Source organism: Acinetobacter wuhouensis (assembly GCF_001696605.3).
Lineage (GTDB): Bacteria > Pseudomonadota > Gammaproteobacteria > Pseudomonadales > Moraxellaceae > Acinetobacter > Acinetobacter wuhouensis.
Window position 1 is genome coordinate 1,787,815 of record NZ_CP031716.1, and the last position, 115,343, is coordinate 1,903,157.

Genomic DNA, 115,343 nt, shown 5'->3' on the forward strand with positions numbered 1-115,343 from the left:
ATGGTTTCTTACATAGTGCGATTCGTGAAAAAGGTGGTGCATACGGTGGTGGTGCAAGCTACGATGGTAATGCATGTTCATTCCGTTTCTATAGCTATCGTGATCCGCGTTTAGCTGAAACTTTCGCTGACTTTGAAGCCAGTCTGGATTGGTTGTTGAATAAAGAACAACAAGCTTATCAACTTGAAGAAGCAATTTTAGGTTTGGTTTCAAGTATGGATAAACCAGGTTCTCCAGCGGGTGAGGCGATTACGGCTTGTTATTCATTGCTTCATGGACGTACACCAGCATTTAGAAAGCAATTACGTGAGCGCTTACTTAGCGTTACACTAGATGACCTTAAACGTGTGACACAAACCTATTTGCTTGAACAGAAACCTGTAAGAGCTGTGGTTGCTCCAGTAGCGAAAAAAGAAACTTTGGAACAATTAGGGTTTGAAATAAAAAAAGTGAATTAAGTCAATTCTCAATAATTTCGTTTCGGAGAAATTTATGACGTTCAAAAATTTTGAACGTACACCATTAAATCTGAGCATCTCGATGATGCTCAGTTTTGGTTTAGTGGGTACAGCTCAAGCTGAAGATAGCAATCAAGTTGCACCTGCAAGTACGCAAGCATGTGTTGCTCTAGAGTCGAGTTCGGATCGTTTAGCATGTTATGACAAGCTATTTAAAACAACGACGGCACCTACACCTGTACTTGTATCAGAACAACGTGCAGCACAAGATATAGAAGTCGCCAAAGTTGAACCGACGACATTAAAAGAAAAAATTAGCCAAAAAGCAGAAATTCTTTTCGCAGTACACGGTGATAAAATTAATCCAAATAGTTCTTTATTGGATCGACGTTGGGAGTTGGCGCAAGACAGTAAATTGGGTACATGGAATATTCGTGCACATCAACCTGTTTATTTGCTTCCTGCATTTTGGACGAGTGAAAAGAATGAATTACCACATAGTCCAAATCCAGACAATACAGAGACAGAACAGCAAAATTTAAAGTCGATGGAAGCAAAATTCCAAATATCTTTGAAAACTAAGGCTGCTGAGAATCTGTTTGGAAGTAATGGTGATGTATGGTTAGGCTATACACAGTCTTCTCGTTGGCAGGTATACAATAGTGAGGAATCAAGACCATTTCGTGAAACCAACTATGAGCCTGAAGCCAGTTTAATGTTCCATACCAATTATAATGTATTGGGTTTAAATGGTCGCTTATTTGGTGTGACTTTGAATCACCAATCCAATGGTCGTTCAGATCCATTATCACGTAGTTGGAACCGTGTGATTTTTAATCTGGGTTTTGAAAAAGATAATTTTGCTTTGATGCTACGTCCTTGGTATCGCATCGAAGAAGATTTTAAAGACGATAATAACCCTGATATTAAGAATTATATCGGTCGTGGTGATTTAACTGCATTTTATCGTTGGAAAGAAAATGAGTTTTCTTTAATGCTGCGCCATTCTTTAAAAGGCGGTGACGATTCTCATGGTGCGGCTCAGTTTGATTGGGCATTTCCAATTAAAGGCAACTTACGTGGTCATTTCCAATTGTTTGATGGTTATGGTGAAAGCTTGATTGATTACAATCACCGTGCGACCTATGTGGGACTCGGTGTATCGTTAATGAATTGGTATTAATTGATTTTACCGACAATAAAAAGCTCCTTAGAAAGGAGCTTTTTTATTGATTCTAAATAATTTTAAACTAAGCAGCCGCTTTATCGTGATTAATAAATGCTAAACCTACTGCACCCAAGATTCCCGCCGCAGCAATGACCATAAAGTTTTGTTCTAAAGGTAAATTAAGCGCAACGATATAGCCGATGATGAGTGGTGCCATGATTGCACCTAAGCGACCAATACCACCCGCCATACCAATACCAGTCGAACGAATATTGCTTGGATAGAATTGTCCACAATAGGCATAAGCGACAATTTGAGCACCAGTAGAACATGCACCCACAGCCGCAATAATAAAGTACAGAGCAGTTTGAGAGTTATCAAAGGTCATCATGTATAAGAACACGCCACCTAAGAAGTACATTGTGACCAATACCCATTTGATATGGAAGCGATCCGCCAACCAACCACCAACCGCACAACCTATCACAGCGCCAACATTCAGTGCGATGACGAAGCTCAGTGCAGAACCTAAGCTATAACCAGATAAAGCCATGAGTTTAGTGAGCCATGTACTGAGCGAATAAATCATGAATAAACCAGTGAAGAATGCCACCCAAAACATCACGGAACTCAGTAAACGACCATCACTAAATAGTTGCGCAACTGGAACAGATTCAACTTTCACTGCCTCTGGGAATTTAAGCGTCGTAGAATTGTTGATGACTAAACTCGGCTCAATTTTTTGAATAATCTCATTGAGTTGAGCCATATCTTTTTTCTTCTCTAAATAGGTCATAGATTCAGGAAGAAATTTTAAAATGAAAGGAATAATAAAGACTGGAACACCCGCGGCAAAAAATACAATTTGCCAGCCATATTCGACAATAAATTGCTTACCCAAAGCTGCCGCTAAAATACCGCCAACTGCATAGCCAGAGAACATCATGGTGGTCATTAAGCTACGAATTTTCTTCGGCGCATATTCTGTCATGTGTGCGACAATATTGGGCATCACGCCACCGATCCCTAGACCTGCAATAAAGCGCAATACGCTAAAGCTGACTGGATCTTTGCACAAACCTGCTGCAGCAGTGAAAACACTGAATAAGAATACACAGATTGAAATCGTCCAACGACGACCAATTTTTTCCGATAATCCGCCAAAGAAAATCGCACCAAACATCATACCAAACAGCGCAGAGCTTGCCATAAAGCCTGCAGTAGATGCAGTAACGTTCATTTGTTCCATGATGGAAGGAATCGCAGCCCCAGCCACAGCAATGTCATAACCATCAATGACGATAATTAAAAAACACCAAAATAAAACTTTGAGATGAAATTTATTGAGCTTGGCTTCATCAACCGTTTTCTGTACATCAATGTACTGCATAAGTACTCCATACTTATTAATTATGTCAAACCATTGGTATAAATTTATAACGCTATTGACACTTTTTAGAGAATAACTTCATGTCATTCGATATTTTTGTCATCGTGGATTGCGTGTAAAATGTACTCTACGAATATATAAAAAAATAAAATAATGTCAATATGTTGATATATATTTTAAATATATAAGTATAAAAGCTATAAATATCATAAATTTGTGTTTTTAAAAATGAATTAAAAATTAAACAATTCGACTAAGGTATGAAATTTACATTTGATTACTATTATAGATTTTAAAAATATTTAAAAGCTAAATTTAGCTTGGGTGAGTAATAGTTTTTAATTTAATGTCAATATATTGTCGTTAATATGGTTGTTTTAGTTTCATGCTTTTCGCTTAAATATCGAATGAAGAGATTTTTTATTGTGCTTTTTAAATATATTGGAATACTTATATGGCTGATTTTCATACTGGATTGTGGGTGTCATAAACATCTGAATTGATAGAAATTTGTGTTTAAAGCAGGGTAAAGGTGTTTTTCAGTCTATAAATATGTTAAAAACATTAAGCTTTTGGATATGTTTTAGAGAAATTGCTTATAAGGATATTTTTCTCTAATAACAATAAATGATAAAGACAGTTTGGATCTTGTGTAATGTCAAATGAACAGATTAGCACGCATGATGCTAATTTATATGCCATCAATAACCGTTTAACCTTTAGATTATTTCAATTGGGTAATACGCTTGACCGTATGAGTAGTAAAGAACTTGGTGTTTCTCCTGTGCATTGGGCGGTATTGGGCGCTTTGTCTAGAGAGCAAGTTCGTGAGGGAATGTCGTTTTCTGACTTAACTGAATATTTAGGTGTGAGTCGTCAAAACTTAGATGGTGTGTTAAAGCGTTTAGAACGTGACCAGCATGTCGTCAGATTTGCAGATCAGGTAGATCGCCGTGCCAAGAAAGTGATGATGACAGAAGAGGGACGGATCTTCTGGGATCAACTTGAGCTAAAAATATATGAGTACTACCGTCAAGCAATGGATGGTTTTGCTTTTGATGATAAAGTAACTTTTGTGCATTTCTTAAATAAGTTAAATAAAGGTATGCAAGCCGTAAAGTTAGAAGCGAATAAAAAATAGATTTTATAAGCTCTTATCTAATATATTTTCACTCAATAAAAAAGCCATGCGAAATAGAGCATGGCTTTTTGTTGGTTATTCAGATTGTTATTTTATGGGTGCTTCATCTTCCTCATCAGATTCAGCTTTTTTAAGTTCAGGTTCAACCAAAAAGCCCCCCGTTTGTCGTTGCCATAATTGTGCATAAATACCATTCTGTGCGATCAATTCCTCATGTGTACCTTGTTCAGCAATATGCCCTTGATCTAACACAATAAGACGATCCATTTGCGCAATGGTTGAAAGTCGATGTGCAATCGCAATGACGGTTTTGTTTTCCATTAACTCATCTAAGCTCGATTGAATCGCTGCTTCAACTTCAGAATCGAGCGCACTGGTTGCTTCATCTAAAATTAAAATTGGTGCATCTTTTAAAAATACACGGGCAATGGCAATACGTTGACGTTGACCACCTGAGAGTTTAACACCACGTTCGCCCACATAAGCATCAAAGCCAGTGCGACCACGTAAGTCAGACAGTTGAGGAATAAACTCATCTGCTTTGGCTTTGCGTACAGCTTCTAACATTTCTTCATCAGTGGCATCTGGACGACCGTATTTAATGTTTTCAGCCACAGTACGATGCAGTAAAGACGTATCTTGAGTCACGAGGGCTATACTTTTTCTTAAACTGTCTTGCGTGACATTTTCAATATTCTGCTGATCAATGCTGATTTTTCCAGAATTGATGGTGTAGAAATGCAATAGCAATTGAATGAGCGTTGATTTACCTGCACCTGAGCGCCCGACAATCCCGATTTTTTCACCCGCTTTAATGTTTAAATTAAAATGATCAATCACATTTTTGCTGTTATAGGCAAAAGTCACATTATCAAATTGAATGTTTCCTTGAGAAACTACCAGTGGTTTAGCATCTTCTTTGTCTTGAATATTAATCGGACGACCAAGTGTTTGCATACCATCTTGAATTGTGCCGACATTTTCAAATAATTGAGATGTTTGCCACATCATAAACTCAGCCATACTGTTGAGTTTTAAAATCATTGCCGTGGTTGCTGCAATCACACCAATTGCCGCTTGACCTTGTAGCCATAGATAAACTGCTGTACCTAAAACGCCTACAAAAAGCACGATAGTAAGTAGGTTAATGCAAATTTCATAAGATGTGCCTAAGCGCATCTGCTTGAACACCGTGCGCATAAAATCTTGCATAGACTCTTTGGCATACTGGCTTTCACGACCTGCATGTGCGAACAACTTTACAGTTTGAATGTTGGTATAGGCGTCGGTTACACGTCCAGTCATTACTGCGCGTGCATCTGCTTGCTCCTTCGAGATTTTCCCTAGTTTAGGAATAAAGTACCACGCAGCGAGAATAAAAAGTGCAAACCAGAGTAACAGTGGGATGAGAAGAATAGGGGATACCGCACCAAGTACGACGCTGATTGTAATAAAGTAAATGATTACGTAAGTAACAATATCACCGAGTATTACCCAAAACTCACGTACAGCAAGTGCTGTTTGCATCACTTTGGCAGACAAACGTCCTGCAAAATCATTATGGAAGAAGTCTAAGCCTTGTCTAAGCAATAAGTTGTGGAATCTCCAACGCAGACGCATTGGGAAACTACTGTATAAAATCTGATGACGAACGATTGATTGCATACTCGCAAAGAAAATATTGGCGAATAATATACTGGTGAGTATGATTAAATTTTCACGATGGTTTTGGAGGAAATTCTCTGGTTTTGATTGGGTTAGCCAATCCACTAAATGACCAATTTGTGAGAAAAATAGAGCCTCAAAACTTGCAGTAGCTGCTGTAAATAAGATTAAAATTAGTAAATAACGTTTGACCCCAGTCGCAGCTTGCCAGACAAAAGGGAAGAATTTAGTTGGTAATGGTTCATTTAAACCTTTCGATGGATAGGGATCGACGCGTTTTTCAAACCACTGTAGCAACATGGAATCCTCGTAACTTTTTTAGATTGATTTGGATTTAAAAGAGATAAATAAAATTCACTAGCACTGAAAGTATGAAGCGTACTGAATCAGTCTAAATAGATGTGTCGGTGAGCATGATACATTGTATAGATTTAGCTAAAATTACACCAGTTATTTATATCGAAAAAAAACGATTTAATGTTTTTGTGTATATAGTATTTTGATTTTTAAAATTTTATTTTATAGGTTGCTTAATTGAATTTAGTTTAAGCAACCCATTTTTGCCTTTCAATTTTTAATACAAGCTTTATTGTCAGTCATTATCTTAAAATGCTTTTGTCAACATCTTGAATATTGACCTTGCCACAAAAGGCCATACTGAGGTCAAGTTCTTTCTTTAAAATTTCCAGAACGCGAAAAACACCTTGCTCACCATGTGCACCCAAACCATATATAAAAGCACGACCAATCAGGCAACCTTTGGCACCTAAAGCAATGGCTTTTAAAACATCTTGTCCAGTGCGAATACCACTGTCGATATAAACTTCAGTTTGCTCACCGACAGCGAGGACAATTTCTTCTAAAACGGAAATGGTTGAAGGAGCGCTGTCTAATTGACGACCACCATGATTGGACACCACAATTGCATCTGCACCTGCGTGTACAGCAGAAATTGCATCGTCAACTTCCATGATACCTTTGATAATCAGTTTGCCGCCCCATTGTTGTTTAACCCATTCCACATCTTTCCAACTGAGTTGCATGTCAAACTGTTCGGTTGTCCATGCGGACAATGAACCTGTATTGCTGATGCCTTCAACATGCCCCACGATATTGCCAAAACTGTGTCGTTTTGTACTAAGCATGCCTAAACACCAAGTGGGTTTAGTGCACATGTTAATGAGATTGCCAAGAGTTAATTTAGGTGGTGCAGATAATCCATTTTTAATATCTTTATGACGTTGCCCCATGATCTGTAAATCTGCGGTCAATACAAGCGCAGAACATTTTGCTTGTTTTGCACGCTGAATCAGTTGTTTCATAAACTCACGATCTTTCATCATGTAGAGTTGAAACCAAAATGGTTTGGTTGTCGCTGCTGCAACATCCTCGATTGAGCAGATGCTCATGGTTGACATGATGTAAGGAATACCGAACTTTTCAGCAGCTTTTGCAGCTAGGATCTCACCATCCGCATGTTGCATACCGATCAAGCCAGTCGGTGCAAGTGCAACAGGCATTGCCACCTGTTGGTCTAGCATCTTTGTTGCAACAGAGCGGTTATCCATATCGACCAAAACTTTCTGGCGGAATAAATATTTTTTAAAGTCTTCCGAATTTTGTCGCCAAGTTTGCTCAGTCCAAGAACCTGAATCACAATAATCTACAAACATTTTAGGAACGCGTCGGTGATAAATTTCCTGCATGTCTGCAACGCAGGTGATTTTTTGTAATTTATCCATAACGATTCCTTATTGGTGTAAGTGTGTTTGGGTTGAATATTGTTAAGCCAAGTCAGCGTTGAAGTTGCTCAATCGCTTGAGTTGCTAAATCATTTTAGGACGAATACGGCGATGTTGAATAAAAAATAATTGAAAAGTGTATTAAATGAAGATTATTTGTACATTTCATTGAGATGTGCATCGCAAAGGAAGCCTCAACCAAATTGGATCAAGATGACATCGTGGTGAAAGCATCGGTTAGATATTTCAATGATCTTCATGCATGTTTAAACATGCCTTTTGTATGAAAAGAAGGGCTTATTTGTTTTTAAGCATTTTTATGAAATATAAATGAGTATGATATGATGCACCTAGACTGCTAAATGGGATGAATATCTTGCAAAATCGAAAACTTAAAATTGGAATTGTGGTGGGTGAAGTATCTGGAGATACTTTAGGCGCTAAACTGATCCGTAGTTTTCGTGAACAAGGTATTGATGTTGAGTTTGAAGGCATCGGTGGCCCTCAGATGATCGCGGAAGGTTTTAATAGTTTTTATCCGATGGATATTTTATCAGTCATGGGAATTGTTGAGGTTCTTAAAGATCTCAAAAAACTATTCGCTGTGCGTGATGGTCTGGTGGAAAAATGGACTGAAAATCCTGTCGATATTTTTATTGGTATTGATGCGCCTGATTTTAATTTACGTTTATCCAAAAGTTTAAAACAGAAAAATTTGCCAATAAAAACCGTGCAATATGTGAGTCCATCCGTATGGGCATGGCGTCAGGGACGTGTTCATGGCATTAAAGCCAGTATTGATTTGGTATTGTGTTTATTCCCATTTGAAAAAGCCTTTTATAAAAAATTTGATGTTGCTGCCGCATTTGTGGGGCATCCACTTGCAAGTGCATTGCCATTACAAAATCCAATTTTAGATGCAAAACAAGAATTGGGCTTGGATCTTAGTCAAAAACATATCGCGCTTTTACCAGGTAGTCGTCGTGGTGAAATCGAGCGTTTAGGACCTCTGGTTTTGAATGCTGCACAAATTATTCACAAAAAGTATCCAGATTATCAATTTCTGATTCCTGCAATTAATGATTTACGTAAGCAGCAAATTGAAGAATTATTGAAGCAATATCCAAGTGACCTAGTGTCTAATATTCACTTGTTAGAAAATACAGATAAAGAGTCAAAAATAGGTCGCCAAGTAATGAATGCTGCCAATATTGTGGCATTGGCTTCTGGTACTGCAACGCTTGAGGCGTTATTGTTGCATCGTCCGATGGTGACGTTTTATAAGCTAAATTGGTTGACGTATGTGATTGCAAAGTTATTGGTCAAAATTCCGTATTATTCTTTACCCAATATCATTGCAGGTAAAAAGGCGATTCAAGAATTGATTCAGTCTGATGCGACACCTGAAAACCTCGCCAACGAAATTGAAAAATTAATGAATCAGGAAACAGCACAAATTCAGGTGATGCAGCTAATCACCATGCATAAGAAGCTTTTAGCGGGAAATAGTGAAGATCCTGTTCAGGCGATTTTAGGTATTTTAAATTGAATTGAATTGAATTGAATTGAATCGGGATTGAGGAAACTTGTCCTCAATCCATGTATAGATTTATTTGTTATACACAAAATATCTCATACTACTTCTCAGAGCAAAGGCGCCATGCATATATAAACCGCCTAGCCACCATGGGACATAGAAAATATCGACATGACGATACGCAACCAGTTCAAAATGTGATAATAAGCCTTCAAAGAACATTCCAGCAACAGCTAGTATTATCGCAATAATGGTTAAAAAAATTCGTTCATAACTGAAAAATAAACGGATAATAAAAGTACTGTAAAAAATGATGCTGAGCATGCTTGGATCATTGTTACCAAAGGCACTGAGTAAGTAGACCATTACAAAAAGGATTAAGCTTTCAATTAAGTGTTCTAGAGATCCTGATGTTTGACTTTCTGTAGTGGCTATTGTATTTGGTAAAGCATGAATAAGTTGTAAATAGTTGATTGCCATAGAAGCAAAAGCAAGAAAAAAACTAGGAAAGACCCACCAGGCTTGGTTGAAAAGTAAAGGATTAGGATAGCTTAATGTGTGAGTGTAAACATGATAACCATCACATATTGTCGCTGTAATAGCTGCGACTAAGCTGAGTAGGAAAATGCCTCGAATATTATAATTTTGCATCTAGTTTCCTTGATTTGTTATTTCAATTTTGAAATTTAGAATCAATTAAAGCAGATTGGTTTGAATTGACAATAAATATTGTCAATGAGAGGTGGTTAAATGATGGACGGTAATCGCAAAATAAATAGCCCCTAATTTAGGGGCTATCATAGGTGGAGCTATAATTTGAATAATATCAAACTGGCATAATACAAAGGTTATTCTGCACGAAGCTTTAGCTCATAACCTGTATATTTACGGATATTAATCACACCTGTATCCATGATCAGATATTGACCTTTAATCCCTTGTAGCTTGCCTCGAATAATCGGGGTCTTATCCAAATTATGTGATTTGATTTTTTCAGGATAAAGATCAACAGGGTAGACAAATTCACGAGGGAGTTCATTTTCTAGAATTTCAACATTTTCATTGAAATCCAAACTCATACTGAATTCATCACGAATTAATTCAATTTGTGGTTCAAACTCAGTCAATAATTCATCTCGAATGGTAATTAAATCAATTGGATCAGCCTCACCTTTCAGTAATTTACGCCAATCAGTTTTATCAGCCACTTGTGTACCGAACATGACCTCAAGTTGACCTGAAAGACGGCGTGAACCAACTTTCATGATCGGTAGAGCTTGGGTTGCGCCTTGGTCTAGCCAACGTGTCGGCATTTGCCCTAAACGTGTGATTCCTACTTTTAAGGCACTTGAATTTGCCAAATAAACAATATGTGGTTGAAAACAAACTTCTTGCGCAAAACTTTCTTCACGACATGTACCTAAATGATAATGACATGTTTCAGGTTTCATGATGCACATATCGCAAGAAGCCTTGGTTTTCATGCATTTAAAGCAGTGACCTTGTGAATAAGATTTTGGGGTTTTAGCACCACACGATACACAATAAATATTCCCAGTTGCTTCAAGTTCAATTTCTTGCCCTAAACTAAATGGAAGCTCGATTTCTGAACGATCTAAAATAAATTTATATTCAACATTTGCCTTATGTGTTTGCTGATCAGTTAAACTAAGGTCTCTAAGACCTGCATGCATTTTATGGCAAATGCCTTGTAGTTCCATGTTTAATTACTCACTCAAAAATAGGTGCAGTTATGGCTGAGCAAAATGTCATCACTTCTATGCTAGACGATTTATCGCAAGAACAGCCAATTCAAACTGCATTGTGTATTGGGCAAAATTTAGCGCAATACAATACAAATCATTCAATTCAATGGTTTCATTTTAACGCATCTGAGCTTTTAAATCTGCCTTTTACTCAGCGATATGATTTGGGATTTGTGTTATTGGATACAGATGAAATGTCAAATGTATCAGAATCACAGAAATCACAACTCCTAGTGAAACTGCGTGATTTATTTGCAAAACGAATAGTGGTGACATGCAAGCTTGATGATGAACAATTATTACGTGCATTGGGTTTTACGCAATTGATTGATAAAACTTCGCATGAAAATGATTTTGCACTCTGGCAATTTAATATTTTGACTTATAAGCATGTGCCAGATTGGTTTAATTCTAAGTTTTGGGCAAACCCTGAAAACTGGAATAAATTCCGTTGGTAATTTGATTTTCCTTGAGATAAAAATAACTTTTAACTTATTGCAAAATTTAACAATTTCAATTTGGTGAATATTCTAAAGCCAAGTATGCTGTACACGAGTCATAAAACTTAGAAAAGGGAATAACCATGACCGATTTATCGAATATTGTAGAAATTTTAGCGAAACAAGCGCTTGGCGGACAACAACAATCACAAGGCGGGCTAGGTGGTGGCTTGGGTGGTGTTCTAGGTTCAGTACTTGGTGGTTTAGGCGGTGGGCAACAACAATCCCAAGGCGGATTGGGTGGTGTGCTTGGATCGGTTCTTGGCGGATTAACGGGTGGTCAGCAACAACAAGCACCACAACAATCAAGTGGATTTAATGGTTCATCATTACTGATCGCTGTTGTACCGTTGATTCTAGGTTGGATTCAGCAGAATGGTGGTTTGCAAGGTGCCTTGGCTAAATTGCAAGGTGCGGGTCTAGGTGGTCAGGTACAAAGTTGGGTGGATCCATCACAAGGGAATGGTGGTGTTGATGTTCAACAAATTCAAGGTTTATTCGGTGGTCAGCAAGTAGAGCAAGTTGCACAGCAAGCAAATGTACCGACCAATGAGGTTTATGGTGCAATTTCGACTGTATTGCCACAAATCATCGATTCTTTGACTCCGCAGGGTGATTCAACAGACCACAATGAAGCAAATGATGATATTCAAAATGTGATGAATTTGGTTTCAGGCTTTTTAAAGTAAATTCATTGTTCTAATGAATGCGTAAAAAGCCAATTTATATTGGCTTTTTTATTACTTATTTGTTCGTTTAAGACATTGATATGAAAATAATAAAAAACATTAAGTTAATAGTGATAAAACCTGCAAATGATTATAGAGAAACCCTTTGTGAAGTTTATTTAGATGATGTTGCAACGCAGATTTATGTGCGGGGTGAGGTGTTAGAACAGGCTCTTTATGTAGCTGATAATCGTTACTTATTATTTACAACGGATAACGTGATTTTTGAAGAAAGTTTAAATATTTATCTAATTGAAATCGGGCGTGGTGTTCTGGATAAGCTATGGGTGGGTGTACCTTATGAAACTGATAGCTATTCAGGTTGTGAGATCCTAGATGAATATTCACTTCGATTTAGCTTTATTTACAAGCGAGATTGGCAATTATTAATTTATCAAAAACCTGCTTTTAGGGTTTCTTTTTATTCGTTTTTAGCATTTTTAACGACATTTCGTCTAAAGCGTTATTTAAGACTAAAGCAAATGCCAAAGTCTTAAAAAATATCATAAATCACAGTAAATATGCTTATATCATTTTGATCTTGATTTAAGGATCATCTCCAATCGCTTCACTAGATTTGACGTCGCCATTAGCTTTTGTGCGGACAAATTTGATTTGACCAAAACCTTGCGCATACCATTCATCAAGTGTTTCGTCTTCGAGCTGAGATTTAAAATGACAAGCCTGATTAAACTCTAAAGTATTGTTATTATTATCAATGAATTTTAGATCTTCGAAACCAACAAATTGAACTTCAATCGTTTTATTATTCTCAGTTTTATCATTTTCATCAGTTTGTGATTGGATGACAGCATTATAAGTCATGGGAAACTTTTGTTGAGGTTTCATGTTAGATGGAAAAGTAGGTAATGGAGCTTGGAAAGTAGTTTTTACCAGAACTTCATTCGGGTTTGAACCTAATGCAGCAATGCCGTAATCTAAATTTGCCAACATAGTACGACCAGTGAGATCATAAATATAATCTGTGCGAATACCATTTCCAGTTTTAATCACCGCAATGGCTTTCTGATTGTTAAATTCAGTCGATTCAATTTTTATATTGAAATCATCATTATTGAGTGTAAATTCAAAGCTAGGTTCTAATTGAAAGCAGTCATCCGAATTCAGCTTTTGATTTTTTTTAATGCTATTTACTTTTTGTTGTTGTTCAAGCTGTATGCTGTCATGTGGTTCATTTTTAGAACAAGCCACACTGAATATGGATAATATGCTTAATACAGCAACAGTCTTTTTCATTTTAATCCTAGATGATCAAGGTTAAATTTAACGTGGCTATTCTTTACTATGCTTAAAGAAAAAACAACCATATTCTTTGAGAATATGGTTGGAGTAAACTATTATTTTTTATAGATTTAAGTGCTTTGAATATTATTCTGTAAGAATAGACTTATCTTCTTCCTCATCGTCTTCAACAGAGTCCATACCTAACTCTTTGAGTTTGCGTGTTAAAGTATTGCGCCCCCAACCAAGTAGTTCGGCAGCATGACGTTTACGACCACGTGTTTGTTGTAAGGCAGCATTAATGAGTGTGCGCTCAAACATTGGTGTGGCAATGTCTAGGATTTTCATCTCACCATTTTTAAGCTTTTGAATCGCCCATTGTCCCAATAACTCATCCCAATGGTGTAAGGCGATACGATCCACTCCAGACTGCGCATGAACAGTAGCATCTGATTTAATTGGAATTTGTTTTAACTCAGAAGGCAAGTCTTCAGGATAAACTTCACGACCCGTGATCATGACGGTTAGCCAACGGCAAGTATTTTCTAGCTGACGCACATTACCAGGCCAAGGCAGTTTTTGAATATATTCTTGGGTTTCTGGACGTAAAATTTTAGGGCTGACACCAAGTTCTTTGCCTGCACGAGCAAGAAAGTGTTGTGCTAACATTGGTATATCTTCAGCGCGATGCGCAAGTTTTGGAATATGAATGCGAATTACGTTCAGGCGATGATATAAATCTTCACGGAAACGTCCATCATGCACCAATTTTTCCAAATCTTGATGTGTTGCAGCGACAATACGAACATCTACACGAACAGGAATATGACCACCAACACGGTAAAACTCACCATCTGCTAAAACACGAAGTAGGCGAGTTTGTGTTTCAAACGGCATATCGCCAATTTCATCAAGAAAAAGTGTTCCGCCATTGGCTTGTTCAAAACGACCTTGACGTTGTGTGTTTGCACCCGTAAAAGCCCCTTTTTCATGACCAAATAATTCAGTTTCGATCAAATCTTTTGGAATTGCCGCCATATTGAGTGCAATAAAAGGCTTGCTGCTACGTGGTGAATGGCGATGCAGGGCATGTGCAACCAGTTCCTTACCAGTACCAGATTCACCGTTAATCAATACGGTAATATGAGACTGCGATAAGCGACCAATTGCACGGAACACTTCCTGCATTGCAGGAGATTCACCGATAATTTCAGTCGATTGAATCGGTGCAGCTTTGGCAGATTCTTGTTGTTGTAACTTGTTAATATGTAAAATGGCGCGATTCACCAAAGCCAAAGCTTCATCAATATCGAATGGTTTTGGTAGGTATTCAAAAGCACCAGTTTGATAGCTTGAAACGGCTGATTCTAAATCTGAATGTGCAGTCATGATGATGACAGGTAAGTCTGGATAGTTGCTTTTGACTTTGCCTAAGAAAGTCAGTCCATCAATACCTGGCATACGAATATCAGTCAGGATCACATCTGGTGCATCATGTGGAAGTTGGTCTAAAGCAGACTGAGCTTCTTCAAAACTGGTAACATCAAAACCTTCTTCTTTAAATGTTTTTTCTAAGACCCAACGCATAGCGCGGTCATCATCAATTACCCAGATTTTATTATGCGACATGGTGAGTCTCCCAAGGTAAATATAAGCTAAATACTGTTTTTCCTGGAATTGATTGGCATTCAATCATTCCGTTATGTTGATGCATGATATTTTGTGCGATGCTTAATCCAAGACCAGTCCCTTTGGCACGACCTGTAACCAAAGGGTAGAACACGGATTCTAAAATTTCTTCAGGGACACCAGGTCCATTGTCTTGAATGTCGATACGAATCGCAGACTTATTTAAGACACCATTAATTGTGACGAGGCGTTGAATACGTGTGCGTAAGGTGAGTTCAGGTTGATGGTCTACGAAAAACTCTCGATTTTCTGTCATGGCTTGAACAGCATTCACGCTGATATTTAACATGACTTGAATCAGTTGATCACGATCAGCCTTAACATCAGGCAATGACAGATCATAATCACGGGTAATTTTAATTTTCTTTTTGGTTTGATTGACAATCAGTGAGCGCACACGTTCTAAAGGTTCGTGGACATTGACAGGTTCATAACTTGGCAGTTGTCGTGAACCGAGCATGGTGTCTGCAAGATTTCGTAAACGATCCACTTCGCTGATGATAATGTCGGTAAATTCAGCATATTGTGGATCATTTAAGCTGCGAGCAAGAAGTTGAGTTGCACCACGGATACCGCCTAAAGGATTTTTAATTTCATGTGCAACACCGCGAATCAACTGACGTGCAACTTGGTGTTGTTGAATTAAGTTTTCTTCTTTGGAAATTTTTAACATGCGATCGATTGGATTGAGTTCAATCAATAGCAGTGGGTGATAAGGTCGTCCAGTATTGAGTTGTGAAACTGAGTAATCGACATGCATATCTCTAAAGTTTACATTGATGATAGCTTCACGGCGGGTGTAGGCTTGCCCTGTTTTCATGCTATTGGTGAGTGCTTCCAAAGTATTAAAGCTATCATTGGGTGCGTGCAGTAAATTGATTACGGGTTGACCAGCAGCACGTAAGAGGCTGATATCAAACAATGCTTCACATGATGAATTTAGATAAAAAATATTTAAGTTACAATCGACCAAAAGGATTGCTGTGGTTAAATTATCCACAAGTAGTCGGTAGTCAATTATTGGGTATTGATCCATTAGCAGAACGTTCCTGTCTTAAAATAGCGCAATGGCATCTGCACCTCAATTTTCATTCCTGTATTTTGGAATGCACATTTATTCAATATCGTGCGCTTATAAAGCAAAATACACGCCAACTTTTATAAATTGCGCAATTTTCTTACACGACATATAAAAAATGCGCATAAATCGCGCTTAGTTAAAGATTTAACTTCGAGGGATATACTACGCTATGATTATAGTGTTCCAAAATGGTGCATTGTAAGAAATTAATATTCGACTTGGTTTTATTTTGGTGCAATGGATAAAGAGTACCTTTTTTACCTATTTTTATCTCTAGAAAAGTCATACAATACGCGGAATATAGTGGAGCGTAATTCATGAAGTCCCCCAAAGTCGGTTTTGTATCTTTAGGTTGTCCTAAGGCATTGGTAGATTCTGAACGAATTTTAACTCAGTTAAAGACTGAGGGTTATGATGTAGCATCGGATTATGATGGTGCTGATCTTGTCGTTGTAAATACATGTGGATTCATTGAATCTGCAGTACAGGAGTCACTCGACGCCATTGGCGAAGCAATGAGTGCAAATGGCCGTGTTATTGTGACTGGCTGTTTAGGTAAAGATGAAGATAAAATTCGCCAAATGCATCCAAATGTTTTAAAAGTAACAGGTGCAGCAGCATACCAAGAAGTGATGGAAGCGGTACATGAGTACGTTCCAGAACCACCGAAACACAATCCTTTTATTGACCTTGTTCCTGAACAAGGTATTCGTTTGACCCCAAAACATTATGCATATTTAAAAATATCAGAAGGTTGTAACCACCGTTGCACATTCTGCATTATTCCAAGCATGCGTGGTGATCTTGTTTCTCGTCCAGTAGGTTCTGTACTCAATGAAGCTCAGGCGCTAAAGAAAGCGGGCGTAAAAGAAGTTTTAGTCATTTCCCAAGATACTTCAGCTTATGGTGTAGACACCAAATATAAGTTGGATTTTTGGAATGGTCAGCCTGTAAAAACTAAATTCTATGACATGTGTGAAGCACTCGGTCAGCTTGGAATTTGGGTGCGTTTGCATTATGTCTATCCGTATCCACATGTGGATGCTGTGATTGATTTAATGGCACAAGGCAAAATTCTTCCTTATTTGGATATTCCTTTTCAACACGCCAGTCCGCGCATCTTAAAGTTGATGAAGCGACCAGCTCACAGTGAAAATACATTGGAACGTCTAAAATTATGGCGTGAAAAATGCCCAGAATTGGTCATTCGTTCAACATTTGTTGTCGGTTTTCCTGGTGAAACTGAAGAAGATTTCCAAATGTTGTTGGATTGGTTGCAAGAAGCCAAACTTGATCGTGTGGGTTGCTTTACTTATTCACCTGTAGAAGGTGCGACAGCAAACGATCTTCCAGATCATGTGCCTGAAGAGATTAAACAACAGCGCTATGAGCGGTTTATGGAAGTTCAACAAGCGATTTCAGCTGAGAAACTTCAAAGTCGAATTGGTCAAACCATGACAGTATTAGTTGATGACTTGGAGGAAGAATTCCCTGTTGCTGTAGCGCGTTCTTATGCAGATGCACCTGAAATTGATGGTAATGTCTTTGTTGAAGATATTGATAAATCAGTGATTAAAGCAGGTGATTTATTAGAAGTCGAAATTACCGATGCAGATGAATACGATTTATTTGCAAAGTTAATCAAGATCAAATCAGCTTAAATGCATTACGTTTAGATTCAAGATTGAATGATCTAAAGATAAATAAAATTTTAAATAAATTGTAGATATGAGTATTGGAGTTTTGTGATGTTAGATTCTAAAAAGCCACGTTATGAGCGCATTTTGCTGAAACTTTCAGGTGAGGCGCTTGCAGGAAATAAAGACATGGGGATTGATGCTCCAGTCTTAGATCAAATGTCATTATCAATTGCGCATTTGGTCGGTTTAGGTGTGCAAGTTGGTATCGTCGTGGGCGGTGGTAACTTATATCGTGGTAGCCAGTTGCAAAAAGATGGTCTGGTTGGTCGTGTAACAGGTGACCAAATGGGTATGTTGGCAACTGTAATGAATGGTTTGGCATTACGTGATGCATTGGTGCGTCGTAATATCAAAACACGTTTAATGTCAGCGCTTCCGATCGGTGCTGTGGTTGAATCATATTCAAGCCGTGATGCAATTCGTCATTTAACTCAAGGCGAAGTGTGTGTATTTGTAGCGGGTACAGGTAATCCATTCTTTACGACAGATACAGCTGCATGTTTACGTGGTATTGAAATCGAAGCAGACCTTATTTTAAAAGCAACTAAAGTTGATGGTGTCTACAATAAAGACCCAAGCAAATATGATGATGCTGTAAAATACGATACTTTAAGTTTCGATCAAGTTTTAGATGAGAAACTGGGTGTTATGGATTTAACTGCAATTTGCTTATGTCGTGACCACAATGTGCCATTGCAAGTTTTTGATATGAACAAGTCTGGTGCTTTGCTTTCTGTGGTTATGGGGGAAAAAGAGGGTACTCACGTTACCAATTAATCATTTGAATGAAAGTTATTTTAACTAAGATCATTTGAATTAATGACGTGGGCTATAAAGCTCTTTATACTACTGCAATTTTACGTTATACACATTTAGATAAATAAGTAAGGAAGATCATATGATTAACGATCTTAAAAAAGACGCTGAAGACCGTATGAATAAATCACTCGAGTCTTTGGATCATGGTTTTGCAAAGGTTCGTACAGGTCGTGCGCATCCATCAATCCTTAACGGTGTTATGGTTCCTTACTATGGTTCTGACGTACCATTAAACCAAGTTGCAAACGTAGGCGTTGAAGATTCACGTACTTTATTGGTTCAACCTTTTGAACGTAATATGGTGAGTGCAATTGATAAAGCCATTCGTGAGTCTGACTTAGGTTTGAACCCAATCACTGCTGATGCGATTCGTGTGCCGATGGCAGCTTTGACTGAAGAAACACGTAAAGACATGCAGAAAGTTGCACGTACTGAAGCTGAAAATGCCAAAGTTGCGATCCGTAATATTCGCCGTGATGTTTTGGGCGATATTAAGGCGTTATTGAAAGAAAAAGAAATTTCTGAAGATGATGAGCGTCGTGCAGGTGATGATATTCAAAAAATTACTGACAAATTTGTTGCTGAAGTTGAAAAACGTTTAGCTGCTAAAGAAGCTGAATTGATGAAGGTCTAAGATTTCTGATGACCACAACTGAAGACAATCATCTTCCAAAACATGTTGCCATCATTATGGATGGCAACAATCGTTTTGCAAAAAAGAAACAACTACAAAAAGGTGATGGGCACCGTGAAGGAAAAAATGTCCTTGATCCGATTGTAGAGCATTGCCGCAAAGTAGGCGTACGTGCATTAACTGTATTTGCATTTTCTAGTGAAAATTGGAATCGACCACAGTACGAAGTTGATTTGTTAATGAAATTGTTGGAAGACACGATTCATGAACAAATTCCGCGTATGGTGAAGTTTGAGATTTCATTGAGATTTATTGGTGACCGTAGTCGGCTTTCTCCAGCGCTACGTGAATTAATGTTGCATGCAGAACAAATGACTGCTAAGTTCAGTAACATGACTTTAACAATTGCGATTAGTTATGGTGGTATGTGGGATATTGCCGATACTGCTCGTCGACTTGCGCAACAAGTTAAAGATCAACATATTGATGTGAATCAAATTAATACTGAATTATTTGCACAACAAATTAGTTTAGGGGATTTGCCAGCAGTGGATCTGTTGATTCGTACAGGTGGTGATTATCGATTATCTAACTTTTTGCTCTGGCAGGCAGCTTATGCTGAATTGTATTTCACAGATACCTTATGGCCTGAGTTTACTGTTCAAGAGTTAGATCATGCGTTCAATGTTTTTTCAGGTCGTGAGCGACGTTTTGGAAAAACCTCTGAACAACTTCAACAAGAACATATAGAGAATTTATAATGTTAGAGCGGATTATAACCGCATTGGTTTTGGTGGCAGTCGTCTTGAGTTGTATGTTTGCAACAAAGTCACCATATCCAATGATCGGGTTAATGATTGTCGCAGCTGGGGCAGCTGGTTATGAGTGGTTTAAACTCATGCCACATGAGTCTGAGGGCGTAAACAAAATCAAAGCTGCCGGCTTTGGTTTGATCACGGCTTTAGTTTCAGGTTTAGCATTGTATTATAATGATTTAGCACTCATCCTCTGGAGTGCTTCTATTTTGACATGGTTGTGTAGTCTTTATTGGGTAAAACAATATCCAGAATATGATGGTTGGTACAATGCCACTTTGTATATTGTGGGCTTGGTATTAATTAGTGCTGCGATTACCGCGGTTTTATATGTATGGAATCAATCGCCTTGGTGGTTGATGTATTTGTTCCTGTTGGTCTGGGGTGCAGATAGTGGTGCATATTTTGTTGGACGTAAATTTGGCAAAAGGAAACTTGCACCTGATGTCAGCCCAAACAAATCAATTGAAGGTTTGTTTGGGGGGATTGTGACAGTTGCAATTATTATTATTGCTGTTCAAGCAAGTTATCTCCATTTAACGCTTTCACAACATATCCTTTTTCTTGTTTTATCTATTGTGACAGTGTTCAGTTCAGTACTCGGTGATTTGTTTGAATCGATGATCAAACGCCGTGCTGGAATTAAAGATTCAGGTCGTATTCTACCAGGTCATGGTGGTGTACTTGATCGTATTGATTCATTACTTGCTGCAGCTCCAATTTTTGCAGCAGGCATGTATGTTTTAAAACTTATTGGTGTAGATTTATAGATGTCACAATCTGTTTGTATATTAGGTGTAACAGGGTCTATCGGGCGCAGTACTTTAAAAATTTTAGAACAGCATCCCGATCAATATTCAGTATTTGCAGTCACTGGATATAGTCGAATAAAAGAACTCACTGAAATATGCAAACAGTATCGACCGAAATGCGTTGTTGTTCCATCACAAAAAGTGGATGAACTGCAACAATATTTTAAAGCTGAAAATATTCAAAATATCGAAATTTTAACCGATGAAGCAGGGCTCATTACAGTATCAGAACATCCTGAAGTGGATGTGGTGATGGCTGCAATCGTTGGGGCGGCAGGCTTATTGCCAACTTTGGCAGCAGTCAAAGCAGGTAAGCGTGTATTACTTGCCAATAAAGAAGCGCTGGTAATGTCTGGGGATTTGATGCTTCAAGCAGCAAAAGAGCACCAAGCGTTATTACTACCTGTCGACTCTGAACATAATGCAATTTTCCAATGTCTTCCTCAAAATTATTTACAAATCGAACGCCATGGTGAGCCTCAACTAGGGGTGAAACAGGTGTTATTGACTGCTTCTGGTGGTCCTTTTTTGAATCATCGTTTAGATGAATTAAAAAATGTAACGCCTGCACAGGCGTGTAAGCACCCAAATTGGTCAATGGGGCGTAAAATTTCAGTTGATTCTGCGACTTTAATGAATAAAGGTCTAGAATTGATCGAAGCGTGTCATTTATTTTCAATTAAAGAACAATTTGTTACAGTCGTCGTTCATCCACAAAGTATTATTCATTCAATGGTTCAATATGTGGATGGTTCAACTTTGGCTCAAATGGGTAATCCTGATATGTGTACGCCGATTGCACATGCACTTGCATGGCCAGAGCGTATTACTACACATGTGCCACCACTAGACTTATTTGTACATTCTCAGCTTGATTTTCAAGAACCCGATGTTGTGCGTTTCCCATCGCTTCGTTTAGCTCGTAATGCAATGAAAGAAGGTGGTTTAGCACCTGCAATTCTGAATGCTGCCAATGAAATGGCTGTTGCCGCATTTTTAGCAGAAAGAATTGGATTTTTAGATATTCCTGAAGTGGTTGAACATAGCTTAAATCACGTTCAAAATGGTTCAGCAGATTCGATTGACACGATTTTGCAGACAGATCAACTTGCTCGACAAGTTGCATCGCAACGTATTATCCAATTGGAAAGCTGATCATGAGTGTTCTATTTATCATTGTTGCTGCGATCTTTTTACTGGGCCCATTGATTGCAATTCATGAGTTTGGTCATTATTGGGTTGCTCGTAAACTGGGTGTCAAGGTCTTGGTTTATTCTATAGGCTTTGGACCAACATTACTAAAATGGACATCAAAGAAATCAGGTATCCAATACCAACTTTCAGCATTACCACTTGGTGGTTATGTAAAAATGTTGGATGAGCGTGAAGGCAATGTCAGTGCAGAAGATTTACCGTTTGCATTTAATCGTCAATCACCTTGGAAACGTATTGCCATTGTTGCAGCAGGACCCTTCATTAATCTCATTTTTGCGATTTTATTGTTTTGGATTTTATTTTTACCTGCGCAAGAACAGTTGAATACACGTGTTGGTGCGATTTTACCCAATACACCTGCAGCAACTGCTCAAATGCAAGTGGGTGACAAAATTGTTGCTATTGATGGCACTCAGGCAACGACTTGGGAAAAACTCAATTATGCCATTGTTGATCGTGTAGGAGAAACTGGACATATCGATGTTCAAGTGGAACGTGACGGTCAGGCAAAAAGCTTTGCATTGCCAATTCAAGCATTCTTAAAGGATCAAAGCCAATCACCTTTTGATGTTTTAGGTTTTACCCCTTATCGCCCACATATTCCTGCGACTGTGTATAAGTTGAGTGAAGATGGGGCTGCGATTCGTCAAGGTATGAAAGAAGGTGATCAAATTATTTCAATCAATCAAGTCAAAATGAAAGATTGGTTTGATGTGGTAGATGTGGTACAAAAATCACCTGAAAAGTTACTCAATGTTGATGTGTTGCGCCAAGGACAGCTTGTACATTTACAAGTCATGCCACAAGGCAAACGTGACAATATGGGGAACGTGACGGGAATGCTAGGTGTACAAGCTCAGACAAGTAAACTTTCGATTCCTGCGGAATATAAGCAAACGATTCAATATAATCCTGCTGAAGCATTTGTTGTTGCAGTTGAAAAAACTGGACAGCTTTCAGCCATGATTCTGAATTCTATTGTGAAAATGGTTCGCGGTTTGATTGGTTTGGATAACTTATCTGGTCCAATTACCATTGCTAAAGTTGCAGGTCAAAGTGCTGAAATGGGGTGGCAAACCTTTATTTCCTTTATGGCTTTGATGAGTGTAAGTTTGGGTATTTTAAATTTATTGCCAATCCCGATGTTAGATGGCGGTCATTTGGTTTATTACATAATAGAAGCAATTCGTGGTAAGCCTGTTTCTGAACAAATACAATTGGTTGGACTAAAAATTGGTATGGTATTGCTCGGAAGCATGATGCTTCTTGCGATATTTAATGATTTTATGCGTTTATAACGTAATAGCGGATTAACTTACTGGAAAATAATAGGCATGCAGCACTCACATTTATTTATGCCATTGGCGCTCGTTAGTGCTATGGCGGCTGTACAGCAAGTACAAGCGGCAGATGAGTTCATTGCTCGTGATATACGTGTCGATGGCTTGGTTCGTTTAACGCAACAAAATGTTCTTGCACTTTTACCAATAAATAGTGGTGACCGTGTCAATGATGCTGCGATTGCGGATTCAATTCGCGCATTGTATGCCTCTAATTTATTTGATGATATTCAAGCATCTAACCAAGATGGAGTTTTGGTTTTTAAGGTAATTGAGCGTCCAGTCATTTCAAAAATTAATTTCAAAGGCAATAAGCTGATTCCAAAAGAAGCTTTGGAAGATGGTTTAAAGAAAATGGGATTGGCTGAGGGTGAAGTTCTCAAAAAATCTTCATTGCAAACGCTAGAGACCGAGCTTGAGCAACAATATGCTCAACAAGGTCGTTACGATGCAAATATTAAAGTAGACCAAGTTGCACAGCCGAATAACCGTGTAGAGTTAAATGTTAACTTTAATGAAGGTAAGTCTGCGAAAGTATTTGATATTAACGTAATTGGTAATACTGTTTTTTCTGATGATGACATTAAACAGGCTTTTGCTGTTAAAGAAAGTGGTTGGTTGTCTGTACTTTCACGTAATGACCGTTATGCACGTGAAAAGATGTCTGCAAGTTTAGAATCATTACGCGCATTGTATCTGAATAAAGGTTATATCAACTTTGATGTGAATAGCTCAAATCTAAATTTGAGTGAAGATAAAAAGCATATCTTTATTGAAGTTTCCGTAAATGAAGGTGAGCAATTTAAATTTGGCGAGTCGAAATTCCTTGGTGATGCACTATATAAACCAGATGAATTAAAAGCACTGCAAATTTATAAAGATGGTTCAACCTATTCTCAAGAAAAAGTGAATGCCGTTAAGCAATTACTTTTACGTAAATACGGTAATGCGGGCTATTACTACGCTGAAGTGAATGTTGTTCCTGAAATTAATAATGAAACACATATTGTGGATCTTAATTATTATATCAATCCGGGTCAGCAAGTAACTGTACGTCGTATTAACTTTAAAGGTAATACAAAGACTGCTGATGAGGTTTTACGTCGTGAAATGCGTCAAATGGAAGGCGCATTGGCAAGTAATGAAAAGATTGATTTGTCAAAAGTGCGTTTAGAGCGTACAGGTTTCTTTAGTAAAGTTGATATTAAACCTACGCGTGTTCCAAATACACCAGATCAAATGGATTTGGATATCACTGTAGAAGAGCAACATTCAGGTACCAGTACTTTGGCTGTGGGTTATTCGCAAAGTGGTGGTATTACATTCCAAGCTGGTTTGAGTCAAACTAACTTTATGGGAACAGGCAATCGTGTTGCGATCGATTTATCACGTTCTGAAACTCAAGATTATTATAACTTAAGTGTGACTGACCCGTACTTCACTATTGATGGTGTAAGTCGTGGTTATAATATGTACTACCGTAAAACTAAGCTAAATGATGACTATAACGTCAATAACTATGTAACAGATAGTATTGGTGGTGGGATTACTTTTGGTTATCCAATCGATGAAAATCAAAACATTAGTGCGGGTTTAAATATTGATCAAACTAAAGTAACGACGGGTGCTTATGTATCAACTTATGTTCGCGATTATTTATTAGCGAATGGCGGTAAATCAACTCATACTAGTTCATATTGTCCGACAGATGATAAAGGTCAAAGTCAATTAGAGGAGATTACTGAGAAAGATCCAACAACTGGTAAAGATGTCGTTACGGGAACAAAGTGTAAAGTTCCTGAAGAGACTTATAAGGATGCCTTTGAAGGTAAATATCTTACTTATAATTTAAATCTAGGCTGGTCATATAATACCTTGAACCGTCCGATGTTCCCAACTAAGGGGACTTCACATCGTGTTAATGCCGAGATTGCGTTACCTGGCAGTGATGTTGAATATCAAAAAGTCACTTATGATGCGCAAACATACTTCCCATTGGGGCATGATTTTGTTTGGCGTGGTTATGGAAAGTTAGGTTATGGTAATGATTTGCCATTCTATAAAAACTTTTATGCGGGTGGTTTTGGATCTGTACGTGGTTATGACAACAGTACCTTGGGTCCGCGTTACCCAGGTGTGACCTATAATGAGCGTAAAACTAAAGATTATGATCCAGAAGAAGTGGGTGGTAATGCGCTGATTCAATTTGGTACTGAATTAGCCTTACCTGTTCCATTCAAAGGGGATTGGGCACGTCAAATTCGTCCTGTGATTTTTGCAGAAGGTGCTCAAGTTTTTGATACGAACTGTAGTACAGCGACTGGTGATCTTTATTTAGATGGTTCTAAAACCCCAACGGATGCTAAACAGTACTGTAAAGACAATTACGACTTTGATTTCAACAATATGCGCTATAGTGTCGGTGTAGGTTTTACATGGATTACGATGATTGGTCCACTTTCACTCAGTTATGCATATCCATTGAATGATAAGCAAGGTGATGAAACCAAAAACATCCAATTCGAGATTGGTCGTACTTTCTAAGTGCGATCTCTTATTTATAGTGAATATGAACAAGGAAAATGTATGAAAACAATGAAAATGGCAGTTTTAGGCTTGGGTCTAGGTTTTGCAGGTTTGGTTCAAGCTGCAGGTTTTGGTGTGGTTGACTTAGAGAAAGTGGTTGAAAGTAGTACTTACTTAAAACAGCAAAATGCGAGCTTAGAACAGTCTGTTAAACCTCAAACGACTAAGCTTGAACAAATCACCAAAGATATTGAAGCTTTAAAACAAAAGGCTCAAGCTCAAGGTGCGAATGTGCAGCAAATCAATGCACAATACCAAGCAAAAGTGAATGAGTTTCAAACCATTCAACAAGGCGTGCAAACTAAAGTACAAACTACAATTCAAAACACCAATGCAACTTTTGAGACGCGTGTGAAGCAAGCTGCTGAACAATTACGCCAAGAAGCAGGTTTAGACTTTGTTTTGAATAAAAATTCAGCACTTGCTTATGACGCAAAGAATGATTTAACTGCTAAAATGATCCAAAAGGTTAATGCAATTAAATAATCAATGAGATCACATCGTTATAAACTCGATGAATTAGCTCAACTTGTTCAAGGTGAGTTAATTGGTCAATCTGATCTTGTTCTAAATGGTCTTGCCAGTTTAGAACAAGCTCAGCCAAATCATATCGCTTTTGTAAATGGCGATAAATATTTAAATGAAGCTTTAAACTCGAAAGCAGGGGCATTAATTGTCACCGCGGAGTTGAAAGATCAGTTGACAATACATCATAATTTTATCGTCGTTGCTAATCCATATCTTGCTTTCGCAATTTTAACCCATGTATTTGAAACTAAAGTTTTAAAACGTGGTATTGAAAGTACTGCGCAAATCTCCCCATCTGCGATTATTGCTGATGATGCTTATATCGGTCATTATGTCGTGATTGGTGATGATTGCGTAGTTGGGGCAAATACCATTATTCAATCCAATACACGTATAGATGATGGTGTTGAAATTGGTAAAGATTGCTTTATTGATTCGCAAGTCACGATTACGGGTCAAACGAAAATTGCTGATCGTGTACGCATTCACTCAAATACTGCGATTGGTGGCGAAGGTTTTGGTTTTGCACCTTACCAAGGGAAGTGGAATCGTATTGCGCAATTAGGTTCTGTCCGAATCGGAAATGATGTCCGAATCGGCTCAAATTGTAGTATTGATCGCGGTGCTTTAGATGACACAATTCTGCATGATGGTGTAATTATTGATAACCTTGTGCAAATCGCACATAACGTACAGATTGGTGAGAATACAGCTATTGCTGCGAAGTGTGGTATCGCAGGAAGTACGACGATTGGCAAAAACTGTATTCTTGCGGGTGCTGTAGGTGTGGTTGGTCACATTAATATCACAGATAATGTAACAATTACTGGAATGTCAATGGTGACAAAAAATATTTCTGAGGCTGGTTCTTATTCATCTGGAACAGGGCAATTTGAAACAAACCATTGGAAAAGAACAGTTGTTCGTCTGAGACAATTAGCAGATGTGCCATTGACCAAATTGGTGAAACAAATAGATCATATGCAGGCTCAATTAGAGTCCATTGAATCAACTTTAAAGTCGCGTAAATAATTATGACTGAATCTAAATCTTTACCTTTTACGGTTCCTGAATTACCCATGCAAACTCAAACGATTCGTGAGTATCTTCCGCATCGTTATCCGTTTTTGCTCGTTGACCGTGTAACAGAAGTTTCAGAAAACGGGATTGTAGGTTACAAGAACGTTTCAATTAATGAAGAGTTTATGCAAGGTCATTTTCCTGGTTATCCTATTATGCCAGGTGTTTTGATTGTGGAAGCAATGGCGCAAATTTCAGGTGTACTCGGTTTTATCATGAATAATGAAAAACCAAGACCTGGTTCTTTATTCTTATTTGCTGGCGCAGAAAAAATTCGATTTAAAAAACAAGTCGTACCGGGTGATCAACTCGTGTTAAAATCTGAATTACTTATGCAAAAACGTGGCATTTACAAATATTTATGTACTGCCAGTGTTGACGGCGTGGTAGCAGCAACCGCTGAAATTATCATTTCTCATCAGAAATTAGAGCAGGCATGAGCAGTAACGAATTAATACACCCAACAGCGATTATTGACTCTTCTGCGGTAATCGCACCCGATGTCCAAATAGGACCTTATTGCATTATTGGTCCTCAAGTGACGATTGATGCTGGCACTAAACTCCATTCGCATGTTGTGATTGGTGGTTTTACTCGAATTGGAAAAAATAATGAAATTTTCCAGTTTGCCAGTGTGGGTGAAGTTTGCCAAGATTTAAAATATCAAGGTGAAGAAACTTGGTTGGAAATCGGCGATAACAATAAAATTCGTGAACATTGCAGTTTACATCGTGGCACGGTGCAGGATAAAGGAATTACTAAGCTAGGTAGTAATAACCTATTGATGGTCAATACCCATGTTGCGCATGATTGTATTATTGGAAACAATAATATATTTGCAAATAATGTCGGTATTGCGGGTCATGTCCACATTGGTGATTTTGTTATTGTTGGTGGAAATTCTGGTATTCATCAATTCTGTAAGATTGACTCTTATAGCATGATTGGTGGAGCTTCATTGATTCTTAAAGACGTTCCTGCGTATGTGATGGTATCAGGTAATCCTGCACATGCCTTTGGTATGAATGTTGAAGGAATGCGTCGTAAAGGTTGGTCTAAGAATGTGATTCAAGGCTTAAGAGAGTCATTTAAACTGATCTATAAAGAAGGTTTAACGACTGAGCAAGCCATTGAGCGTATTCGCCAAGATATTTTACCTGAGGTTGAAGAAGCACAATTGCTGATTGATTCTGTATTAGAATCTAAACGTGGTATTGTTCGTTAAGCTTATTGATTTCTATATTGTTTTTATAAAAAAAGCCTCATTGATTGAGGCATTTTTTATGGCAATTCATAATGGGTTGCACGTCAATTAACTCTTTTTAAAATAACCTGCTTCTTCAGATTTCGGATAGGTATTTAAAAGTTTGGTTTTATAGACATTCGCTGCTTGGGTGTTTTTATTGACATCTTTGGCAATGCTATAAAGCTGATATAAAGCGCGTGAAGCTTTGGAAGAGTTTGGGAACTTTGACGCAACTGTTTCATAATTTTTCTTTGCTTCATTATAGTTCGCAGGTTCAATCGCGAGATTGAATTCTGCTAACCAAAAATGCGCATTGCCTGTATAGATGCTGTTTGGGTAGTTTTTAATAAAATTTTGCATTGGTGCAATGGCTTGTTTAGCACCACCTTTTTTATACGCATCTAATGCAATGGTATAAGCTGCTTTTTCAAGAGCGATTGGATCACTGGTATTGGTGTTGTTTTCGGCTGTAGCTGTCGTATTTTGCTTCTGTGTGGTTGTATTGTTGATAGGCTTTGCGGGTACGACAGCAGCTGTATTGTTATCTGCCGAGGTAGCATTTGCTGATGAGGTGTTTTCAGCTGGGGCTTCAGTTTGCTCTGTATTTTCAGGTTCTAGTTTTTGGTTTAATAATTCAAGGCGTTGATCTAAGTCGGTGTAGCGATTAGTAAGTTCTTTTGTGAGTTGGTCTATTGCATGATCTTGCTCTTCGATCTTGCCACGCAATTCACGGATTTGATTTTCTAGTTGTTGGTTTTTTTGCATCAGATCCCAGTTCATATTACCCGCAATTGGTGAGGCTGAATTTGTAATATTATTGGCTGATGTCGAGCTATCACTTAGACCACGAGATTCTATTGGAATTGCATATAAGGTTGCAGAGCTGAGTAGTGCAATAGAAAATAGGGCATGCTTTTTTAGCATCATTTTAAATCCATTAAAGTCAAAATTTTTCAAATCGTAGAATTACGTATTGAAAATCAATAATTGCTCTCATTAAAAACGGCTAGGGAATGAATTGCAAGACGCATTTACAATCTTGAGATAATTTTCATCCAATTATGAAGATTTCTGTAAATTATTTGCTGATAGCCAATTCATTTATATCGTTATAATAGTTTGGAATTGTATGTTTAAAAGCCATTTATAAGTATTTTGATTGTGAAATAAGCAAACGAATGAATAACTTGTGAAAAAGACAATGTTTGGCTTGAAAGAAAATAAAAAATCTCTATACTCTGTTCTTGCAATGGTAGCCCTGCTGGTGGCTTCGCAATTGTACTCTGAAAACCCCGCCAGGACCGGAAGGTAGCAACGGTATCAGAATTACGATGTGCCGAGGTTTTGCTAGTAGGGTTGCCACCAGTTTTAAAAATTACAATATAGTGTTATATTCTTTGTTTTATTTCAATATTCTCTAATTCATTTCTATTTAAACGATCTCTAAAAATTTAATTTTAAATTATCCATCAAACTTTTGATCATTCATCTATCTTCTTCGAAATTGCTTTCATGATCGCATCCATTTCAAAACCACGATATTGTAAAAAGCGAATCTGTTTGGCTTTGATTTTGGGATCTTTGCTGACGTCAGTACCATATTTTTTAACTTTGAGTTGGTAGGCCTGCTCATACCAATCGATTTCTGCAATATCTTCACGTACAAGTTCTTTATCTAAATGTTTGGCACGCAGTGCCAGTTTGATCCGATTTGGTCCTTTGCCTTTACGCACTTGGCTTCGTACGGTCATTTCAGCGACACGTTGGTCGCTTTGGTAATGATTTGCAGAAAGTTCTTCAACTAAAGTCAGGACTTCATCGCGATCTTGCGCCCAAGTCGCTAATTTCTCGATTAAATCTGCTTTTGAGTATTCTTTACGTGCAAGTACTGCAAATGCATAAGAACGTAAGCGCGTACCTGTCAGCCCTTTAGGTTTAGGCGCAAGATCTTGTTCAGCATTAAATGCATTTTCATCTTGAGCATTAAAATCATTTTCAAAGCGTTGTTCTATATTTAGTTGAGCGCTTTGTTCTGCACCGTTTTCTATGTTGTGATTAAGTTTTGGATTCACGTATTTAGAATGACGATCTGATTCAGTAGAGGATTCGCCAAATTGCTGTTTTAATTTTTCATAATCTAACATTTTGGGAAATTTAGCTTGGCTCATAATCACTTAACATGGTGCATGGATTGGTAAAGTAGTTTTTTAGTTTAGCCTGAATCTATCTATTTAACAGTGTAAATGCTGTACGGATGAGCATTATTTATTGGATTGGTTTGCCAATACTATCGGTTGCAATATTTTCAATGACTTGAATGGTTTTAGGTCTTAAATATCGCGGTGCATGATCACTGATCCAATCATGTAATTCTGCAATTTCTATTGGTGATTTACAGATAATATTGACAGCCAAACATTGCCCAAGTTCGTGATCAGAAATAGCATAAGCTTGGGCATATTGAATGGCTGAATGTTGATAGAGAATATTTTCTAAATCAATCGGGTAAACATTAATTCCACCACAAATCAGCATGTCATCTTGACGACCTTTTAAATAGAAATAACCGTGCTGATCGTACATGGCTAAATCACCACAATGCATCCATCGATTAGGTTGAATTGACCATGCGCATTTTGTCCAAAGCGTTCCAATTTGCTCAGGTGCTAAAATATTTCCATCATGATCCGTAATTTTGACTTTGACACCTTTGATGGCTTTGCCGATACTGTCGGGATGACTTTTTAGATCATCAGGTGTTGCGAAAAGATTAATCCCAGTTTCTGAACTGCCGTAGAGATTAAATAGCTGAATATTAGAATATTCTTTCACGAGTTGTAGGATGAGATGACGACTCAATGGCGCACTGCCTGAAATGATATATTTGACAGGTTTTAAATGTGCATTAGACGCCAGTAGGCGATATAAAATCGTGGGAACTAAATTCAAACTGTCGATTTGATGTTGTTCAATCAGTTGGCTTGCCGTTTTAGCATTGAAACGTTGCTGTAAAATGACCGTTTTATTAAAGCTGAAAGCCATTAAGCTTGCGGTCAAACCTGCTGCATGGCAAATCGGTGTCATAACAAATATTTTCTGAATTTTAAGAAACTTTAATTTTCTCAAGAGTAAGTCTAATAAAGGCAAACTTTGTAATGGATTGGACTTGCGGGTAGCAACTTTAGGCACGCCTGTAGAGCCTGAAGAGCAGACACTTATTTTTGCAAAATAGCGGCTTTTAATCTTGCTGATGGATGTGTCAATATTTTCAAGTTTTGAGGGGATGGTAGTATAGAGTTGCACATTGAGTCGGTCTATATCTTCCTTATTTCCGATCAAATACAGTTGTTTCTGTTCAATCAGTGTTTGCAGTTTATCTGCAACTAAATTTGGATTGAGAATAATAATGTCTTTACCTAAGCGACTGAGTGCAAATAAAGACGCAAGTCCATCTAAGTCTTGCTGTAGCAATAGTCCAATTTGTTGTGGGAGCAATTGACTATTTTCTGGTGAATTCCAGAGATGAATCAGTTGATCGGTTCTTTGTTTGAGTGCGCTATAAGGAATGCTTTGATCATCAATAATAAAAGCAATCTTATCTTTCTGAATCCGTGTCAATGCATCTAAAAGGCTATATAAATTAATACCATGCTTGATACAACTCAGACATAGACTGAGCAGCCATTTAATCCAGAATATCCATTTCATTGACATCAAGCTTTGCATTAGTTTTGCTTCCGTTTAAGCCAATGTAGGTAAAAATAATAAATTGGCGTAGCAAAGATTTTACTCAACACACTTGCAAAGGGAAGCCACCACGGTTGCCATTGTCTTTGATGATGTATCGCACCTGAAAGCACCGCTTGTGCTGCGTGTTGAACCTGCATTGCAGGCATTTGTTGATATTGCTTGGTTGGTTCGATCATACGTGTTCTGACGAGTGGTAAATAAATCAAACTGGCGTTTACACCATAAACTGCAAGCTCTGGTTGAATGGATAAAATCCATTGTTGCATGGCTGTTTTAGACGCTTGGTAATTTGACCATAGTGGTGGGGCAAATAACTTGGCATTGATGGTGGATACAATCACGACTTTGCCTTGCGCTTTTTTAAGGTCAGGCAGTAATAGGCGTGTTAGCTGAGCAGGGTTGATGTAGTTGATATGAATGGTTCGATCAATGTCTTGTGGGCGATCTAAGCTCTCCCAGACAGAGCGTTGAATTGATTTACCAGCATTATGAATTAGAATATCGACATGAATATTTTTGGCTTTTAAGTGTTGAAAAATGTCTTCAGCAGCAGTGGGTTGGTATAGGTCAGCGCTGATAATTTCAATCTGACATTGACCTTGTTGTGTGAGTTGTTTTTGTAAAGCGGTCAGTTTATCGGTACTTCGTGCGACTAGAACTAATCGACATTGAATCGGTGCTAAAAGCGTGGCACATGCTTCACCGATGCCATAACTTGCACCCGTAATCAGAATGGTTTTATTTTCAAAATGCTGTTTTAAGGTTGCTGCTGAAAGTGATGGTGCTTGAAAGAACAGCGATTCACAGAGTTGTTTAAGTATTTCTTGCATAATAATTCAATTCAAAATGATTCGGTTGTTGTTATTCAAATTTTGTAAATATGCGGTCTGATTTCAAAGCATAAGTATTTATCATATTTATTCAAGCCCAGTTATACAATAAAAGTAAAATATAAAATAAGAGAAAAGCATGATAAAGGAAAAACAAAGCAAGAAAAAACGCCCCGAAAGGCGTTTTATGGAACTCTAATTTTTTAGACGATCAATTTATAAAATTAAACATCTAAGAATTCAGGTTCTTCTTCATCTTTTTCTTCAGTCACAACAGCAGTTGTTAATAGTTTTTCACGAATCATGCGGTCAAGATCATTCGCCAATTGAGGATTTTCCTCTAAGTGACGAATCACATTGTTTTTACCTTGACCAATTTTATCGCCATTATAAGAATACCAAGCACCTGCTTTGTGAACTAATTCTTGTGCAACAGCAAGATCAACCAACTCACCAAGATGGTTAACACCTTTACCATACATGATTTGGAACAAAGCTTCTTTAAATGGAGGTGCCATTTTGTTCTTCACAACTTTGACACGTGTTTCAGAACCGACGATCTCATCGCCTTCTTTCACTTGACCAATACGGCGAATATCAAGACGTACAGACGCGTAGAACTTCAATGCGTTACCACCAGTTGTGGTTTCTGGGCTACCAAACATCACACCAATCTTCATACGGATTTGGTTAATGAAGATCACCATACAGTTTGAACGCTTTGCATTACCTGTGATTTTACGCAATGCTTGGCTCATCAAACGTGCTTGTAAGCCCATGTGCGAGTCGCCCATTTCACCTTCAATTTCGGCTTTTGGCGTTAATGCTGCAACTGAGTCGACAACGATCATGTCAATGGCACCTGAACGAACAAGCATGTCAGCGATTTCAAGCGCTTGCTCACCATGGTCAGGCTGTGATACCAAAAGATTGTCAATATCTACACCCAATTTACGTGCATATTGTGGATCTAAAGCATGTTCAGCATCGATAAAGGCACAAGTTCCACCTGCTTTTTGGCATTGCGCAATGGCTTGTAAAGTCATTGTGGTTTTACCAGAAGATTCAGGGCCGTAAATTTCAACGATACGACCTTTCGGTAAACCGCCAATACCAAGTGCGATATCCAGTGTTAAAGAACCTGTAGATACAGCTTCTACCGCTTGAACAGTGTTGTCACCCAAACGCATGACTGTATTTTTACCAAATTGTTTTTCAATTTGGCTTAGGGCAGCATTGAGTGCCTTGCTTTTGTTATCATCCATCTCGTAAACCTCAAAAACGATGTGCTTCACTTATCTTTTCAGTGACTAATATCTTAAGTGGATGTGATTAAATTAGATCTTTCGTCCACGGCAGTTATAGTGACAGAAAATAAAAAACGGTTCTATATTAAAAGAAGTTAAAAAAACATTTGTACGACATAATGTGTCGCGCTTAACCTAAACCAATTTAGTCATCATCATAAGACCAAGATTGGTCAAATTGTTGATCATTTTCTTGTTTAAATTTACTGATATCTCGTCGATCTTTTTTACTTGGTCGATGATCAGGTCGGGCAAGATTATGCAATTTTCTTTGGGTAGAAATCAACTCTCGACGTGCAACACTGACTTCGGTTTCTTCATAAAGTTGCTGCGCAATGGGTGCACCACCACGAACTGCTGAAAGTGCCTTGATCACCACGGTTTTACGATCAAAACCTTGCTGAATGGTCAGTTCCATTCCCACTCTAATTTCTCTAGAAACTTTAACACGTTCGTTATTGTGATGAACCTTACCGCCTTCAATTGCAGCTTTGGCAATCGAACGGGTTTTAAAAAAGCGTGCAGCCCAAAGCCATTTGTCCACACGCATTGATTCAACTTCTTGCTTCTCAGGCTGTTTTGACATCGACATCCTTATTTTGAATTTTCTCTAATAATGGTAAAAGTTCAGTTAACTGATTGATTGCAGGGTATTCTAACTCTAAAGCATGACGTGCAGCGCGTCCACTTGATGGTTGGGTAATGGTGACTAAATGTTGAATCCCAAACTTTTCAGCACCTTTGAGTACTGGAGCAGTGTCATCCACCAAACAGGCATACTGTGGATCAAAAGGGTGTTTCTCTTGTAGAATTTGCCAAAACTCAACGAATTCTTTGGAATATCCAATCTCTTCACTACTGATCATCACTTCAAAATAAGGGCTGAGATCAATATTTTCAAGTTTAAGTTTTAAACCTGCTTGATCTGCATTGGTCAGTAACCAGCAACGGTAACCTTGTGTTTTTAATTCTTTGAGTAGTTCAAAACATCCGATTCTCGGTGCAATTTTATCTTGATAATCGTATTGCAGTTTTAAAACATCGACACCGACTTTTTCGGTCCAGTATTTTGATGAATACCAGCACAGGGTGTGATTGTGTTGTTGATAGAATGCTTTTAAGGTTGCCTGACTTTGTTCGAGTGAACAATGGTGTGTTTCTGCATGGCGTTCAGGTAGTTTGGTGTTCCAAATCAGATCATCAAAAGCTAAATCAAGCAGTGTGCCGTCCATGTCAAACATCACAATAGGTTTCATATTATTCAACTTTCAAGTGCGTTTAAATCAAGGCTTAGTATAGTGAATTGCTCAGGTATTGGGTAGTTTTATGCTGACCCTAAGATCATACTCATACTTTTGCATTAACATATTGTAAATATTCAAATTCATGCATTTAACATAAAAAAGTGCTAGGCTTGAGGACATATCAGACTTCATTTAGGTCAGACCTGATGTTTATTACTACACAAGCGCCACAAGATGAACAAATTTTAAAATTGGTGCCGATTTTGGCACATGCAAGTCAAATCCTACTTGAAGAATACCAAAATTATTGCGATGGAAATGCCTTTAAAATTGATGAAAAAGATGACCATTCTCCAGTGACGCAAGCTGATCTGCGTGTCAATAATTACTTGCTCAAACAACTGGCTGAAATTACCCCGAACATTCCTGTACTATCTGAAGAAAGCGATAATTCAAAACGTGATGAATGGCAAAGCTGTTGGATGCTAGATCCATTGGATGGCACAAAAGAGTTTATTCATGAGCGTGATGAATTCACCATTAACTTGAGTTTGATTCAAGAACATCAAACTGTCTTTTCAATCATTGCAGTACCGACAGAACAAGTCATGTATGTGGGTTATTTAACAGAACTTCCATATAAGTATTCATTCACTCAAAAGACTTGGGAACGCTATTGTAAGTTTAAAGATGTAGAACAAGATGCGATTCAAGTTGGTTTAAGTCACAGCAGTAAAAATCCAAAATATCAACAATATATTGATTTTATTGAGCAAGAAATTCCTGTGATTCGTCGCGAAGCGGGCAGTGCATATAAGTTTTGTATGATGCTTGAGGGTGAAATTGATATTTACCCACGTTTTCATCCAACTTCAGAATGGGATACCAGTGCAGGGCAAGGGCTATTGGAAAGTATCGGTGGTGGTTTGCTGAGTTTAGGTGCTGTTCCATTCACCTATAATCAGCGAGATACTTTGTTAAATGAAGGCTTTATTGCCTATAGAAATCAAGAGAATAAGCAAATTGCTTTAGAAGCCTTATCTAATGTTAGCCTTTAGTGCGATAAGCATATCAATTTTATAGCAATTGGAATTATTTTAGATTAGATTGAGGCTTTTGCTTCTTATGATATAGTGAAGCGAGTCACAAAGAGTTCTGGTTGATATGGCTTTAGATTTGTTGCCAAAAAGCATGCTGAAAGCAATCGATTTATTGCCTGATGCAAAAACACCTGTCACATTATTTACTCGTCATTCGATTCGTGAAATGGTGAGTGGGCAGGGCTTGGCTGGCTATGATTTGCAACTGACGACGCAAGGTCGTGATTTGGCTCAAGCTTGGGGCTCTTATCTAATTGATAATACAGACCGTGTGATTCAGCACTGCATTTCTAGCCCGATTCAACGTTGCGTCGATACCGCTGCGTTGATGATTCAAGGTGCGGATTACATCTCACCTGAAAATAATACCCATCATATTGAAATTGTGGAAAAAGGGCTTTTGGTTGAACCAGGCAGTTTTGTTCTCGATATTAAGCAGGCAGCCCCTTATTTTCGTAAACAAGGTGCATTGGGCTTTATCAATAGTTTTGTGAATAATGCTTTGCCTGGAATGAAGCACCCAATTAATGGTGTGGTTGATGTGTTGGAATTGATCTATGACACACATCCAACCAATATTAATGGAATCAGCTTAGCTGTCAGTCATGACACAATTCTTGCGGCAATTATTGCGGTGATTTCAAAGCGTACCCATATTGATCAAACAGATTGGCCTGAAATGATGGAAGGCTTGTTTGTATGGTTTGAGGGCGACAGTTTTGAAGATAGCCAGTTAAAATGGATTTGGCGTGGTCAGTTAGGACATTTATCAATTCGTGAATTTCAGTTGTCAGAACGATAATTTGTGATATTCATACAAGTTTTTTCAATTTAAAAACTTTCACTTCCTTGTGAGGTTACATTCCTCATCCCTGAGTCCTGTATGGGGCAAGAGAAGAAACTCTCAGATGTTTTTAAATCTCAAATTTGAAGGTTTTTTGACTTAGACAAGAGAGTTGTTAAGCATTTAAAATAGTTCTTTTTCTCAGTGATTTAACTTAAGAAAACTGATCTACATGCATCAAGGAATGTTGTAAATCTTCAGTGGCTTTACGACCTTGCAATTGTAAAGCTACGGCATGGATTAAACCTGTCCACGTTTCATTCGGTTCCCAAATTTGATGCATCAATTCTTGTGCAGTCGGCATATCCATATCCATAAAGTATTGACGATATAAATAGATCAAACTGCTTACACGCATATTTTTGGCACAATGAACCCAAACTATTTTTTCTTGAACCAAATGTGCAACTAAGTCTAAAACAAACAAACATTGATCATCGGCAGGCGTGTCCCACAGAATTGGGATCTGAATATAGTTCAGCCCGAGTTCAGCACAAATTTTATCTTCATGTCCAAGATGTGGATTTGCATCGGTAAAAGCCAAGTTGATGACTGTATCAACACCATATTCTTTAATTTGCTTTAGCTGTTCCGCAGTCGGCTGACCAGACGTCATAAGATGTTCGTGGACAAATTGGAAGTTTGCGATTTGACTGAGTTGTTGTTCAAGTTCGTTCATAGCATTCTTACAGACAGGTTTGATTAACAATAACATCATAAACAAAAACGCCATCTATGTAGATGGCGTTTTGCATTCAATTAACGATTTGGCAAAATTTCTTTTAAAGCCGCATCCATTTCAAGCAATGCTTTTTCAGTGGTTTCCCAGTCGATACAGCCATCAGTCACAGATTTACCATATTCAAGATCACAAAGATTGGCAGGAATATCCTGACGACCACCTTTAATATGACTTTCCACCATTAAACCGACAATTGATTTATTACCATCAATAATTTGTTCAGTAATATTTTTCAATACTAAAGGTTGTAAGTATGGGTCTTTGTTTGAGTTGGCATGACTGGTATCGATCATGATTTTGTTGCTAACTTTGGCTTTTGCAAGTGCATTTTCAGCTTCAGCAACAGAACCTGCGTCATAGTTCGGTTTACCATTACCACCACGTAAAACCACGTGTGCATAAGGGTTACCATTGGTACGAATAACAGAAACTTGACCTTCGTTATTTAAACCAAGGAAGCTATGACCGTGTTTTACAGATTGCATCGCATTGGTTGCAACAGTTAAACCACCATCTGTACCATTTTTAAAACCAACAGGTGAAGATAGTCCTGAAGACATTTCACGGTGTGTTTGGCTTTCAGTGGTACGCGCGCCGATCGCAGACCAAGAAATTAAATCTTGATAATACTGTGGCGAGTTTGGATCAAGTGCTTCAGTGGCACAAGGTAAGCCTTTTTCATTCAACTCAAGCAATAATTTACGTCCTAAACGTAAACCTTTTTCGATATTGAAAGAATCATTCATATCAGGGTCATTGATCAAACCTTTCCAACCTACTGTTGTACGAGGCTTTTCAAAATAAACACGCATGATGATATACAACGTATCTTTAACTTTTTCGCTCAATACTTTTAAGCGATCTGCATAATCATGTGCAGCAACTGGATCATGAATAGAACAAGGACCAATCACAACGAATAGACGTTTATCTTTACCATCTAAAATATTGCGTACTGTTTCACGACCATGCAATACAGTTTGGTAGGCATTATCGTTTAAAGGTAATTCAGCTTTAAGTTCAGCTGGAGTTACAAGAGTTTGAATGCTTTGGACATTCACGTCATCAATATCTGATTGAGTAATTGGATTTGAATTTAATGTATTCATTGCCGTCACTGGGTATTAGAACATACGGAAAGTATTTTTAGTGGTCAGAATATAACATGAATTGATCAAGGTTTTGTCATAAATAACGTATTAAAACTTCGCGATCAATTCATAATTATTAGTTATTAATTACAGCTTAACATTAAACTTGATGTTGTGCATGGTTTTGCACCACCATCGCAGTTTGTGGTTTGGCAGCAGGTTTCTCTTTCACTGGGTGCAAAATAAAGTTCACACCTAGCGCAAAGAGGGTAACACCTAAAATTTTACGGATCATTTTTTCAGGCAGTCTTGAGCTAATCAATGTACCGACAATGATTGCTGGAATTGAACCTGCCAATAACCAACCCAGAAGGTGGAAATCAACATTACCCGAAGTCATGTGGGCAAATCCTGCAACTGAAGTGAGTAATACGGCATGGACAACATCTGAACCAATGATGCGGATCATGGGTAAATTGGGGAACATAAGAATCAAAGCCATGATTCCAAAGGCACCTGCACCGACGGATGAAAGGGTCACAAATACGCCCAAGACAACGCCCATGATCACCACATATAATTTTTTACCTTCAATTGAAAAGTTACTTGCTTCATTGAGGTCGTGTTTTTCAGCACGAAACTTGGCAAAGAACTTTTCAATGCGCGCACGGAACATGATAGATAAACCCGTAATCGTTAGCATAAAGCCAAGTACGGTAGTGAGCACGACTTTGTAGCTAGATGAACCACTCAAATAAGTGTCTAACACCCAATGGGTAATAAATGATGCTGGAATACTGCCAAGTGCTAACCATAAAACGATGGGCCAAACAATATTGAGTTTTTTGGCATGTACCATTGAACCGCAGAACTTGGAAATGGCTGCATATAAAAGGTCAGTCCCGATGGCAATATGAGGTTCAATCCTAAAAAGGCTAATCAGGATTGGGGTCATGAGCGAACCACCACCTACACCTGTAATGCCAACACAGAAACCGACGAGAACGCCAGCCATAATAAACTCAACGGGACCAAACATGACTTATTGCCGAATATCGAAAAACAGGCATATCTTATGACTTTTTTGTATAAGTGGTTGTCTTGATTGTTGATTTGCTTATGACAAAAAATGCTAAAGTAAAATTTGATGCTTAACACATTTATGGTTTGAGTTTTAGAATTGCGTGATAGCTTTTAGCAATGCTTTTATTAACACACCCATCCAAACTTTCTTAATTTGACTTTGTTAAATCATTAAAGCTTGAGTCAATTGCAACTTATCAAACGTAAAAGAAAAAATGCGATATTCCATATTCTGAAATATCGCATTTAACTTGCTTAGACCAATATTAATCAGTCAAAGTTTGTTCATTAATAATGCAAGATGACTAACTTATTCTGCAACTTCTACAGTTAAACCGTACGTGTAAATTTCGCTTGCAGGTTTTTTAGTATTGTCTGGATTTGCTTCTGGATAAGATGTTGTAATTAAATAAATACCTGCTTTATCAAATTTAACTTCAAATTCACCTTTAGCATTGGTTTTCACATGTGGTTGTTCACGTGAAGCACTTGCTTCATAGCTACTCGCACCTTTAAACACATCAATTTCAAGATTTGGTACAGGTTTACCATTCACCAAAATTTGAGCTTTTAATGATTCACCTGAAAATAATTCATTAGGATGCGTTGTAAATTTAACTTCAAAACCTTTATTCGTTACTGCAGGAACAGGGCTTGGTTTTGCTTTAGTTACAAAGCTTTCAGCGATAATATTATTTTTAGTTTCAAAAGTTTGTGCATTCGCAGGGACTTGATCAGCAGAAATTACACGTGGTGGTTGAGCAGGTGCAGCCGCTTTTTTTTCTGCTTCAGCTTTAGCAGGCTCTGCTTTAGGTGCTTGAGCATTGGCATTTTGTGGGCGTGCAGGGCGTACACGTAACCAACGACCATCAACCAATGCATATTTACTCGCGTTGCCTAAAGCATTTTCTGTACGAATACGGTATGTACCATCATTCGGTAAGTCAAATTCAGCAACATTAAAACGTTTTAATTCAGCTGCAGGATTGATTTTACTGTCTTGACCTTTAGGATCTGTGATTATATACGTCGTTTTAAAATTAAAACTTGGAACAAAGAATTTTTCGAGTGTCATCGCACTTTGGAAACTGACATTCGGTGAAGCATTGGTGTCAAAAACTTCAGGCAGAATAAAAGGGCTGACTGTATGTGCCGAACCGACAACAGGTAATGCTGAGAGGAGTGCGATTTTTAACCATTGATTCATTTTAAATTCTTCCAAGAGTCGTTAAGAGTGTAAAATTTTCAATAATGTACTTGATAACAACTCTCATTATCAATATTATTTTAAAAAAATTTGGAGCTTATCGGTATGTCATTCTCTAGTCGACATTCAACCTCAACTCGCGCTGTATTTCGTTTATCACCTCTGGTAATGGCACTCGCACTGATTTCTCCATTAAATGCTTTTGCTACGACGACGAATGCACAAGCAACACCGTCTGAAAATGTTCAATTACAAAGTCATCATTTTCATCGTGATCATGTTTTAGGAACATCTTTGGATGTAGTGATCACAGGGACATCTCAACAAGATGCGCAACGTGCAACCACAGCAATTGAAAAAGAAGTTGCGCGATTGAATCAAATCTTGTCGACTTGGCAGGCAGACAGCGAAATTTCTCAATTAAACCAACAAAAACAAATCAATGCATCTTCTGATTTATATCATGTCATTGCAGCGTGTGAAGCATTGCGTGGCCAAACCTGTGGTGCTTTTGATGCACGTTTAGGCAATTTGATCAGCATGTGGCAACAGGCACATGGTGTGCTTGAAGTTGATGCAAATACTCGTCAACAATTGATTGCACAATTAAAAGAAAGTCATGTACAAATCGATGCTGATTCAAAAAATATTCAAATGGATTCAGCTGTCGCTTTTGCCCCAGATGCTTATGCCAAAGGCTATATCATTGACCGTGCATTAATTACTGCACGTGAAGCTGTCCCTCATTTACAAGGGATTCTAGTAGATATTGGTGGCGATATGCGTGTTTGGGGCTCATCTCCAAGTCAAGCAGGTTGGCAAGTTGGCGTGCAAGATGCATTTAATCATTATGACAATGCGGCTCCGAGCCAAGTATTAAAGTTAAATGATCAAGCCGTGGCTTTTAGTGGTCAAGGCTATCGTGACTTAGCTGGGCAATCACACTTACTCGATCCACAAACAGGTTTGCCTGTACAGCATGTTGAACAATGTGTGGTTGTCGGTTCGTGTGCTGCTGATGCCGATGCATTAGCAACTGCTTTAGTGGCAATGACACCAAGTGAAGGTATGCAACTGATTGAATCTTTAGTTGGTTATGAAGCTCAGTTAACACTTGCCAATGGTCAAACACACCAATCTACGGGGTGGAATGCATTGGTACAACTTCCACAACAAGCTGATTTTAAAAATGTTGCAGTCAATGCATCTGCAAAATGGCCAGCAGGTTATCAGGCCGTAGTCGATTTTACGATTCCTAAAATTGCAGTTGAAAACTATCGTGCGCCGTATGTGTCTGTATGGGTGACCGATAGTGATAAAAAATTAGTCCGTACCCTTGCTGCTTGGGGTAAAGATGAAAAATGGATTAATTCAAACTATGTATGGTGGCGTCGTTATGGTCGTCAAATGCCAAACTTAGACGCTGTTGCTAAACCATCACGTCAGCCTGGGAATTATAAATTGGCTTGGGATGGTAAGGATGATGGTGGCAAAGCTGTTGCTGCAGGGCAATACCAAATCCATGTCGAAACTTCACGTGAACATGGTGATCATTCATATCAAACTTTTAACTTAGATGTGAAAGCCAAAGCGTCTAGTCAAAATTTACCTGCGCAAAAGGAAATTGGTGCTGTAAAATTGAATTTCCAAAAAGTGAATTAATTCAAGCATTCACAAAGAGAATTTAATAGTGTATCAACGTCGAGATTTTTACCGCCATGCACGTTATGTGCATGGCTGGTTGTCAGCTTTTGCTTTTATAGTCCTTATTTTCTTTTCGGTCACAGGTTTGTTGTTAAATCATCCTGAATGGTTTACGCCGTCAAAAGATGAAAATACCGAAACCATTACACTTCCTCCTCAATTGCTTACCCAGATTAAAGGACAAGAGAATCCGAGTCAGCAAATCGTGGATTATATACGTCAGAATCATGAGCTTGTCGGGCGTTATAAAAGTGGTGAAGTGATGGACAATGAAGTCATGATCCATATGGAAAGTCCTGCGGGAATATCTGATATTTATGTGACTTTAGATACTGGGGAAGCTGAAATAACAGTTAAACCAGCTTCAACGGTTTCATTTATTAATGATTTGCATCGGGGTAAAAACTCTGGAAAAGCATGGTCTTGGTTGATTGATCTCAGTGCGATCATTATCACCTTATTGTCTTTAGCAGGTTATATCCTCTTTTTAAGTATCAAAACCCGCTTAAAAACCCATATTGTTTTGACAATATTGAGTTTGGCAATTCTGATGCTTTTAGTTTGGTCAGTGGTATAAGGTTAGAACAATGACACATGCTGTACTGATCGTATTAATTTCTTTGCTCATTGTTTTGATTTTACATGTCATTTTCTTGTTGGTTTTACTTAAGTCAAAGTCAAAAGAAAAGTTAAAACAGGCTGATCATCCAATATTAATTGTCTATGCAAGTCAGTCTGGTCAAGCTGAAAATTATGCTGTGCAAACAGCACAACAACTTTCAGCTGCTGGTCATGTTGTTCAAACACTGAATATTGCAGATTTTAAAGCAGATTTATTCAAAAATGATCAAAGAATCTTATGGTTAGTCAGTACGTATGGTGAGGGTGATGCACCTGACACAGCGCGTCAATTTATTCGAAATGTAATGACAAAGTCATTTGAATTGAATGACATTCAGTATGCAATTTTGGCTTTTGGTGATCGACACTATTTAAATTTTTGTGAATTTGGAAAAAGACTAGATGCATGGCTAGCAGACAACAATGCCCAAGCTTGGTTCCCGATGGTCTGTGTAGATCAATTGAGCCAAATCGATTTGCAATCTTGGCAGTCGCAATTAAATCAAGTCTTAGATCAGTCTGAAACAGATATGATTGCATTGGAACAACAACCATTTCAAAAAGTTATATTGTCTGAACGCCATTTACTGAATCGTGGCAGTTTGGGACATCCAATGTTCCATTTGGTTTTGACGAAACTTAATGAATTAAATAAGTTTGATGGATTAAATTGGAAATCAGGCGATATTCTCGAAATTCAATGTGCCAATACAGCTTCTCAAATTGATGCATTTATTCAGCATTTTCAAATTACTGAACAAATAGGTTTGGATCGTGTAGACATTTTTGAGCGGTTAAGATTTAAAAATTTACGAACTTTTGACAATTCGCAAAATATTGAGCAATGGCTAGAGCAGGCGCAAAACTTAGCGATTCGTGAATATTCAATTGCCAGTATCCCAACTCAAAACCAACTTGAACTGGTGGTGCGTCAGGAAATCAATGAAGATGGTCTGGGTTTAGGTTCGGGTTATCTTACTGAATCTTTAGCTATTGGTGATCAATTGGATTGCCGTATCCGTTCAAATTCTGCGTTTCACCTTGTTGAAGATGATGCACCGATTATTTTGATTGGGAATGGTTCAGGCATTGCAGGTTTAATGTCGCATATTCGACAACGTGAATTGTTAGGTTTACATAAGAATTGGCTGATTTATGGTGAGCGTCAGCAATCCGTAGATCGTATTTTTGAAAATCAACTGAGCCTATGGCAACAACATAGAGTTTTGTCTGAAATTGATCTAGCATTTTCAAGAGATCAAAATACGCAAAAATATGTACAAGATTGCCTAATCGCTAAATCTACTCAGTTCAAAGCTTGGCTTGAACAAGGCGCTTCAATCTATATTTGTGGTAGTTTGCATGGTATGGCACAAGGTGTTGAAACAGCTTTGATCGAAATTTTAGGTCAGCGTCAATTTGAACAACTTATTGAACAAAAGCGTTATTTAAGAGATGTGTATTAATTCATCTCTTTTTATGTGAAAAATGCACATTAAGATCATGCAAAGGAAATATTCTGATTTGTGTTATTTAGCATTCAATGACTCATGTGCAAAGATTAATGCATAAACACCTCAATCAGCATTGAACATGCAGCAAGCAATAACATCGCATCGAGCATAAGATTGAAAGTTCGCTCAGACATTTTCAATACAAAAACTTTGCCGATGTAATTGCCAATTATGAGTGTTAAACCGACCAAAATACCTGATATGAGTATTTTGAAATCTAAAACACCTAAAGCACCGAAAGTAAAACTTTTACTTAAATACATGGCAAATGATGTAGCCGCTTCAGTCGCGAGCAATGCACCTTTGCTTAAACCATAACTGCTAAATACAGGCAGTAAAAGCGGTCCTGTGGAAAATACCACACCTGTTAAATAGCCTAGAATGCCACCTGCAATCACCATGTGCCAATTTTTAAGTTGATAGTGATTTTTCTTTGCCCAATGACGCAAAGGTATAAGGAGTAAAAAGAATAAACCAATCAACAAGCTAGATAATTTTGGAGAAATCATCCACAAGGTTTTTGCACCGAGTATGGTGCAGGGAATACCTAAACTGGCAAATAGACAAAATGCTTTATAGTTTAACTCTTTACGCCATATCACGACTCGGGAAACATTTCCCATAATCGAAGCAATGGCCATGATCGGTACGGCTAATTTCGCACCAAAAATATAAGCCAATATCGGTAAAAGAATGATTGATGAACCCGTGCCGACGACACCACTGATCATGCCAGAAATGATGCCGATGAACGCAAGAAGAATATAAAGCATTGGATTGTTGATGTATTGAAGAAATTAAATTATGAATTCGATTGAATTATCATGCAATTCACTTTTGGCAATAATGTATAAAATATGAATTGAATACGATGCGAACGCTTTATAATTTTATATTAAGCTATTATTTTAGTAGAATATTTATAATTTAGAATGACCTATTGATATTGTCAAAATGACTGCGACACAAGGCGAAGAACATAAGATTGAACGGATTAAAGAATCATTTAAAGGATTATTATTCTTTAATATTGTCGGATTTTTTGTCCTAATTCATACAACACTTGATTATAGATTGCTCAAAGTGGGTGCTGAGAAAATTATCGAATATCAAGTACCAAGTGAAGTGCAGTACCAGTATGTGCCTAAAAATGGTCGAAAAACAGCTTATGTTGCAATACTCAGCAATCAGGGAAATGATCAAGCCTTGCTGACAGAATTATCCTGTTGGGACTATACAAGCGGAGTTTGTTCTTTATTTGAAGATACAAGCAATCAGTTTAAAACAATAAAATTATTAACACGTTTTTATCCTGATTCACCTGAAAAAATACGGGATTATATTTTCATGGATGCGACTTATTTCGATGAAAATGGTGAACCTCAAACTGTTATTTTTAATATGAGTGCTTATGAAAAGGTAAATTATACGGACTATCTTAAAACAACTTTGCTCAAATACTCAGCGTATTTTTCACTCTTATTGGGTTTTCTATTTTTAGTATTTTTTGTTTATAGTTTTGATTCTGAAAAAGTTACATCATACATGCGCCTGCAAAAGCGTGATTTAAATGCTGAATTTGCCAAGTATAGAAAGATGATGTTGCATGTGTTACTTGCGAATATTGCAATCGTTTGGATTTTTACAACTGTTGCGCTCAAAATATAGATTTTTCATACTGAGAAAATCGTAGAATGAGCACACGAGTTGCTCATTCTTGTCTCTATTCCTCTGTGAAAATTACAATTGAATGGAGCTATATTTTGGATTCCACGGTTGAGCTTGTTCTAATTGAGCAGCTAACTGCAATAAAAGATCTTCACGCCCAAAAGGTGCAATAAACTGAGAACCCAAAGGCAGATTATTGTTATTCCAATACAATGGTACAGACATTGCAGGTAAACCTGTGATATTCGCAAGCTGGGTAAAGGGAACCCATTGCAAATTATTTTTAATCAATTGCTCGACTAATTTCCCTTTTGCCAATAAATGCGCTTTGTCTACTTTAAGCAAGCCTTTCAAAATTGGAATTTGCCAAGCAGGCGTTTTCACTTCACCATTTTTAGGGGCAACAGAGGCTGTAGAAGGCAGTAAAAATAAATCATATTGTTGAAAATACTGATTCATTTTAGTGACATAAGTGCCCCAGTTATTCAGATTGTGAATATAGTCTGTTGCGGAAGCTTTTGCACCAAAAGCGGCAATGGCTAAAGTATCTAACTCAAAATCACGATCAGTTGCACCGAGTTGCTGTTTAACTTGATTCACGGTATAAGCACATTGACTAAACCACGTGGTGATAAAGTCTTTGGCAAGTTGCATACCGTCAATTTGCGGTTTAGCTTCTTCGACGTCATGACCTAATGATTCTAAAAGTTTTGCAGTATGCTGAATTGCTTGAATCGCATCTTTTGAAACAGGCGTACCAATTGGAGATTCAGTCGAAAAACCAATTCTTAGTTTTTTCGGTGATTTGTACATCGTTTGTAAATAACTTTCATTCGGGCTTTGAATATTAAATAACGAAGCTTGATCAGGTCCTTGAATCGCATCTAACATGGCAGCACTATCACGAACAGACTTTGATAGTACATGTTGCATTGCAGCCCCATGCATGGCTTCACTGAATTGAGGTCCCCACGGTGTACGACCACGACTAGGTTTTAAGCCAAATAGACCACAATACGATGCAGGAATACGAATCGAACCGCCACCATCGCTTGCACCTGCGATCGGTACGATACCTGCTGCAATCGCAGAAGCTGAACCGCCAGAAGAGCCACCACTGTTATGTTTTAAATTCCACGGATTTTTACAACTTCCCCATGCTTCAGGTTCAGTGATTCCTTTGATCCCAAACTCAGGTGAATTGGTCATTCCAAAAGTAATCAGCCCTGCATTTTCCCAGCGATTGACGATTTCAGCATTTTCAGTCGCAATATATTTTGCATTTTTAAATGATTTTGAACCCGAAGAAATTGGTACACCAGCATATTCCTGATGTAAATCTTTGAGCAAAAAGGGAACACCTGAAAAGGTATTAGAAGAAGCGTTCTGATTATTTTTTGCTTTATTTAAAGCATGTTCATAAATGGGAATAACAATCGCATTAATTTTTGGATTAACTTGGTCAGCCCGTTGAATGGCGATTTCTAATAGATCATGTGCTTGTATTTCTTTGTTTTTTACTAAGTTGGCTAAACCAATACCATCATATTGAATATACTCGTTGAATTTCATTACAGTCCTTTGTCATTTATTTATTGAGGTAAAAGTTGATGATTCTGTTGGATTTCCGTATCAATACAGAGTTGGTTACGTCCTTTTTCTTTCGCTAAATATAGTGCATCATCTGCTCGTTTAATCAATTGTTGAAATGGAACACAATAGGGCAGAGTTTGGTAGCTTAACCCAATACTGACACTAATATTTAATATTCGACCGTCATCTAAAAGAATTGGTGTGGTGAATACAGTATTACAAATCCGTTGTGCAATTTGAATACTTTGTTCTAAGTTTAAGTTCTTGAATAGAATCGCAAATTCTTCACCGCCTAAGCGTCCGAATAAATCATCACTACGGATTTGTGCTTTCACTTGTTTAGTAAATTCTTGCAAAACGTAATCACCAATGGCATGTCCATATTGATCATTAATTTTTTTAAAGTGATCTAAATCGAGAAGTAAAACAGTTACGCTTTGAACATGTTGTTTTTTTTCGGTTTCTTCAATAATCGTTTTCTCGCTTTCTTCGTAGAAATATCGACGGTTTAGTGCTGTTGTTAAACCATCATGATTGGCGAGATATAAAATTTGATGATACAGTTTTTGCCTATTTAAACTAATAATCGCCAATGTCAGTGGTGCTAAGGCAAGCATACATAATCCGATGCGAACGGAGAGTGTAGTGGCCAAATAAGCATTCGGGGATTGTTCTATATAATATGCAGTCAACGAATTATACAAAAGCATGCAAACTACGCAGTTGATAATGGCGACAAAAAAGAGATTATAGCTTAATGCAGCCCATACCAATGCAGCAATCGGAAACATGATTGCGCCTGGACCAATAAAAAAATGGGTTAAAATAACTGATAAAATAACACCGAGAAAAGGGAGAAGTGTTTTGAATTGAAAAGTTTTTTGTTGAAAATCTTGATAATAGTTTTGGATGGTAGTCTTGTCTGGAATGGCTAAGATAATGGGTAAAAATGCAATCACATTTAAAATTTCACCTGTCCACCACATACCAAAATCAGTCCAAATACGATCCATGGACATAAAAGTGTTTGGCATATGTGGAACAGTCAAACAGGCAAAAGTTGCAGCAGCTAAACAACCACCAAAGGCGCTAATGGTAAATAAATAAAGAAAAGTTAAACCCTTATTGTATTGTTTATAATGAAGTTTCAGCAAGCGTATTAAAATGAGTGTTACGAGCGCATTTAACATGTTTGCTATGGTTAAAAACAGCGTGACTAAGAATGAATTTCCTGTGAGTAAATCTGCAATCATGAAGCCTGTAAAAGCACCAAGCCAACCACCAATATTTTTGAGTGAATTAAATCTTAATAATAGCCCAAGTAAAATTGCATTGGCTGGCCAAAAAATAGCAAGAAAGAGCAATGGTCTACCTAATATCCCCGCTAAAGCTGTGACGAAAATAATCGCTGCTATAATAAAAAAAGCAGAAATATTGTCTTTAAGCCGCTGATGTGGAGTTGTTATAGCCTGTACCAATTCGCTAACCTAATGCTATGAATGTTTAAATTCTAAACCAATATTTAAAAATGGTTATATTTTAATAAGTGAATAATGATAATCTTATCTCTTTATATCTGTAAATCAATAGCTTTCGTCGCAGTTTGTAAATTTATTACAAAAAAAATATATATTATAAATAACTACGAATATTGTTCTTATATGGTTAATTTTACATGTTTTATTTTGAATATATGCTAATTTATGACAAATGAAATATGACATACAGACTTGGTATGAAAAAAACAGCATTAATAACAGCTTTATTCCTTAGTTTTTCAAGCTTTACGATGGCAGCAGAACAGACTACTCAAGTGCAGACAGCGCCGGCGAGTACGGTGACTGCAACCAATAAAACCAGTTATATTCGTATAAATACGCGCCCTGAAATTTTGGGTTTATGGGGCATGGAAATTCCGAACAATAAGAAATGCACTGAGTTTTATAATTTTCGTGGTCAAAATGAAGTCGTTGTTAATAGTGGTAAAGAATGGTCAATAGGGTTATTTGATTATCAACCTTCACCAGACAATACATTAGAAAAGCCACCTGTGCTGATTATGCAGATCAAATATGAAAATAATGAAATAGATTGTTCTGGTCAGAAGCAAGATCAAAGTGGGGAGGTCTCTCAGTACTTTGTGAAATGGATTAATAAAAACCAAATTAACTTCTGTGCATCTGATAAAGGTGATCAGTGTTTTGCGACCTTGAATCGTGTGCTTCCGTAAATATTTAACCTGAGTTCGAAGTTGATTTCTTCCAAAAATTTGATACGCGGAAACGTCCTTCGCAATTGTTTGAGGCATGAGCCAGTCATGGCGCAAGATTTATAAGTTAATGTTTTTGCGATAATCTTGATATATTTCGGTAGCTGACGAGTTCTGCGGTGAGGATCCTCAAAATATATTTTGAGTCCGTAAGGTGGTTTTCTTGCGAAGCTTCGCTTCTCATTTGCCGAATGAGAAACATCGTTTCGTAAGAGTATGGTCGAGCCGAAGGCTAATCCTAATATATGAACAAAACCGATAAGACTCCGTCACAATGAACCTTACCCTACTGAAATTATTAAAATAACTTATCGAACTGACGTTATTTATTATTACTTTTTGCATAAAAAAACCTCTGATTTACAGAGGTTTTTTTATTTCACAGATACTTTTAATTAAGCATCATTTTCATGGCCTTGCACTTGTTTAAGCAAGTGTTTTTCAAGGTAGTGAATATCCATCGCTTGTTTGCAGAAGTTTTTATCTTCAAGAATCAAATCTTTATGCAATGGAATATTGGTTTTAATTCCAGTCAAAATCATTTCATCTAAAGCTTGCTTCATACGTGCAATCGCAGTATCTCGATCTTTACCATGTGAAATCAATTTGGCAATCATTGAGTCGTAATATGGCGGAATGTTGTAGCCTTCATAGATATGAGAGTCTAAACGAATCCCTGCACCACCTGGCGCATAGAATGCTTCAATTTTACCTGGTGAAGGTAAGAATGTTGAAGGATCTTCAGCATTGATACGGCACTCAATCGCATGGCCTTTGAGTTGAACTTCATCTTGTGTGATGTTTAAGCCTAGACCCGCAGCAATACGTAACTGTTGCTCAATAATATCGACACCTGTCACTTGTTCAGTTACAGGATGCTCAACTTGAACACGTGTATTCATTTCAATAAAGAAGAATTCACCATCTTCAAATAAGAATTCAAACGTACCTGCACCACGATATTGCATCAATTTACAAGCATTTACACATGCTTCTAAAATATGCGCACGTGCTTCTTCTGGTAAACCAGGAGCAGGTGCTTCTTCGAGTACTTTTTGATGACGACGTTGTAATGAACAATCACGATCATACAAATGAATCGCTTCGCCATTTCCATCAGCCAACACTTGAACTTCTACATGGCGAGGCTTTTGTAAGAAACGTTCCATATAAACAGTGTCATCACCGAACCACATTTCAGCATCACGCTGTGCTGCTTGAACAGATTCAAGTAAAGTGTCGACACGTTCAACAATACGCATCCCACGACCACCACCGCCAGAAGCAGCTTTGACGATCAGAGGGAAACCAATTTCTTTCGCTTCGGCTAAGGCATTATTTGGTGTTACTGCGTGAGCAGAACCAGGAACGGTAGGTACACCCGCTTTACGCATTGCCATAATCGCAGAAACTTTATTCCCCATGAGGCGAATATGTTCAGGACGTGGGCCAATGAAAATAAAACCAGAACTTTCTACGATTTCGGCAAATTCAGCATTTTCAGACAAGAAACCATAACCAGGATGGATTGCATCTGCGCCTGTAATTTCCGCAGCAGTAATGATAGCAGGGATATTCAAATAACTTTCGCTACTTGCACCTGGACCAATACATACAGCTTCATCACAAAAGCGCAAATGCATTAAATCTTTATCAGCGTCTGAATAGATACCGACAGTTTTGATTCCTAAAGTCTTACAAGCACGAGTGATACGCAGCGCGATCTCACCTCGGTTTGCAATTAAAACTTTTTGCAACATATCAACCCCCTAAATATTACGCGCGATAGCGGAATAAAGGTTGACCGAATTGGATTACATCGCCATTTTTAACTAAAATTTCTTCAACAACACCGCTTTGAGTCGCTTCAATCGGGTTCATGATTTTCATTGCTTCGATGATACCTAAAGTTTCACCCGCAGAAACAGTTTGACCAACATTGACAAACGGTGCTTCGCCAGGACTTGGAGCAGAGTAGAACACACCAACCATTGGTGAAGTTTCTACAGCACCACGAGAGGCAGCTTTTACAACAGGCGCTTCAGCAGCAGGCAATGCAACAGGTGCGACACCAGCAACCACAGGATTACGACGTGTTAAAGCAATCGATTGATCTCCTTCTTTAACTTCAATCGCTTGAAGGTCAGATTCGATCATCAAATCGATGAGCTTTTTAATTTTGCGAATATCCATGTGTTTGTATTCCTAAATTATGATTGGGTTGAAGATTTAATTTTGTCGATCGCGTAATTCAATGCAAAAGAGTAACCTTGAGCACCTAAACCACAAATTACGCCTACGGCTTTGTCAGATAAATAAGAATGATGTCTAAATGCTTCGCGAGCATGGACATTTGAAAGATGTACTTCGATAAATGGAATGGCAACGCCCAGTAACGCATCACGTACAGCAACAGAAGTATGGGTAAGTGCAGCAGGATTAATAATAATAAATTTTACGCCGTCAAGCTGTGCTTGGTGAATACGATCAACGATTGCACCTTCCCAATTGCTTTGGAAAGTATCTAAAGTCATATTGGCTTGTTGAGCTTGGCTGCTGAGTTGTTGGTTAATGTCATCCAATGTGAGGTGACCATAGACCTCAGGTTCGCGCTTTCCTAGCAAGTTTAAGTTTGGTCCGTGAATGACCAAAATGGTCGAACTCATTGAGACTGCTCCAATTCAAAAGTTGCAAAAAATCTTTGCAAGATGTCTGCAAAGTTTGCATATTATGGCATGTTTTTCCACAAATACTTTATATTTTCTTTGAATTGTCGCAGAAATGCTGTGCCTTGTATGGGCTATATCATGTTAATTTTGAAGCGAAATGGCAATGTTAAAATATGACATTTTTTGAAGGTGTTTCGTTATCGACATATTCTAAACGGAGTGACCAAACTATTCATTTATTTTGTGTAACAGCCATGTGAGAGTCATCAATACATAAGATGTCACTCCATCGAGTCGTATAACGTGGAGAGAGGTTTTGTTGACGCATTTTCCATGAATTTTCTTTGGAATGATAACCGACTTGGACGCTGTCTGAGCCATAACGCTTTTTCACTTGCGCTAAAGTTTTCATCAGTTCATCACGTTGTTGAATCAATTGAACAGGGTGCCATAAGTCATTGATGTGTTGGCTTTTACTGTGTAAGGCAGAAAACATCACCGCAACTTTTACATATTTCTTATTTTCTTTAAATAAAACATCGATTTGCTGTAATGCAGTTTGTGTAAGCAGGAGCAAATCATCAGTTGCATACTCTAAACCTATGACTGTTGAAAGTGATTTTTTATAGGGTGCTTGGGGGATTTTTTCATACAAAGAAACATGAATGACGGCACAGAGTTGCTGTTGTTTGCTTAGGCGTTGATGTGCTCGATTGACATGGAAAATAATTGCTTGTTTGATGATGTCAATCTGATTGAGTGCAGATGCAAAACTACGAGAAGATAAGATACGTTTAGAGGGAATTTCAGGGTCATCCAAAGAGATACAGGATTGACCTTTTAGCTCACGAATGGTGCGTCCAATGAGCACTGAAAATGCTCTTGTAAGGTGATGTTCATTGGCAAAAGTTAAGTCATAACAGCTTTCGATCTTGTAGGCTTCTAACTGTTTGCTGATTTTACGTCCAATCCCCCAAATCTCGGAGACATTCGTATTGAGTAATAAGGTTTCAAAACTACACAGATCGAGTTGTGTCAAGTCGCATACATTTTGAAAACCCTGTTTTTTCTTGGCAAAATGATTGGCAAGTTTGGCTTGGGTTTTGCTATAACCAATGCCGATACAACAGGGTAGACCGAGCCATTTTTGGATGGTTTGAACGAGTTTGCGACAATAATCTTCTAAGTCGAATAAATCTCGATAAGAACTTAAGTGAATAAAACACTCATCAATTGAATAGGCTTCTAAATCTTCAGCTCTAAAAAATGTTTCAAGTGTTCTAAAAAAACGATCTGAAAAATCAGCATAAAGCGCATAGTTACTTGAATAGGCGATGACGCCTGCTTGTTCAGCTTGTTCTTGGACTTCATACCATGGCACAGCCATATTAATATTGAGTGCTTTGGCTTCATTGCTTCGAGAGACAACACAGCCATCGTTGTTACTGAGTACAACAACGGGTTTATTGTTGAGACGAGGATTAAACACACGTTCACAACTGACATAGCAGTTATTGATATCAATCAGTGCGAAAATTTGCTCAGCCATATTTATTTTGAAAAAGTTACAAATTCAAAATATAGCATGAATATTGGATAAATAAAATACAATGAGTGGGTAGTATTTTCTGCTATATAACCCATTCTAAAATGATCATGCTGTTACTGGTTCTGCTTTTTGATTAGAAAGCAATTTAATTACCTCTAAATAAGTGGGTGGTTGTTCAACAAAACCACGCTCACGTAATAGCTTATGCATCCGTGGCAATTTGAAATAGGGCACAGATGCCATCAAATGATGTTCTTGGTGATAATTGACATGAATGGGTGCAACCAAGGCACGTGCAATAAGATTGGCTTTGGTGGTTCGGGTATTGGTCAATGCATTGTGACTGGTCTGCATGCCTGCATGTTCTGCCATTGAACGAATACGAATAAAAAGCGGAAATGGTGTGATATAGGCAATCGGCCACAACCAATACAGTTTGGCGTGTCCTGCTTTTTTCAAAGCATAATATATTGCTGCATTGGTCAGGACGGCACCTGAGCTGTTTTTGATTAAGGTTTTGGCAAAGTCCAAAGCATTACGATTTCCAACAGGAATTTTGCGTTGATCATTGGCAACCGTCCATTCAAGTAACTCCAAATCCATGAGTAGGCGACCAAATAAAAATTTAACTCCCGTCAGTCCTGTAAGATCACGACTAAATTTTCGCATAAGTGATTTTTTTGAAATAGGAAAGTTATCTACAAGGCTTAAATCAGGATCTTCAGGTAATGAGGTTTTGGCATGATGGCGCATATGATGCGCACGATATTTATGCAGATCATTCCAAATTGGTTTGGCGCATAACCAGTCTGTTGCATCATTTAACCATTTGCTTTTAAATAAACTATGGTGTGAAGCATCATGCATTAAAATGGCTAAACACAGTTGGCGACCTGCTAAAATAGCCAAAGCGACAGCAATCATTAAAACCTTGCCCCAAGTGGGCAGATATTCCCAAGAAAGTGCAACACTGGCAAATGTACCTGCAATAACAGCCCATGTTGAACCCACAGCCCATAAACCACCAAGGTCTGAGGGTGTTGTTAATTCATCAATTTCTTCTCTGGAAAATAATTCTGTCACGCTGATGCGGGCATTCATTTGTAGTCCTTTCATCTTTTTATTGGATGTAAAATGATTGTAGAGTATAAAACATTACAGTCAATTAATTTTATTTTTTAAATGTAATATTTAATGGGTTTGAGATTCAAACAACATCGCTAAACTCTAAACTTAACAAACTAAATCATTTGATTTTAAATGTTTTCTTTTTGATTTAACTGTTGCCAAGTGTCTTGTCCAATTTGATCGAGTTGAATCACCGCCGTGAAAAAATCAGCTCTTAATGCTGTATTGACCCAAGTTGAGGGAAGCAATGGATCCGTGAGCATGAGCGCAATGGTTTCTCTACCGAGTAAAAAAGATGTTCTTGCACGCTCGATTTGATTCATTGTTTGGTAATGGCTTAACCACTGCTGAAGCTGTAGAGTGTATTTTTCATAGCGTTGATTCAGTTTCTGTGTGTCCCATAAGTCTATGATTTTATTTTGTGTATCATCGGAAAACTGAGCAATGAGCATAAATTTGGCTTCGGATTCTAATCCTTGATGCACTAACTTTTGAGTCAGCTCATTTAAATTTAGCGTTAAATTATCAGGCCGAATAAAAAAGCCTGTTTCGAGTTCTCTAAAGCCCGCATGTTTTAAAATCTTTTCTCGATGGTTGAGTGCCGTGCGATCAGTACGACCTAAATGTGTCGTTAAAATACCGATGTATTGTTGATTCCAATCGGGTTTACTTTTTAATGCATGATCACGATGGAGAATAATTGAACCCCAATTTTCAGCATTGGCACTGAGTTTATAGTGACCACGAGATATCGATTCAATCATATTTTCATGGCTTAAACGTGTTACCGCAACACGAATGTTATTTTCACTAATTTCTAATATTTTTGCAGCATTGAGAATTTGTTTAATTGAGAGTGTTTGACCACTAGAAGCCAAAAATAAATCGAGAATGAATGACTTGGCATTTAAAGGTGTCATTTGAGCACTCAGAAATGTTAAAAATGTATCAATAGGAATTATATTGATATTTTACAGTGTTGATCAAAGAATAGTGATTGATTTGGATGCTAGATGATGAAGTCAGTACAAACAAATCAATCCAAAGTACGCGTGTTATTTTCTACGTTAATTTTAGCGCTTATTCAAATGTTCGACTAAATAGTCGATAAAAACCCGTACAGCAGGCAATTGTCCACGACGAGATGGATAGACGGCATGGAAGATCCCATGCGGTGCTTTCCAGTCAGGTAAAACACGAACCAATTCACCGGTTAAGACATAATCACTGGCAACCGAGTCTGGTAAAAGGGCAATACCACAGTTTTGCACAGCTAATTTTGCCAGCATAATCAGATCAGAACCCATTAAAATTGGATTGATTTTGACCTTTTTTTGTTGATTTTGGGCATCATGTAAAATCATTTGTTGATCTAAATGCTCATCGACCATACTTAAAATACGATGCTCAGTTAAATCATCTGGCTTTTTCAGCATTCCAAATTCATTTAAATAGGCTTGGCTTGCAAATAAATGTTGTTCGATATTTTCAAATTTACGAATGACTAAACTTGGGTCATCATCTAAACTTGCGCGAACCCTTAAAGCCACATCAAAGCCTTCATTAATAATATCAATTCTACGGTTACTGACCATCAATTGAACTTTAATTTCAGGATAGGTTTTTAAAAAATCAGGTAAAATTTTTGAAAGCTCATTTTGTGCAACGGAAACAGGAACGCTGACTTTGATGACACCACGTGGTTGTTCACTTAAATGATCCACAAGATCATGGGCAGATTGGGCTGCATTCATCATGACTTGGGCATGACGATAAATATTCATTCCAATATCAGTGACAGCAAAATGTCGTGAGCTGCGTTGAATTAGGCGAACACCGAGTTTTTCTTCTAAGTTATATACACGGCGACTGAGTTTGGATTTTGGAATATCGGTTGCACGTTCAGCAGCACTAAAACCGCCGTGTTCGACAACAAGACCAAAACAGTAAAAATCATCCAAATCAGTGAGCATAAAATACATTCCAAAATTGCAACAATTGGGCATTTTTACACTCAATTGTTGCGTTAAGTCAATTTGTTAATTGTGAATTTATGCAGTCATGAGAATATATTGAACCTGTTTATATTCTTCTAAACGTAAAAGGTCTTTGGTTGTAGGGTGAGGAATACGGGTTAAATCCATATTGTCAGCAACATCTGCCAATTTAACAATACGCGCAATTGGATTTTTAACAGCACGATATGCGGCTTCAATACGTGATTCGCCATCTTTCTTTGTCAATGCAACAATCGCATCGACAATTTCTTGGCTAAATCCTAAAGAAATCAAATCGACCACAGTCGTATCTGTATCTTCTAAAATATCGTGTAGTACGGCGACGATTTGCTGATCAGGTGTTTTCACTTTGAACATCAGTCTGAGAGGGTGGAAAATATAAGGTTGATTTCCTTTATCTTTTTGACCTGCGTGTTTACGAGCTGCTAAAGCAATCGCTTTTTCAATCGTTGACATAATATCCTTGTCTTTCATTTCTGTATTTATTCAAAATCTTGCTTTATTGCAATCCAAAACGAGTGTTTAATTTGCCCCAACTCGTTTAAAATATAATTTTATTTTGTTCTAATCTTTATGGCTTTTCAACTAATCACCTTAGAAAATTCTCAAGAAAATGTTACATGCCCACATTGCCAACATGCAGTGATTGATTGGAATGAAGAACAGTATTTACAACCTTGTGGACATACCTTATTCATTGCGATGGACTTAGGTTTTGAGTTCATTGCAGATGAGTTTGAATCGACCATGTCACGCACTGTGGATGAAATTCACGCACATGATGATCAAGGCTTAAATATTTTCCAAGAATTAAGCAACAGTTCATATCCTGAATTTACAATTTATAAAGCCAGTTTAGGAGCTGTAGGTGGACAAGAAATTTCACGTTACATCGGTTTTACGGGATAGTTATATTTGAACGGATCGAGTTGAATTTATTGCGTTTAGAGAAAATTCAAGATTTGAAATTCTCTAAATGTTATTTCATAAAAGTGTTTTGTGATAATTCAACTTCTGTCAGTAACCATTCGATGAATTTTGCAATTAGTGGTGACTGTTGCTGTTCAGCATAGACAAAATAATAAGCGCGAGAACCTTTTAGCTTAATATCTGAGGCAATGATTAATTCACCTGAACGGAGTTCTTTTTCAAGCAGTTTTTGCGGAATTAAAGCAACGCCCATGTGATGTATAGCGGCAACAGCAAGCATGGAAAATAGTTCGTGCCGTTGTCCATCGAGTGCAAAGGGATGATCTAAATCAGATACTTCAAACCATTCTTTCCAGATATAAGGGCGTGTGGTTTGTTGTAATAAAGGTAGGCTCGCGATTTCCTGTGCGGATAAGCTACGTGTTAATTCACCTGAATGTCCCTTCAGTTCAGGAAAATGCTTAAAAATTAAATCTGCTGAACATACAGGCACGACATCTTCATTCATCAAATAATGTGTTTTTGCATTTGGCCAATTTTCAACTTGAGCAGGTGTACCAGTATAAATGGCTGCATCAAAAATATGATCACTGAATAAAAATGGCTTGGTACTGGTTTCCAAATGAATCGTGATCTCAGGATGAATCTCATTAAATTTATACAGTCGCGGTAATAACCAACGTGTTGCAAAAGTGGGTACGACCCCAATTTTCAGCGTTCCACCTAAACCTTTGTGGCTCATCACATCCAAAGTACTTTGCTCAATTCCAAGTAAATGTGACTTGATATTTTTAAAATAATGTTCACCCGCTTGAGTGAGTTCGACGCCGTGACGGGTACGATTAAATAAATTCAATCCTAAAAATTCTTCAAGTTGTTGTACTTGCCGAGATACTGCGCTTTGGGTCAGATGCAGTTCTTGTGCTGCAAAGGTATAGCTTAAATGCTTTGCCGCAGCTTCAAAACAAATCAGTGATTGTAGTGAGGGAATCATTCTACGCATATTCGTTCCTTGAATATCTTAATGAAAATTGAAGTTCTAGTTGAATGATTTATATCAATAATACTGCTTCAAAATATATTTAAACAATATCTACGCTCAGGGTTGAACTTTAGTCTGATCTTAAAATAGGAAAATAAACTCATCTTCACTATTGAGCTAATCAAAACACAAGATATGCATAAATGGAATATCTGAGTGCGAATTTATCGTTTGAAAGCTTGATTGTTCACGTTTAAATTGAATGTAACAACAAAACGAGATGCGCAGAGGAAGCGATGAATCAAATGGTCAATACTAAGAAAACCCGTGTTCAATTTAACTGGCAAGATCCATTTTTATTGGAACAACAACTGACTTCAGAAGAACGTATGATCCGTGATGCAGCTGCTGCTTATTCACAAGATAAGTTGATGCCACGTGTTTTAGAACAATTCCGTTATGAAAAAACCGATGCTTCGATTTTCCGCGAAATGGGTGAGTTAGGCTTATTAGGTCCAACCATTCCAGAGCAATACGGCGGTGCAGGTTTAAACTATGTCAGCTATGGTTTGATCGCACGTGAAGTTGAACGTGTGGATTCGGGTTATCGTTCAATGGCAAGTGTGCAAAGTTCATTGGTGATGGTGCCGATCAACGAATTTGGCTCAGAAGAACAAAAACAAAAGTATTTACCTAAATTGGCAACAGGTGAATATATCGGTTGCTTTGGTTTAACTGAGCCTGATCATGGTTCTGACCCTGGTAGCATGATTACTCGCGCTAAAAAAGTTGAGGGCGGTTATCGTTTGACTGGCGCGAAAATGTGGATTACCAACAGTCCAATTGCCGATGTATTTGTAGTCTGGGCGAAAGAAGTTTCTGCTGAAGGTAATGTTGGTGACATCCGTGGCTTTATCCTAGAAAAAGGATGGGAAGGTCTGTCAGCACCCGCGATTCACGGTAAAGTCGGTTTGCGTGCATCAATCACGGGTGAGATTGTGATGGATAATGTCTTCGTTCCTGAAGAAAATGCTTTCCCAGAAATCCGTGGATTACGTGGTCCATTTACCTGTTTAAACAGTGCGCGTTATGGTATTGCTTGGGGTGCAATGGGTGCGGCTGAGTTTTGTTGGCAAACAGCACACCAATACACCATGGATCGTAAACAATTTGGTCGTCCATTGGCTGCCAATCAATTGATCCAAAAGAAACTGGCAGATATGCAAACTGAAATTGCATTAGGTTTACAAATCGCATTGCGTTTTGGTCGTATGAAAGATGAGGGTATTGCTTCAGTTGAAGGGACTTCATTAATCAAGCGTAATAATTGTGGCAAAGCTTTAGATATTGCTCGCGTTGCTCGTGACATGATGGGTGGGAATGGAATCAGTGATGAATTTGGTGTGGCACGCCATTTAGTGAATCTTGAAGTGGTGAACACTTATGAAGGTACGCACGATGTCCATGCTCTAATTCTTGGTCGTGCTCAAACTGGTATTGCAGCTTTTGGTAACTAAGCTGATATAAATCATTATGTTAAGAACCTTTAAGGGTGTTCATGACTGAGCATCCTTAGAGCGGTTTTGCCTTAAAATTTAAAATAAATGAATAAGGTAAGTTGAATTAACGATAGAAGGATTCATCGTACAAATATCTATATTGCTGTAAATTGTCAAATTTCATTCAAGTTTTAAAATTATAAATAAAGAATGGATTGATAATGAGGCTGTAAGATAACCGATGACTCATTTGGGAAAATGAGGTAAAGGAAATATGAACAATGACGTTCAATCAGTTGCACTTTCTGTAAAAGGAAGTTTGCCATCTAATATTGGTACATACGAAAAAATTGGTCCAAATACTTGGAAATGGGCATTACTATTTGCTTATTTTGCGATGGTGGTAGATGGTATCGACATCATGTTGTTGTCGTATAGTCTGACCAGTTTAAAAGGTGAATTTGCATTAACAACTTTTCAGGCAGGTGCTTTAGGTAGTGCTTCATTGGCTGGTATGGGAATCGGAGGGATTCTCGGTGGTTGGGCATGTGATAAATTTGGTCGCGTGCGTACGATTGCAAATTCAGTGACATTCTTTTCTATTGCAACGTGTTTGTTAGGGTTTACTCAAAGTTTTGAGCAATTTATGGCATTACGCTTTATTGGTGCATTGGGTATAGGTGCGCTGTATATGGCATGTAATACTTTGATGGCTGAATATGTTCCTACAACATATCGTACAACTGTATTGGGAACATTACAGACGGGACAAACGGTTGGTTATATCGTAGCAACAATTTTAGCAGGTGTAATTATCCCTGAGCACGGATGGCGAATTTTATTCTTTATCACTGTGATTCCAGCATTTATCAATATTTTCCTACAACGTTTTGTACCTGAGCCGAAGTCATGGCAATTGACTAAAATTGATCAATTACAAGGTAAAAAACAACCTGAAAAAGTGGTTGAAGAGAAACCTAAAAGTGGCAGTATTTATAAACAAATTTTTGCCAATTTTAAACATCGTAAAATGTTCTTGTTGTGGATGACGACTGCGTTCTTCTTACAGTTTGGTTATTACGGAATCAATAATTGGATGCCTAGTTATCTTGAAACTGAAGTGCACATGAACTTTAAAAATATGACTAGCTATATGGTGGGTTCTTATACTGCAATGATTTTAGGGAAAATATTGGCAGGCTATTTAGCAGATAAGTTTAATCGCCGTGCTGTATTTGTATTCGGTACGATTGCGAGTGCGATTTTCCTCCCAATTATTATTTTCTTTAACACCCCTGATAATATCTTGTATTTATTGATCACATTTGGGTTTTTATATGGCATTCCTTATGGTGTAAATGCAACGTATATGGCTGAATCATTCTCAACAGATGTGCGTGGTACTGCGATTGGTGGTGCATACAATATTGGGCGTGTTGGTGCTGCAATAGCTCCAGCTACGATTGGTTTCTTAGCTTCGGGGGGGACATTTATGACAGCATTTATTGTCATGGGTGCAGCATATTTTGTAGCTGGCATCTTACCAGGTTTGTTTATCAAAGACCGTCAATATGATCCGCAAAAACAGTAATGTGCACTAAAGCATAATGCTAAATAATGAAAATTTTATCAAAGTAAATGAAATATTGAGGAGGGTCAAAGCTCCTCATACAGAGGGAAGTAACATGGGTGCATTACAAGGAATTCGAGTTTTAGACCTGAGTCGCGTACTTGCAGGACCATGGTGTGGACAAATTCTGGCAGACTTAGGTGCAGAAGTCATTAAGATTGAACGACCGCAGGTGGGTGATGATACCCGTATGTGGGGACCGCCGTGGATGTTAGATCAACAGGGTAATGCCACCCGTGAGTCAGGCTATTACCAATGTGCAAACCGAAATAAATCATCAGTCGCAATTGATATTGCAAGTGAGCAAGGGCAAAAGCTGATTCAAGAAATTGCGAAAACAGCAGATGTTGTTATCGAAAATTTTAAAGCAGGCTCATTAAAAAAATATGGCTTGGATTATGACACGCTCAGTCAAATTAACCCTAAACTCGTTTATTGCTCAATTACGGGTTTTGGTCAGGATGGACCACGCGCTGAAGAACCTGGTTATGATTTTATCATCCAAGGTATGTCAGGTTTGATGAGTATCACGGGTGAAAAAGATGGTGAACTTGGTGCAAGTTCGCAAAAAGTAGGTGTCGCTGTTGTTGATATTCAAACAGGGCTTTACTCAACCATTGCGATTCAAGCTGCGTTGCTTTCACGGCATCAAACAGGCAAAGGGCAATATATCGATATGTCCTTGCTTGATGTACAAGTGGCAGCATTGGCAAATCAGGGTATGAACTATCTGACTTCTGGTGTTGCACCTAAACGTATGGGGAATAATCATCCCAATATTGTGCCTTATCAAACATTTCAAGCACAGGATAAAGAATTCATTATTGCATGCGGAAATGATAAACAATTTAAAGACTTATGCATTGCAATTGGGAAACCTGAGTTGTTGGAAAATCCAAATTACATTCGTAATCAAGACCGAGTAAAAAATCGTGCTGAATTGGTGCCTTTATTGGCAGAGTATTTCAAGACCAATACAGCTAAACATTGGGTGGATGCAATCCATGGTGTGAAAGTCCCTGTAGGTGTGATTAATTCAGTTGCGGATGCACTAGATGAGCCTCAAATTCAACATCGTCAAATGGTGGTAAATATTCCACATGCCTACAATCCGAATTTTAAAGTGATTGGTTCTCCGATTAAAATGTCAGATACACCTGTAGAATATCGTAATGCGCCACCACGATTGGGGGAGCATACTAAGTTGATTTTAGAACAATTTCATACCCTTGAAGAATTACAGCAGTTGAAAGAATCAGGCGTGATTGATGGGTTGGGTTTGTAAAAACATGCGTAGATCACATGAATTGATGCACATAAAAAAGATCAATGTAAGCAATTAATTTACATTGATCTTTAAAATAGCCTAAGCAATTTTTACGAATTACGAATTACGAATTACGAATTACGAATTACGAATTACGAATTACGAATTACGAATTACGAATTACGAATTACGAATTACGAATTACGCAGTCGTAGGAATAATTCGTTGTTGCATCAAAACTTGCTGTGCAATATGAATTTCAGCACCTTCTTCAGGATGTACGGCATGCCACTCATCCTGATCATTCAATTCCCATGCACGAACATTGTCTTTGAGGTAGCTAAGTAATCCAAATTCAATAATTTGTTTCTTCAATTTTTTATCTTCAATCGGGAAACAGGTTTCGACACGTGAGAACAGATTTCGACCCATCCAGTCCGCACTTGCACAATATAAGTCATCATTTCCAGCATTATGGAAATAATATACACGGGTGTGTTCTAAAAAGCGTCCTACAATCGAGCGGACATGGATATTTTCAGATAAGCCCTTAATTTGCGGTTTTAAGCAGCAAATTGAACGAATAATTAAATCAATTTTAACCCCTGCTTGTGAGGCAATATATAGTGCAGCTATTAATTTAGGTTCAGTTAGAGCATTCACTTTAATGATAATACGGGCTTTTTTTCCTGCCTTCGCATGCTCAGTTTCTTGCTGAATCAAATCCAATAACTGAGAGTGTAAGGTAAAGGGTGCATGAAATAGTTTTTTGAGTTTGAGTAACTTACCCATTCCGGTCAATTCTTGGAAAATTTTATGTACATCTTCGCAAATATCAGGATCAGTGGTGAGTAAACCATAATCGGTGTACATACGTGCATTACCCGCATGGTAGTTGCCTGTCCCTAAATGCACATAACGTTTCAATTGATTATTTTCACGGCGCACAATCAAAATCATTTTGGCGTGGGTTTTATAGCCCACAATGCCATAAACGACGACAGCACCTGCTTCTTGTAAAATATTGGCTACAGTAATATTTGACTCTTCATCAAAACGCGCGCGTAATTCAATGACCGCCGTGACTTCTTTACCATTACGCGCAGCTTCAGCGAGAACTTGAACGATTTCAGAATCTGGACCACTACGATATAAAGTTTGTTTAATCGCCAAAACATTGGGATCTTGAGCCGCTTCTTTGAGCAAATTAATCACAGGTTTGAACGAGTCAAAAGGGTGATGTAATAACACATCTTGCTTACTTAAAACCTCGAAGGTATTTTTTGCATTTCTGAGAACTTTTGGAATAACGGCTTGATACGGTTTAAAACGTAATTCAGGAATATCAAAATTGGTAATTAAGCGAGTTAAGTTTACAGGACCATCGACTTGATATAACTGAGAATGATCAAGGTCAAACTGTTCCAATAAATAGTTATTGATCGAATTAGGGCAATTATTGGCGATTTCTAAACGTACAGCACGACCAAAACGACGAGACGATAACTCATCTTTGAGTGCAACTGCCAAATCATCAACATCTTCAGCAAGGGTTAAATCGGCATTTCGAGTAACACGGAATTGATAACATCCCGTTGCAGTCATACCAGGGAATAAATCATTGATATGCTGATGAATAATTGCAGATAATAAAATGTAATGTTCTTCACCATTGGTGAGTTCGTCGGGTAAGCGGATAGCACGTGGCAGCGAACGAGGTGCAGGGACGATGGCTAATTCAATATGACGACCAAAAGCATCTTTACCTTCCAAAGTGACAATAAAATTCAGACTTTTATTGACGAGTCTTGGGAAAGGGTGTGAAGGATCAAGGCTGATCGGAGTGACTACAGGTTGAACTTGTTTGAAAAAATAATTTTTAATCCAATCTTTATGCTTTTCTTCAATATCGTTGTATTGAATAAATCTAACCCCATAATCTGCAAGTTCAGGCAATAATACATTGTTTAATATATGGTATTGCTCTTCAATTGCGAGATGCGCTTTTTCTGAAATATGTTCAAGAATCACTTCATTGGGAATGCCATCAGGTGCAGTGGTAATACTATTCATATCCACTTGCTTCATTAAACCTGCAACACGAATTTCAAAAAACTCATCAAGGTTTCGAGAGAAAATAATTAAAAAATTTAAACGTTCTAGCAAAGGATGATTTTCATCCTTTGCTTGTGCTAAGACACGTTTGTGAAATTCGAAAAGTGAAATTTCACGATTAATATATGTTTCTGAACTGTGTTGAAATTCGTAAATTTGAGAATGATTTGAAGCCGGCATGATCTGCGTCATTTGGAAAACTGTCTAGAAGACCTTGTAGGGCATAGTAAGTTTTATATATGACAGAAATGTTACATTTCTTAAAATATTGAACATTTCTTTCTTCTAAATAGTTAAAAAATAAAGTTTTTATCAACTCAAGCCAAATGAAATAGAATTCTTTCATTATAGTTTAAATGATTAATTTTAAATTATTCAATTGTTTAGAAGATGTAGCATTGTACAGCCTTAAAACTTACATTGATCATTATTCACTTTTATTTCATAGCTTTTTTGATCTGAAGATAATTTCATTTTCACATAATAAGGATTACGTCTTTGGAACTCATTTTCAAAAATCAGATGACAATTTTCAATCATTCCTTTGATTAGGTACTGTTGAGTTTGTTCTTTACCGACACTTTTAGCAAATTGGTCGAAATCTTCAGAAGTAATGAGTCCTTGTAAACTGATGTGATCATGAGACATCTGCATTTGTTCAATCACCGTGTTTTGGTCAATTTGAATTGGATAAACACGTGAATCTTCATCGCTCAATGCAGCTAAAATGATGTCTAAATTTTTTTGATCTTTGATTTTATAGTTTTGGTCAATCAGGTTTTTTTGAATCAGATACGTATCAAGTTCTGTCGCATGTGACGACATTGCAAATACAGAAAATAAGGATACAGTAAGTGCAGGAATTATTTTGAATTTCATTTGAATAATACACATATAGATAGTATGGTTTTATTATATGCAATCTTTCTTATTTTACGAGTAAGTTTTTGTTTAATAATTTGTTTCTTCACAAGAATAAGCCAAAAGTAACTTTAATATGGTTTGATGGGTGAATACCCATTAAGAAATTATATTGACTTTCGAAAGGGCACTATTTTACCTCAATAAAAAGGCTTTGATTTACAAAGCCTTTTAAAATATTAAAACTTAAAGTTAATCTTTTTTCAGATTTTCATTAATTAAAAATTCAACCAATGCTTTTTGTGCATGTAGACGGTTTTCTGCTTCATCCCAAACCACAGCATTTTTATGGTCAAGCATATTTTCAGAAATTTCTTCACCACGGTGCGCAGGTAAGCAATGCATAAATAAGCAATCAGGGTGTGCTAAATCCATCAGTTTTTCATTCACTTGATAATCAGCAAATGCTTTTTCACGGATTTTTTGCTCTTCTTCTTGCCCCATGCTCGCCCAAACATCAGTCACGATCAGGTCAGCATTCACTGCAGCATCTTCAGCAGATTCAAACACTTCTGCACAATGCGCAAATTCAGAAAGAAACTCTGGTTTTGGTTCATAGCCTTTCGGAGAAGCGATCTTTAATTTAAAGCCCCACATATGTGCTGCTTCAATATATGAATTACACATATTGTTGCCATCACCAATCCAAGCCACAGTTTTTCCTGCGATTGGACCACGATGTTCAACAAAAGTTTGTACGTCTGCAAGTAATTGACAAGGATGATGATCATCTGTCAAAGCATTGATCACAGGAACACTTGAGTATTCAGCAAAACGTTCAACGATGTCATGACCAAAAGTACGAATCATCACAACATCAAGCATACTTGAAATCACACGTGCTGAATCTTCGATCGGCTCGCCACGACCCAACTGAGTATCACGAGATGAAAGAAAAATTGCGCTACCACCAAACTGAGTCATACCAGCTTCGAACGACACTCGCGTACGAGTACTCGATTTTTCAAAAATCATTCCCATGACTTTGCCAACAAAGGGTTGGAACACTTCATTGTTATGTTGTTTTCGCTTTAACTCTTGAGCACGTTCAATGATACGGTTAAGTTCAGCAGTTGATAAGTCACGTAAAGTAAGAAAATGTCGTAGAGCCATGGTTACTCCACAATAATTGTCTAGTCAAAGCCAATAGGGTATTGACCAACAATTCATTGTTGGTGGTTGATGAAAATAAAAAGGAGAATCATCTAATATACTATAGGAATGTCAAAACGCAAAAAAATTAGACTTTTTGATGACCGTCTAAGAAGCGATCTACACAATAACTGACGCAATCGAATATTTCTTGATCAGTTTCTTGGATATGAATGCCCATTAAAATTCGCCATTCTAGGTTTCTAAGTATTCCAAAATAGAATTGAGCAGAATAAAGCGGATTATCGCATTTTAAAAGTTGCTTTCCAGCGCAACTTTCTAAGGCTTTTGCGATTGCAAGTTGAACCTGCTTAGGACCTTTTTCGTGGATATACAATGCCAGTTGTGGGTCTTTTTGTGAGCGTTCAAAGATCAGTCGAATAAAAGCGATATTTTCCGGCATGATCATGTGTTTATAAAAGGTAATCAGCGTCGTGATTAGATAAGGGCGTAGTTCATTTTGTACTGGGTTAAAAGGAATACACACATCTTTGAAGAATAAATCACGGCGATAATCACAAATTGAAGTGAATAAACCTTCTTTATTACCAAAATATTTATAAATGGAAGCTTTAGATCCACCTGCATGATTAACAATATCATCTAAGGATACAGCGTCATAACCACGCTCTAAAAATAAATCATTGGCACTAATCAATAACGCAAGGCGACGCTCATACCCACGCTTGGTTTGCGGGTAATCACATCGAGTCATTTCAATTTGTGCTAAATCTTCGTTCATAGATCACATGCAGAAAAAAGGTATTTTTGATTATATCAAAGATAGCCATAAAATTCTTATGGAATACATTTTTGCATTATTTTGATGAAAAAAAATACAAATAAATGAAAAAATGAATCAAAATTCATTTTTCTTTGACTAAAGTTTTAGAGTAAACTACCCAAACTGCCATATGCGAATAATAAATTATGGCTATACTCAAAACTCAATAAACAAGTGACCACTGTGGAAAGGAATATGACACAACAAACGTCTGCAGGCTTAAGATTTAGACAAGCACTGGAAGTGGAAAAACCATTACAAATTATCGGTACAGTCAACGCTTATGCAGCGATGATGGCGAAACAAGTCGGTTACAAAGCGATTTATCTTTCGGGTGCTGGTGTTGCCAACTATTCATACGGTTTACCTGATTTAGGCATGACCAGCTTAGACAACGTATTGGAAGATGTTCGTCGTATTACCGAACGTGTAGACACACCATTATTGGTTGACATTGACACAGGTTGGGGTGGTGCATTCAATATCGCACGTACTGTGAAACAGATGATTGCCGCAGGTGCAGCCGCTGTGCATATCGAAGACCAAGTGGCACAAAAACGTTGTGGTCACCGTCCAAACAAAGAAATCGTTACACAACAAGAAATGGTTGATCGTATCAAAGCTGCGGTAGATGCCAAAACGGATTCAAACTTTGTGGTGATGGCACGTACCGATGCACTACAAAAAGAAGGTTTGCAAGCGGTGATTGACCGTGCATGTGCATGTGTAGAAGCGGGTGCAGATGCGATCTTTGCTGAAGCGATGACTGACATTACCATGTACAAAACAGTCTGCGATGCAGTCGGTGTACCAGTTTTAGCAAATATCACTGAATTTGGTGATACACCGTATTACACCACTCAAGAATTGGGTGAGCAAGGTATTTCAATGGTGCTTTATCCATTGTCAGCGACTCGTGCTATGCAAAAAGCAGCACTCGAAGTATTCCGTTCGATTCGTGAAAATGGTACGCAAGTGAATGTACTTGACACCATGCAACAGCGTAAAGAACTGTATGAATTCCTTGATTATCATACTTTTGAAAATACATTAGACAAATTATTCACTGAAGGAAAATAAAAATGGCTGAAGGAAAAGTACTCACTGGCGCAGGATTGCGCGGTCAAGTTGCAGGTAAAACAGCTTTATCAACTGTAGGTAAAAGTGGCGCAGGCTTAACTTACCGTGGTTATGATGTGCAAGATTTGGCTGAAAACTGCCAATTTGAAGAAGTTGCATACTTAATCTTCTTTGGTGAATTACCAACGACTGAACAATTGGCTGCATACAAAGCAAAACTCAAATCACTTCGCCAATTGCCACAAGCATTAAAAGAAGTACTTGAGCGCATTCCTGCGGATTCACACCCGATGGACGTGATGCGTACAGGTGTTTCAATGTTGGGTAACATTGAAACTGAGAAATCATTCGATGAACAGCAAGATGTTGCAGACCGTATTTTAGCAACTTTACCTGCAATCATTTGCTACTGGTACCGCTACAGCCATGATGGCGTACGTATCGAAGAAAACACAGATGATGATTCAATCGGTGCTCAATTCCTTCACCTTCTTCGTGGTGAAAAGCCAAATGAATTGCATGAGCAAGTGATGAACGTATCACTGATTCTTTATGCTGAACATGAGTTTAACGCATCGACATTTACAGCGCGTGTATGTGCTTCAACTTTGTCAGATATGCATTCATGTATCACAGGTGCAATTGGTTCACTTCGTGGTCCACTTCATGGTGGTGCAAACGAAGCTGCGATGGAAATGATTGAGAACTGGACATCTCCTGAAGAAGCTGAGCGTGAAATGCTAGGCAAATTGGCACGTAAAGAAAAGATCATGGGCTTCGGTCATGCAATTTACAAAGACAACGATCCACGTAACGGCATCATCAAAATCTGGTCTGAAAAATTAGCAAAAGATGTCGGTGATACCGTTCTTTATCCAGTATCAGTACGTTGTGAAGAAGTGATGTGGCGTGAGAAGAAATTGTTCTGTAATGCGGACTTTTTCCATGCGTCTGCATACCACTTTATGGATATCGCAACCAAACTGTTCACGCCAATCTTCGTGATGAGCCGTGTAACAGGTTGGGCAGCGCATGTGATGGAGCAACGTGCAGACAACCGTATTATTCGTCCAAGTGCGGATTATACTGGTCCAGAATTGCGTAAAGTTGTACCAATTGCTGAGCGTTAATAGCTCATTACTACTTTGAAATAATAGCAAGAAAAACACCCAATGAATTCATTGGGTGTTTTTTTATTCTATTGGTCAAGTAAAGCTGTGATTTTATAACTGCTTTGGAATGGTATCCCAGAATAATCTGATGTTGCGATTAAATGTTAATGCAGATTGATCACCATTTGCTAAATTCATCTGGCAATCATATAGGTTGCCTGTTTTAGATCCTATGCTTGTAATTGTTTTATGCCGCAATGTAATTTCTCCTGGAATTGCAAGAACTGCATTTGGGCATCCTGCTGTTGATAGTGCCTCTTTCAGCGGGTACGAGCCTGAGTTTCGTTGCGTTTTCCCATCACAAAACCAATTGTTTTTATTGGATGTAGAGCGCCAACAAAAAGCAAGTGCTTTTACAGCAGATGTGTCTGAAGATGGTGTGACAATAATAGGTTGTTTGGGAGCGGTTGTAGTTGTGGTCGTATTGTCTTTTGGGGGTAGAGTAATTGAACCCGGTGGGCCACTTGAATCAGGTGGGGAAAAAATTATGTTGGGATTGGTGGAACTTGAGCCAGTATCTTTAGGTGGATTTGATGATTCATTAACAGGTCTTTCGAAAAAATAATTTGGCCCACATATGTTATATGGCATGAAGCCTAGAGTCGCTTTTGCAAACAATGAATCTGTATTTACATTACCATTATTTTGTAGATTTAGAGTTTTATAATCGTATACGGTAATTAAGAAGGGTTCATATTTAATCAGGTCTTTAATGTGCATAGCACCTATACCTGGCTCAGGTGGGATATAAGTCGTTAAAGGTTGATCGGGATCGAATTTCAATTCAAAAGGTTGTTCTACATTGGTAAAGCTGATATTTATTGGGCCTGTATCAGCACTTGTTGACTCTAAATTCCCTTTTATTGAAACCTGAGCTTTACCAGTGCTAATTTTTTTCCAAGTGAGTTCTGTATCTTTAAAATGGTAAGTGACAGGATTGGTGTTAATAGACCCAGATTTTGTATTATAGCCACTGAGTTCAAGCTGATCCGTTTGGTATTGAACAGCTTGATCAGTTTCAGTGATATTAAGCTTACCATTGACGGTTTGTTTCTCTTTACTATCTTGTGTTGATAAATTTAAATTCTTAAAGTCATAAGTCGTATTGTTATTAGATAGATATACTTCACCTTGCGCTAAAATTTCTGCGTCAAAAATCCCAAGACAATTATTAAATAAAATCTTTTGGTTATTTGTGTCTACTGTATATGAACCCGATGTGCATTTTTTACCTTTTTGAATAATGTCGTACATACCATTGGATAGCATATTCAGTGGACCATTGAATAAAACTTCGCGCATGACAAGTGCACTGGCTTTCTCAGCAAATGCTTGTTCATTCATGGTGGTGTTTGTTGGAGGATTATTTTCGGTACGTTGCTCTTGTGTAGCTGAAGTTCCATTTTGATTATCGTCATCACCACCTCCACAAGCAGTCAGTAATAAGATGATGACGATTGGATAAAATTTATCAAATAACTTTATTTGCATGGTGATCCTTCCAAATGCTTAAAAGTATAATTATTGTTAGTTTTGAAACTTTGACTATTCCTCAAATGGCAATGTTTCTTGATTTACTATGAAAAAAATACTTTTAATACGAGCGGAGTCGATTTGACATAATCGATTTACATTAAAGTGAGTAAAATAATAAAAACCAGATTTAACTTGTGTTTTTACAATACGTTTTTTTTATTATTCATAAAAAAATAAGCTTAAAGTCATGCTGTTTATATATTGGAATATGTGCATAATGAACAAGTTAAGAACATAATGAGTAGATTTTTATGAGTAATCAAATATCTGCAGAGCAGGGAAGCTATTTGGGGCAACAGTTGGAGCAAGTGAAATCAGAGCTTGCGCAATCTTCAAAAGATTTGATTGAGATTAGACAGGAAACGTTTAGTCATTACCCAGCAGTTGAAGCAGCAAAGCAAAAAGCGGAAATAACTTTAAAAAACTATACTACTGCAAGAGCTGATGCCGTTAGAGATAAAGCCCGTCGAGATAGCTTATTCAGTGCTTTAACTTTAGCACCACTGTTTAGTAACCGCCTCTTACTTATTATTGCATGGGCCGTATTGATTTTTGCGATTCCATTTTTTGCAAAATATACCATTGGAAAGTTTTTAGGTATTGTATTGAGTCTAGGCTTATACATTGTACTTGTTCGTAAAGGAATGAAAAAACAAGGTGATTTGAAAAGTAAGGCAGAATGCGGTTCTATTTTGCTCTTTGGTCAATGCAGACTAAGCTTCATGCATTTTGGCTCAAAAGAAAGCGGAGATTCAAAGTATCCCTACAAAGCAATCACTGCACCTGCCGATGAGAAAGATATTTCAGGAAATTGGCGAGTCGATGATAAGTTTGGGAAAATGTACGATTCGGATTTTGTTGTTTTTCATACGCCAAAGGAAGCGGACAAAATATTTGCAATTTTAAAAATTCCCAATGATGGAAGCGAAGCACATTTGGTTGATATTAATGCAAATACTGAGGCTTGGGATTGGAAGATTTATAAACAAATGTCAGCAGATCTTGTACCTCTATTCGCTCAAGATATTTCAGCAATAAATACTTTTGCAACTTCTGCAGCAGATTGGGTAAAAAGTTATGAATATATTGCTTCTTTGGAGCAACGACTCAAAACATTGACAGATGTGACTGAAAACTGGCAAGACGTTGCGATTGAAGAAGAAACGCTTGATCGTGTTCTAAAATTAGTTGATTTATTTGCTTCCGGTCGTAAACCATCGCCTAAAGGTATTTTATTGTATGGTCCTCCAGGAACTGGAAAGACTTTAATTGCGCGTAAGCTTGCTAAACATGCAGAATGTAATTTTGAAGCCGTAAATATTTCAGATTTAAAAGCAGGACATATTGGTCAAACAGCACCAAAAGTAAAAGAACTTTGGGCACGTTGTCGTGAAAAGGCGCCAACATTATTGTTTGTTGATGAATGTGAAAGTGCTTTTGCAAAACGTGGTGGAACAGATAACGATTCATTTGGTAATGAGCTCGTACAAACCTTTCTTTCCGAATGGGATGGCTTTAATCAAGCATCAGGTAAAGTCTTGGTGATCGCAGCGACGAACCGACACGACATTATCGACAATGCAATTATGTCACGCTTCACAGCGTCAGTCGAAATTGGCTTACCAAACGATGTTGCACGTAAGAAAATTTTAGAAAATGAATTTAAACAAGCGGATATTGATCTTGAAGTATCTTCAGCGCTTACGACTGAAACAGCAGGGATGTCGGGTCGTGATATTCACACGCTAATTGCCACTTTAGTAGCCGAAAATATCAATCGTGAGATAAAACCTGAGAACTTGATCGAACAGGTTCGTAAAATTCGTGGTAAAGGCTCAACACAAGTAAAATCATTGACTTGGGATGATGTTGTATTGCCTGAAACAACCATGATGGAATTCCAAAATCTGGGTAAAGAATTAAAAAATGCTGAAAAACTTGCAAAATTAGGCATTTCAACGCCGAAAGGAATTTTACTCTATGGTCCACCTGGGACGGGGAAAACTCAAATTGCCCGTGTTTTGGCGAGTCAGTCAGGGCTTTCATTCATTGCAGCAGCAACATCGGATTTAAAGGCAAATTTTACAGGTCAATCTGGTAGTAAAGTAAAGCAATTGTTTGAAACTGCACGCTCACAAGCACCATGTATTGTTTTCATTGACGAAATTGATATTGTGGCAGGTGCGCGCAATGGTGGAAATGATAGTTTTACTCAAGAGATCGTTGGGCAAATGCTTCAAGAGCTAGACGGTGTAGCAACCAAAGAAGGGCAAGTATTCTTATTGGCTGCTAGTAATCATCCTGAAAATATTGACAGTGCATTAATGTCACGATTAGAACGTAAAATTGAGATTGGTCTACCTGATCAAGTCGCACGTTCGCAGATATTAATCTCGATGCTAAACAGTAAGCCGACTGATTTTGAGGTAAGTGAAGTTGCAAATCAACTTGCTGAAAAAACGCAAGGCTTATCAGGACGTGATTTAAATTCTTTGGTGACTCGTGCAACACGACGTGCTGTGAGCCGTGCGATTCAATCAGGTGATGATCTCGAACATACACGAATCACAGAAGAAGATTTGTTGGAGTCGATCGGAACAAGTTTTGCTGAGAATGAATAAATTATAAATGAGCAGAAGTATTACGTTTCAAAACGTAAGCCTATGTTTATTTTAATTTGTATTGTTAATGATGGCTTATTTTCTTAATGAGGGAATAAGCCATTTTTTAGTGGGCGAGTTGTAATTACTAGGTGGTTTAGGCGTTGGGATTGCATATAGATAATGATTTGAACTGCTGTTCGTGAGTCTATTTGGATAAAAGTAGAACAGGATCTTCAATATCATAGCCAGTTTCTATTGGAATCCCTCGATATTTAACTACAACCACCGTTTTATTCTGATTCGGTATTTTATAATTTTGAGTGATTTTAATTTGCTTGTTATAACTAATTGCTTCTTGAATCTTACTTTCATATAAAGGCATATGAATTTGATAAGTAATCGTATATTGAGGAATCTTTTCTGAAAGCGTATGCCAAGCAGGTACTTGGTGAACTTTATTTTTGAAAACCTTAATTTGTACTACATTTGAATCGACTTTGATTAGTGGGGTTAAGCGCTGAGTAATTTTCTTTAAATCTTTATCAAACTGAATACCATCTTGATCATAATCTATGGCTTTGCTTTTTGGATTGATATACAGGGATTTTACTTCGATCAATTTGTCAGGTGTTTTACTGTTGAGTTGATAATAATAAAGTTGTGGTAAACGTCCGCGTCCATCTTCGAAATGACGTAATACATATAGCTTTTTCTCTTTAGCTTCATAGCCTAAAACTTCAATGTTTTGTCCACCACCGACTGTGGCATGGACATTTAGAGAAAGCATAAAGATGAAAATTGTAGTAATAAATTTAAAATAATGCATCGTTTATTGTTCAATATGTTTTTATTGATTATGACTGAGCTTGGTCAAATAAACAGGACATTTACGTAAATAAAAATCAAGAAAATATATAAATAGAGCGAATTTTAGTCGGATTTTTTACTGAAATCCGCTAGAATCACACCATAAATCTTAACCAATTAAAAATTTAAAGCTTAATAATAAATGAATACACCACAATTAGATCTTGTTGAAGAGCAAGGAAAAATTAGTTTTATTGAATATACACCGACTGGTATCTTTATTTTAAAGATTGAAAAACGCAAATATCGTGGTACGCAGATTCAATCTCAAGTTTTTCAGCTCAATGATGAAGTTCATGTAATTTTCCATCAAAGGACACAGCACCTCTATGCAGTGTTGAATAAGAGTAAACAAATTCTTTATTTAAATGAAGATATTATTGCGTTAGATCGTGTGAATTATGTAGATGATGCAAAGTCAGCCTTTCATTTTACATTGTGTATGACACTCTTTTTACTGGTCGCTTATCTGATCTTTCAATATGCGATGGATGGCACAATTTATTATTTAGATACGCTGATGCATATAGCCTTGCTTGCTTGTATCCTGTTTGTTGGTTCTTTTATCTATACCATTATTCATTCAAAAAAAGAAAATAAACTTCCTATTGCGACAGAGCTTTTAGCTTTACTGAATTTACCTAAATTGAGTGGACGTATGCTACAAAGCTTTAAATTGATGAATGGCTACTTTTTTGAATTTGAACATTTATTTGACTTGAGAGAAATATACAAATTGAAAGTAGATATGAATGATCAAAAAGTTGAACATTATTTAGCAGGACAAATGCTGAGAGTTAATAACTGTGGTTTGAATGTATTTGAAATTGAAAAATGTCAGCTTGAATTGATTAAAGGGGATTTGCAACATTTTAAAATTGAAGAAAAGACAGATCTTGGATATGACGATGATGCATTACGAGAAATTTTATTTAAAGTAAAGAATCAGAAATTTTATAGTTTATTTGATGAATTCCCATTTACCAAAGGAAGGCAAATCCAAGTTGTAGCGACAAAGTTTCCTGATTTAAATGGTCGTTATGCATGGTTGGTGTATGATCAGATACTCTTCCTTTCTATGGACCCCGATGTATTGCAGAGCAAAACATTACAACAATTAAAAATTGGGAATCTGGAAGAGTTCGGAGATATAAATGGAATTTTCGTTATAGCATGTATTCTTGCAATGATTTTTTTTGGTCTATTCTATGCGGTTTTTTTAGCAGGAGTTTTTGGTATCCTTTATTTTCATGGAAAATTTTGCTATTCAACTTATTTAAAAATGAGCAAAAAAAGAAATATCAATACTTTTGTTCAACAACAGATTTCTGAATTGATGCCATCAATTAATTTTAATAAACTCAATAAAGAATTTGTAATATATTTCAATCAAACTCGTTTGAAAAATAGTCGCACAGGCTTTAAAAAAGAATATAAAGTGCTTGATTAAAAAGGAGATCGTAAGATCTCCTTTTAACAATGATAGCATGCGAAATATAAAGAATTAGAATTGTTCAGACTTCGCCATATTCCACATTCTGAAATAGAAGTTATCCTCATCTTTATTTTCACATGAAAGTAATTCGCCATCTTTCATCCAAAAATGCAATTGCGCGTAGTTTTTGATTTCACGGTCATTGATGCGCTGTGCCAAATGATGTGCTTTGATTTCAGCAGGATGTTGTAAGCCTGCAGCAGCAATCATTTCCGCCAGTGCTTTTAATGTATTTTGTTGGAAATGGAAAACACGTTCAGATTTTGTCGGAACATCAAGTGCTTTTTGACGCTCTTTATCTTGTGTCGCAACACCTACAGGGCACTGATTGGTATGACAGCTTTGTGCTTGGATACAACCAATGGCAAACATGAAGCCACGTGCAGAGTTCACCCAATCAGCACCCATCGCCATGGTACTAGCAATATCAAAAGCACTGATGATTTTACCACTTGCACCGATTTTGACTTTGTCACGTAAGCCCGCACCAACCAGAGTATTATGCACAAAGAGCAAGCTTTCACGTAAGGGTGTACCCATATGATCAATCAACTCGATCGGCGCAGCGCCAGTACCACCTTCAGAACCATCAACTACAATAAAGTCAGGCACAATTTTAGTTTCCAACATCGCTTTGACAATCCCCATGAATTGCCAAGGTTGTCCGATACACAGCTTAAAACCTACGGGTTTTCCGTTAGACAAGTCACGTAACTTTTGGATGAAATGCATCATTTCAATAGGGTTGCTAAATGCCGAATGTGAGGCAGGTGAAACGCAGTCACGATCACGTGGGACACCACGGATTTTCGCAATTTCTTCACTAATTTTATGTTTAGGTAAAATACCCCCATGACCAGGTTTAGCGCCTTGTGATAATTTGATTTCAATCATTTTAATTACAGGATTGGACGCTTGTTGTTGGAATTTCTCAGGGTCAAACTTCCCATCTAAAGTACGGCAACCGAAATAACCACTCCCTAGTTCCCAAACAATATCACCACCATTTTCAAGATGATAAGGGCTTAAGCTACCTTCACCTGTATCATGGTAAAAGTTTCCCATTTTAGCCCCTTTATTGAGTGCACGAATCGCATTGGCACTTAAACTACCAAAACTCATGGCAGAAATATTCATGATGGATGAACTATAAGGTTGGCTACATTGCTCATTACCAATACTGATACGAAAAGTATGATGATCAGCAGGTGAACAAGGCGCTAGAGAATGGGTCAGAAAACGGTAATCATCTTGATATACATTAATGATAGAGCCAAAAGGTTTATCGGCATTTTCATTTTTTGCACGTTGATAAACCAAACTACGTTGTGAGCGTGAGAATGGCAGGGCATCTTCATCTGATTCGATGAAATATTGACGAATTTCAGGGCGAAAGCTTTCAAAGAAAAAACGGAAATGTCCCATAATTGGGTAGTTTCTTAAAATTGCGTGTTTACTTTGAATAATGTCATAAATTCCGACAGCACTTAGGGCGATACTGATCACCCATGCAATATTTAAAACCGTATCCGAAAAGAAATAGTAAATAAAATGTGAATCATGCAAAAAAATCGTCCAAGTTAGATAAATTGCAATGAATAAACAAAGGAACCAAACAGAATAACGTGAAAAAAAAGTATTAAAAAATTTACTTCTAATTGCTTGAGCAGGGCTAGCCATAGGAATAGGTTGTCCAACATAATATTATGCAACTAAGTTGCCAATTTTATGACATTTTCTCAAGTGTTGAATTGTTAGAAATAAGAAAGATTCTATTTTAAAAATAACATTAAGGAATTAAATGCTTAGTGTGAATAATTTACTCATCGGTCAAAATACTAGACTTTCTGGGCAAGTAATGTCGCAAATCGTTGTTTGATGCGATTGCCTTGTTCATCGGTACGATGTAATTCACCAACATTTTCATTGTATTTTAAAATATTCCAAGTTCGATAATAATCACGTAATTGCTGAGGTTTAAAGCTAAATGGGAAATCGGACTGTACAGGATAATCGTCTGTATCCATCGCACAGACAATTAAATTAACCCCATTGGTTTTTGTTACTTTTTGCATGTTTTGAATTAATGGTGGAATAGTTTTAGCCTGCAAAAACATCATGACGACAGTTGAAAAAACAAAATCGTATGCTCCATCTAAACTTTGATCTTGGTTTAAATCTCGTATAGCTGTTTGAATATTTTCTAATTTTTCTAATTCAATGATGTCATTTAGTTTTTGAATACTTTGCGGATTGACATCAAAGGCATCTACCTGAAATCCATGTTGATTTAAATACAAAGTATTGCGTCCAAGACCACAACCAACGTCTAAAGCCTTGCCTGTATTTAAGTATGGCATTGCCATGAGAATTTCAGAATGTGTTGGTGAAAGTTGATATTTCTTAGCAAAATAATCATCAGCTTCACAGTAGAAACTTAGTTGACAGCGTACATCTGGACTCGTCGAAACAATTTTATGCCACGCTTGCGGTGTAATAAAAGGTGGCTGATTTTCTACGCTAAATTGGTATTGAGAAAGGGTGTCGCCGTGTTCATTGAGCATGGCAAAGTCTAAGTGACCTTGTAAAATATTGAGTTTTGCCCAAGTACCAACTTTGGTATTGTGAGCTTGTTTAAATCCTTGAGGAATACTATTGGCGTCCCAAATCGGTAATTCACGATAACAGCGTAAGTTTTCCATCTTTGATTCCTTTTAGATTTAAAAAAATAGATCTAGGTCGATTGACCTAGACCTTATCGCATTTATTCCTCAGTTGGAACAAGCATTAAAATAGATTCATTCAATAGACCTACGATGTCTTCTAAGATTTCATCTTCAGCCAATTCAATATTCAATGCTATTGCTTGACCATCAGCAATTTTTTGTAAAGAAGGCGTGAATTGTTCGGAAATACAAATCCCTTCACCATTTGCCCAAAACAATACTTGGTCATCTTGATCTGAATAAAGTAAACGTGAAGCAGGTTCAAGTTGGATTAAATAGCCTTGATCAAGCACTTCTTCCAAATCACCTGTGCCAATTTCTTCTGCTTCAGGAATATTTTCAGGATATTTAGATTCAGACATTAAACTCATAATCGCATCATCTAAAACAATTGAATTTTGCAATTGTTCTAAGATTTTAGCTTTTAAATAAGTGAGTTCATTTTCGGTAACTTCACCCGCATTTGAAACTTGGTCGCGGATAATATCTAGTAATGGATTTTTTAATGCTGCATTGTCTGAAAATTTATCGCAAATACGATCCATCATGTCGGGCACATTTGGCATGCGGAAGCCGAAAGAGAAGGTAAGACATTCATCTTCTGCAACGCCGTAATGAGATAAGCCTGGTGGGACATAGAGTAAGTCGCCAGGTGCTAATACCTCATCTAAATTTATATCCATTTCAGGAAGCAATTTTAACGGTTGTCCTGCAACAAACTCAGACTCTGCATCACACATTTGACCCAACTGCCAACGACGATGACCATAGCCTTGTACTAAAAATACATCGTAAAAATCAAAATGTTTTCCGACTGAACCACCTTGCGGTGCGTATGACACCATGATGTCATCACGACGCCATTGTGGGATAAATGGAAACTTTTTCCAAAGTTCTGCCAAGTCAAATGAATAGTGATCTACAGCTTGTACGAGGAGCGTCCAAAGCTTTGGCATTTTTTGAAAATCGCCTTTGATTAAAGGCGATGTTTTAACTGACCATTGGTTTGGATCTTTGTCTTTTTGTTTAATTAAACGTGCAGTGACGTTTTCATCCAATGCAAGCTCCATAACATCATCGGGAACGAGGATATTCGCGATTTCAGGCATGGCATTACGGACTAAAAGAGGTTTCTTTTGCCAGTATTCTGAGAGAAATTGTTCTGCGGTAATTCCGCCTAATACGTCTAAAGTTTGAGACATTTAAAATAGCCTAAGCATAAATAGATTCATCTTGTATATATTGTCTAATGAGTATGTGAAAGGTGCAAGTTTTAAGGCATGATTTGCTGCTAATTTTTAACTTAGGATTTTTCAGCGTAAGATATGCATATTGTTTTGATTGAGTGCTGATGATGTTTGCTAAAATTGCTGATTTATTTAAGGGTAAAGAAGCGAAAGCTGAATTGGAGTTTTTAGAAAAAAATCATATTCAATTGGATAATGAACACGGCTTTATTGTTGATGGTATTGTTTTGAATAAAGAATTGGCAGAACGATTAGAGTATTTTTCTAATCGAAAATTAAAGAATTTCGATGATTTAAAAGGATTGTTTTATAAAGCAATTTTGATCAATGAAAAAGTTGATTTAGAAATTGCATCAGGTCGTTATGTAGCAAGACTAGGGAATACAGAAGAAAACTTGAATCAATTTAAACAAATTGTTCAAAAACTTTGTGATTATTATAAGGAATTTAAAAGAGAAAAGTGATTGGTTGAACAATTATGACATATGCAAAAAACTGGGCAGAGATTGCTGAAAGAGCGAATGATTTTATTGAGTTTCTTCAAGGTGATAATTTCTTTTCAGAACCATTTAACACAGATAAAGACTATTTCGTTATTACTAATGCTCAATTGGGAATGAAATATGCCTGTGAAGGAAGTTGTGAGGAGTTCACAGAATGGGAGTCTGTATATGACGCTCAATTTTTAGAAAGCTTTGAATGGGAGTTGAATGTTAGAATTTCACACTTTTTGATAACAAAAACTAATTTTTTTAATTTTTTCGCTAAAAATTTAAATGGTTTACTAGAAAAATGGAAAAATATTGATGGTGTAAGTGTAGCAGAAGAGTTAATGATGATTCATTTTGATTATATTTTTAATTGTTATGCAAATGATTATTTTCCTCCAATGTGGCAAGAAATTTTAAATATCTATTTAAAAGGTGGTTTACCATGCGGTTGGAGTGGACATTATCCAGAAGGTAAAATGGTGGTGTTTAGCAACTACTAAATCAACAAGATAAAACAAAATCACTCAACTGAATAAAGTCATCATGTTAAACTATTGCCCATGTCTTTTTGACCGAAAGCGATTATGTTTAAACAAGAAATCTCAGACCTTAATTTAAAACAACTGAAAGCAGGTGAAAAGCGTTGGATTGGTTCAATGCTAGGGTCGTCTGCTGCCTTATTATTTAAAGAGATTTCAGAACAATCTGATCAGCTTTATGTCTTGATTGCTCGAAATAATCAACACCTCAATCAGTTAGAAAGTGAATTAGAATTTTACGGACTAAAACCCACAGTTTTTCCAGATTGGGAAATCCTACCTTACGATCGTTTATCGCCACATCAAGATATTGTTTCAGAACGTCTTTCAATACTTGCTAATATGCCGAAAAAAGGGATTTTATTGGTTTCAGCAACGACCTTGGTGCAAAGAGTTGCGCCAACGTCTTGGGTGCTGGGAGAACATTTTGATATTAAAGTCGGTCAAAAGTTTGATTTAGAGCAACAAAAATTAAAATTGATTCAAGCAGGTTATCATCTGGTCGATACTGTTTATGATCATGGTGAATTTGCAGTCCGTGGCAGCATCATGGATATTTATGCATCAGGGCAAAGCGCACCGATTCGTATAGACTTATTTGATGATGAAATTGATACATTAAAATTCTTTGATCCTGAAACACAAAGAACGACAACTAAATTAGAACGATTTACAGTTTTACCTGCGAAAGAATTTCCACTCAAAGAAGCACGTTCTATCTTTCGTGATCGCTATGCGGAAAGCTTTCCAACAGCAAATCCTAAGAAAAATCCTATTTACCAAGATGTGTTGGAAGGTATTGCATCACCGGGCTTAGATTTTTATTTTCCATTGTTCTTTAGCCAAGAAGCCATGAAAACGCAGAGTTTTCTGATATCGTACTTACCTAGCAATGCTATTGTCATTACAGATCATAATATTGATGAAGGTCTATTAGGTTTTTGGTCAGATGTGATGCGCCGTTATGAAGATCGTCGTCATAATGTTGATCAACCCTTACTTCCTCCAGAAGAAATTTTTATTCAACCTAATCAGTTGTTTGAAAATTTAAATAAATTTTCAAGAATTATTGCATCAGTAGACGCAATTGAATTGAAAGCAGGTTGTATCAATCTTTCTACTGAAATTCCGCCTCGACTTCCTGTAGATCCGAAACAAGAACAGCCATTTAAAGCTGTTAAAACTTATGTCGATGAAGCTAATCATCCTGTTTTACTTGTTGCAGAAAGTGCGGGTCGACGTGAAACATTAAAAGATGCGCTTCGACCTAGCCTTGGTGAAATTCCAGTTGTTGAAAATTTTGCAGCATTTCAACAGTCTAATTTCTCAGTTGCGATTACCAATGCGCCTTTAGACCGTGGTTTACTTATTACAGATAGCTTGTCTGTAATTTCAGAAAATCAACTCTACGAACATCGCGTCGTTCAGCGCCGTAAAAAACGCCAACAAGAAGTTTCAGAAGAGTTTTTGATTCGTAGTTTGACCGAATTAAATATAGGCGCGCCTGTCGTTCATATTGATCATGGTGTAGGTCGATATGCAGGTTTGGTTACACTAAATATTGATGAACAAGATTATGAGTTTCTGCAACTGAATTATGCAGACGACGCAAAAGTTTATGTTCCTGTTACCAATTTACATTTGATTAGTCGTTTTAGTGGAGGCGATCCTGATTTAGCACCATTACATAAATTAGGCACAGATGCATGGAATAAAGCCAAACGTAAAGCACTTGAACAAATTCATGATGTTGCAGCTGAGTTATTGCATATTCAAGCGCGTCGTCAGTCTAAGCCTGGGATTAGTTTTGAGTTAGAACAAAGTTCTTATATGCAATTTTCTAGTGGATTTGCTTATGAAGAAACGCTTGATCAAGCCAATGCGATTGAAGCAACTTTGTATGATATGCAACAAGCTAAACCGATGGATCGTTTGGTCTGTGGTGATGTAGGTTTTGGTAAAACAGAAGTGGCAATGCGTGCGGCATTTGTAGCAGTGCAAAATAATAAGCAAGTTGCAGTTTTAGTGCCGACGACACTTTTAGCACAGCAGCATTATGAGTCGTTTAAAGACCGATTCGCCGATTGGCCAATTCGAGTGGAAGTCCTTTCACGATTTGGAACGAACAAAGCGCATACCAAAATTATTGAAGATTTGATTGATGGTAAAGTCGATATTGTCATCGGAACACACAAAATTCTTCAGGAAAATGTGCAATTTAAAAACTTAGGTTTAATGATTGTTGATGAAGAACATCGCTTTGGTGTGCGTGATAAAGAGCGAATAAAAGCTATGCGTGCCGATGTGGATATGTTGACACTCACGGCAACACCGATTCCACGTACTTTGAATATGGCATTTGGTGGGATGCGTGATTTATCCATCATTGCGACACCGCCAGCGCGTCGTCTTGCAGTCAAAACATTTGTTAATGAACAAACTGATGCCACAATGAAAGAGGCGATTCTGCGTGAATTATTGCGTGGTGGGCAAGTTTATATTCTACATAATGAAGTAGATACAATCGAACGTGCTGCTGAAAATATTCGTAATTTAGTGCCAGAAGCGCGTGTCGCCGTGGCACATGGGCAAATGCGCGAACGTGAACTAGAACAAGTCATGCAACAGTTTTATCACAAAGAATATAACGTTTTAGTCTGTTCAACGATTATTGAAACAGGGATTGATGTACCAAATGCCAATACAATTATTATCGAACGTGCAGATAAACTTGGTTTAGCGCAATTACATCAGCTTCGTGGTCGTGTTGGACGTTCACATCACCAAGCCTATGCATACTTAATGGTTCCATCATTAAAAGGCTTAAAAGGTGATGCTGAAAAACGCTTAGATGCGATTCAAAGAGCTTCAAACTTAGGGGCTGGCTTCATGTTAGCGACCGAAGATTTAGAAATTCGTGGTGCGGGTGAGTTACTCGGTGAGCAACAAAGTGGTTCAATGAATACTATTGGCTATAGTTTGTATATGGAAATGTTAGCCAAAGCGACCAAAGCCATTCAGCAAGGTAAAACCCCAAACTTTGACTCACCACTATCACTGACCTCTGAAATTACTTTGCACATGCCTGCATTGATTCCAGACGAATATCTGGGTGATGTACATCAGCGTCTGATGTTCTATAAACGAATCAGTAATACCGATACGCAAGAGAAGCTTGATCATATTCGTATGGAGTTGATTGATCGCTTTGGGGTACCACCACAGCCTGTAAAACAGCTATTTAGCGTACATCAGATTCGTATCAAAGCTGAACAATTGGAAATTACTAAAATTGATATTGGTGCGAATGGTGGCGTAATTGAATTTTCACCAGATACACCAGTCCAAGCCATCAGTATCATTCAAATGATGCAAAAGCATCCGACTTGGTTCCGTATGGATGGTGGGCAAAGACTTAAAGTCAGTGTTATGTTGGAGGAAAATGAAAAGCGGATTCAGTTTGTTCAAGATTTATTGAATAATCTTTTAGCAGAAATAAAACGATAAAATATCAATACTTTGCCTAATATGTGTTAGGCAAAGCATTTTTTGAAAAAAAGTAAAAATTTCTACAAAAGCACTTGATAAAATTCTCTGAATCTTTAAAGTGTAATTGTGATTCGGTTCAAAACAAACTTTATTTATTTGTACCAAAACACAAGATAACCAATATTCACATGAAAACCGATGTGTTAGTATTACCCATCCTTTTAATTTTGCGTCATTTATAAAGATATGTTTAGTTTGCATCCACAACTTGCTCAAGATACTTTTTTTGTAGGCGATTTTCCGCTTTCAACATGTCGTTTAATGAATGATATGCAATTCCCGTGGTTGATTTTGATTCCACGTGTACCTGGTATCACTGAGTTATATGAATTAAGTCAAGCTGATCAAGAGCAGTTTTTACGTGAATCGAGCTGGTTGTCTAGTCAACTTTCTCGTGTATTCCGTGCTGATAAAATGAATGTAGCTGCACTTGGTAATATGGTGCCACAATTACATTTTCACCATATTGTTCGTTATCAAAATGATGTTGCATGGCCAAAACCTGTATTTGGAACACAAGCGGTTCCATATACCAATGAAGTATTAGCTCACATGCGTCAGACCTTGATGCTTGCGTTACGTGGTCAGGGTGACATGCCATTTGATTGGCGTATGGATTAAATTCCAATACGACACATGGGAAGTGTTTAATAAATGACATTCGAGGTAAATCAGTTTGCCATTTGAACGTATGTTGGATAAAGAGCCAAAGCAATTTGAAATACTCCAGAGGATCATGGGGTATTTAATTATTGCTTTGATCGTTATTGTTTATTATTTCACTTCTCCTGTTGCTACATATCAAATTTATGTTCCTTTTTTTATTGGCTTTATTTTTTTAATCAGTCCAAAGTTATCGCATTGGTTGGAGTATAAATACGGGGCAAAATTAAGGAAAAACGTTTATTTTCTTATTGATGTCATTGTGGTATCGATTGCTTTAGCTGCTGTACACCTTAGCCTAGTCGTTACTTTTATTATGTTGTTTGCGATTTTATATACTGCATTAAATAATAAAATTAGTTTCATGATGGGCTCATTGGCAGTGCTGATTGCCTTTGTTGTGTTTTATACCAATATTATTTTTATTTTTGGTTTTGAAGATTATTTTCAACAAACCAGTCCAGAACTTACTGTACTTTCCTTTGTTAGCATTATTCTGTTTATCAATATTGGAAATTATTACCAAAGTCGCCGTATTAAGTCTGTCGAAAAACAAAAGAATACCTATTTCAATGAAATGAATCGTTATATTGAGTTGTCTAATCAGCTCAGTCGTTATGCGCCTTTACAGTTATGGCAAGCGATTATGCGCGGTGAAACTGAAGCAAAAATTGAATATAAGCGTAAAAAAATTACCGTTTTCTTTTCTGATATTCAAGGTTTTACAGAATTATCGGAAACCTTAATCCCAGACGATTTAGCATTTGTTTTGAATGATTATTTGAGTCATATGACTGAAATTGCCAAACAATATGGTGCGACTGTTGATAAGTTTATGGGTGATGCTATTCTTATTTTCTTCGGTGATCCTGATTCGCAAGGTGTTGAACAGGATGCTAAGAACTGTATTGACATGGCGATTGCGATGCGTCAACAGATGAAGTTTCTCCGTGAACGCTGGATCAAGATGGGCTATGCACCTTTACATATTCGTATGGGGATTAGTACAGGCTATTGCCACGTTGGGAACTATGGTGCAGTACATCGTATGGCATATACTATCGTCGGGCGTGATGCAAATTTGGCTGCTCGTTTACAAAGTGCTGCGGAAATTGATGAAATTTTAGTATCTGATGAAACCTATAAATTGGTTAAAAATGATTATCTTTGTGCACCTAAATCTCCGATTGAACTCAAAGGGATTCAAGGTAAAGTCCGTACATGGCAAGTGATGGAAAAATATTCAGCATCTAAAAATGAAAATCAGCAATGGTTCGATTATGAATATAAAGGTTTCCATTTGGTGTTAAATTTGGAGGAAGTACAGAATTTTGAATATTCTGAACTTGTTGAAGTTTTGGAAAAAATGGTCGCTCGAATCAAAGTTCAGCAAAAATTAACCAATGCCCATGGTGTTGCAAGATTAAATGCTGAAGATGAAGTAAAGACGACGTATACCTCACATTAAATACCTTATTTAAAAAATAAATTTTCCAAAAATTATTCGATTCATCGTATAAATCATCAAATATTTTACAAGTTAAAAAGTTGTAATAAAAAGCCACTGATTACAGTGGCTTTTGAATCTTAATTTGTTGGTCGCAAATTAATGATTTTCTGAAGCATGGTTAATGGTGTACTTCGGAATTTCAATTTCCATGTCTTCATCGGTAATTTTGACTTGGCATGAAAGGCGAGAATCAGGTTCTAAGCCCCAAGCACGGTCTAAAAGATCTGCTTCAACATCATCCATTTCATCAAGTTCATCAAAACCTTTGCGCACAACAACATGACATGTTGTACATGCTTTTGACATGTCACAAGCATGCTCAATTTTGATGCCATTGTCCAAGAGACTTTGGCAAAGGTTTGCATTCGGTTCAACTTCAAACTCAGCACCATTTGGACAAATTGTTGCATGAGGTAGTACTTTAATACGTGGCATAGTCTTTACCTATAAATTAGTTTGAGTTTGACCAGTCATCGAGTTTAGTGCCTTTGAGCGCATGATCAATATGTTGATTCATACGTTCAGCAGCAAAAGCATCACTGTGAGTTTTAAGGTGCTCAACAGCCTGTTCAATGGCTTTGATATCATTAGTTTCGAGTTGCGATTTAAGCTCTGCTGCTGCTTGATTAAGTCCAGTTAATCGTTCAGGACTGAGTAATCCAGCATCGACTTTTAGCGCTTGTTCGAGGGCTTCGAGTTCACGGCGAGCTTCAACTTTGGTTTCATTTAAATGACGAAGGTTTTTGTCTTCTTCAGCAAATTTATAACCATCAAGCAATAAACGTTCAGTGTCTTGTTCTGACAAGCCATAAGAGGGCTTAATGTCGATTTGCGCATGTACGCCTGAAGTGGTTTCTTTGGCTGCAACAGTCAGTAGACCATCAGCATCCACTTGGAAAGTCACTTCAATACGTGCTTGACCTGCAGTCATTGGTGGAATACCACGCAGAACGAAACGACCTAAACTACGACAATGTTCAACTAAATCACGTTCGCCTTGGACTACATGGATCAGCATGGCAGTTTGACCATCTTGATAGGTGGTAAATTCTTGGCGACGTGCAACAGGAATTGCTGTGTTACGTGAGATTAAGCGTTCAACTAAGCCACCCATGGTTTCTAAGCCAAGCGATAGCGGGGTCACGTCTAAAAGTAGTGAACCGTCTTTAGAATTGCCAATCAGTTGATTCGCTGTAATCGAAGCACCAATTGCAACGACTTCATCTGGGTTAATGGTGCAGAGCGGTTCTTGATTAAATACGTCTTGAACTGCTTTTTGTACTGCATAAGAACGTGTTGAGCCACCGACTAAAACGACATTTTGAATATCATCAAGTTCAAGTTTTGCATCACGTAAAACACGTTTACAGACGCTAATTGTTTTGTCTAAAGCAACCTTGATAATGTCTTCAAATGTTGCACGATCTAAAGTTAAATGATGGGTTAATACTTTAATATCAACAGATTCTGCATCACTTAGTGCTTCTTTGGCTTTACGTGCTGAAACAATGAAATGTGCATATTCAGCATCATCTAAAGTTTCGATGTTGAGTTGTTTTTTTGCCCATTTAACAATCAAGCGATCTAAGTCATCACCACCCAGCGCGGTATGACCGCCAGTGGCTAAAACTTCAAACACACCTTGAGAAAAACGTAAAATTGAAACGTCGAAAGTACCACCACCTAAATCATAGATGACATAGTTGTGATCTGCACTTAGATTTGTATCTTGGTCTAAACCATAAGCAACAGCAGCAGCAGTGGGTTCATTTAAGAGTCTTAAAACATTTAAACCTGCAAGTTCAGCTGCATCACGCGTTGCTTGACGTTGTGCTTCATCGAAATAAGCAGGAACTGTAATTACCGCACCATTAACAGGATTATTTAAGCTTTGTTCAGCACGATCTTTGAGTTGTTTTAAGATTTCTGCTGAAATTTCGACTGGCGTTTTACGCCCTTGATTGGTTTCAAATGCAGGCATTTCATTATCTGCACCGACTAAGGTATAAGGATGTTGAAATTTAATATCTGCCTTTGAGCGTCCCATAAAACGCTTAACCGAAACAATGGTGTTTTTAGGATCAGTGGTGATAAAAGGCTTGGCAGCATCACCATATTCTGTTGAATTTTTAGAATAATGTGCAATCGAAGGAAGTAACACGCGACCTTGTTCATCATTCAGCACTTTGGCTTTACCTGACAATACTGTAGCGACAAGCGAATGCGTTGTACCTAAATCTATACCAATGGCAATACGGTGTTCGTGTGGCGCACTTGATTGTCCTGGTTCAGCAATTTGCAAGAGTGCCATGTGTTACATCCTTAAAATAAAATCTAAAAGCAAAAACATATTTCTATTGAACAATAATAATTTTTAAATAATTAATTAAAAATCATCATCTAAGCTAAAATCTTCATCATCTAAAAGCTGATCTTCTGCTTTATCGATGTCATTCATAACTTTTTGGAAAAAGCGTAATTTACGCACCGTATCTCGTGCTTCAGCCCAATCTTCGTCATCAAAGTCAATTTTGAATTCACGTACAAGACCATCAATCCATTGTTGAACTTCTTTTTTGAGTGAGTGCAATTGTTCAGTATCCGTCGCTTCATCCAATTGTTCACGGATTTCTAGCGCAGATTGTAAAAACTCAAAATCACTGATGGATTGGTCGAGATGGTGATCTTGCTTTTTAAGAGAGAGTAAATAAGCAGCACGGCTATCAACATTCGACAAAGCTTTATAAGCTTGATTAATCTCGCTCGATTTAATCAAGGCTTGGTCTTTATCATCCGCTTTATCAGGATGATACTGTTGTTGTAGTGTTAGAAAATTAGCTTTTAAAGTTGCTAAATCAATATCGAGTGCTTCAGGGAGATCGAATAACTCAAAATGATTCATCGGCATTCATCCACGTTGATGGTTTATCGCAAATTTAAAATGACAAAACAAGATTTTCTTGATGTTATCGTCATAAATTAAATTTGCATGAAACAAATATGAATAAAACAGTGCAAAACACTGTTTTATTGTCAAAAAGTGCAGGGCGTATTATACATAAAAAATAATACAACCAAGGTTAAACAGTGAAAGATTCACCGCAACCACATTCACCTTTTTTATTTGGATTATTAAACTCGAAGCCTTCATTGAGACCATTTTTCACATAGTCCATTTCCATGCCATCGAGATAAACCAAACTTTTTGGATCTACAAAAACTTTAACGCCAAACTGTTCAAACATTTGGTCATGTGCATCGATATCATCGACGAACTCAAGTACATAAGCCAAGCCAGAACAGCCTGAAGTTTTCACACCAAGACGAATACCTTCACCCTTACCGCGATTCTTTAAGTAATTGCTGATATGAGTTGCAGCAGTTTCTGTTAGATTGATCATGAAAACTCCGATAAAAAATTATCTGTAAAAGGGTTCAACAGATATTAGGCTTTAGTTTTCTTGCTACGATAATCTTCAACAGCAGCTTTGATTGCGTCTTCTGCAAGTACAGAACAGTGTACTTTAACAGGTGGAAGAGCAAGTTCAGTTGCGATGTCGATATTTTTGATCGCTTGAGCTTCGTCTAAAGTTTTACCTTTTAACCATTCTGTTACCAATGAACTTGAAGCAATTGCAGAACCACAGCCATAAGTTTTGAAGCGAGCTTCTTCAATTACGCCATTGTCATCGACTTGAATTTGTAAACGCATAACATCGCCACAAGCTGGTGCACCGACCATACCTGTACCAACATTTTCTGCATTTTTATCCAAAACACCAACATTACGAGGATTTTCGTAATGATCAATTACTTTTTCACTATAAGCCATGATGCTTCTCCAAACCTCGGGGTCAGCGTTGATAATATTGTATTGCTACAGTCTAATATGGTGGCATTTTACTGATTTTCAATAAAATGCCGTGTTTGAATTCTATTTAAATCTGGAAACTTAGTGTTCAGCCCATTCTACTGAATTTAAGTCGATACCTTCTTTGTACATGTCCCAAAGTGGAGAAAGTTCACGTAACTTTTCTACAGCAGCTTTGGTGATTTTGATGACATGATCAATATCTTCTTCAGTGGTGTAATGACCGAAACTGAAACGGATAGAACTATGTGCTAACTCATCAGAAAGACCTAATGCACGAAGTACATAAGAAGGTTCTAATGTTGCAGAAGTACATGCTGAACCAGATGATACCGCAGCATCTTTCAATGCCATCATCAATGATTCACCTTCAACAAAGTTGAAGCTTACGTTTAGGTAGTTGGCAACATTGTAAACAGGGTGACCATTTAAGAACACTTGTTCTAAATCTTGTAAGCCATTCCAAAGTTTGTCACGAAGTACACGTAAACGTGCTTGTTCAGCTTGTAAAGATTTACCTGCGAGTTCAAATGCTTCACCCATACCAACAATTTGGTGAGTCGCAAGTGTACCTGAGCGCATACCACGTTCATGACCACCACCATGCATTTGTGCTTTGATACGCACACGTGGTTGACGACGAACATAAAGTGCACCGATGCCTTTAGGGCCATAGACTTTATGACCAGAGAAGCTCATCAAATCAACTTTCATTGTAGAAAGGTCGATTTCAACTTTACCTGCAGCTTGTGCAGCATCTACGTGGAAATATGTTTTATTGGCACGAGTAAGTTCACCAATCGCAGCAACATCAGTGACTGTACCAATTTCGTTGTTCACCATCATGAGTGATACAAGAATAGTATCTGGACGAAGTGCAGCTTGAACCATTTCAGGCGTAATTAAACCTGTTTGTGGTTCAGGTTCAAGATAAGTGATCTCAAAACCTTCTTCTTCTAATTCACGACACGTATCTAAAATTGCTTTATGTTCAATTTTACTTGTGATGATGTGTTTGCCTTTAGATGCATAGAATTGAGCAATACCTTTAAGTGCAAGGTTGTCAGATTCAGTTGCACCAGAAGTCCATACGATTTCGCGTGGATCAGCTTTAATTAAATTAGCGACTTGTTCACGTGCATATTCAACTTTTTCTTCAGCTTGCCATCCATAAGCATGTGAGCGAGAAGCAGCATTACCGAATGTACCATCAAAGGTTAAACACTCCATCATGCGTTCTGCTACTTGAGGATCAACAGGCGTAGTTGCTGCATAGTCAAGATAAATCGGACGTTTCATGTCAAATACCTGTAACCGATAAAAGGGCTGAATCAAGTGGAGCTGAATTTTGGCGAACAGCAACGGTTTGCACGTTGTCACGAGCTACAAGGTCAGCAAGTGTGATTTTAGCTAAATAATCGGCAATATGGAGGGAGAGTTCTTGCCATAAATCGTGAGTCAAACACATCGCACCATTTTGGCAGTTACCTTTATGGTCACAACGTGTGGCATCCACAGTTTCATTTACAGCTTCAATAATTTCTAAGACAGTAATTTCTTCAGCATGACGCGCTAAATGATAGCCACCATTTGCGCCACGAACACTTGAAACCAAACCATGACGCTTTAATTTTGCGAATAATTGTTCAAGATAAGCAACGGAAATTGTTTGGCGAGCTGCAATTTCTGCAAGCGTAATCGTTTGTTCAGCTGGCTGCAATGCTAAGTCGAGTAGTGCAGTCACTGCGTAGCGACCGCGAGTAGTTAGGCGCATGATTCGATACACATGTTTTAGATTAGATGTATGAATTTTATGAATCCTGACTAAATTAGTCAAGTATTTTTGAATTTAATTCTGACTAAATTAGTCAGAATTTGTTTCTAGAATAATAATTATATGAATAATGAAGTATTTATTTCGGTTTTAAATAAATATTTTCCACAAATTATACACGACTAATGCTATAAATAGGAAGCCCAATACGCCTAAAGCAGTATAGAGACGTTGCTGATGCTGTTGCATGCGTTTTACGCGATTTTGATACTGCTTCACTTCGACTTGTAAACTATTGATTTTTGATCGTTGTACATCAATTTTTTCAAGTAAAGGGGCGATGCGTTTCTTAGATGCTTTAGTCTGATTATCATCATCGGGATTGGTAAGCCATTGCTTCCAATCAGAGAGAAGTTTAGGTGCAGTTAAATGAATGATAAGGTCACGAAACTGTTCTTTAACAACATCATTGCCTTCAAGACGCATCTTTTTCATACTGCGACGATTGGCAAATACGAAAATTTGAACCAGATCTAATAATGTACTTCCAACAGTAAGATCAACTTCTTTTTCTGGTGCCTGAAGATCAAATAGGATTCCACGATCAGTAAATTGCACATAGAAGTCAAAATACGGGATATAACTATTTATTTTAATCGTAATTTGTTGAGCTACAAACTTTTTGGCTTGCAAACGAACAACGCGGTCATGCTTAAGTATAAATGAATAAATTGTCTCCAAGATAATCATGACTATGTTGAGCAACAAACGAGTTTGACCTTGTTTTTGTTGCGATTCGCTCATAAAAAATTCCTGTACAAAATTCGAGAATCCAATCTCAATGCAATAAGTGTGAATTAAATCACAAAATAAGCATAAAAATCCATAAATCAAACAGAGGTGTGTAACTACACCAAATTAAAATTGAGAAATATGCTTTAACAATTAATAATTACTTTGCTTTGTAGAACAGTTTAGCAAAAGGTTCAATAGTTTTATTTGATATTATAGATATATTTTCTACATAATTTGGTCATAAAAGGCCATTTGAAACTGAAGTTCGGGAGTTGGGTGAGTTATGAAAAAGAATAGTCTGGAACAACAGGATAGTGTTGAAGTGGATCAAGAATTAAAAAATGAGTCAGGGACACTTGAGAATAAATCGCGTGCGCAGCGCAAGTCAGCATTGGATTTTAGAAAATATACCAAACAAATCTGGCTTGCAGGTTTAGGCGCATTTTCAAGAGCAGAAGAAGAGGGAAATAAACTTTTTGACTCCTTGGTTAAGGTGGGCGAAGAGTTAGAATCAAAAACTGTTGAGGTGACGGATCAAACAGTGACTAAGGTGACAGAGAAAACCAAAGAATCTGTGACTGAAACAAAAGATAAAGTTGAAAAGTTAATTGATCAGAGTGTAAATCATTCATTAAACCGTATTGGTTTAGTCACAGCAAAAGATTTACAGCATCTTGAAAGCCTTATTTTACAGTTACACAATAAGGTAGATGCACTTGCTGAAGAGAATCAGAACTTACGTGAACAATTGCTAAAAAAATAGATCGAATGAATGCAAAACCTAAAAAAACGTATTTTTTAGTCGTTTTTTTAAAGAAAAGCGTGTTTGAAGTCTTGCGTTTCCCCCCAAAGCATTGCTATAAAGTCGTCATGGCCTTTGATCTACAGCCTTGGAACTTAAACAAACGATATAAGAGGACGTAATCTTCATGAATAAATCAGAATTAATCGATGCGATTGCAGAAAAAGGGGGATTGTCAAAATCTGATGCTGGTAAAGCTTTAGATGCGACTATTGCTTCAATTGGTGAAGCACTTAAAAAAGGTGATACGGTTACTTTAGTTGGCTTTGGTACTTTTAGTGTTAAAGATCGTGCAGCACGTACAGGTCGTAACCCTAAAACTGGTGAAGAACTTCAAATTAAAGCAAGTAAAGTTCCTAGCTTTAAAGCTGGTAAAGGTTTGAAAGACTCAGTTGCATAATCTGAGCTGAATAAATTGCGCGCCCAAGTGGCGCGTTTTTTATAAAAATAAATTAAAAAAATGAGTTAGACGTTAAATTTTATCAAATAAATCAATTTATCATTGATTGCTCATTCATTCACATCTCAATTTCAGTTAGAATCCTTACGAAATAAAATATTGGAATACTCATGGAATCGTTTCGCACTCTCATAAGGGGCTGGTTTGGTAAAGTTCTCCTTGTGTTATTTTTAGCGCCATTTGCTGTAGTTGGTATTGAAGGTTACTTCAGTGGTGGGCAAAAAGAAGACGTAGCTAAAACTGTTAATGGTCAAGATATTTCGAAAAAAGATTTAGAAGCGCAGACAAAAGCTTATAAAGATCAGTTGCTACAAAGTGTGAACGGTGATGAATCTTTATTGAATCAATCTTTTATTCAAAATGCTGTTCTTGATAATTTAGTTGCTCGTGCACTTTTAATCCAGCAAGCGGATAAACTGGGTATTTCACTGAGTGATGCACAAATTGAACAAATGATCGCGCAACAACCAAGCTTGCAAGAAAATGGTCAATTTTCTCAAGCTTTATATGCGAACTATTTGCGTTCACAAGGGATGACTAGTCAAAGTTTGATTGCGAACTTACGTCAAGATCATGCGTTAAAAATGTTGATGAGTACGTTTACTGATTATGCATTGGTCAGTAAAACTGATATTCAACAAATTGCGAACTTGCAGTCTGAACAACGTGAATTATTTTTATCGAGTGTAAAACTGGATGACTATAAAGCGAATGTAAAAGTCAGCAATCAAGAAATTGCGGACTATTATAATAAGCATCAAAATAAGTTTAAGCAGGTTGCTTCAGTTGATGTAGATTATGTGGTTTTAAGTCCAGCAACTTTGATACAGCCAAATGCGGCTGCGACTGATGCAGAATTGAAACAAGCTTATGATCAATTTGTAGAAAAGCAAAATCAAGATGCAAAGCGTGAAGTGAAGCATATTATGATCACGACAGATTCTCGTAGTCCTGAGCAAGCAGCTACACTTGCAAATGAAGTCTATGCAAAAATTCAAGCAGGTACTTCTTTTGCTCAAGCTGCGGCACAATATTCTGAAGACCCAGATTCAAAAACCAAAGGTGGTGCACTTGCTGCTTACGCACCTGGTGTATTTGGTGCGGACTTTGATAAAGCTGTTTCTTCAACACCGAATGGTCAAGTTTCTAAGCCAGTTAAAACTCAGTTTGGCTATCATTTGATTGAAGTACATACTGCATCAGCAAATGTCCCTTCATTTGAAGCGAAAAAAGCAGAATTAACTACAGAAGTATTGAAGAATAAATCAGCAAATTATTTCTCAGATACTGTAAACAGTTTGAATGAACAAGTGGTGAGTAGTGATACTTTAGATGTAGTATCTGAAGCGGTTAAAACTGTTCAAGTTCAATCAGCCAACGGTGTTACTTTAGCAACTACGAATGCTGTTTTAGCTGATCCAGCGGTAAAATCTAAACTGTTCAGTGAGGATGTAAAGAATGGCAATACTACAGCTTCAAGTAGTATCCAAACTGCTAATGGTGATACGGTTTGGATTAAAGTACGTAAATACCATGCTGCTGGTGCATTGCCTTTAGCTCAAGCAACGCCACGTGTTAAAGCACTGCTGATTGAGCAAAAAGCATTTGATGCTGCACATGCTAAATTAAATGCGATGATTGCAGATTTTAAAAAGCTTCCTGCACAACAAGTAACGACAAAGTATCAATACAATTTTGTACATGCTGGTATTTTTACCCGTTCACAAGGTTTGAAACGTGAAATTGAACGTGCTGCATTTAGCCAACCCGCACCTAAAGCTGGTATGTGGTCTGTAACTACAGCAAAACTACCAAATGAATTGGTTGTTGTGGCGGTTTCGAATGTAAAACACACTGCAATTGATCAAATGAATCCTGCAGAAGTGCAGCAATTAACTCAAATGTATCAAAAGTTCCGTGGTGAGCAATTGTTAGATGATTACTCTCGTTACTTAAAGAATCATGCAAAAATTAAATAATATTTGAACAATAAAAAAAGCGCTTCGGCGCTTTTTTTAGGTCTGTGATTATTGTATTCATTAACTTTCAGTGATTGATGCTGTTGATTATATATTTATTGAAAATAGCCTAAGCATTCCATAATTAACTTAAAGACTTAAAAAATTATCTAAAACGATTATTTTTGATTACGATACTGACTTGGACTAAGTTCAAATTGCTTTTTAAAAGCTTGGCTAAATGCAGTTTCTGAAGAATATCCAACTTGATGTGCGATTTGTTGAATAGAGAGTTGTCCTTGTTTCAATAATTGGCTCGCTAAGCGTAAACGATGTTGTTGCAGATATGCCAAAGGTGTTTCGCCAATAATTTGATTAAATAAATTGGCAAACTTAGATCTCGACATACAACAGGTTTCTGCCAAACTTTCAACTGTCCAGTTATGTTCAGGACGACTGTGGATGGCTGCTAAAGCATTAGACAACTCAGGATGAATCAAGGCATTGAGCCAATTATTTTGATGCTGCATTTGTTCAATATAATCACGCACACATTCGATCATCAGAATGCTAACGACATGATCCATAATTTTATTTTTTCCAGCCATACTGCGGCGTGTTTCAGCAGAAACAAAATATAAACCGATTCTGAGCCATTCAGGTGCATCATCACTCAAGGCATTTTGAAGATGTAAATATGGTGGGAGTGCATTAATCAACGGGCGAGCCATAATGGCATTCATTTGGCAACGAACCGATAAAATTAAAGTTTTTTGATTGTCTCCATTCAAACGACTGTGACCAAATTCAATCGCATCTTGACGAAGCCCATCAAATAACGGGGCAATATTTAAACTTTCAACCAGTTGTGTATTTGGATGATTTTTTACACTATGCGCGATCCCAGCAGGAATTAAAAACATATCGCCAGTATGCAGTTCAACCTGCATTTGAGGTGTGATTTCTAAATAAGCATCACCATACAACACAATATGTGCGATCACAGAATCCTGTGCAGGGCTTTGAAATGACCAATCACCTTGCGCTTGCAAATAAATATATTCTGAATGGTTGAGATGAATATCATCAAAAATTTTGCTGAGAGCATCCATAGGCTGATCAAAAAATTCCAAGTTTTAAATATTAAAAATAATTCACTGCATTAAAACATGTGCGCACAGGACAATCTCTAGGTTGAACGTGCCAAAGACTTTTTCATAGGTTTTTTGGACGCTTACAACTGTTTTTAGCACTGTATTTATTGAAATATATAGTGAATGAGAAAGATAGGGAAGATATAGTAATGAATGCTCCAGTCCAATTAACAGAACAACAACTGCAAGAGCTTCGACCAAAATCAGGTTTAGCACTCGATAAAAAACGTTATTTGTGGATGATTAGCCCAGCATTACCTGTGATTGGTATTGGGATTTTAGCGGGTTATCAATTTTCACCAAAACCATTAAAAAAAGTTTTTGCTTTAGGTGGGCCATTGGTTCTGCATGTGATTATCCCAACCATTGATAGTATTGTGGGTAAAGACAAAAATAATCCAACTGCGGAAGATGTGAAACTGCTTGAACAAGATCCGTATTATTCACGTTTAGTCAAAACATTTATTCCACTACAATACATTGCTAATGTTTATGCATGCTACTTAACCAGTCGTAAAACAACGTCATTACTGGATAAGGTTTTATTGGGTATTTCAATGGGCGCAATCAACGGGATTGCGATCAATACCGCTCATGAATTGAGTCATAAGTCGGCACGTATAGATCATATACTTTCGCATTTGGCATTGGTTCCATCAGGTTATAACCATTTCCGTATTGAACATCCGTATGGACACCATAAACGTGCTGCAACACCAGAAGATCCAGCTTCATCACAAATGGGGGAAACTTTTTATGAGTTTTTACCACGTACCGTGATTGGTTCATTTAAATCAGCCATTGAAATTGAGCGTAATCGTTTAAAACGTAAGGGTTTAGGTTTTTGGACGAAGGAAAATGAACTGTTACAAGGCTGGGCAATGACAGGTACATTCCATTCGACAATGGTGGGTTTGTTTGGCAAAGGGATTCTTCCTTATTTAGTTACGCAATCGGCTTATAGTATTGGTTTATTTGAAATTATTAACTATATCGAACACTATGGTTTGTTACGCCAAAAAGATGAAAATGGCAAATATGAACGCACCATGCCTGAGCATAGTTGGAATAATAACAATATCGTGACCAATTTATTCTTATATCAATTGCAACGCCATTCAGACCATCATGCTTATCCGACGCGTCCATTCCAAGCACTGCGTCACTTTGATGAAGCACCTGATTTACCAAGTGGTTATGCGAGTATGTTGTTGCCTGCAATGATTCCTGCATGGTGGTTTAAAATCATGGACAAACGTGTTTTTGAACATTACAAAGGTGATTTGAATAAAGCTAATATTTATCCAAAACGCCGAGCAAGTTTGTTTAAGAAGTTTGGTGTGATTGATAAACTACTTAATAAGTAGATTGTGAATTTTGTATGAAAGCCCTTTGAAGAGGGCTTTTTTTACGCCTTAATGTAAATTTAAGAGCATATCAAACCTCTTTCGTAAGTCATAAAATGTTCAAGTTTTAGATTCAAGACATATTCAAATGGATATCGGGAGTTCCTTCTCTTGCGCCATATATGGCTCAGGGAGAAGGCTAGGATGAGGGCTTTTAAATAAAAAACCTCACCCTCTTGCGAAACGATGCTTCTCCTTCTGAAAGGAGGGGGAATATTCAATATGTATTCAGATATTGCTGAAGCAAACTTTCGCAAAAAGTCTATTGTGTGATTCAATCGAGACTGAATGATATTCAAATACAAAGATTAGATGTTTAATTGTAAGATTTATACTATATTTATAAGCTTGAATTTATTTTAATAAAATTTAAATTTTTAGTCGGATGAATATATGAAGTGGGAAGAAATAGGCAAACAACCGTGTTCAATTGCGCGAACATTATCTGTTCTAGGCGATCGTTGGACGATGCTTATTCTACGCAATTCATTTATGGGAATCCGTCGTTTTGACGATTTTCAGGAGAATTTAGGCGTTACTCGGCATGTTTTGTCTGAGCGTTTAAAGCGTTTGGTTGAACAAGAAATTTTGGTAAAAGTTCCTTATGTCGATCGCCAAGAACGTTTTGAATATCGATTAACTGAAAAAGGATTAGATCTATATCCTATCTTATTGACCATGACCACTTGGGCAGATAAATGGATGGATGAAGGTTTAGGTGCACCTGTTGTGTATGAACATAAAAGTTGTGGGCATCAATTTACACCTACACTGATATGTTCAGAGTGCAAAGAAGTGATTAGCGCACGACAAGTGAAACCGATGATGACAACTGCCTTTTATCAGTATTTAGAAAAGAATAAGTTGGCTTGATCAACACTTACTGATGTTATCGCTGATATTTTTCGATATTTAATTTGTTTGAATAATTGTTAAAAAATGTGATAAAGCTTTCCATTATTTTTTCTTAATATAGAATTAATGAAAAATACATAATATTAAAAAATATATGGAAATAATTTCTAAAATATTGGATCAACTTGGACTTACCGCCCAAAAACGTGCCATTCATATCCAATTCACAAATACAGACTTAAACCAACACGTCTACTTACAACGCATTGATGGACAACATGCCATTAACCAAGGTGTGTCCGCTGAACTGATTTGCCTATCAACAACAGCCACCATTCCATTAAAACAATTCATTGGTACACAAGTTGCCATCGACCAAGTGACTGATCAAGGACAACTATTCCGTACTACAGGCATCATTACCGAAGCAGCCCAAGGGCAAAGTGACGGTTCACTAACCATTTACAAACTCAAACTCCAAGATGCTACCTCACTGTGGCATAAGCGCCGTAACAGCCGTGTATTCATGAACAAATCGGCAGTTGAAGTCATCGAAACCATCTTTAAAGAATGGCAAGACAAAAGCCCACTATTCGCAACAAGCTTAACTTTAGACAAAAGTGGACTCAAAAAAGACTACGACATCCGTCCATTCATCATGCAAAGCAACGAAAGCGACTACGACTTTCTCACTCGCCTCATGCGCAGCGAAGGCATCAACTGGCTGATCGACGAAGCACAACTGCAAGTACCCAATTCAGCAACACAAATCCAAGCACAAAAACTACGCTTGATTGATGACAATAGCCAATACAAAGCCCTAGATCGAAGAAACATCCGTTACCACCGAAGCAGTGCTACAGAAAAACAAGACAGCATCACCAGTTTTATCGGACAACGACGCATTCAACCGACAGCAGTCCATGTACAGCGTTGGCAAGCTGATGTCCTTGAACAAGAAGAAGGTGCAGGCAGTGTTCAAAGTAAGCACCAACACAGCAACAACCAAGACAATGCCAGTTTAGGCTTAGAACAAGCATGGCACATCAGCCCTGCATGGATGCAAGACCTCAAAGGCGAAGACCAAGCCACCGCATCTAACAATAGCCAAATCGAAAAGCTTAACCAAAACCTCAGTGACTATTACAACAGTCAATCTAAACAATTCATTGCTAACTCAACGGTACGCGATGCACAAGTGGGTTATTGGTTTAAATTCACTGAACATCCAGAGATCGATCAACACAGTGGTTCAGACCAAGAATTCCTAATTACTGAAAAAAACTACTACAACCAAAACAACTTGCCTAAAGATCTCACTGAACAGATCAATAAACTACTACAAGAAAGCAATTGGGCAATACAAAACCAAAAAAACGATGAACGCCAAGCCAACAGCCTAACAATACAACGCCGTAACATCACAACAGTTCCAGAATACAACCCACTCCAACATCGACCAAGCACCCATCCACAACGCGCCAAAGTCGTTGGACCGAGTGGCGAAGAAATCCATGTCGATGAATGGGGACGCATTAAAGTACGCTTTCTGTTCACCCGCACAGAAGATCACGGACACGATGGTGGTGCAGGAACAAATGACAACGATACTGACTCCGCATGGGTAGATGTGCTCACCCCATGGGCAGGCGAAGGCTACGGAGCAAGATTCCTACCCCGTATCGGTGAAATTGTTGTTATCGACTTCTTTGATGGCAACATCGACCGACCATTTGTGGTTGGGCGAATCCACGAAGCACAACGCAGCCCAACCCAATTCGACAAAAAAGGACAACTGCCTGACACTAAAAAACTCGCAGGTATCCGTTCCAAAGAATACCAAGGCGAAGGCTTTGGACAACTGCGCTTTGATGACACCACAGGACAAATATCAACACAACTGCAAAACAGTCATGGTACAAGTCAACTCAACCTCGGAAACCTCAGTCATCCCAAGGACAAGGACAGCAGTGATGGACGAGGCGAAGGTTTTGAGCTGAGAACCGACCAATGGGGCGCAGTACGCGCAGGGCAAGGCTTACTCCTTTCCACCTATAAACAAGACCAAGCCAGTGACACACACCTAGAAGCCAAAGAAGCCAAACAACAACTTGAAAACTCCCTCAACAACTCCAAAGCTTTAAGTGAAGTTGCCAAGAATCAAAAGACCGATCCATTGGAAATATTAGAAAACTTAAAGCAATTCCTTGATCAAATTGAAAAAGGTGAAAAAGACAAAGCCGACGCTTTTAAATCAGCCTTAATGGTACTTGCAGCACCAAACTCGATTGCTATAGCAAGTAATGAAGATATTCATATCTCAGCGGATAAGCAGATCAGTCAGAGTGCTGGGGAAAGTATCAATATCTCTACACAGAAATCATTGATTGGTCATGCGAGTTCTAAGATCAGTTTATTTGCAGCCCAAGAAGGTGCTCGGCTTTTTGCTGGGAAAGGTAAAGTTGAGATTCAAGCACAGGGTGATGGTGCAGATTTGATCGCACGTAAAGGGATTCAAATTATTTCTACTGAGGATGTGATTGAGTTTAAGAGCCCAAAGGAAATTACACTTACAGCTGGTGGTTCACAACTGAAAATTAATGGTTCAGGTGTGTTTGTGACAACGGGTGCTATGTTTGAAGTGAAAGCGGGGCAGCATTTGTTTAAGCCTGGACAATCAATAAATGTAAATTTACCATTTACACCAGAAAGTGGAATATATAGTAGACGATTTGATTTTATAAATTTATTTAATGCTGAAGATGAAAAAATCCAATATAAAATTATAAATAAGACTAAAAAAACAGAAAGTATAGGATGGTTAGATAAAGACTATAGAACAGCTAGATTTTATAGTATGGATAGGGATGATATTGAATTAATTCTATATAATAATAAAAATGAAAATAATAAATTAAAATTGTACGAAAAAAAAATTAGTTTAAATCAGATGTCTGAGGAGTGTATATGTTATGCAGATGAAGGTGAGCATCTTTGTGATGATGTTGAGAATAAAGAACACACGGGATTGGATTGTGATGAAGAATTGGAAAAAGACTTTATAGGTTTTGGAAAATGAATAAAATTATTATTATATTAGCTTTGCTATATGATCCTAGACAAAATAATGGACAGCACGTCCCTCTAAAGATAACGTAACTTTAATCTTTGGAGATTCAAGAAATGGCTAAACGTTTTAGTCCCGAATTTAAACAGCAAGCGATTGATTATGCACTTTCAAACTCACACGAGTCTGTAGCTGCAATCGCCCAGAAATTAGGTGTGGGTTATTCAACATTAGATAAATGGATTCGTGAAACCAATCCGGCAGGTTCAAGCAAACGTCAACTTTCACCAGAACAACAGCGGATCGTGGAATTAGAGAAAGAAGTCAAACAGCTCAAGGAAGCCAATGACATCTTAAAAAAAGCGCATGTGTACTTTCTAACAGATCATGCCAAGAAAAGTACACGGTAATTCAAGATCTAGATATGAATGAAGTCACCGTATCTTCTGCCTGTAAATACCTAGGTGTCAGCACTTCAGGCTATTATGCCTGGCGAAAACGTCAAGCCAATACGGCACAGAAATATAATGACTTAAAAGCCGTATATTGGCAGCATCATGCACGATTGGGTGCACCTTCATTAGTACATGACATGCATGATTTAGGTTACAACATGAGCGAACGTACTATTGGAAGGATGCTAAAAAAGCTTGGTTTACGTAGCAGGATTGCGCGTAAATACAAGCATACGACTGATTCAACCCATCGTTTGCCTACAGCACCCAACTTGTTGGATCGCCAATTTACAGTTACTCAGCCTAATAAAGTCTGGACAACAGACATTACCTATATCCGCACTAAAGAAGGTTGGTTGTATTTATGTGTGATGCTAGATTTATTTAGCCGTCGTATCGTGGGGTGGCAAACCAGCCATCGAATAGACCGCCAGTTGGTGTGTGATACGTTTAACTATGCAATGGCTCGTCAGGGTTATCCAACTGGTGTTATGGTTCATTCGGACCAAGGCTCACAGTACTGTAGTCGTGATTTTAGAGCGCTGTTACTGAAAAATGATTGTACTCAGAGTATGTCTAGACGTGGAAACTGTTGGGATAATGCAGTGACTGAAAGCTTCTTTCATACATTAAAAGGTCATGTGGTACATGGCAGTGTGTTTTCGACTCGAAAAGAGGCGAATGCGGTCTTGTTTGATTATATTGAGATTTATTACAATCGGGTCAGAAGGCATTCTGCAAACGGCTGGTTAAGTCCAGAAGCCTTTGAACAGAAATATTTCAAGAATTTAGAGGGATCGATTGTCCACGATACTGTCTAGGATCAATATAGTGGGTATGTTTTTTCAAAGGATATTGTTGGAAAATATGATTATAACTGGATAGAAAGTGATTTGTGTGATAATAAATTTGAAATAAAATATACTGAAAATTATAAAAAAGCACGATCTATTAAAAAAAAAATTGGGGTTTTTAGATTATTCCAGAAATTGGGTATATAACAATGATTATTGTTTAATAGTGGAAAGTAATAATAAAAAATATGTTGTACGGCGTCTATTAGATAATTCTGACACATCAGCACTTTATATTATATTTTCAACTGATAACGCATATGGAGTATATGGGAGATATCTTGAAGGAGTATGGGGTGTTGATAAGGCTTTTTATAAAAAGGTAGATATTGAATTAATGGAAATTCTTGATTTTTATTTATTAAAAAATAGTTGGATGAAATAATGAGTAATGTTGCTCCCGTATTTGGTAAAAAATTTGAAAGTAATCGATTTGGATTCATCTGTGCATTATCAAGAAAAGAAAGTCATAGTGATTTAACTAAGGATGATTCATTTTATGAACCTTGGACTAGCAGAGAAAACAACGATGGAACGGATAATAGGGCGGCTAGAACAAGTAAGAATCAATTCAATTATATGGGATTGTTCCAATTTGGAAATGCAGCGTTAAAAACAATTGGATATAAAGATGATCAAGATAAGTGGACAGGTTTAGATGGTGCTTATACAGAAAGTGACTTTTTATCATCAAGAAGTATTCAAATTAAGGCTGTAAATAGGTTAATTGATAAAACATGTAAATTATTACGCAATAATAATATAAATGAATATTATGGAAAAATTATAAATAGAATAGAAGTTACAGAATCGGGTGCAATTGCTGCATGTCATTTATTGGGGTTGGGAGGTTTAGCTGCATTTTTAAATGTTGATAAATTGAAATATAATAAGAAAGGTGAGTTACATAAGCAGTATGATGGTAATAATATTCATGTTTCTGAATATTTGAAACTATTTAACTACTATGATTTAGAGTCATGTTGTCCAAGGAAGATATATGTAAGTTTTTATAAAGGAAGGGCTTTGTTGCACAAAGCTATTCTTGAGGGCTTCTTTAGCAATATAATTTCCAGATGAAGAAGCCTGCACCTAAAACTTACCGTACAACCAATTGGTCCTCGTATAACCAAGCTTTAATCAAGCGAGGAAATATTTCAATCTGGTTTGATCCTAAGACGCAATGGTATGCACAACCACAAGGCAAGCAAGGACGAAATCAAACTTATTCCGATACAGCGATTCAATGCTGTTTAATGATCAAATCTCTATTCCGTCTTTCTTTACGTATGGTTACTGGCTTTGTTCAAAGCCTGATTAAACTCTGTGGCTTGAATTGGACAGCACCAGATTACTCCACCCTTTGTAGACGACAAAAGCATATTGATATTGCGATAAGCTATCAGAAAAGTCATGATGGGTTACACCTACTTGTCGACTCTACGGGTTTAAAGTTTTTAGGTGAAGGCGAATGGAAGCGTAAAAAACATCAGCCTGAATACCGTCGGCAATGGCGTAAACTGCATATTGGTATAGATGCTGAAACACTGCAAATACGTGCCGTTCAGCTTACTACAAATAATGTCAGTGATTCACAAGTACTAGGTGATTTACTGGATCAAATTCCACTAGATGAGCGAATAGATTCTGTCTATACCGATGGCGCGTACGACACGAAGTGCTGCAGAAAAGTGATTTCAGATCGTCAAGCACATGCAGTAATTCCACCCAGAAAGAATGCCAAGCCCTGGAAAGATTCTAAAATAAGTTCAATAGAACGAAATGAGTTACTTCAAACGGTTAAACATTTAGGCAGAACCCTATGGAAAAAATGGTCGGGTTATCACCGTCGTAGTTTGGTGGAAACCAAGATGCATTGCATCAAATTATTAGGAGATAAGCTGACGGCAAGACATTTTCAAAGTCAGGTCAATGAAATTCATGCGCGTGTGGCAGTTCTGAATAGATTTACGGAATTAGGTAGACCTCACACCCAAGTTGTCACTTAAATTTGAATGGATTGGGGAAAACTCAGCTTTTGAATGTTTATGCAACAAAGCCTAAAGGAAGTATCCCTGTTGTTGGTGAAAAAGTAGTTGTAAAATCAAAATACAATGGAAAATTGATTAATGAAGAAATGAAAGTCGAGTATTTTACGGACTCGAATGGTTTGTTGCCAGTAATAATACGCCATCCTGGAGCAAAAATAAATATTAGTATTGGAGATATTGAGTGCGAAGAGATAATTCAAGATAAGGATAATATACAAAAATGTACTTTCAAAATGGATGAGAATTTTAAAATACAAGAAAAATTAGAAAGTGATAATAAGCCAGAGAAAAAAGATGTAGTTAATAAGACTCCTCAAGAGAATAGAGGTGGGGATGAGTTAAAAGATAATCACGTGCTAACAAAAATTGTAAATTTCAATATTAAGATTGTTGATCCGGATAGTAATAATGGAATTCCTAATTTAAAATATTTTATTGTTTATAAAGGAAAAGCGAAAGCACATTTAACTGATAAATTAGGTTTAGATAAAAATATTAAAGCTGAGGAGGGCCAAGATTTAGAATTTAATATGAGAGGCCATGATGATGAGTTGCAACCTTTTTCTCATTTTAAGGTTTCAGCATCAATGGAAGGTCAAACAATTACAATTAAACTCCCTGTACATTCCTTTAAATTAAAAATGATTCATATAAATACTGGATCTCCAGTGGTAGGTTTAAAATTTCAAATTGAATATAGAGATGGAATTGAAACACGTATATCAGATAAGAAAGGACTTATAGACGTTAGAATGTTGACAGGATTTGTATATAGGCTTGTTGCAGGAGATTTAAAGGGGAAATTTGTCAGATGTGTAAAAAGTACTCATGAACAAGTGTTTGAAGTAAGTGATAATTATATTAAGTATAGTGATAAATTGATTAATTCTTCCCTAAAAAAAATAGACAATAAAAAAGATAATTCAAATAAAAATCAAGAAGCATCTATTTTTAAAGTTGATTTAAATGCAATTGGGAAAATCTTTGAAAAACAAGTTAATGTATATAAACCAGAAATTAAAGACACACATACAGAAATGAATGGGAAACCGCTAACTGTAATTGGTGGTACTACGAAATCGAGTGATACTGTAAATTATATTATTTATCCAGATGGTTCGATATCCAGAGAGAACGGAAGTGCATTAGGATATGCAGCATTTTATTTTGTTATAGATGACACCCCTGAATTAATTGGTAAGAGTAAAATTTATGTGGCTGATACATGGGAAAAGAAAGGGGTTAAAGGCAAAGGAAAATCTTATCTAGTAAGCATTCGTGAAATTTTTGGGGATAATGCTATAAAATACAAGGCACGTTGGACAAAATCCTTGAGTAAGGTAAATATTGATATATATAATGATACAACTCAGCAATTGAGATTTTGGATGTCAATGAATGCTTTTGCTGCTTATATAGGTGCTGTTTGTGTAACTGGAGGAATTTCTCGCTATAGTGGGTTTAGCACGGTAGATGGGGGGCCTGGAGATAGTAAAGAGCATATAAATGGTAATGTGGGTGACTTAGGTTATATTAGAACTGATCTTAGAAATGATTTAGGGAATAAATTCCCAGACCCTACTTATGATCATGATGCGACTTTAAAGTTTGTGAATGCATTAATTAAATTTGGTTGGGGTAAAACAAAAGAAATGTATAGTGAGTATTATCCTACTAAATTAACGAAGCGTTATGATTTGAAAACTAATTATATTTTACCAAATTGTAAAAATATGACCGTTCCTCGGCATAATAATCATTTACATGTTAAAGGATTGGATTATGAATTTAAGTCGGATACTTAATTTGATTTTTATTACTTGTTTTGTTAGTGGTTGTAATAAAATTTATTATAATGAATTTAATAAAAATATTTCACAAGTGGTTAATAACAAAAGTTATATTCTTAATCAAGTGAATGATTTATCAGATTATACTAGGATAGATGATGTCAATAATTGTAAAATTTATGCATCAAATGGTTTGGATCAAGTTTTCTGGACGTTGAATAATAATCTTTTGATGATTCAAATAATGAATGAAGATAATTATACTAAAACTTCTGAGGGATTGAAAAATGGATTATCGGTAAAAGTTATCAATGACTTGTATTCAAAATTTTCTATAATAAAAGTAAAAAGTGAAGGTGCTGGAGATTCACAAAATAATTTTGTTTATAATATTAAGTTGCGTTCACATGAACTTTCAATTAATGTTGCTGATGATATCGTTAGTAGTTACGATTTTTCAATAAATGGTTTTACTACAAATTTATGTAATTAATCACAAACAATTCGCAGGTTTAGGAACTCCCGCCAAACGACTCAAATGGCGAGCAACTAAACCTGTATTAAATTTTTCTTGTAATACAGCATTATTAATCTCAGAACTTACCGTTTTCATCAAAAACTTAATTAACGGGCGAGTTGCGGGTGAGTGTCCAAACTGTGCGTAAAACTGGCGCACCGCTTGCAAAACTTCAAAATGCCAAGGTGTCAGTTGCAGATCTAAAGTGTTCGCCAGTTCTTGGGCAACACTTTCATCCCAAATCGTATAATCAACCAAATGACCATCTTGGTCTAATTCAAAACTCATAAATAATCCGATACAACCGAAAGATAAAAAAGTGCCAGTTAGTTAGCTATTTTAAACTCATACAACGCGTAAAGTCTAAAACAAAGTCTGCAAAATGATCATATGAAATCAATTTAATCTGACTTGGGAGTGATTCAGACAAAATTTCTGCATCATTTTCCAAAACATAAAGATTCTGTTTGCTTTGTAGGCGGACATCATGGGCAAAAAGAACAGCATCACCAGTGAGGACAATATGATCATTGATACTATGAATCTGTTCTAACTGATCCAAAACCTGATCTGTATGAGCATAATCAGATTGAATTAAAAAAAGTGTCTGTGTTGTCATATTAGGCGACCTATTCAATACTAAAAAATCAGAAAATTAAATTTACCAATACAACACATGATCAAAAGATTGGATCAACTCAGCATTCAAATCCACAAACTCAATTTCCTGTTGTGATTGTGTAACAAAGCACGATTTTTTATTCACATTTTCTACTAAAATTGGAGTTAAATCATAGAATTCGAAACTATCAACCATATTTGAAGCCAACTTAAAAGCTTGCTGAAGACCATTAAAGTTCAGTTCAGATTTTAACAGGCTTAATCCAGCATCTTTAAGTAAAACTTTGATTTCACATCCAAAAGTGGCGAGTACCATCGTCGCAGATAGACTTTCATGAACATTTAAGCTATTCAAATTCGCTTGGGTTAAAACAACAAGTACAGTATTCACACAAATTACCTTTTAAATGCAACAGTCTAATGGAATTATCCACTTAGAATTGAATGAGACGCTCTGTAGATTGGACTGCATCTGCAAGTTCACCTAATCCTACAAGTTCAAAGCCATCAGCTAGATTATGGGTTTGAATTTGATGACGTTTAGCATTCTCTTGATCTGTAATTCCCCGCGTAAGCGCAGCACTCACACAGACAGGAAGTCGGATTGCGAGTTTTTGCCATTCTACAGACAAATTACGTTGATCATCAGGAACCCACTGCAAGCTGTTCGCCACTTGCACCGCATCCTGATAGAAAAAAACACGAAAGGTTTGATTCTTTGCTTTTAAAGCTTGCGCCAAACCCAAAGCATGCCATGCATGAATTGACGTTGGTGCAGCCGTGATTAGTAATAGAGTACTCATTTAGTTTGATTCACGTAGAGGATCAGAGAATGGAGCGTTTCTAACATCCAGACTGGGTAATTTTCAAATTTGAGATTTTCGAACCCGATAACTTTCGAAATTGATCATCATAGGTAGTATAAATGATTTTAGTGACTGGTGGTTTAGGCTTTATAGGCTCGCATGTGGTTTTAAGTTTGCTGGCTCAGGGGCAAGAGGTTGTTATTGTAGATAATCTCGCCAATGCAAATCTACAGTCATTGGAACGACTTGAATTTATTTCACGAATGTACATTCCATTCGTAAAAATTGATATTCGCAATACACCTGCTTTAAATAAAGTATTTGAACAATATTCAATCGATGCGGTTGTTCATTGTGCAGGTTTTAAATCTGTTGAAGAGTCAAACTTAAAACCGCTTGAATATTATAACGATAATCTCAGTTGTATCATGAGTTTATTGCGAGCTATGCAACGAACAGGTGTACGCAAATTTATTCACATTTCCAGTTTAATGGTCTATGGTCAGTCCAGTTTGTATTTAAATGAACAAACGGAAATTAATTATTCATATCCAAATCCTTATATAAAATCACAACAAATGATTGAAGAAATCATTCGAGATACGTTTAAAACCGATCAAGAATGGAAAATGGCAATTTTGCGAGTTGCCAATGTGGGCGGTGCTTTTGAACACGGTGTATTAGGTGAATTTGTGGTGCCTTTGCCTAAAAATGTGTTGCCTGTGTTATTACAAGTTGCTGCACAACAGCGTGACTTAATCGAGCTACAACGTTTTGCCAATACCAAAGATCAAACCGTGGAACGTAGTTTTGTACATGTATTAGATGTGTGTGAAGCTGTGACATCGAGTCTGCATTGGTTAAATGAACAAGATAATATATTGGAAAGTTTTGATATTGCAGGAACAGTCGCATCAATCCAAGAATTGACGCAAAGTGTTGAAGAAGTCACCCAGTCTAAGATTCATCATATTGATGCGACTTACAAAATCAATGAATTAGAACAAGTGGCATCAACCAGTGAGAAGGCATTTAAAGTTTTAAATTGGAAAGCGCAACGTTCAATTAAACAATTGATTGAGGATGAATGGCGTTTTTATCAAAACACGTTAAATAATCGCTAAATGTGCAACAGATGATATTTTATTGAAAATAATTATCATTTACATTTTCTGCCGATTTGTTTAGCATGAATTGATCAAGGCTAAAGTACGAATGTCTGTTTGTATTCAAAATAATGTATCAAGCTAATCTGTGCATTATTTTTTCAAGACAGTACCACGATGGTAACCAAGCTTTTCTTGAAACTAAAACATGGATAAATAAGAGGTTGAAAATGCAAACACGTATTGAACATGACACCATGGGCGATGTAGAAGTTCCAAGTGAGGCATTGTGGGGCGCGCAGACTCAACGTAGTGTACAGAATTTCAAGATCGGCACAGAACACATGCCACGTCCGATGATTCGTGCGATGGGTTTAGTGAAAAAAGCTGCTGCAATCACCAATGCTGAACTCAATCAGATTCCTCAAGATTTATCTCAATACATTGTAGATGCTGCCGATGAAGTGATCTCAGGAAAATGGGATTCACAATTTCCTTTAGTGGTTTGGCAAACAGGTTCAGGTACGCAAAGTAATATGAACTGTAATGAGGTGATCGCCAATATTGCCAATCAAAAACTAGGTAATCCTTTAGGTTCACAAAAACCTGTTCATCCAAATGATCATGTCAATCGTGCGCAATCAACCAATGATTCATTTCCTACAGCAATTCATGTTGCTACAGCGATTCAGATCAATGAATTACTCATTCCGGCAGTAGAACGACTGCGTGACACTTTGCAGCGTAAGTCTGAAGAATTTAATGATATTGTCAAAATTGGGCGTACCCATTTACAAGATGCAACGCCATTAACGCTAGGGCAAGAATTTAGTGGTTATGTGGCACAACTTGACCATGGATTAAAGCGCTTAAAGCAAGCACTGGTCTGGATTTATGAGTTGCCATTAGGTGGGACAGCTGTGGGAACTGGGTTAAATGCGCATCCTGATTATGCTGAAAAAGCGGCTGAACAATTGGCAAACTTGACAGGCTTACCATTCATTACCAATCCAAATAAATTTGAAGCGCTTGCTGGTCGTGACGCTGTGGTCTTTGCATCAGGTGCATTAAAAACGCTTGCTGCAAGTCTGAATAAAATCGCCAATGATGTGCGTTGGTTAGCGAGTGGTCCACGTTGCGGTTTAGGTGAATTGCTTATTCCAGAAAATGAACCAGGTTCAAGTATCATGCCAGGTAAAGTCAACCCAACCCAATGCGAAGCGATGACCATGGTGGTTGCACAAGTAATGGGCAATGATACGACCATTAATATTGCTGGGGCCTCTGGAAATTTTGAACTAAATGTATTCATGCCTGTGATGGCTTATAACATTGTTCAATCGATTCAATTGCTTGGTGATGCATGTAATAGCTTTGATGAGCATTGTGCTGTAGGGATTGAACCAAATCGTGAGAAAATTGATTATTTC

The 115,343-nt window shown here is 37.3% G+C and carries 106 protein-coding genes and 1 other RNA gene (2 of these 107 only partly in view); 54 read left to right on the top strand and 53 right to left on the bottom strand.

Annotated elements, in window-relative coordinates:
• Both BEN71_RS09085 and BEN71_RS09090 read left to right on the top strand, forming a co-directional pair.
• A protein-coding gene (locus BEN71_RS09085; RefSeq protein ID WP_068974594.1) for an insulinase family protein crosses the window boundary here: on the top strand, window positions 1-458 show its 3' end. Its footprint begins 2,482 nt before the window's first position; the window shows 458 of its 2,940 coding nt (coding positions 2,483-2,940); the start codon falls outside the window, past its left edge; its stop codon occupies window positions 456-458.
• A 34-nt stretch (window positions 459-492) separates the two neighbouring features.
• Entirely contained in the window at window positions 493-1,641 is a 1,149-nt protein-coding gene (locus tag BEN71_RS09090) for a phospholipase A (RefSeq protein ID WP_068974595.1), read from the top strand.
• 67 nt (window positions 1,642-1,708) lie between these two features.
• On the opposite strand, the gene BEN71_RS09095 is transcribed toward BEN71_RS09090, so the two are convergent.
• Window positions 1,709-3,016, bottom strand: a complete 1,308-nt coding sequence (locus BEN71_RS09095; RefSeq protein ID WP_068974596.1) for an MFS transporter — start codon at window positions 3,014-3,016, stop codon at window positions 1,709-1,711.
• 655 nt (window positions 3,017-3,671) lie between these two features.
• On the opposite strand from BEN71_RS09095, the gene BEN71_RS09100 reads away from it, so the two are divergent.
• Window positions 3,672-4,157, top strand: a complete 486-nt coding sequence (locus BEN71_RS09100; protein WP_068974597.1) for a MarR family winged helix-turn-helix transcriptional regulator — start codon at window positions 3,672-3,674, stop codon at window positions 4,155-4,157.
• An 87-nt stretch (window positions 4,158-4,244) separates the two neighbouring features.
• Here BEN71_RS09100 and BEN71_RS09105 read toward each other — a convergent pair whose 3' ends face one another.
• Both BEN71_RS09105 and BEN71_RS09110 read right to left on the bottom strand, forming a co-directional pair.
• A complete protein-coding gene (locus BEN71_RS09105) occupies window positions 4,245-6,119 on the bottom strand; it encodes an ABC transporter ATP-binding protein (protein ID WP_165382297.1) in 1,875 nt (624 codons plus the stop codon).
• Between the two features lie 302 nt (window positions 6,120-6,421).
• A complete protein-coding gene (locus tag BEN71_RS09110) occupies window positions 6,422-7,564 on the bottom strand; it encodes an alpha-hydroxy acid oxidase (RefSeq protein WP_068974599.1) in 1,143 nt (380 codons plus the stop codon).
• A gap of 376 nt (window positions 7,565-7,940) precedes the next feature.
• On the opposite strand from BEN71_RS09110, the gene lpxB reads away from it, so the two are divergent.
• Window positions 7,941-9,113: a lipid-A-disaccharide synthase gene (lpxB, locus tag BEN71_RS09115; protein WP_068974660.1), complete on the top strand. Its 1,173-nt coding sequence runs from the start codon at window positions 7,941-7,943 to the stop codon at window positions 9,111-9,113.
• A 60-nt stretch (window positions 9,114-9,173) separates the two neighbouring features.
• Here lpxB and BEN71_RS09120 read toward each other — a convergent pair whose 3' ends face one another.
• Complete coding sequence (locus BEN71_RS09120) at window positions 9,174-9,752, bottom strand: DUF2878 family protein (RefSeq protein ID WP_068974600.1); 579 nt, start codon at window positions 9,750-9,752, stop codon at window positions 9,174-9,176.
• A gap of 197 nt (window positions 9,753-9,949) precedes the next feature.
• A complete protein-coding gene (locus tag BEN71_RS09125; protein WP_068974601.1) occupies window positions 9,950-10,822 on the bottom strand; it encodes a DUF2797 domain-containing protein in 873 nt (290 codons plus the stop codon).
• Between the two features lie 32 nt (window positions 10,823-10,854).
• Here BEN71_RS09125 and BEN71_RS09130 point away from each other — a divergent pair, with 32 nt between their 5' ends.
• From BEN71_RS09130 to BEN71_RS09140, 3 genes are all read left to right on the top strand, one after another.
• Complete coding sequence (locus BEN71_RS09130) at window positions 10,855-11,325, top strand: DUF6231 family protein (protein ID WP_068974602.1); 471 nt, start codon at window positions 10,855-10,857, stop codon at window positions 11,323-11,325.
• A 125-nt stretch (window positions 11,326-11,450) separates the two neighbouring features.
• Window positions 11,451-12,056, top strand: a complete 606-nt coding sequence (locus BEN71_RS09135; RefSeq protein WP_068974603.1) for a YidB family protein — start codon at window positions 11,451-11,453, stop codon at window positions 12,054-12,056.
• 80 nt (window positions 12,057-12,136) lie between these two features.
• Window positions 12,137-12,592: a hypothetical protein gene (locus BEN71_RS09140; RefSeq protein ID WP_152033037.1), complete on the top strand. Its 456-nt coding sequence runs from the start codon at window positions 12,137-12,139 to the stop codon at window positions 12,590-12,592.
• A 49-nt stretch (window positions 12,593-12,641) separates the two neighbouring features.
• Here the strand turns inward: BEN71_RS09140 and BEN71_RS09145 are convergent, their stop codons facing one another.
• From BEN71_RS09145 to glnL, 3 genes are all read right to left on the bottom strand, one after another.
• Window positions 12,642-13,352: a hypothetical protein gene (locus BEN71_RS09145; RefSeq protein WP_068974605.1), complete on the bottom strand. Its 711-nt coding sequence runs from the start codon at window positions 13,350-13,352 to the stop codon at window positions 12,642-12,644.
• Between the two features lie 132 nt (window positions 13,353-13,484).
• Complete coding sequence (glnG, locus tag BEN71_RS09150) at window positions 13,485-14,966, bottom strand: nitrogen regulation protein NR(I) (RefSeq protein WP_068974606.1); 1,482 nt, start codon at window positions 14,964-14,966, stop codon at window positions 13,485-13,487.
• Window positions 14,956-16,062 carry a nitrogen regulation protein NR(II) gene (glnL, locus tag BEN71_RS09155; RefSeq protein WP_068974607.1) on the bottom strand — a complete coding sequence of 369 codons (1,107 nt, stop codon included), beginning with the start codon at window positions 16,060-16,062 and terminating at the stop codon, window positions 14,956-14,958. Before glnL ends, glnG begins: the two co-directional genes overlap by 11 nt.
• 362 nt (window positions 16,063-16,424) lie before the next feature.
• Between glnL and rimO the strand changes: the two genes are divergently transcribed.
• The 12 genes from rimO to lpxA all read left to right on the top strand — a co-directional run bounded on the left by rimO (window position 16,425) and on the right by lpxA (window position 28,861).
• Window positions 16,425-17,768 (top strand): 30S ribosomal protein S12 methylthiotransferase RimO, encoded by a 1,344-nt coding sequence (rimO, locus tag BEN71_RS09160; RefSeq protein WP_068974608.1) that lies wholly within the window; start codon window positions 16,425-16,427, stop codon window positions 17,766-17,768.
• 87 nt (window positions 17,769-17,855) lie between these two features.
• Window positions 17,856-18,584: a UMP kinase gene (gene pyrH, locus BEN71_RS09165; protein ID WP_068974609.1), complete on the top strand. Its 729-nt coding sequence runs from the start codon at window positions 17,856-17,858 to the stop codon at window positions 18,582-18,584.
• Window positions 18,585-18,705: 121 nt separating this feature from the next.
• Complete coding sequence (frr, locus tag BEN71_RS09170; RefSeq protein ID WP_068974610.1) at window positions 18,706-19,260, top strand: ribosome recycling factor; 555 nt, start codon at window positions 18,706-18,708, stop codon at window positions 19,258-19,260.
• An 8-nt stretch (window positions 19,261-19,268) separates the two neighbouring features.
• Window positions 19,269-20,021: a polyprenyl diphosphate synthase gene (gene uppS, locus BEN71_RS09175; RefSeq protein ID WP_068974611.1), complete on the top strand. Its 753-nt coding sequence runs from the start codon at window positions 19,269-19,271 to the stop codon at window positions 20,019-20,021.
• Complete coding sequence (locus BEN71_RS09180; RefSeq protein ID WP_068974612.1) at window positions 20,021-20,845, top strand: phosphatidate cytidylyltransferase; 825 nt, start codon at window positions 20,021-20,023, stop codon at window positions 20,843-20,845. The genes uppS and BEN71_RS09180 overlap by 1 nt, the downstream gene beginning before the upstream one ends.
• Complete coding sequence (gene ispC / locus BEN71_RS09185; protein WP_068974613.1) at window positions 20,846-22,042, top strand: 1-deoxy-D-xylulose-5-phosphate reductoisomerase; 1,197 nt, start codon at window positions 20,846-20,848, stop codon at window positions 22,040-22,042.
• 2 nt (window positions 22,043-22,044) lie between these two features.
• On the top strand, window positions 22,045-23,400 hold the full coding sequence (rseP, locus tag BEN71_RS09190) for an RIP metalloprotease RseP (protein WP_068974614.1): 1,356 nt from the start codon (window positions 22,045-22,047) through the stop codon (window positions 23,398-23,400).
• 36 nt (window positions 23,401-23,436) lie between these two features.
• Window positions 23,437-25,986: an outer membrane protein assembly factor BamA gene (bamA, locus tag BEN71_RS09195; RefSeq protein WP_068974615.1), complete on the top strand. Its 2,550-nt coding sequence runs from the start codon at window positions 23,437-23,439 to the stop codon at window positions 25,984-25,986.
• Window positions 25,987-26,028: 42 nt separating this feature from the next.
• Window positions 26,029-26,514, top strand: coding sequence for an OmpH family outer membrane protein (locus tag BEN71_RS09200; protein WP_068974616.1), 486 nt, complete (start codon window positions 26,029-26,031; stop codon window positions 26,512-26,514).
• A gap of 3 nt (window positions 26,515-26,517) precedes the next feature.
• Window positions 26,518-27,588, top strand: coding sequence for a UDP-3-O-(3-hydroxymyristoyl)glucosamine N-acyltransferase (lpxD, locus tag BEN71_RS09205; RefSeq protein ID WP_068974617.1), 1,071 nt, complete (start codon window positions 26,518-26,520; stop codon window positions 27,586-27,588).
• A 2-nt stretch (window positions 27,589-27,590) separates the two neighbouring features.
• A complete protein-coding gene (fabZ, locus tag BEN71_RS09210) occupies window positions 27,591-28,076 on the top strand; it encodes a 3-hydroxyacyl-ACP dehydratase FabZ (RefSeq protein ID WP_068974618.1) in 486 nt (161 codons plus the stop codon).
• Window positions 28,073-28,861: an acyl-ACP--UDP-N-acetylglucosamine O-acyltransferase gene (gene lpxA / locus BEN71_RS09215; RefSeq protein ID WP_068974619.1), complete on the top strand. Its 789-nt coding sequence runs from the start codon at window positions 28,073-28,075 to the stop codon at window positions 28,859-28,861. Before fabZ ends, lpxA begins: the two co-directional genes overlap by 4 nt.
• 87 nt (window positions 28,862-28,948) lie before the next feature.
• On the opposite strand, the gene BEN71_RS09220 is transcribed toward lpxA, so the two are convergent.
• Window positions 28,949-29,809, bottom strand: coding sequence for a YbgF trimerization domain-containing protein (locus BEN71_RS09220; protein WP_068974620.1), 861 nt, complete (start codon window positions 29,807-29,809; stop codon window positions 28,949-28,951).
• A 332-nt stretch (window positions 29,810-30,141) separates the two neighbouring features.
• Here BEN71_RS09220 and ffs point away from each other — a divergent pair.
• Window positions 30,142-30,238, top strand: an RNA gene (ffs, locus tag BEN71_RS09225) — signal recognition particle sRNA small type.
• A 125-nt stretch (window positions 30,239-30,363) separates the two neighbouring features.
• On the opposite strand, the gene BEN71_RS09230 is transcribed toward ffs, so the two are convergent.
• The 6 genes from BEN71_RS09230 to BEN71_RS09255 all read right to left on the bottom strand — a co-directional run bounded on the left by BEN71_RS09230 (window position 30,364) and on the right by BEN71_RS09255 (window position 36,025).
• A complete protein-coding gene (locus tag BEN71_RS09230; protein ID WP_068974621.1) occupies window positions 30,364-31,050 on the bottom strand; it encodes a regulatory protein RecX in 687 nt (228 codons plus the stop codon).
• Window positions 31,051-31,147: 97 nt separating this feature from the next.
• Window positions 31,148-32,590 carry a class I adenylate-forming enzyme family protein gene (locus BEN71_RS09235; RefSeq protein WP_068974661.1) on the bottom strand — a complete coding sequence of 481 codons (1,443 nt, stop codon included), beginning with the start codon at window positions 32,588-32,590 and terminating at the stop codon, window positions 31,148-31,150.
• Window positions 32,591-32,607: 17 nt separating this feature from the next.
• Entirely contained in the window at window positions 32,608-33,462 is an 855-nt protein-coding gene (locus BEN71_RS09240) for an SDR family NAD(P)-dependent oxidoreductase (RefSeq protein ID WP_068974622.1), read from the bottom strand.
• 224 nt (window positions 33,463-33,686) lie between these two features.
• Window positions 33,687-34,727 carry a recombinase RecA gene (gene recA / locus BEN71_RS09245; RefSeq protein WP_068974623.1) on the bottom strand — a complete coding sequence of 347 codons (1,041 nt, stop codon included), beginning with the start codon at window positions 34,725-34,727 and terminating at the stop codon, window positions 33,687-33,689.
• A 187-nt stretch (window positions 34,728-34,914) separates the two neighbouring features.
• The gene (locus tag BEN71_RS09250; protein WP_068974624.1) at window positions 34,915-35,355 is read right to left on the bottom strand and encodes an RNA-binding S4 domain-containing protein; all 441 of its coding nucleotides are present in this window, start codon (window positions 35,353-35,355) and stop codon (window positions 34,915-34,917) included.
• On the bottom strand, window positions 35,339-36,025 hold the full coding sequence (locus tag BEN71_RS09255) for an HAD-IA family hydrolase (RefSeq protein ID WP_068974625.1): 687 nt from the start codon (window positions 36,023-36,025) through the stop codon (window positions 35,339-35,341). The genes BEN71_RS09250 and BEN71_RS09255 overlap by 17 nt, the downstream gene beginning before the upstream one ends.
• Window positions 36,026-36,219: 194 nt before the next feature.
• Here BEN71_RS09255 and BEN71_RS09260 point away from each other — a divergent pair, with 194 nt between their 5' ends.
• On the top strand, window positions 36,220-37,071 hold the full coding sequence (locus BEN71_RS09260; protein WP_068974626.1) for a 3'(2'),5'-bisphosphate nucleotidase CysQ family protein: 852 nt from the start codon (window positions 36,220-36,222) through the stop codon (window positions 37,069-37,071).
• Between the two features lie 106 nt (window positions 37,072-37,177).
• Window positions 37,178-37,915: a histidine phosphatase family protein gene (locus BEN71_RS09265; protein ID WP_068974627.1), complete on the top strand. Its 738-nt coding sequence runs from the start codon at window positions 37,178-37,180 to the stop codon at window positions 37,913-37,915.
• A 196-nt stretch (window positions 37,916-38,111) separates the two neighbouring features.
• On the opposite strand, the gene BEN71_RS09270 is transcribed toward BEN71_RS09265, so the two are convergent.
• From BEN71_RS09270 to BEN71_RS09285, 4 genes are all read right to left on the bottom strand, one after another.
• Window positions 38,112-38,636: a protein tyrosine phosphatase family protein gene (locus tag BEN71_RS09270; RefSeq protein ID WP_068974662.1), complete on the bottom strand. Its 525-nt coding sequence runs from the start codon at window positions 38,634-38,636 to the stop codon at window positions 38,112-38,114.
• A gap of 80 nt (window positions 38,637-38,716) precedes the next feature.
• Complete coding sequence (locus BEN71_RS09275) at window positions 38,717-39,808, bottom strand: 3-deoxy-7-phosphoheptulonate synthase (RefSeq protein ID WP_068974628.1); 1,092 nt, start codon at window positions 39,806-39,808, stop codon at window positions 38,717-38,719.
• Between the two features lie 142 nt (window positions 39,809-39,950).
• The gene (locus BEN71_RS09280; protein WP_068974629.1) at window positions 39,951-40,829 is read right to left on the bottom strand and encodes a sulfite exporter TauE/SafE family protein; all 879 of its coding nucleotides are present in this window, start codon (window positions 40,827-40,829) and stop codon (window positions 39,951-39,953) included.
• 354 nt (window positions 40,830-41,183) lie between these two features.
• Entirely contained in the window at window positions 41,184-42,080 is an 897-nt protein-coding gene (locus tag BEN71_RS09285) for a DUF4198 domain-containing protein (RefSeq protein ID WP_068974630.1), read from the bottom strand.
• A 105-nt stretch (window positions 42,081-42,185) separates the two neighbouring features.
• Between BEN71_RS09285 and BEN71_RS09290 the strand changes: the two genes are divergently transcribed.
• The 3 genes from BEN71_RS09290 to BEN71_RS09300 are packed head-to-tail and all read left to right on the top strand — an operon-like array spanning window position 42,186 to window position 45,871.
• Window positions 42,186-43,742: a DUF2271 domain-containing protein gene (locus BEN71_RS09290; RefSeq protein WP_068974631.1), complete on the top strand. Its 1,557-nt coding sequence runs from the start codon at window positions 42,186-42,188 to the stop codon at window positions 43,740-43,742.
• 28 nt (window positions 43,743-43,770) lie between these two features.
• Window positions 43,771-44,361: a PepSY-associated TM helix domain-containing protein gene (locus BEN71_RS09295; RefSeq protein WP_068974632.1), complete on the top strand. Its 591-nt coding sequence runs from the start codon at window positions 43,771-43,773 to the stop codon at window positions 44,359-44,361.
• Window positions 44,362-44,371: 10 nt separating this feature from the next.
• Complete coding sequence (locus BEN71_RS09300; protein WP_068974633.1) at window positions 44,372-45,871, top strand: sulfite reductase subunit alpha; 1,500 nt, start codon at window positions 44,372-44,374, stop codon at window positions 45,869-45,871.
• Window positions 45,872-45,966: 95 nt separating this feature from the next.
• On the opposite strand, the gene BEN71_RS09305 is transcribed toward BEN71_RS09300, so the two are convergent.
• The gene (locus BEN71_RS09305; RefSeq protein WP_068974634.1) at window positions 45,967-46,692 is read right to left on the bottom strand and encodes a sulfite exporter TauE/SafE family protein; all 726 of its coding nucleotides are present in this window, start codon (window positions 46,690-46,692) and stop codon (window positions 45,967-45,969) included.
• A 181-nt stretch (window positions 46,693-46,873) separates the two neighbouring features.
• On the opposite strand from BEN71_RS09305, the gene BEN71_RS09310 reads away from it, so the two are divergent.
• Complete coding sequence (locus tag BEN71_RS09310; protein ID WP_068974635.1) at window positions 46,874-47,587, top strand: hypothetical protein; 714 nt, start codon at window positions 46,874-46,876, stop codon at window positions 47,585-47,587.
• Window positions 47,588-47,659: 72 nt separating this feature from the next.
• Here BEN71_RS09310 and BEN71_RS09315 read toward each other — a convergent pair whose 3' ends face one another.
• Window positions 47,660-49,159, bottom strand: a complete 1,500-nt coding sequence (locus tag BEN71_RS09315) for an amidase (RefSeq protein ID WP_068974636.1) — start codon at window positions 49,157-49,159, stop codon at window positions 47,660-47,662.
• Window positions 49,160-49,179: 20 nt separating this feature from the next.
• Complete coding sequence (locus BEN71_RS09320; RefSeq protein WP_068974637.1) at window positions 49,180-50,658, bottom strand: GGDEF domain-containing protein; 1,479 nt, start codon at window positions 50,656-50,658, stop codon at window positions 49,180-49,182.
• Between the two features lie 257 nt (window positions 50,659-50,915).
• On the opposite strand from BEN71_RS09320, the gene BEN71_RS09325 reads away from it, so the two are divergent.
• The gene (locus BEN71_RS09325; RefSeq protein ID WP_068974638.1) at window positions 50,916-51,410 is read left to right on the top strand and encodes a hypothetical protein; all 495 of its coding nucleotides are present in this window, start codon (window positions 50,916-50,918) and stop codon (window positions 51,408-51,410) included.
• 434 nt (window positions 51,411-51,844) lie between these two features.
• Here BEN71_RS09325 and accC read toward each other — a convergent pair whose 3' ends face one another.
• The 8 genes from accC to BEN71_RS09365 all read right to left on the bottom strand — a co-directional run bounded on the left by accC (window position 51,845) and on the right by BEN71_RS09365 (window position 59,269).
• Entirely contained in the window at window positions 51,845-53,209 is a 1,365-nt protein-coding gene (gene accC, locus BEN71_RS09330; protein WP_068974639.1) for an acetyl-CoA carboxylase biotin carboxylase subunit, read from the bottom strand.
• Window positions 53,210-53,225: 16 nt separating this feature from the next.
• On the bottom strand, window positions 53,226-53,642 hold the full coding sequence (locus tag BEN71_RS09335) for an acetyl-CoA carboxylase biotin carboxyl carrier protein (protein WP_068974640.1): 417 nt from the start codon (window positions 53,640-53,642) through the stop codon (window positions 53,226-53,228).
• 17 nt (window positions 53,643-53,659) lie between these two features.
• Window positions 53,660-54,115, bottom strand: a complete 456-nt coding sequence (aroQ, locus tag BEN71_RS09340) for a type II 3-dehydroquinate dehydratase (RefSeq protein ID WP_068974641.1) — start codon at window positions 54,113-54,115, stop codon at window positions 53,660-53,662.
• A gap of 235 nt (window positions 54,116-54,350) precedes the next feature.
• Window positions 54,351-55,667 carry a Y-family DNA polymerase gene (locus tag BEN71_RS09345; protein ID WP_068974642.1) on the bottom strand — a complete coding sequence of 439 codons (1,317 nt, stop codon included), beginning with the start codon at window positions 55,665-55,667 and terminating at the stop codon, window positions 54,351-54,353.
• Window positions 55,668-55,772: 105 nt separating this feature from the next.
• Window positions 55,773-56,768 (bottom strand): fatty acid desaturase family protein, encoded by a 996-nt coding sequence (locus tag BEN71_RS09350; protein ID WP_068974643.1) that lies wholly within the window; start codon window positions 56,766-56,768, stop codon window positions 55,773-55,775.
• A gap of 155 nt (window positions 56,769-56,923) precedes the next feature.
• The gene (locus BEN71_RS09355; protein ID WP_068974644.1) at window positions 56,924-57,715 is read right to left on the bottom strand and encodes a PaaX family transcriptional regulator C-terminal domain-containing protein; all 792 of its coding nucleotides are present in this window, start codon (window positions 57,713-57,715) and stop codon (window positions 56,924-56,926) included.
• Window positions 57,716-57,868: 153 nt separating this feature from the next.
• A complete protein-coding gene (locus tag BEN71_RS09360) occupies window positions 57,869-58,768 on the bottom strand; it encodes a LysR family transcriptional regulator (RefSeq protein ID WP_068974645.1) in 900 nt (299 codons plus the stop codon).
• Window positions 58,769-58,846: 78 nt separating this feature from the next.
• Window positions 58,847-59,269, bottom strand: a complete 423-nt coding sequence (locus BEN71_RS09365) for an HD domain-containing protein (protein WP_068974646.1) — start codon at window positions 59,267-59,269, stop codon at window positions 58,847-58,849.
• A gap of 117 nt (window positions 59,270-59,386) precedes the next feature.
• Between BEN71_RS09365 and BEN71_RS09370 the strand changes: the two genes are divergently transcribed.
• The gene (locus tag BEN71_RS09370) at window positions 59,387-59,722 is read left to right on the top strand and encodes a hypothetical protein (RefSeq protein WP_068974647.1); all 336 of its coding nucleotides are present in this window, start codon (window positions 59,387-59,389) and stop codon (window positions 59,720-59,722) included.
• A 70-nt stretch (window positions 59,723-59,792) separates the two neighbouring features.
• On the opposite strand, the gene BEN71_RS09375 is transcribed toward BEN71_RS09370, so the two are convergent.
• Window positions 59,793-60,746: a LysR substrate-binding domain-containing protein gene (locus tag BEN71_RS09375; RefSeq protein WP_068974648.1), complete on the bottom strand. Its 954-nt coding sequence runs from the start codon at window positions 60,744-60,746 to the stop codon at window positions 59,793-59,795.
• Window positions 60,747-61,021: 275 nt separating this feature from the next.
• On the opposite strand from BEN71_RS09375, the gene BEN71_RS09380 reads away from it, so the two are divergent.
• From BEN71_RS09380 to BEN71_RS09390, 3 genes are all read left to right on the top strand, one after another.
• Window positions 61,022-62,242 carry an acyl-CoA dehydrogenase gene (locus tag BEN71_RS09380; RefSeq protein WP_068974649.1) on the top strand — a complete coding sequence of 407 codons (1,221 nt, stop codon included), beginning with the start codon at window positions 61,022-61,024 and terminating at the stop codon, window positions 62,240-62,242.
• 256 nt (window positions 62,243-62,498) lie between these two features.
• Window positions 62,499-63,815, top strand: a complete 1,317-nt coding sequence (locus BEN71_RS09385) for an MFS transporter (RefSeq protein WP_068974650.1) — start codon at window positions 62,499-62,501, stop codon at window positions 63,813-63,815.
• A 94-nt stretch (window positions 63,816-63,909) separates the two neighbouring features.
• A complete protein-coding gene (locus BEN71_RS09390; RefSeq protein WP_068974651.1) occupies window positions 63,910-65,139 on the top strand; it encodes a CaiB/BaiF CoA transferase family protein in 1,230 nt (409 codons plus the stop codon).
• Between the two features lie 183 nt (window positions 65,140-65,322).
• On the opposite strand, the gene ppk1 is transcribed toward BEN71_RS09390, so the two are convergent.
• The 4 genes from ppk1 to BEN71_RS09410 all read right to left on the bottom strand — a co-directional run bounded on the left by ppk1 (window position 65,323) and on the right by BEN71_RS09410 (window position 70,051).
• Window positions 65,323-67,428 carry a polyphosphate kinase 1 gene (gene ppk1 / locus BEN71_RS09395; protein WP_068974652.1) on the bottom strand — a complete coding sequence of 702 codons (2,106 nt, stop codon included), beginning with the start codon at window positions 67,426-67,428 and terminating at the stop codon, window positions 65,323-65,325.
• A 216-nt stretch (window positions 67,429-67,644) separates the two neighbouring features.
• Window positions 67,645-68,115 (bottom strand): hypothetical protein, encoded by a 471-nt coding sequence (locus BEN71_RS09400; RefSeq protein ID WP_068974653.1) that lies wholly within the window; start codon window positions 68,113-68,115, stop codon window positions 67,645-67,647.
• A gap of 234 nt (window positions 68,116-68,349) precedes the next feature.
• A complete protein-coding gene (gene argF / locus BEN71_RS09405; protein WP_068974654.1) occupies window positions 68,350-69,270 on the bottom strand; it encodes an ornithine carbamoyltransferase in 921 nt (306 codons plus the stop codon).
• Window positions 69,271-69,397: 127 nt separating this feature from the next.
• Window positions 69,398-70,051, bottom strand: coding sequence for a TetR/AcrR family transcriptional regulator (locus BEN71_RS09410; protein ID WP_117276783.1), 654 nt, complete (start codon window positions 70,049-70,051; stop codon window positions 69,398-69,400).
• A 237-nt stretch (window positions 70,052-70,288) separates the two neighbouring features.
• On the opposite strand from BEN71_RS09410, the gene prpB reads away from it, so the two are divergent.
• Together prpB and prpC are read left to right on the top strand one after the other, a co-directional pair.
• Window positions 70,289-71,173: a methylisocitrate lyase gene (gene prpB, locus BEN71_RS09415; protein ID WP_068974701.1), complete on the top strand. Its 885-nt coding sequence runs from the start codon at window positions 70,289-70,291 to the stop codon at window positions 71,171-71,173.
• Window positions 71,174-71,175: 2 nt separating this feature from the next.
• Entirely contained in the window at window positions 71,176-72,303 is a 1,128-nt protein-coding gene (gene prpC / locus BEN71_RS09420) for a bifunctional 2-methylcitrate synthase/citrate synthase (protein ID WP_068974702.1), read from the top strand.
• 93 nt (window positions 72,304-72,396) lie between these two features.
• Here prpC and BEN71_RS09425 read toward each other — a convergent pair whose 3' ends face one another.
• Window positions 72,397-73,836: a hypothetical protein gene (locus BEN71_RS09425; RefSeq protein ID WP_068974703.1), complete on the bottom strand. Its 1,440-nt coding sequence runs from the start codon at window positions 73,834-73,836 to the stop codon at window positions 72,397-72,399.
• Window positions 73,837-74,132: 296 nt separating this feature from the next.
• On the opposite strand from BEN71_RS09425, the gene BEN71_RS09430 reads away from it, so the two are divergent.
• Window positions 74,133-76,502 carry an AAA family ATPase gene (locus BEN71_RS09430; RefSeq protein WP_068974704.1) on the top strand — a complete coding sequence of 790 codons (2,370 nt, stop codon included), beginning with the start codon at window positions 74,133-74,135 and terminating at the stop codon, window positions 76,500-76,502.
• Between the two features lie 187 nt (window positions 76,503-76,689).
• On the opposite strand, the gene BEN71_RS09435 is transcribed toward BEN71_RS09430, so the two are convergent.
• Window positions 76,690-77,310 carry a hypothetical protein gene (locus BEN71_RS09435; protein ID WP_068974705.1) on the bottom strand — a complete coding sequence of 207 codons (621 nt, stop codon included), beginning with the start codon at window positions 77,308-77,310 and terminating at the stop codon, window positions 76,690-76,692.
• A 183-nt stretch (window positions 77,311-77,493) separates the two neighbouring features.
• Between BEN71_RS09435 and BEN71_RS09440 the strand changes: the two genes are divergently transcribed.
• Entirely contained in the window at window positions 77,494-78,801 is a 1,308-nt protein-coding gene (locus tag BEN71_RS09440) for a hypothetical protein (protein ID WP_068974706.1), read from the top strand.
• Window positions 78,802-78,855: 54 nt separating this feature from the next.
• Here BEN71_RS09440 and BEN71_RS09445 read toward each other — a convergent pair whose 3' ends face one another.
• From BEN71_RS09445 to BEN71_RS09455, 3 genes are all read right to left on the bottom strand, one after another.
• Window positions 78,856-80,526, bottom strand: a complete 1,671-nt coding sequence (locus BEN71_RS09445) for an FMN-binding glutamate synthase family protein (protein WP_068974707.1) — start codon at window positions 80,524-80,526, stop codon at window positions 78,856-78,858.
• Between the two features lie 158 nt (window positions 80,527-80,684).
• The gene (gene tehB / locus BEN71_RS09450; protein ID WP_068974708.1) at window positions 80,685-81,548 is read right to left on the bottom strand and encodes an SAM-dependent methyltransferase TehB; all 864 of its coding nucleotides are present in this window, start codon (window positions 81,546-81,548) and stop codon (window positions 80,685-80,687) included.
• 62 nt (window positions 81,549-81,610) lie between these two features.
• Window positions 81,611-82,774, bottom strand: a complete 1,164-nt coding sequence (locus BEN71_RS09455) for a ribosomal protein uL16 3-hydroxylase (RefSeq protein ID WP_068974709.1) — start codon at window positions 82,772-82,774, stop codon at window positions 81,611-81,613.
• A gap of 152 nt (window positions 82,775-82,926) precedes the next feature.
• On the opposite strand from BEN71_RS09455, the gene BEN71_RS09460 reads away from it, so the two are divergent.
• The 5 genes from BEN71_RS09460 to BEN71_RS09480 all read left to right on the top strand — a co-directional run bounded on the left by BEN71_RS09460 (window position 82,927) and on the right by BEN71_RS09480 (window position 89,529).
• Complete coding sequence (locus tag BEN71_RS09460) at window positions 82,927-83,283, top strand: hypothetical protein (RefSeq protein ID WP_068974710.1); 357 nt, start codon at window positions 82,927-82,929, stop codon at window positions 83,281-83,283.
• A gap of 14 nt (window positions 83,284-83,297) precedes the next feature.
• Complete coding sequence (locus BEN71_RS09465; protein ID WP_068974711.1) at window positions 83,298-83,810, top strand: hypothetical protein; 513 nt, start codon at window positions 83,298-83,300, stop codon at window positions 83,808-83,810.
• An 84-nt stretch (window positions 83,811-83,894) separates the two neighbouring features.
• Window positions 83,895-87,356 carry a transcription-repair coupling factor gene (gene mfd / locus BEN71_RS09470; protein WP_068974712.1) on the top strand — a complete coding sequence of 1,154 codons (3,462 nt, stop codon included), beginning with the start codon at window positions 83,895-83,897 and terminating at the stop codon, window positions 87,354-87,356.
• Between the two features lie 228 nt (window positions 87,357-87,584).
• Window positions 87,585-88,019, top strand: a complete 435-nt coding sequence (locus BEN71_RS09475; protein WP_068974713.1) for an HIT domain-containing protein — start codon at window positions 87,585-87,587, stop codon at window positions 88,017-88,019.
• Window positions 88,020-88,074: 55 nt separating this feature from the next.
• Entirely contained in the window at window positions 88,075-89,529 is a 1,455-nt protein-coding gene (locus BEN71_RS09480) for an adenylate/guanylate cyclase domain-containing protein (protein ID WP_068974714.1), read from the top strand.
• Between the two features lie 138 nt (window positions 89,530-89,667).
• Here BEN71_RS09480 and fdx read toward each other — a convergent pair whose 3' ends face one another.
• The 8 genes from fdx to BEN71_RS09520 form a co-directional block, all read right to left on the bottom strand.
• A complete protein-coding gene (fdx, locus tag BEN71_RS09485) occupies window positions 89,668-90,006 on the bottom strand; it encodes an ISC system 2Fe-2S type ferredoxin (RefSeq protein ID WP_068974715.1) in 339 nt (112 codons plus the stop codon).
• Window positions 90,007-90,022: 16 nt separating this feature from the next.
• Window positions 90,023-91,882, bottom strand: coding sequence for a Fe-S protein assembly chaperone HscA (hscA, locus tag BEN71_RS09490; RefSeq protein WP_068974716.1), 1,860 nt, complete (start codon window positions 91,880-91,882; stop codon window positions 90,023-90,025).
• Window positions 91,883-91,957: 75 nt separating this feature from the next.
• Window positions 91,958-92,473, bottom strand: coding sequence for a Fe-S protein assembly co-chaperone HscB (hscB, locus tag BEN71_RS09495; protein WP_068974717.1), 516 nt, complete (start codon window positions 92,471-92,473; stop codon window positions 91,958-91,960).
• A 178-nt stretch (window positions 92,474-92,651) separates the two neighbouring features.
• Window positions 92,652-92,972, bottom strand: a complete 321-nt coding sequence (iscA, locus tag BEN71_RS09500; RefSeq protein ID WP_068974718.1) for an iron-sulfur cluster assembly protein IscA — start codon at window positions 92,970-92,972, stop codon at window positions 92,652-92,654.
• Between the two features lie 44 nt (window positions 92,973-93,016).
• Window positions 93,017-93,403, bottom strand: a complete 387-nt coding sequence (iscU, locus tag BEN71_RS09505) for a Fe-S cluster assembly scaffold IscU (RefSeq protein ID WP_005010233.1) — start codon at window positions 93,401-93,403, stop codon at window positions 93,017-93,019.
• Window positions 93,404-93,523: 120 nt separating this feature from the next.
• Window positions 93,524-94,741 (bottom strand): IscS subfamily cysteine desulfurase, encoded by a 1,218-nt coding sequence (locus BEN71_RS09510; protein WP_068974719.1) that lies wholly within the window; start codon window positions 94,739-94,741, stop codon window positions 93,524-93,526.
• A 1-nt stretch (window position 94,742) separates the two neighbouring features.
• On the bottom strand, window positions 94,743-95,216 hold the full coding sequence (locus BEN71_RS09515) for an Rrf2 family transcriptional regulator (protein WP_068974720.1): 474 nt from the start codon (window positions 95,214-95,216) through the stop codon (window positions 94,743-94,745).
• A 150-nt stretch (window positions 95,217-95,366) separates the two neighbouring features.
• Window positions 95,367-96,020 (bottom strand): hypothetical protein, encoded by a 654-nt coding sequence (locus BEN71_RS09520; protein ID WP_068974721.1) that lies wholly within the window; start codon window positions 96,018-96,020, stop codon window positions 95,367-95,369.
• Window positions 96,021-96,294: 274 nt separating this feature from the next.
• On the opposite strand from BEN71_RS09520, the gene BEN71_RS09525 reads away from it, so the two are divergent.
• The 3 genes from BEN71_RS09525 to BEN71_RS09535 all read left to right on the top strand — a co-directional run bounded on the left by BEN71_RS09525 (window position 96,295) and on the right by BEN71_RS09535 (window position 99,252).
• Entirely contained in the window at window positions 96,295-96,774 is a 480-nt protein-coding gene (locus tag BEN71_RS09525; protein WP_227542670.1) for a phasin family protein, read from the top strand.
• Window positions 96,775-96,940: 166 nt separating this feature from the next.
• Window positions 96,941-97,213 (top strand): HU family DNA-binding protein, encoded by a 273-nt coding sequence (locus BEN71_RS09530; RefSeq protein ID WP_004720620.1) that lies wholly within the window; start codon window positions 96,941-96,943, stop codon window positions 97,211-97,213.
• A gap of 170 nt (window positions 97,214-97,383) precedes the next feature.
• On the top strand, window positions 97,384-99,252 hold the full coding sequence (locus BEN71_RS09535) for a SurA N-terminal domain-containing protein (RefSeq protein ID WP_068974722.1): 1,869 nt from the start codon (window positions 97,384-97,386) through the stop codon (window positions 99,250-99,252).
• A 158-nt stretch (window positions 99,253-99,410) separates the two neighbouring features.
• Here BEN71_RS09535 and BEN71_RS09540 read toward each other — a convergent pair whose 3' ends face one another.
• Window positions 99,411-100,343 carry an AraC family transcriptional regulator gene (locus BEN71_RS09540; protein WP_068974723.1) on the bottom strand — a complete coding sequence of 311 codons (933 nt, stop codon included), beginning with the start codon at window positions 100,341-100,343 and terminating at the stop codon, window positions 99,411-99,413.
• A 191-nt stretch (window positions 100,344-100,534) separates the two neighbouring features.
• Between BEN71_RS09540 and BEN71_RS09545 the strand changes: the two genes are divergently transcribed.
• From BEN71_RS09545 to BEN71_RS09585, 9 genes are all read left to right on the top strand, one after another.
• Entirely contained in the window at window positions 100,535-101,752 is a 1,218-nt protein-coding gene (locus BEN71_RS09545; RefSeq protein ID WP_068974724.1) for an alkane 1-monooxygenase, read from the top strand.
• Window positions 101,753-102,184: 432 nt separating this feature from the next.
• Complete coding sequence (locus BEN71_RS09550; protein ID WP_068974725.1) at window positions 102,185-102,664, top strand: winged helix-turn-helix transcriptional regulator; 480 nt, start codon at window positions 102,185-102,187, stop codon at window positions 102,662-102,664.
• 136 nt (window positions 102,665-102,800) lie between these two features.
• Window positions 102,801-105,725: a type VI secretion system Vgr family protein gene (locus BEN71_RS09555; protein ID WP_167443674.1), complete on the top strand. Its 2,925-nt coding sequence runs from the start codon at window positions 102,801-102,803 to the stop codon at window positions 105,723-105,725.
• 104 nt (window positions 105,726-105,829) lie between these two features.
• Window positions 105,830-106,989 (top strand): IS3 family transposase gene (locus BEN71_RS09560; protein WP_117276768.1). Its coding sequence is split into 2 segments (ribosomal slippage): window positions 105,830-106,064 and window positions 106,064-106,989, totalling 1,161 coding nucleotides; the frame shifts between segments, so codons are not numbered across the junction.
• A 199-nt stretch (window positions 106,990-107,188) separates the two neighbouring features.
• Window positions 107,189-107,407, top strand: a complete 219-nt coding sequence (locus tag BEN71_RS09565; protein WP_068972733.1) for a hypothetical protein — start codon at window positions 107,189-107,191, stop codon at window positions 107,405-107,407.
• Window positions 107,407-108,102 carry a hypothetical protein gene (locus BEN71_RS09570; protein WP_068972732.1) on the top strand — a complete coding sequence of 232 codons (696 nt, stop codon included), beginning with the start codon at window positions 107,407-107,409 and terminating at the stop codon, window positions 108,100-108,102. The genes BEN71_RS09565 and BEN71_RS09570 overlap by 1 nt, the downstream gene beginning before the upstream one ends.
• The gene (locus tag BEN71_RS09575) at window positions 108,099-109,031 is read left to right on the top strand and encodes an IS5-like element ISAha3 family transposase (RefSeq protein WP_039251835.1); all 933 of its coding nucleotides are present in this window, start codon (window positions 108,099-108,101) and stop codon (window positions 109,029-109,031) included. Before BEN71_RS09570 ends, BEN71_RS09575 begins: the two co-directional genes overlap by 4 nt.
• A gap of 29 nt (window positions 109,032-109,060) precedes the next feature.
• Window positions 109,061-110,878, top strand: coding sequence for a hypothetical protein (locus BEN71_RS09580; RefSeq protein ID WP_100249701.1), 1,818 nt, complete (start codon window positions 109,061-109,063; stop codon window positions 110,876-110,878).
• Entirely contained in the window at window positions 110,856-111,356 is a 501-nt protein-coding gene (locus tag BEN71_RS09585) for a hypothetical protein (RefSeq protein ID WP_068975997.1), read from the top strand. Before BEN71_RS09580 ends, BEN71_RS09585 begins: the two co-directional genes overlap by 23 nt.
• Here BEN71_RS09585 and BEN71_RS09590 read toward each other — a convergent pair whose 3' ends face one another.
• Genes BEN71_RS09590 through tusD form a run of 4 tightly spaced genes read right to left on the bottom strand, consistent with a single transcriptional unit; the run spans window position 111,357 to window position 112,804 of the window.
• Window positions 111,357-111,668, bottom strand: coding sequence for a TusE/DsrC/DsvC family sulfur relay protein (locus BEN71_RS09590; RefSeq protein ID WP_068975996.1), 312 nt, complete (start codon window positions 111,666-111,668; stop codon window positions 111,357-111,359).
• 46 nt (window positions 111,669-111,714) lie between these two features.
• Window positions 111,715-111,999 carry a DsrH/TusB family sulfur metabolism protein gene (locus tag BEN71_RS09595; protein WP_068975995.1) on the bottom strand — a complete coding sequence of 95 codons (285 nt, stop codon included), beginning with the start codon at window positions 111,997-111,999 and terminating at the stop codon, window positions 111,715-111,717.
• 42 nt (window positions 112,000-112,041) lie between these two features.
• Window positions 112,042-112,392, bottom strand: a complete 351-nt coding sequence (locus BEN71_RS09600) for a hypothetical protein (protein ID WP_068975994.1) — start codon at window positions 112,390-112,392, stop codon at window positions 112,042-112,044.
• Window positions 112,393-112,435: 43 nt separating this feature from the next.
• Window positions 112,436-112,804 (bottom strand): sulfurtransferase complex subunit TusD, encoded by a 369-nt coding sequence (tusD, locus tag BEN71_RS09605; RefSeq protein WP_068975993.1) that lies wholly within the window; start codon window positions 112,802-112,804, stop codon window positions 112,436-112,438.
• 122 nt (window positions 112,805-112,926) lie between these two features.
• Between tusD and BEN71_RS09610 the strand changes: the two genes are divergently transcribed.
• Window positions 112,927-113,931, top strand: a complete 1,005-nt coding sequence (locus BEN71_RS09610; protein WP_068975992.1) for an SDR family NAD(P)-dependent oxidoreductase — start codon at window positions 112,927-112,929, stop codon at window positions 113,929-113,931.
• 212 nt (window positions 113,932-114,143) lie between these two features.
• Window positions 114,144-115,343 carry the 5' portion of a class II fumarate hydratase gene (fumC, locus tag BEN71_RS09615; RefSeq protein ID WP_068975991.1) on the top strand. Its footprint extends 195 nt past the window's final position, so 1,200 of the gene's 1,395 nt are visible here — the first part of the coding sequence; the start codon lies at window positions 114,144-114,146; its stop codon lies beyond the right edge, outside the window.

Excerpts from the sequence above, each read along its gene's own strand:
- BEN71_RS09090 (WP_068974595.1), top strand. The coding sequence starts at position 493 with ATGACGTTCAAAAATTTTGAACGTACACCATTAAATCTGAGCATCTCG.
- BEN71_RS09095 (WP_068974596.1), bottom strand. The coding sequence starts at position 3,016 with ATGCAGTACATTGATGTACAGAAAACGGTTGATGAAGCCAAGCTCAAT.
- BEN71_RS09100 (WP_068974597.1), top strand. The coding sequence starts at position 3,672 with ATGTCAAATGAACAGATTAGCACGCATGATGCTAATTTATATGCCATC.
- BEN71_RS09110 (WP_068974599.1), bottom strand. The coding sequence starts at position 7,564 with ATGGATAAATTACAAAAAATCACCTGCGTTGCAGACATGCAGGAAATT.
- BEN71_RS09120 (WP_068974600.1), bottom strand. The coding sequence starts at position 9,752 with ATGCAAAATTATAATATTCGAGGCATTTTCCTACTCAGCTTAGTCGCA.
- BEN71_RS09125 (WP_068974601.1), bottom strand. The coding sequence starts at position 10,822 with ATGGAACTACAAGGCATTTGCCATAAAATGCATGCAGGTCTTAGAGAC.
- BEN71_RS09130 (WP_068974602.1), top strand. The coding sequence starts at position 10,855 with ATGGCTGAGCAAAATGTCATCACTTCTATGCTAGACGATTTATCGCAA.
- BEN71_RS09135 (WP_068974603.1), top strand. The coding sequence starts at position 11,451 with ATGACCGATTTATCGAATATTGTAGAAATTTTAGCGAAACAAGCGCTT.
- BEN71_RS09140 (WP_152033037.1), top strand. The coding sequence starts at position 12,137 with ATGAAAATAATAAAAAACATTAAGTTAATAGTGATAAAACCTGCAAAT.
- BEN71_RS09145 (WP_068974605.1), bottom strand. The coding sequence starts at position 13,352 with ATGAAAAAGACTGTTGCTGTATTAAGCATATTATCCATATTCAGTGTG.
- glnG (WP_068974606.1), bottom strand. The coding sequence starts at position 14,966 with ATGTCGCATAATAAAATCTGGGTAATTGATGATGACCGCGCTATGCGT.
- glnL (WP_068974607.1), bottom strand. The coding sequence starts at position 16,062 with ATGGATCAATACCCAATAATTGACTACCGACTACTTGTGGATAATTTA.
- rimO (WP_068974608.1), top strand. The coding sequence starts at position 16,425 with ATGAAGTCCCCCAAAGTCGGTTTTGTATCTTTAGGTTGTCCTAAGGCA.
- pyrH (WP_068974609.1), top strand. The coding sequence starts at position 17,856 with ATGTTAGATTCTAAAAAGCCACGTTATGAGCGCATTTTGCTGAAACTT.
- frr (WP_068974610.1), top strand. The coding sequence starts at position 18,706 with ATGATTAACGATCTTAAAAAAGACGCTGAAGACCGTATGAATAAATCA.
- uppS (WP_068974611.1), top strand. The coding sequence starts at position 19,269 with ATGACCACAACTGAAGACAATCATCTTCCAAAACATGTTGCCATCATT.
- BEN71_RS09180 (WP_068974612.1), top strand. The coding sequence starts at position 20,021 with ATGTTAGAGCGGATTATAACCGCATTGGTTTTGGTGGCAGTCGTCTTG.
- ispC (WP_068974613.1), top strand. The coding sequence starts at position 20,846 with ATGTCACAATCTGTTTGTATATTAGGTGTAACAGGGTCTATCGGGCGC.
- rseP (WP_068974614.1), top strand. The coding sequence starts at position 22,045 with ATGAGTGTTCTATTTATCATTGTTGCTGCGATCTTTTTACTGGGCCCA.
- bamA (WP_068974615.1), top strand. The coding sequence starts at position 23,437 with ATGCAGCACTCACATTTATTTATGCCATTGGCGCTCGTTAGTGCTATG.
- BEN71_RS09200 (WP_068974616.1), top strand. The coding sequence starts at position 26,029 with ATGAAAACAATGAAAATGGCAGTTTTAGGCTTGGGTCTAGGTTTTGCA.
- lpxD (WP_068974617.1), top strand. The coding sequence starts at position 26,518 with ATGAGATCACATCGTTATAAACTCGATGAATTAGCTCAACTTGTTCAA.
- fabZ (WP_068974618.1), top strand. The coding sequence starts at position 27,591 with ATGACTGAATCTAAATCTTTACCTTTTACGGTTCCTGAATTACCCATG.
- lpxA (WP_068974619.1), top strand. The coding sequence starts at position 28,073 with ATGAGCAGTAACGAATTAATACACCCAACAGCGATTATTGACTCTTCT.
- BEN71_RS09220 (WP_068974620.1), bottom strand. The coding sequence starts at position 29,809 with ATGATGCTAAAAAAGCATGCCCTATTTTCTATTGCACTACTCAGCTCT.
- BEN71_RS09230 (WP_068974621.1), bottom strand. The coding sequence starts at position 31,050 with ATGAGCCAAGCTAAATTTCCCAAAATGTTAGATTATGAAAAATTAAAA.
- BEN71_RS09235 (WP_068974661.1), bottom strand. The coding sequence starts at position 32,590 with ATGAAATGGATATTCTGGATTAAATGGCTGCTCAGTCTATGTCTGAGT.
- BEN71_RS09240 (WP_068974622.1), bottom strand. The coding sequence starts at position 33,462 with ATGCAAGAAATACTTAAACAACTCTGTGAATCGCTGTTCTTTCAAGCA.
- recA (WP_068974623.1), bottom strand. The coding sequence starts at position 34,727 with ATGGATGATAACAAAAGCAAGGCACTCAATGCTGCCCTAAGCCAAATT.
- BEN71_RS09250 (WP_068974624.1), bottom strand. The coding sequence starts at position 35,355 with ATGTCAAAACAGCCTGAGAAGCAAGAAGTTGAATCAATGCGTGTGGAC.
- BEN71_RS09255 (WP_068974625.1), bottom strand. The coding sequence starts at position 36,025 with ATGAAACCTATTGTGATGTTTGACATGGACGGCACACTGCTTGATTTA.
- BEN71_RS09260 (WP_068974626.1), top strand. The coding sequence starts at position 36,220 with ATGTTTATTACTACACAAGCGCCACAAGATGAACAAATTTTAAAATTG.
- BEN71_RS09265 (WP_068974627.1), top strand. The coding sequence starts at position 37,178 with ATGGCTTTAGATTTGTTGCCAAAAAGCATGCTGAAAGCAATCGATTTA.
- BEN71_RS09270 (WP_068974662.1), bottom strand. The coding sequence starts at position 38,636 with ATGAACGAACTTGAACAACAACTCAGTCAAATCGCAAACTTCCAATTT.
- BEN71_RS09275 (WP_068974628.1), bottom strand. The coding sequence starts at position 39,808 with ATGAATACATTAAATTCAAATCCAATTACTCAATCAGATATTGATGAC.
- BEN71_RS09280 (WP_068974629.1), bottom strand. The coding sequence starts at position 40,829 with ATGTTTGGTCCCGTTGAGTTTATTATGGCTGGCGTTCTCGTCGGTTTC.
- BEN71_RS09285 (WP_068974630.1), bottom strand. The coding sequence starts at position 42,080 with ATGAATCAATGGTTAAAAATCGCACTCCTCTCAGCATTACCTGTTGTC.
- BEN71_RS09290 (WP_068974631.1), top strand. The coding sequence starts at position 42,186 with ATGTCATTCTCTAGTCGACATTCAACCTCAACTCGCGCTGTATTTCGT.
- BEN71_RS09300 (WP_068974633.1), top strand. The coding sequence starts at position 44,372 with ATGACACATGCTGTACTGATCGTATTAATTTCTTTGCTCATTGTTTTG.
- BEN71_RS09305 (WP_068974634.1), bottom strand. The coding sequence starts at position 46,692 with ATGCTTTATATTCTTCTTGCGTTCATCGGCATCATTTCTGGCATGATC.
- BEN71_RS09310 (WP_068974635.1), top strand. The coding sequence starts at position 46,874 with ATGACTGCGACACAAGGCGAAGAACATAAGATTGAACGGATTAAAGAA.
- BEN71_RS09315 (WP_068974636.1), bottom strand. The coding sequence starts at position 49,159 with ATGAAATTCAACGAGTATATTCAATATGATGGTATTGGTTTAGCCAAC.
- BEN71_RS09325 (WP_068974638.1), top strand. The coding sequence starts at position 50,916 with ATGAAAAAAACAGCATTAATAACAGCTTTATTCCTTAGTTTTTCAAGC.
- accC (WP_068974639.1), bottom strand. The coding sequence starts at position 53,209 with ATGTTGCAAAAAGTTTTAATTGCAAACCGAGGTGAGATCGCGCTGCGT.
- BEN71_RS09335 (WP_068974640.1), bottom strand. The coding sequence starts at position 53,642 with ATGGATATTCGCAAAATTAAAAAGCTCATCGATTTGATGATCGAATCT.
- aroQ (WP_068974641.1), bottom strand. The coding sequence starts at position 54,115 with ATGAGTTCGACCATTTTGGTCATTCACGGACCAAACTTAAACTTGCTA.
- BEN71_RS09345 (WP_068974642.1), bottom strand. The coding sequence starts at position 55,667 with ATGGCTGAGCAAATTTTCGCACTGATTGATATCAATAACTGCTATGTC.
- BEN71_RS09350 (WP_068974643.1), bottom strand. The coding sequence starts at position 56,768 with ATGAATGCCCGCATCAGCGTGACAGAATTATTTTCCAGAGAAGAAATT.
- BEN71_RS09355 (WP_068974644.1), bottom strand. The coding sequence starts at position 57,715 with ATGACACCTTTAAATGCCAAGTCATTCATTCTCGATTTATTTTTGGCT.
- BEN71_RS09360 (WP_068974645.1), bottom strand. The coding sequence starts at position 58,768 with ATGCTCACTGATTTGGATGATTTTTACTGTTTTGGTCTTGTTGTCGAA.
- BEN71_RS09365 (WP_068974646.1), bottom strand. The coding sequence starts at position 59,269 with ATGTCAACGATTGAAAAAGCGATTGCTTTAGCAGCTCGTAAACACGCA.
- BEN71_RS09370 (WP_068974647.1), top strand. The coding sequence starts at position 59,387 with ATGGCTTTTCAACTAATCACCTTAGAAAATTCTCAAGAAAATGTTACA.
- BEN71_RS09375 (WP_068974648.1), bottom strand. The coding sequence starts at position 60,746 with ATGCGTAGAATGATTCCCTCACTACAATCACTGATTTGTTTTGAAGCT.
- BEN71_RS09380 (WP_068974649.1), top strand. The coding sequence starts at position 61,022 with ATGAATCAAATGGTCAATACTAAGAAAACCCGTGTTCAATTTAACTGG.
- BEN71_RS09385 (WP_068974650.1), top strand. The coding sequence starts at position 62,499 with ATGAACAATGACGTTCAATCAGTTGCACTTTCTGTAAAAGGAAGTTTG.
- BEN71_RS09390 (WP_068974651.1), top strand. The coding sequence starts at position 63,910 with ATGGGTGCATTACAAGGAATTCGAGTTTTAGACCTGAGTCGCGTACTT.
- ppk1 (WP_068974652.1), bottom strand. The coding sequence starts at position 67,428 with ATGACGCAGATCATGCCGGCTTCAAATCATTCTCAAATTTACGAATTT.
- BEN71_RS09400 (WP_068974653.1), bottom strand. The coding sequence starts at position 68,115 with ATGAAATTCAAAATAATTCCTGCACTTACTGTATCCTTATTTTCTGTA.
- argF (WP_068974654.1), bottom strand. The coding sequence starts at position 69,270 with ATGGCTCTACGACATTTTCTTACTTTACGTGACTTATCAACTGCTGAA.
- BEN71_RS09410 (WP_117276783.1), bottom strand. The coding sequence starts at position 70,051 with ATGAACGAAGATTTAGCACAAATTGAAATGACTCGATGTGATTACCCG.
- prpB (WP_068974701.1), top strand. The coding sequence starts at position 70,289 with ATGACACAACAAACGTCTGCAGGCTTAAGATTTAGACAAGCACTGGAA.
- prpC (WP_068974702.1), top strand. The coding sequence starts at position 71,176 with ATGGCTGAAGGAAAAGTACTCACTGGCGCAGGATTGCGCGGTCAAGTT.
- BEN71_RS09425 (WP_068974703.1), bottom strand. The coding sequence starts at position 73,836 with ATGCAAATAAAGTTATTTGATAAATTTTATCCAATCGTCATCATCTTA.
- BEN71_RS09430 (WP_068974704.1), top strand. The coding sequence starts at position 74,133 with ATGAGTAATCAAATATCTGCAGAGCAGGGAAGCTATTTGGGGCAACAG.
- BEN71_RS09435 (WP_068974705.1), bottom strand. The coding sequence starts at position 77,310 with ATGCATTATTTTAAATTTATTACTACAATTTTCATCTTTATGCTTTCT.
- BEN71_RS09440 (WP_068974706.1), top strand. The coding sequence starts at position 77,494 with ATGAATACACCACAATTAGATCTTGTTGAAGAGCAAGGAAAAATTAGT.
- BEN71_RS09445 (WP_068974707.1), bottom strand. The coding sequence starts at position 80,526 with ATGGCTAGCCCTGCTCAAGCAATTAGAAGTAAATTTTTTAATACTTTT.
- tehB (WP_068974708.1), bottom strand. The coding sequence starts at position 81,548 with ATGGAAAACTTACGCTGTTATCGTGAATTACCGATTTGGGACGCCAAT.
- BEN71_RS09455 (WP_068974709.1), bottom strand. The coding sequence starts at position 82,774 with ATGTCTCAAACTTTAGACGTATTAGGCGGAATTACCGCAGAACAATTT.
- BEN71_RS09460 (WP_068974710.1), top strand. The coding sequence starts at position 82,927 with ATGTTTGCTAAAATTGCTGATTTATTTAAGGGTAAAGAAGCGAAAGCT.
- BEN71_RS09465 (WP_068974711.1), top strand. The coding sequence starts at position 83,298 with ATGACATATGCAAAAAACTGGGCAGAGATTGCTGAAAGAGCGAATGAT.
- mfd (WP_068974712.1), top strand. The coding sequence starts at position 83,895 with ATGTTTAAACAAGAAATCTCAGACCTTAATTTAAAACAACTGAAAGCA.
- BEN71_RS09475 (WP_068974713.1), top strand. The coding sequence starts at position 87,585 with ATGTTTAGTTTGCATCCACAACTTGCTCAAGATACTTTTTTTGTAGGC.
- fdx (WP_068974715.1), bottom strand. The coding sequence starts at position 90,006 with ATGCCACGTATTAAAGTACTACCTCATGCAACAATTTGTCCAAATGGT.
- hscA (WP_068974716.1), bottom strand. The coding sequence starts at position 91,882 with ATGGCACTCTTGCAAATTGCTGAACCAGGACAATCAAGTGCGCCACAC.
- hscB (WP_068974717.1), bottom strand. The coding sequence starts at position 92,473 with ATGAATCATTTTGAGTTATTCGATCTCCCTGAAGCACTCGATATTGAT.
- iscA (WP_068974718.1), bottom strand. The coding sequence starts at position 92,972 with ATGATCAATCTAACAGAAACTGCTGCAACTCATATCAGCAATTACTTA.
- iscU (WP_005010233.1), bottom strand. The coding sequence starts at position 93,403 with ATGGCTTATAGTGAAAAAGTAATTGATCATTACGAAAATCCTCGTAAT.
- BEN71_RS09510 (WP_068974719.1), bottom strand. The coding sequence starts at position 94,741 with ATGAAACGTCCGATTTATCTTGACTATGCAGCAACTACGCCTGTTGAT.
- BEN71_RS09515 (WP_068974720.1), bottom strand. The coding sequence starts at position 95,216 with ATGCGCCTAACTACTCGCGGTCGCTACGCAGTGACTGCACTACTCGAC.
- BEN71_RS09520 (WP_068974721.1), bottom strand. The coding sequence starts at position 96,020 with ATGAGCGAATCGCAACAAAAACAAGGTCAAACTCGTTTGTTGCTCAAC.
- BEN71_RS09525 (WP_227542670.1), top strand. The coding sequence starts at position 96,295 with ATGAAAAAGAATAGTCTGGAACAACAGGATAGTGTTGAAGTGGATCAA.
- BEN71_RS09530 (WP_004720620.1), top strand. The coding sequence starts at position 96,941 with ATGAATAAATCAGAATTAATCGATGCGATTGCAGAAAAAGGGGGATTG.
- BEN71_RS09535 (WP_068974722.1), top strand. The coding sequence starts at position 97,384 with ATGGAATCGTTTCGCACTCTCATAAGGGGCTGGTTTGGTAAAGTTCTC.
- BEN71_RS09540 (WP_068974723.1), bottom strand. The coding sequence starts at position 100,343 with ATGGATGCTCTCAGCAAAATTTTTGATGATATTCATCTCAACCATTCA.
- BEN71_RS09545 (WP_068974724.1), top strand. The coding sequence starts at position 100,535 with ATGAATGCTCCAGTCCAATTAACAGAACAACAACTGCAAGAGCTTCGA.
- BEN71_RS09550 (WP_068974725.1), top strand. The coding sequence starts at position 102,185 with ATGAAGTGGGAAGAAATAGGCAAACAACCGTGTTCAATTGCGCGAACA.
- BEN71_RS09555 (WP_167443674.1), top strand. The coding sequence starts at position 102,801 with ATGGAAATAATTTCTAAAATATTGGATCAACTTGGACTTACCGCCCAA.
- BEN71_RS09570 (WP_068972732.1), top strand. The coding sequence starts at position 107,407 with ATGAGTAATGTTGCTCCCGTATTTGGTAAAAAATTTGAAAGTAATCGA.
- BEN71_RS09575 (WP_039251835.1), top strand. The coding sequence starts at position 108,099 with ATGAAGAAGCCTGCACCTAAAACTTACCGTACAACCAATTGGTCCTCG.
- BEN71_RS09585 (WP_068975997.1), top strand. The coding sequence starts at position 110,856 with ATGAATTTAAGTCGGATACTTAATTTGATTTTTATTACTTGTTTTGTT.
- BEN71_RS09590 (WP_068975996.1), bottom strand. The coding sequence starts at position 111,668 with ATGAGTTTTGAATTAGACCAAGATGGTCATTTGGTTGATTATACGATT.
- BEN71_RS09595 (WP_068975995.1), bottom strand. The coding sequence starts at position 111,999 with ATGACAACACAGACACTTTTTTTAATTCAATCTGATTATGCTCATACA.
- tusD (WP_068975993.1), bottom strand. The coding sequence starts at position 112,804 with ATGAGTACTCTATTACTAATCACGGCTGCACCAACGTCAATTCATGCA.
- BEN71_RS09610 (WP_068975992.1), top strand. The coding sequence starts at position 112,927 with ATGATTTTAGTGACTGGTGGTTTAGGCTTTATAGGCTCGCATGTGGTT.